Origin of the sequence: Pseudomonas sp. AB6 (genome assembly GCF_034314105.1) — a bacterium.
Taxonomy (GTDB): domain Bacteria; phylum Pseudomonadota; class Gammaproteobacteria; order Pseudomonadales; family Pseudomonadaceae; genus Aquipseudomonas.
On sequence record NZ_JAVIWJ010000001.1, the window covers coordinates 888,865 to 1,000,033 of the forward strand.

General features: G+C 53.9%; 115 protein-coding genes, 1 tRNA gene and 10 pseudogenes (2 of these 126 running past the window's edge). 62 read left to right on the forward strand and 64 right to left on the reverse strand.

The features are described 5' to 3' along the window. The 8 genes and pseudogenes from RGW60_RS04130 to RGW60_RS04160 all read right to left on the reverse strand — a co-directional run. On the reverse strand, positions 1-220 hold the 5' portion of the coding sequence (locus RGW60_RS04130) for a type II toxin-antitoxin system RelE/ParE family toxin (RefSeq protein ID WP_322202406.1). The gene continues 71 nt to the left of window position 1, outside the view; only the first 220 of its 291 coding nucleotides appear in the window; the start codon lies at positions 218-220; its stop codon lies beyond the left edge, outside the window. After that, positions 198-446: a CopG family ribbon-helix-helix protein gene (locus RGW60_RS04135; RefSeq protein ID WP_322202408.1), complete on the reverse strand. Its 249-nt coding sequence runs from the start codon at positions 444-446 to the stop codon at positions 198-200. The genes RGW60_RS04130 and RGW60_RS04135 overlap by 23 nt, the downstream gene beginning before the upstream one ends. A gap of 270 nt (positions 447-716) precedes the next feature. After that, complete coding sequence (locus tag RGW60_RS04140; protein ID WP_322202410.1) at positions 717-1,172, reverse strand: phage virion morphogenesis protein; 456 nt, start codon at positions 1,170-1,172, stop codon at positions 717-719. A 145-nt stretch (positions 1,173-1,317) separates the two neighbouring features. Beyond that, positions 1,318-1,470 (reverse strand): annotated as a pseudogene (locus tag RGW60_RS23655) (phage tail protein); the annotation flags it as partial. After that, positions 1,467-1,604, reverse strand: a complete 138-nt coding sequence (gene lysC / locus RGW60_RS23660) for an Rz1-like lysis system protein LysC (RefSeq protein ID WP_369124705.1) — start codon at positions 1,602-1,604, stop codon at positions 1,467-1,469. The pseudogene RGW60_RS23655 and the gene lysC, both read right to left, overlap by 4 nt. A gap of 660 nt (positions 1,605-2,264) precedes the next feature. Continuing rightward, on the reverse strand, positions 2,265-2,666 hold the full coding sequence (locus RGW60_RS04150; RefSeq protein ID WP_322202414.1) for a type II toxin-antitoxin system MqsA family antitoxin: 402 nt from the start codon (positions 2,664-2,666) through the stop codon (positions 2,265-2,267). Then, positions 2,593-2,841 carry a type II toxin-antitoxin system MqsR family toxin gene (locus tag RGW60_RS23665; RefSeq protein ID WP_407074033.1) on the reverse strand — a complete coding sequence of 83 codons (249 nt, stop codon included), beginning with the start codon at positions 2,839-2,841 and terminating at the stop codon, positions 2,593-2,595. The genes RGW60_RS04150 and RGW60_RS23665 overlap by 74 nt, the downstream gene beginning before the upstream one ends. Positions 2,842-3,138: 297 nt before the next feature. Beyond that, positions 3,139-3,306, reverse strand: a pseudogene (locus tag RGW60_RS04160) (hypothetical protein); the annotation flags it as partial. 690 nt (positions 3,307-3,996) lie between these two features. Here RGW60_RS04160 and RGW60_RS04165 point away from each other — a divergent pair. Then, positions 3,997-4,323, forward strand: coding sequence for a hypothetical protein (locus RGW60_RS04165; protein WP_322202416.1), 327 nt, complete (start codon positions 3,997-3,999; stop codon positions 4,321-4,323). Positions 4,324-4,380: 57 nt separating this feature from the next. On the opposite strand, the gene RGW60_RS04170 is transcribed toward RGW60_RS04165, so the two are convergent. From RGW60_RS04170 to RGW60_RS04190, 5 genes are all read right to left on the reverse strand, one after another. Then, positions 4,381-5,169: an SDR family oxidoreductase gene (locus RGW60_RS04170; RefSeq protein WP_322202418.1), complete on the reverse strand. Its 789-nt coding sequence runs from the start codon at positions 5,167-5,169 to the stop codon at positions 4,381-4,383. Between the two features lie 45 nt (positions 5,170-5,214). Further along, a complete protein-coding gene (locus tag RGW60_RS04175) occupies positions 5,215-5,565 on the reverse strand; it encodes a hypothetical protein (protein WP_322202420.1) in 351 nt (116 codons plus the stop codon). Between the two features lie 76 nt (positions 5,566-5,641). After that, positions 5,642-5,986 carry a DUF6388 family protein gene (locus tag RGW60_RS04180; protein WP_322202422.1) on the reverse strand — a complete coding sequence of 115 codons (345 nt, stop codon included), beginning with the start codon at positions 5,984-5,986 and terminating at the stop codon, positions 5,642-5,644. 57 nt (positions 5,987-6,043) lie between these two features. Continuing rightward, positions 6,044-6,748 (reverse strand): YoaK family protein, encoded by a 705-nt coding sequence (locus RGW60_RS04185; RefSeq protein WP_322202424.1) that lies wholly within the window; start codon positions 6,746-6,748, stop codon positions 6,044-6,046. Between the two features lie 211 nt (positions 6,749-6,959). Then, positions 6,960-8,312, reverse strand: a complete 1,353-nt coding sequence (locus RGW60_RS04190) for an OprD family outer membrane porin (RefSeq protein WP_322202426.1) — start codon at positions 8,310-8,312, stop codon at positions 6,960-6,962. Between the two features lie 424 nt (positions 8,313-8,736). Between RGW60_RS04190 and RGW60_RS23670 the strand changes: the two are divergent. The 3 genes and pseudogenes from RGW60_RS23670 to RGW60_RS04200 form a co-directional block, all read left to right on the forward strand. Next, a pseudogene (locus RGW60_RS23670) lies at positions 8,737-9,552 on the forward strand (MCP four helix bundle domain-containing protein); the annotation flags it as partial. A 69-nt stretch (positions 9,553-9,621) separates the two neighbouring features. After that, positions 9,622-10,410 (forward strand): methyl-accepting chemotaxis protein, encoded by a 789-nt coding sequence (locus RGW60_RS23675; RefSeq protein WP_416194840.1) that lies wholly within the window; start codon positions 9,622-9,624, stop codon positions 10,408-10,410. A 399-nt stretch (positions 10,411-10,809) separates the two neighbouring features. Beyond that, on the forward strand, positions 10,810-11,601 hold the full coding sequence (locus RGW60_RS04200; RefSeq protein WP_322202430.1) for a hypothetical protein: 792 nt from the start codon (positions 10,810-10,812) through the stop codon (positions 11,599-11,601). Positions 11,602-11,744: 143 nt separating this feature from the next. On the opposite strand, the gene RGW60_RS04205 is transcribed toward RGW60_RS04200, so the two are convergent. From RGW60_RS04205 to RGW60_RS04220, 5 genes and pseudogenes are all read right to left on the reverse strand, one after another. Then, positions 11,745-13,076 carry an MFS transporter gene (locus RGW60_RS04205; protein WP_322206838.1) on the reverse strand — a complete coding sequence of 444 codons (1,332 nt, stop codon included), beginning with the start codon at positions 13,074-13,076 and terminating at the stop codon, positions 11,745-11,747. Between the two features lie 257 nt (positions 13,077-13,333). Then, a complete protein-coding gene (locus RGW60_RS23680; protein WP_416194841.1) occupies positions 13,334-14,221 on the reverse strand; it encodes a methyl-accepting chemotaxis protein in 888 nt (295 codons plus the stop codon). Next, a pseudogene (locus tag RGW60_RS23685) lies at positions 14,219-15,256 on the reverse strand (methyl-accepting chemotaxis protein); the annotation flags it as partial. The pseudogene RGW60_RS23685 and the gene RGW60_RS23680, both read right to left, overlap by 3 nt. A gap of 190 nt (positions 15,257-15,446) precedes the next feature. Beyond that, a complete protein-coding gene (locus RGW60_RS04215; protein ID WP_322202434.1) occupies positions 15,447-16,487 on the reverse strand; it encodes a DMT family transporter in 1,041 nt (346 codons plus the stop codon). A gap of 59 nt (positions 16,488-16,546) precedes the next feature. Next, positions 16,547-16,861, reverse strand: a complete 315-nt coding sequence (locus RGW60_RS04220) for a cation transporter (RefSeq protein WP_322202436.1) — start codon at positions 16,859-16,861, stop codon at positions 16,547-16,549. An 800-nt stretch (positions 16,862-17,661) separates the two neighbouring features. On the opposite strand from RGW60_RS04220, the pseudogene RGW60_RS23690 reads away from it, so the two are divergent. The 4 genes and pseudogenes from RGW60_RS23690 to RGW60_RS04235 form a co-directional block, all read left to right on the forward strand. Then, positions 17,662-18,837, forward strand: a pseudogene (locus RGW60_RS23690) (PAS domain-containing protein); the annotation flags it as partial. 138 nt (positions 18,838-18,975) lie between these two features. Beyond that, positions 18,976-20,118, forward strand: a pseudogene (locus tag RGW60_RS23695) (ATP-binding protein); the annotation flags it as partial. 71 nt (positions 20,119-20,189) lie between these two features. Further along, the gene (locus RGW60_RS04230) at positions 20,190-20,414 is read left to right on the forward strand and encodes a DUF2188 domain-containing protein (RefSeq protein WP_322202440.1); all 225 of its coding nucleotides are present in this window, start codon (positions 20,190-20,192) and stop codon (positions 20,412-20,414) included. A gap of 271 nt (positions 20,415-20,685) precedes the next feature. Continuing rightward, the gene (locus tag RGW60_RS04235; RefSeq protein WP_322202442.1) at positions 20,686-22,095 is read left to right on the forward strand and encodes an MFS transporter; all 1,410 of its coding nucleotides are present in this window, start codon (positions 20,686-20,688) and stop codon (positions 22,093-22,095) included. On the opposite strand, the gene RGW60_RS04240 is transcribed toward RGW60_RS04235, so the two are convergent. The 3 genes from RGW60_RS04240 to RGW60_RS04250 all read right to left on the reverse strand — a co-directional run bounded on the left by RGW60_RS04240 (position 22,083) and on the right by RGW60_RS04250 (position 25,749). Then, positions 22,083-23,492 carry a DUF2252 domain-containing protein gene (locus tag RGW60_RS04240; protein ID WP_322202444.1) on the reverse strand — a complete coding sequence of 470 codons (1,410 nt, stop codon included), beginning with the start codon at positions 23,490-23,492 and terminating at the stop codon, positions 22,083-22,085. The genes RGW60_RS04235 and RGW60_RS04240 overlap by 13 nt on opposite strands. Before the next feature lie 70 nt (positions 23,493-23,562). Then, a complete protein-coding gene (locus tag RGW60_RS04245) occupies positions 23,563-24,882 on the reverse strand; it encodes an Nramp family divalent metal transporter (protein WP_322202446.1) in 1,320 nt (439 codons plus the stop codon). 174 nt (positions 24,883-25,056) lie between these two features. Then, complete coding sequence (locus RGW60_RS04250) at positions 25,057-25,749, reverse strand: hypothetical protein (RefSeq protein ID WP_322202448.1); 693 nt, start codon at positions 25,747-25,749, stop codon at positions 25,057-25,059. Positions 25,750-26,147: 398 nt separating this feature from the next. Between RGW60_RS04250 and treS the strand changes: the two genes are divergently transcribed. Together treS and RGW60_RS04260 are read left to right on the forward strand one after the other, a co-directional pair. Beyond that, positions 26,148-28,217 carry a maltose alpha-D-glucosyltransferase gene (gene treS / locus RGW60_RS04255; protein ID WP_322202450.1) on the forward strand — a complete coding sequence of 690 codons (2,070 nt, stop codon included), beginning with the start codon at positions 26,148-26,150 and terminating at the stop codon, positions 28,215-28,217. 153 nt (positions 28,218-28,370) lie between these two features. After that, positions 28,371-29,156, forward strand: coding sequence for a sulfite exporter TauE/SafE family protein (locus RGW60_RS04260; protein ID WP_322202451.1), 786 nt, complete (start codon positions 28,371-28,373; stop codon positions 29,154-29,156). Between the two features lie 75 nt (positions 29,157-29,231). Here RGW60_RS04260 and RGW60_RS04265 read toward each other — a convergent pair. Next, positions 29,232-29,392 (reverse strand): annotated as a pseudogene (locus RGW60_RS04265) (aldehyde dehydrogenase); the annotation flags it as partial. Positions 29,393-29,627: 235 nt separating this feature from the next. On the opposite strand from RGW60_RS04265, the gene RGW60_RS04270 reads away from it, so the two are divergent. Next, on the forward strand, positions 29,628-30,317 hold the full coding sequence (locus RGW60_RS04270; protein ID WP_322202453.1) for a dihydrofolate reductase family protein: 690 nt from the start codon (positions 29,628-29,630) through the stop codon (positions 30,315-30,317). 112 nt (positions 30,318-30,429) lie between these two features. On the opposite strand, the gene RGW60_RS04275 is transcribed toward RGW60_RS04270, so the two are convergent. Then, positions 30,430-31,128, reverse strand: coding sequence for a hypothetical protein (locus RGW60_RS04275; RefSeq protein ID WP_322202455.1), 699 nt, complete (start codon positions 31,126-31,128; stop codon positions 30,430-30,432). A 240-nt stretch (positions 31,129-31,368) separates the two neighbouring features. Continuing rightward, positions 31,369-31,713, reverse strand: coding sequence for a helix-turn-helix transcriptional regulator (locus RGW60_RS04280; protein ID WP_322206839.1), 345 nt, complete (start codon positions 31,711-31,713; stop codon positions 31,369-31,371). Positions 31,714-31,802: 89 nt separating this feature from the next. On the opposite strand from RGW60_RS04280, the gene RGW60_RS04285 reads away from it, so the two are divergent. Beyond that, positions 31,803-32,042 carry a DNA-binding protein gene (locus RGW60_RS04285; RefSeq protein WP_322202458.1) on the forward strand — a complete coding sequence of 80 codons (240 nt, stop codon included), beginning with the start codon at positions 31,803-31,805 and terminating at the stop codon, positions 32,040-32,042. Between the two features lie 168 nt (positions 32,043-32,210). Here the strand turns inward: RGW60_RS04285 and RGW60_RS04290 are convergent, their stop codons facing one another. From RGW60_RS04290 to RGW60_RS04300, 3 genes are all read right to left on the reverse strand, one after another. Further along, positions 32,211-32,534, reverse strand: a complete 324-nt coding sequence (locus RGW60_RS04290; RefSeq protein ID WP_322202460.1) for a hypothetical protein — start codon at positions 32,532-32,534, stop codon at positions 32,211-32,213. A 133-nt stretch (positions 32,535-32,667) separates the two neighbouring features. After that, positions 32,668-32,757: transfer RNA gene (locus RGW60_RS04295), tRNA-Ser, on the reverse strand. A gap of 175 nt (positions 32,758-32,932) precedes the next feature. Further along, on the reverse strand, positions 32,933-33,679 hold the full coding sequence (locus RGW60_RS04300; protein ID WP_322202462.1) for a 3-oxoacyl-ACP reductase family protein: 747 nt from the start codon (positions 33,677-33,679) through the stop codon (positions 32,933-32,935). A gap of 270 nt (positions 33,680-33,949) precedes the next feature. Here RGW60_RS04300 and RGW60_RS04305 point away from each other — a divergent pair, with 270 nt between their 5' ends. After that, positions 33,950-34,513: a cysteine hydrolase family protein gene (locus RGW60_RS04305; protein ID WP_322206840.1), complete on the forward strand. Its 564-nt coding sequence runs from the start codon at positions 33,950-33,952 to the stop codon at positions 34,511-34,513. A gap of 95 nt (positions 34,514-34,608) precedes the next feature. Here the strand turns inward: RGW60_RS04305 and RGW60_RS04310 are convergent, their stop codons facing one another. Both RGW60_RS04310 and RGW60_RS04315 read right to left on the reverse strand, forming a co-directional pair. Further along, positions 34,609-34,893, reverse strand: coding sequence for a pyrimidine/purine nucleoside phosphorylase (locus tag RGW60_RS04310; RefSeq protein ID WP_322202464.1), 285 nt, complete (start codon positions 34,891-34,893; stop codon positions 34,609-34,611). A gap of 98 nt (positions 34,894-34,991) precedes the next feature. Further along, the gene (locus tag RGW60_RS04315; protein ID WP_322202467.1) at positions 34,992-35,537 is read right to left on the reverse strand and encodes an exonuclease domain-containing protein; all 546 of its coding nucleotides are present in this window, start codon (positions 35,535-35,537) and stop codon (positions 34,992-34,994) included. A 526-nt stretch (positions 35,538-36,063) separates the two neighbouring features. Here RGW60_RS04315 and RGW60_RS04320 point away from each other — a divergent pair. After that, positions 36,064-36,846, forward strand: a complete 783-nt coding sequence (locus tag RGW60_RS04320; protein WP_322202469.1) for a transporter substrate-binding domain-containing protein — start codon at positions 36,064-36,066, stop codon at positions 36,844-36,846. 77 nt (positions 36,847-36,923) lie between these two features. Here the strand turns inward: RGW60_RS04320 and RGW60_RS04325 are convergent, their stop codons facing one another. After that, a complete protein-coding gene (locus tag RGW60_RS04325; protein WP_322202471.1) occupies positions 36,924-37,091 on the reverse strand; it encodes a DUF2897 family protein in 168 nt (55 codons plus the stop codon). A 178-nt stretch (positions 37,092-37,269) separates the two neighbouring features. On the opposite strand from RGW60_RS04325, the gene pyrF reads away from it, so the two are divergent. Then, positions 37,270-37,968 (forward strand): orotidine-5'-phosphate decarboxylase, encoded by a 699-nt coding sequence (pyrF, locus tag RGW60_RS04330; protein WP_322202472.1) that lies wholly within the window; start codon positions 37,270-37,272, stop codon positions 37,966-37,968. Between the two features lie 129 nt (positions 37,969-38,097). On the opposite strand, the gene RGW60_RS04335 is transcribed toward pyrF, so the two are convergent. Continuing rightward, positions 38,098-39,102, reverse strand: a complete 1,005-nt coding sequence (locus RGW60_RS04335; RefSeq protein WP_322202474.1) for an NADP-dependent oxidoreductase — start codon at positions 39,100-39,102, stop codon at positions 38,098-38,100. A 237-nt stretch (positions 39,103-39,339) separates the two neighbouring features. Between RGW60_RS04335 and RGW60_RS04340 the strand changes: the two genes are divergently transcribed. Further along, entirely contained in the window at positions 39,340-40,101 is a 762-nt protein-coding gene (locus RGW60_RS04340) for an SDR family oxidoreductase (RefSeq protein ID WP_322202476.1), read from the forward strand. Positions 40,102-40,297: 196 nt separating this feature from the next. Beyond that, on the forward strand, positions 40,298-41,755 hold the full coding sequence (locus tag RGW60_RS04345; protein ID WP_322202478.1) for a mechanosensitive ion channel family protein: 1,458 nt from the start codon (positions 40,298-40,300) through the stop codon (positions 41,753-41,755). Positions 41,756-41,796: 41 nt separating this feature from the next. On the opposite strand, the gene RGW60_RS04350 is transcribed toward RGW60_RS04345, so the two are convergent. Then, a complete protein-coding gene (locus tag RGW60_RS04350) occupies positions 41,797-43,014 on the reverse strand; it encodes an alanine--glyoxylate aminotransferase family protein (protein WP_322202480.1) in 1,218 nt (405 codons plus the stop codon). 179 nt (positions 43,015-43,193) lie between these two features. Here RGW60_RS04350 and RGW60_RS04355 point away from each other — a divergent pair, with 179 nt between their 5' ends. The 3 genes and pseudogenes from RGW60_RS04355 to RGW60_RS23705 all read left to right on the forward strand — a co-directional run bounded on the left by RGW60_RS04355 (position 43,194) and on the right by RGW60_RS23705 (position 46,305). Then, positions 43,194-44,144, forward strand: a complete 951-nt coding sequence (locus RGW60_RS04355; protein WP_322202482.1) for an LD-carboxypeptidase — start codon at positions 43,194-43,196, stop codon at positions 44,142-44,144. Positions 44,145-45,219: 1,075 nt separating this feature from the next. Further along, positions 45,220-45,447: pseudogene (locus RGW60_RS23700) on the forward strand (HAMP domain-containing protein); the annotation flags it as partial. Further along, positions 45,442-46,305: a methyl-accepting chemotaxis protein gene (locus tag RGW60_RS23705; RefSeq protein WP_416194842.1), complete on the forward strand. Its 864-nt coding sequence runs from the start codon at positions 45,442-45,444 to the stop codon at positions 46,303-46,305. The pseudogene RGW60_RS23700 and the gene RGW60_RS23705, both read left to right, overlap by 6 nt. Positions 46,306-46,471: 166 nt before the next feature. Here the strand turns inward: RGW60_RS23705 and RGW60_RS04365 are convergent, their stop codons facing one another. After that, positions 46,472-47,665, reverse strand: a complete 1,194-nt coding sequence (locus RGW60_RS04365) for a benzoate/H(+) symporter BenE family transporter (protein WP_322202486.1) — start codon at positions 47,663-47,665, stop codon at positions 46,472-46,474. Positions 47,666-47,911: 246 nt separating this feature from the next. Between RGW60_RS04365 and RGW60_RS04370 the strand changes: the two genes are divergently transcribed. Together RGW60_RS04370 and RGW60_RS04375 are read left to right on the forward strand one after the other, a co-directional pair. Next, entirely contained in the window at positions 47,912-48,514 is a 603-nt protein-coding gene (locus RGW60_RS04370) for a glutathione S-transferase family protein (RefSeq protein WP_322202488.1), read from the forward strand. 25 nt (positions 48,515-48,539) lie between these two features. Next, a complete protein-coding gene (locus RGW60_RS04375) occupies positions 48,540-48,929 on the forward strand; it encodes a lysozyme inhibitor LprI family protein (protein WP_322202490.1) in 390 nt (129 codons plus the stop codon). Positions 48,930-49,084: 155 nt separating this feature from the next. On the opposite strand, the gene RGW60_RS04380 is transcribed toward RGW60_RS04375, so the two are convergent. After that, entirely contained in the window at positions 49,085-49,450 is a 366-nt protein-coding gene (locus RGW60_RS04380) for a glutathione S-transferase N-terminal domain-containing protein (RefSeq protein WP_322202492.1), read from the reverse strand. A gap of 88 nt (positions 49,451-49,538) precedes the next feature. After that, on the reverse strand, positions 49,539-50,084 hold the full coding sequence (gene folE / locus RGW60_RS04385; RefSeq protein ID WP_322202494.1) for a GTP cyclohydrolase I FolE: 546 nt from the start codon (positions 50,082-50,084) through the stop codon (positions 49,539-49,541). A 228-nt stretch (positions 50,085-50,312) separates the two neighbouring features. On the opposite strand from folE, the gene RGW60_RS04390 reads away from it, so the two are divergent. Then, on the forward strand, positions 50,313-50,438 hold the full coding sequence (locus RGW60_RS04390) for a hypothetical protein (protein ID WP_322202496.1): 126 nt from the start codon (positions 50,313-50,315) through the stop codon (positions 50,436-50,438). A gap of 76 nt (positions 50,439-50,514) precedes the next feature. Here RGW60_RS04390 and RGW60_RS04395 read toward each other — a convergent pair whose 3' ends face one another. The 3 genes from RGW60_RS04395 to RGW60_RS04405 all read right to left on the reverse strand — a co-directional run bounded on the left by RGW60_RS04395 (position 50,515) and on the right by RGW60_RS04405 (position 52,260). Continuing rightward, the gene (locus RGW60_RS04395; RefSeq protein WP_322202498.1) at positions 50,515-51,072 is read right to left on the reverse strand and encodes a Smr/MutS family protein; all 558 of its coding nucleotides are present in this window, start codon (positions 51,070-51,072) and stop codon (positions 50,515-50,517) included. 107 nt (positions 51,073-51,179) lie between these two features. Further along, the gene (locus RGW60_RS04400; protein ID WP_322202500.1) at positions 51,180-51,500 is read right to left on the reverse strand and encodes a hypothetical protein; all 321 of its coding nucleotides are present in this window, start codon (positions 51,498-51,500) and stop codon (positions 51,180-51,182) included. 169 nt (positions 51,501-51,669) lie between these two features. Then, positions 51,670-52,260, reverse strand: coding sequence for a cysteine hydrolase family protein (locus RGW60_RS04405; RefSeq protein WP_322202502.1), 591 nt, complete (start codon positions 52,258-52,260; stop codon positions 51,670-51,672). A 268-nt stretch (positions 52,261-52,528) separates the two neighbouring features. Between RGW60_RS04405 and prmB the strand changes: the two genes are divergently transcribed. Next, entirely contained in the window at positions 52,529-53,437 is a 909-nt protein-coding gene (prmB, locus tag RGW60_RS04410; RefSeq protein ID WP_322202504.1) for a 50S ribosomal protein L3 N(5)-glutamine methyltransferase, read from the forward strand. 136 nt (positions 53,438-53,573) lie between these two features. Here prmB and RGW60_RS04415 read toward each other — a convergent pair whose 3' ends face one another. Together RGW60_RS04415 and RGW60_RS04420 are read right to left on the reverse strand one after the other, a co-directional pair. After that, complete coding sequence (locus RGW60_RS04415) at positions 53,574-54,371, reverse strand: hypothetical protein (protein WP_322202505.1); 798 nt, start codon at positions 54,369-54,371, stop codon at positions 53,574-53,576. 129 nt (positions 54,372-54,500) lie between these two features. Next, positions 54,501-55,496 carry an alpha/beta hydrolase gene (locus tag RGW60_RS04420; RefSeq protein WP_322202507.1) on the reverse strand — a complete coding sequence of 332 codons (996 nt, stop codon included), beginning with the start codon at positions 55,494-55,496 and terminating at the stop codon, positions 54,501-54,503. A gap of 140 nt (positions 55,497-55,636) precedes the next feature. On the opposite strand from RGW60_RS04420, the gene aroC reads away from it, so the two are divergent. The 6 genes from aroC (at position 55,637) to RGW60_RS04450 (ending at position 60,746) form a co-directional block, all read left to right on the forward strand. Then, positions 55,637-56,728, forward strand: coding sequence for a chorismate synthase (gene aroC / locus RGW60_RS04425; protein WP_322202509.1), 1,092 nt, complete (start codon positions 55,637-55,639; stop codon positions 56,726-56,728). Positions 56,729-56,810: 82 nt separating this feature from the next. Then, the gene (locus tag RGW60_RS04430; protein WP_407074035.1) at positions 56,811-57,950 is read left to right on the forward strand and encodes an MFS transporter; all 1,140 of its coding nucleotides are present in this window, start codon (positions 56,811-56,813) and stop codon (positions 57,948-57,950) included. Further along, entirely contained in the window at positions 57,947-58,576 is a 630-nt protein-coding gene (locus RGW60_RS04435) for a methylthioribulose 1-phosphate dehydratase (RefSeq protein WP_322202511.1), read from the forward strand. The genes RGW60_RS04430 and RGW60_RS04435 overlap by 4 nt, the downstream gene beginning before the upstream one ends. Beyond that, positions 58,573-59,118, forward strand: a complete 546-nt coding sequence (locus RGW60_RS04440) for an acireductone dioxygenase (RefSeq protein ID WP_322202512.1) — start codon at positions 58,573-58,575, stop codon at positions 59,116-59,118. Before RGW60_RS04435 ends, RGW60_RS04440 begins: the two co-directional genes overlap by 4 nt. A 16-nt stretch (positions 59,119-59,134) precedes the next feature. Then, the gene (mtnC, locus tag RGW60_RS04445) at positions 59,135-59,818 is read left to right on the forward strand and encodes an acireductone synthase (protein ID WP_322202515.1); all 684 of its coding nucleotides are present in this window, start codon (positions 59,135-59,137) and stop codon (positions 59,816-59,818) included. 205 nt (positions 59,819-60,023) lie between these two features. Continuing rightward, complete coding sequence (locus RGW60_RS04450; protein ID WP_322202517.1) at positions 60,024-60,746, forward strand: helix-turn-helix transcriptional regulator; 723 nt, start codon at positions 60,024-60,026, stop codon at positions 60,744-60,746. Here RGW60_RS04450 and RGW60_RS04455 read toward each other — a convergent pair. Both RGW60_RS04455 and RGW60_RS04460 read right to left on the reverse strand, forming a co-directional pair. After that, a complete protein-coding gene (locus RGW60_RS04455) occupies positions 60,728-61,735 on the reverse strand; it encodes a hypothetical protein (protein WP_322202519.1) in 1,008 nt (335 codons plus the stop codon). The two genes, RGW60_RS04450 and RGW60_RS04455, sit on opposite strands and share 19 nt — an antisense overlap. A 339-nt stretch (positions 61,736-62,074) precedes the next feature. After that, positions 62,075-62,353 carry a DUF3509 domain-containing protein gene (locus tag RGW60_RS04460; protein ID WP_322202521.1) on the reverse strand — a complete coding sequence of 93 codons (279 nt, stop codon included), beginning with the start codon at positions 62,351-62,353 and terminating at the stop codon, positions 62,075-62,077. 440 nt (positions 62,354-62,793) lie between these two features. On the opposite strand from RGW60_RS04460, the gene RGW60_RS04465 reads away from it, so the two are divergent. The 11 genes from RGW60_RS04465 to RGW60_RS04515 all read left to right on the forward strand — a co-directional run bounded on the left by RGW60_RS04465 (position 62,794) and on the right by RGW60_RS04515 (position 73,553). Then, a complete protein-coding gene (locus tag RGW60_RS04465) occupies positions 62,794-63,291 on the forward strand; it encodes an ankyrin repeat domain-containing protein (protein ID WP_322206842.1) in 498 nt (165 codons plus the stop codon). 111 nt (positions 63,292-63,402) lie between these two features. Beyond that, complete coding sequence (locus RGW60_RS04470; RefSeq protein ID WP_322202523.1) at positions 63,403-63,933, forward strand: hypothetical protein; 531 nt, start codon at positions 63,403-63,405, stop codon at positions 63,931-63,933. Positions 63,934-64,039: 106 nt separating this feature from the next. After that, positions 64,040-64,231, forward strand: a complete 192-nt coding sequence (locus tag RGW60_RS04475) for a PLDc N-terminal domain-containing protein (RefSeq protein ID WP_322202525.1) — start codon at positions 64,040-64,042, stop codon at positions 64,229-64,231. A gap of 216 nt (positions 64,232-64,447) precedes the next feature. After that, a complete protein-coding gene (gene speE / locus RGW60_RS04480; protein ID WP_322202527.1) occupies positions 64,448-65,308 on the forward strand; it encodes a polyamine aminopropyltransferase in 861 nt (286 codons plus the stop codon). 161 nt (positions 65,309-65,469) lie between these two features. Continuing rightward, on the forward strand, positions 65,470-67,557 hold the full coding sequence (locus RGW60_RS04485) for an LTA synthase family protein (RefSeq protein ID WP_322202529.1): 2,088 nt from the start codon (positions 65,470-65,472) through the stop codon (positions 67,555-67,557). A 124-nt stretch (positions 67,558-67,681) separates the two neighbouring features. Next, positions 67,682-67,918: a hypothetical protein gene (locus RGW60_RS04490; protein WP_322202531.1), complete on the forward strand. Its 237-nt coding sequence runs from the start codon at positions 67,682-67,684 to the stop codon at positions 67,916-67,918. A 243-nt stretch (positions 67,919-68,161) separates the two neighbouring features. Next, positions 68,162-68,500: a ribonuclease E inhibitor RraB gene (locus tag RGW60_RS04495; RefSeq protein WP_322202533.1), complete on the forward strand. Its 339-nt coding sequence runs from the start codon at positions 68,162-68,164 to the stop codon at positions 68,498-68,500. A gap of 446 nt (positions 68,501-68,946) precedes the next feature. Then, complete coding sequence (locus RGW60_RS04500) at positions 68,947-70,356, forward strand: circularly permuted type 2 ATP-grasp protein (RefSeq protein WP_322202535.1); 1,410 nt, start codon at positions 68,947-68,949, stop codon at positions 70,354-70,356. 12 nt (positions 70,357-70,368) lie between these two features. Further along, positions 70,369-71,328 (forward strand): alpha-E domain-containing protein, encoded by a 960-nt coding sequence (locus RGW60_RS04505; RefSeq protein WP_322202537.1) that lies wholly within the window; start codon positions 70,369-70,371, stop codon positions 71,326-71,328. After that, positions 71,325-72,131: a transglutaminase family protein gene (locus tag RGW60_RS04510; protein WP_322202539.1), complete on the forward strand. Its 807-nt coding sequence runs from the start codon at positions 71,325-71,327 to the stop codon at positions 72,129-72,131. Before RGW60_RS04505 ends, RGW60_RS04510 begins: the two co-directional genes overlap by 4 nt. Before the next feature lie 693 nt (positions 72,132-72,824). Continuing rightward, positions 72,825-73,553 (forward strand): amidotransferase, encoded by a 729-nt coding sequence (locus RGW60_RS04515; protein ID WP_322202541.1) that lies wholly within the window; start codon positions 72,825-72,827, stop codon positions 73,551-73,553. Between the two features lie 216 nt (positions 73,554-73,769). On the opposite strand, the gene RGW60_RS04520 is transcribed toward RGW60_RS04515, so the two are convergent. The 4 genes from RGW60_RS04520 to RGW60_RS04535 all read right to left on the reverse strand — a co-directional run bounded on the left by RGW60_RS04520 (position 73,770) and on the right by RGW60_RS04535 (position 77,366). Continuing rightward, a complete protein-coding gene (locus RGW60_RS04520; RefSeq protein WP_322202543.1) occupies positions 73,770-74,741 on the reverse strand; it encodes a magnesium and cobalt transport protein CorA in 972 nt (323 codons plus the stop codon). Positions 74,742-74,880: 139 nt separating this feature from the next. Then, positions 74,881-75,576 (reverse strand): crotonase/enoyl-CoA hydratase family protein, encoded by a 696-nt coding sequence (locus RGW60_RS04525; RefSeq protein WP_322202544.1) that lies wholly within the window; start codon positions 75,574-75,576, stop codon positions 74,881-74,883. Between the two features lie 127 nt (positions 75,577-75,703). After that, positions 75,704-75,997: a DUF6388 family protein gene (locus tag RGW60_RS04530; protein WP_322202546.1), complete on the reverse strand. Its 294-nt coding sequence runs from the start codon at positions 75,995-75,997 to the stop codon at positions 75,704-75,706. Positions 75,998-76,439: 442 nt separating this feature from the next. After that, positions 76,440-77,366, reverse strand: coding sequence for a LysR family transcriptional regulator (locus RGW60_RS04535; protein ID WP_322202548.1), 927 nt, complete (start codon positions 77,364-77,366; stop codon positions 76,440-76,442). A 72-nt stretch (positions 77,367-77,438) separates the two neighbouring features. Here RGW60_RS04535 and RGW60_RS04540 point away from each other — a divergent pair, with 72 nt between their 5' ends. Continuing rightward, the gene (locus RGW60_RS04540) at positions 77,439-78,179 is read left to right on the forward strand and encodes a glucose 1-dehydrogenase (RefSeq protein WP_322202550.1); all 741 of its coding nucleotides are present in this window, start codon (positions 77,439-77,441) and stop codon (positions 78,177-78,179) included. 96 nt (positions 78,180-78,275) lie between these two features. On the opposite strand, the gene RGW60_RS04545 is transcribed toward RGW60_RS04540, so the two are convergent. Then, entirely contained in the window at positions 78,276-79,172 is an 897-nt protein-coding gene (locus RGW60_RS04545; protein ID WP_322202552.1) for a LysR family transcriptional regulator, read from the reverse strand. Between the two features lie 99 nt (positions 79,173-79,271). On the opposite strand from RGW60_RS04545, the gene RGW60_RS04550 reads away from it, so the two are divergent. Continuing rightward, positions 79,272-80,135, forward strand: coding sequence for an aldo/keto reductase family oxidoreductase (locus RGW60_RS04550; RefSeq protein ID WP_322202554.1), 864 nt, complete (start codon positions 79,272-79,274; stop codon positions 80,133-80,135). A 288-nt stretch (positions 80,136-80,423) separates the two neighbouring features. On the opposite strand, the gene RGW60_RS04555 is transcribed toward RGW60_RS04550, so the two are convergent. Then, positions 80,424-81,014 (reverse strand): NAD(P)H-dependent oxidoreductase, encoded by a 591-nt coding sequence (locus RGW60_RS04555; protein WP_322202557.1) that lies wholly within the window; start codon positions 81,012-81,014, stop codon positions 80,424-80,426. A gap of 273 nt (positions 81,015-81,287) precedes the next feature. Here RGW60_RS04555 and RGW60_RS04560 point away from each other — a divergent pair, with 273 nt between their 5' ends. Both RGW60_RS04560 and RGW60_RS04565 read left to right on the forward strand, forming a co-directional pair. Then, positions 81,288-81,977, forward strand: coding sequence for a GNAT family N-acetyltransferase (locus tag RGW60_RS04560; protein ID WP_322202558.1), 690 nt, complete (start codon positions 81,288-81,290; stop codon positions 81,975-81,977). 101 nt (positions 81,978-82,078) lie between these two features. Then, the gene (locus RGW60_RS04565; protein ID WP_322202559.1) at positions 82,079-82,501 is read left to right on the forward strand and encodes a M15 family metallopeptidase; all 423 of its coding nucleotides are present in this window, start codon (positions 82,079-82,081) and stop codon (positions 82,499-82,501) included. 126 nt (positions 82,502-82,627) lie between these two features. Here the strand turns inward: RGW60_RS04565 and RGW60_RS04570 are convergent, their stop codons facing one another. The 6 genes from RGW60_RS04570 to RGW60_RS04595 form a co-directional block, all read right to left on the reverse strand. Further along, on the reverse strand, positions 82,628-83,356 hold the full coding sequence (locus tag RGW60_RS04570; RefSeq protein WP_322202560.1) for a TorF family putative porin: 729 nt from the start codon (positions 83,354-83,356) through the stop codon (positions 82,628-82,630). A gap of 203 nt (positions 83,357-83,559) precedes the next feature. Beyond that, positions 83,560-84,906 (reverse strand): chloride channel protein, encoded by a 1,347-nt coding sequence (locus tag RGW60_RS04575; protein WP_322202561.1) that lies wholly within the window; start codon positions 84,904-84,906, stop codon positions 83,560-83,562. Positions 84,907-85,079: 173 nt separating this feature from the next. Next, complete coding sequence (gene yghU, locus RGW60_RS04580) at positions 85,080-85,919, reverse strand: glutathione-dependent disulfide-bond oxidoreductase (RefSeq protein WP_322202562.1); 840 nt, start codon at positions 85,917-85,919, stop codon at positions 85,080-85,082. 441 nt (positions 85,920-86,360) lie between these two features. Then, positions 86,361-86,606 carry a LysR substrate-binding domain-containing protein gene (locus RGW60_RS04585; protein WP_322202563.1) on the reverse strand — a complete coding sequence of 82 codons (246 nt, stop codon included), beginning with the start codon at positions 86,604-86,606 and terminating at the stop codon, positions 86,361-86,363. Next, positions 86,594-86,878, reverse strand: coding sequence for a LysR substrate-binding domain-containing protein (locus RGW60_RS04590; RefSeq protein WP_322206843.1), 285 nt, complete (start codon positions 86,876-86,878; stop codon positions 86,594-86,596). Before RGW60_RS04590 ends, RGW60_RS04585 begins: the two co-directional genes overlap by 13 nt. Before the next feature lie 5 nt (positions 86,879-86,883). After that, positions 86,884-87,153, reverse strand: coding sequence for a LysR family transcriptional regulator (locus tag RGW60_RS04595; RefSeq protein ID WP_322202565.1), 270 nt, complete (start codon positions 87,151-87,153; stop codon positions 86,884-86,886). 198 nt (positions 87,154-87,351) lie between these two features. Between RGW60_RS04595 and RGW60_RS04600 the strand changes: the two genes are divergently transcribed. Continuing rightward, positions 87,352-87,951 carry a carbonic anhydrase gene (locus RGW60_RS04600; RefSeq protein WP_322202567.1) on the forward strand — a complete coding sequence of 200 codons (600 nt, stop codon included), beginning with the start codon at positions 87,352-87,354 and terminating at the stop codon, positions 87,949-87,951. Between the two features lie 114 nt (positions 87,952-88,065). Here the strand turns inward: RGW60_RS04600 and RGW60_RS04605 are convergent, their stop codons facing one another. From RGW60_RS04605 to RGW60_RS04615, 3 genes are all read right to left on the reverse strand, one after another. Then, entirely contained in the window at positions 88,066-88,227 is a 162-nt protein-coding gene (locus RGW60_RS04605; protein ID WP_322164895.1) for a DUF2986 domain-containing protein, read from the reverse strand. Positions 88,228-88,336: 109 nt separating this feature from the next. Beyond that, positions 88,337-89,035, reverse strand: coding sequence for a tRNA (adenine(22)-N(1))-methyltransferase (locus RGW60_RS04610; protein WP_322202569.1), 699 nt, complete (start codon positions 89,033-89,035; stop codon positions 88,337-88,339). Then, positions 89,032-89,691, reverse strand: a complete 660-nt coding sequence (locus RGW60_RS04615) for an aspartate/glutamate racemase family protein (RefSeq protein ID WP_322202571.1) — start codon at positions 89,689-89,691, stop codon at positions 89,032-89,034. Before RGW60_RS04615 ends, RGW60_RS04610 begins: the two co-directional genes overlap by 4 nt. 209 nt (positions 89,692-89,900) lie before the next feature. On the opposite strand from RGW60_RS04615, the gene RGW60_RS23710 reads away from it, so the two are divergent. The 4 genes from RGW60_RS23710 to RGW60_RS04630 all read left to right on the forward strand — a co-directional run bounded on the left by RGW60_RS23710 (position 89,901) and on the right by RGW60_RS04630 (position 95,752). Further along, on the forward strand, positions 89,901-90,161 hold the full coding sequence (locus RGW60_RS23710; protein WP_416194843.1) for a DUF4124 domain-containing protein: 261 nt from the start codon (positions 89,901-89,903) through the stop codon (positions 90,159-90,161). 409 nt (positions 90,162-90,570) lie between these two features. Beyond that, positions 90,571-93,009, forward strand: coding sequence for an AAA family ATPase (locus RGW60_RS04620; protein ID WP_322202573.1), 2,439 nt, complete (start codon positions 90,571-90,573; stop codon positions 93,007-93,009). A gap of 220 nt (positions 93,010-93,229) precedes the next feature. Beyond that, positions 93,230-94,603 carry an IS1182 family transposase gene (locus RGW60_RS04625; RefSeq protein ID WP_322202575.1) on the forward strand — a complete coding sequence of 458 codons (1,374 nt, stop codon included), beginning with the start codon at positions 93,230-93,232 and terminating at the stop codon, positions 94,601-94,603. Positions 94,604-94,864: 261 nt separating this feature from the next. Beyond that, a complete protein-coding gene (locus RGW60_RS04630) occupies positions 94,865-95,752 on the forward strand; it encodes a serine hydrolase domain-containing protein (protein WP_322202577.1) in 888 nt (295 codons plus the stop codon). A gap of 81 nt (positions 95,753-95,833) precedes the next feature. Here RGW60_RS04630 and RGW60_RS04635 read toward each other — a convergent pair whose 3' ends face one another. Further along, complete coding sequence (locus RGW60_RS04635; RefSeq protein ID WP_322202579.1) at positions 95,834-96,268, reverse strand: GNAT family N-acetyltransferase; 435 nt, start codon at positions 96,266-96,268, stop codon at positions 95,834-95,836. Positions 96,269-96,335: 67 nt separating this feature from the next. Further along, complete coding sequence (locus RGW60_RS04640) at positions 96,336-96,746, reverse strand: ester cyclase (protein WP_322202581.1); 411 nt, start codon at positions 96,744-96,746, stop codon at positions 96,336-96,338. Positions 96,747-97,026: 280 nt separating this feature from the next. Between RGW60_RS04640 and katG the strand changes: the two genes are divergently transcribed. Further along, positions 97,027-99,297 carry a catalase/peroxidase HPI gene (katG, locus tag RGW60_RS04645; RefSeq protein WP_322202583.1) on the forward strand — a complete coding sequence of 757 codons (2,271 nt, stop codon included), beginning with the start codon at positions 97,027-97,029 and terminating at the stop codon, positions 99,295-99,297. 74 nt (positions 99,298-99,371) lie between these two features. Here katG and RGW60_RS04650 read toward each other — a convergent pair whose 3' ends face one another. Beyond that, the gene (locus RGW60_RS04650) at positions 99,372-99,494 is read right to left on the reverse strand and encodes a hypothetical protein (protein WP_322202585.1); all 123 of its coding nucleotides are present in this window, start codon (positions 99,492-99,494) and stop codon (positions 99,372-99,374) included. A 143-nt stretch (positions 99,495-99,637) separates the two neighbouring features. After that, a complete protein-coding gene (locus RGW60_RS04655; protein WP_322202587.1) occupies positions 99,638-100,489 on the reverse strand; it encodes a CAP domain-containing protein in 852 nt (283 codons plus the stop codon). On the opposite strand from RGW60_RS04655, the gene RGW60_RS04660 reads away from it, so the two are divergent. After that, on the forward strand, positions 100,488-100,622 hold the full coding sequence (locus RGW60_RS04660) for a hypothetical protein (protein ID WP_322202589.1): 135 nt from the start codon (positions 100,488-100,490) through the stop codon (positions 100,620-100,622). The genes RGW60_RS04655 and RGW60_RS04660 overlap by 2 nt on opposite strands. A 37-nt stretch (positions 100,623-100,659) precedes the next feature. Here the strand turns inward: RGW60_RS04660 and pcsA are convergent, their stop codons facing one another. Beyond that, positions 100,660-101,379: a phosphatidylcholine synthase gene (gene pcsA / locus RGW60_RS04665; protein ID WP_322206844.1), complete on the reverse strand. Its 720-nt coding sequence runs from the start codon at positions 101,377-101,379 to the stop codon at positions 100,660-100,662. 264 nt (positions 101,380-101,643) lie between these two features. Here pcsA and RGW60_RS04670 point away from each other — a divergent pair, with 264 nt between their 5' ends. Together RGW60_RS04670 and RGW60_RS04675 are read left to right on the forward strand one after the other, a co-directional pair. Next, entirely contained in the window at positions 101,644-101,982 is a 339-nt protein-coding gene (locus tag RGW60_RS04670; protein ID WP_322202591.1) for a hypothetical protein, read from the forward strand. Between the two features lie 65 nt (positions 101,983-102,047). After that, a pseudogene (locus RGW60_RS04675) lies at positions 102,048-102,164 on the forward strand (cell wall hydrolase); the annotation flags it as partial. A gap of 50 nt (positions 102,165-102,214) precedes the next feature. Here the strand turns inward: RGW60_RS04675 and RGW60_RS04680 are convergent. Beyond that, positions 102,215-102,835 (reverse strand): TetR/AcrR family transcriptional regulator, encoded by a 621-nt coding sequence (locus tag RGW60_RS04680; protein WP_322202592.1) that lies wholly within the window; start codon positions 102,833-102,835, stop codon positions 102,215-102,217. A gap of 146 nt (positions 102,836-102,981) precedes the next feature. On the opposite strand from RGW60_RS04680, the gene RGW60_RS04685 reads away from it, so the two are divergent. From RGW60_RS04685 to RGW60_RS04695, 3 genes are all read left to right on the forward strand, one after another. Next, positions 102,982-103,422 carry a hotdog fold domain-containing protein gene (locus RGW60_RS04685; protein WP_322202594.1) on the forward strand — a complete coding sequence of 147 codons (441 nt, stop codon included), beginning with the start codon at positions 102,982-102,984 and terminating at the stop codon, positions 103,420-103,422. A gap of 157 nt (positions 103,423-103,579) precedes the next feature. Beyond that, a complete protein-coding gene (locus RGW60_RS04690; RefSeq protein WP_322202596.1) occupies positions 103,580-104,173 on the forward strand; it encodes a TetR/AcrR family transcriptional regulator in 594 nt (197 codons plus the stop codon). 47 nt (positions 104,174-104,220) lie between these two features. Next, on the forward strand, positions 104,221-105,456 hold the full coding sequence (locus tag RGW60_RS04695) for an MFS transporter (protein ID WP_322202598.1): 1,236 nt from the start codon (positions 104,221-104,223) through the stop codon (positions 105,454-105,456). 94 nt (positions 105,457-105,550) lie between these two features. Here RGW60_RS04695 and RGW60_RS04700 read toward each other — a convergent pair whose 3' ends face one another. Then, complete coding sequence (locus tag RGW60_RS04700) at positions 105,551-106,444, reverse strand: LysR family transcriptional regulator (RefSeq protein ID WP_322202601.1); 894 nt, start codon at positions 106,442-106,444, stop codon at positions 105,551-105,553. 166 nt (positions 106,445-106,610) lie between these two features. On the opposite strand from RGW60_RS04700, the gene RGW60_RS04705 reads away from it, so the two are divergent. The 5 genes and pseudogenes from RGW60_RS04705 to RGW60_RS04725 form a co-directional block, all read left to right on the forward strand. Further along, positions 106,611-107,651, forward strand: coding sequence for an NAD(P)-dependent alcohol dehydrogenase (locus RGW60_RS04705; protein WP_322202602.1), 1,041 nt, complete (start codon positions 106,611-106,613; stop codon positions 107,649-107,651). A gap of 266 nt (positions 107,652-107,917) precedes the next feature. Continuing rightward, a complete protein-coding gene (locus tag RGW60_RS04710; RefSeq protein ID WP_322202604.1) occupies positions 107,918-108,763 on the forward strand; it encodes an isocitrate lyase/phosphoenolpyruvate mutase family protein in 846 nt (281 codons plus the stop codon). A gap of 193 nt (positions 108,764-108,956) precedes the next feature. Then, complete coding sequence (locus RGW60_RS04715; protein WP_322202606.1) at positions 108,957-109,814, forward strand: SDR family oxidoreductase; 858 nt, start codon at positions 108,957-108,959, stop codon at positions 109,812-109,814. Between the two features lie 183 nt (positions 109,815-109,997). Further along, positions 109,998-110,849, forward strand: a complete 852-nt coding sequence (locus tag RGW60_RS04720; RefSeq protein WP_322202608.1) for an STAS domain-containing protein — start codon at positions 109,998-110,000, stop codon at positions 110,847-110,849. 2 nt (positions 110,850-110,851) lie between these two features. Next, positions 110,852-111,169, forward strand: a pseudogene (locus tag RGW60_RS04725) (STAS domain-containing protein); it runs 32 nt beyond the window's last position.

The window sequence follows — 111,169 nt, forward strand, 5'->3', positions numbered from 1 at the left end:
GATAAGCAACGATAAAGGGGTAGCGGGTTAAAACTAACTCACGAACATCGGGCGCTTGGGAGGGACGGCCCATGCCTCTAAAGGTTTTCAACTGCTCGATGGAGTCAAAAATGTCCGCGATAACAGCGTCAGCTCTTCCGTTGCCTAGGTGCGATACATAGTGTTCATGGATCGCATCCAGGTCGCTTTGCGCTTTTTCAGTCAGTTCGATTAGCAGCACGCTTTACCCACTTGGCTTTAACGGTTTCTAGATCAGTTACCCTGCCAGCCTCGACATCCGCCATACCTTCGGCGATGGCTTTGACGTGCCAGGATTCAGATTCAACATAACGAGCCAACGCGCGTTTGAGATGATATTGACGATCACGATCAGTAGCCTGGGCCAGTTGATCAAGCTTTTCTACCAACACATCTTCCACGCGAAATGACAAAACAGGCGAAGCCATCATTTCTTCCTCATGAAGTTCTGTATACGTCGTATACAATATTGATTAATGTAATCAACTGCTAAACATAATGCAACTAGGCGCTAATGTTTGCACAAGGAAGAAGGGCGCATTTGTCTTGATAGCTCGGGACATTCAACCCTGTTTCGCGCCTGAAACTGGGACACCAATTATTTTTGCGGTGTTGCTATGAAACAAAAAAATTTGCTTGCCGTTTGTCGGTTTATTCCTGAAGTACATTCTGAGAAGTAGCTTGCTAGCTTGTATCGGTCAGTCGGCGAGGTGCCTCAGCAAACTGTCGCGGACCATCTCCAGATCCGCAGCAGTAAACCCCAACTGCTCCCGTTTCGCATAACGAACATCCGCCGCTCCTTTTCCGGGACGGTTTTTCAATCCGTACTGGTGAACCCTGGCAATACGGGCGATACGCCCGGTAAAGCCCACCGTAATCGCGTTCGCATCGCCCTTTGCCTTCAGGTAACGGGCGGTGCGCAGCTTTTTGAACATCTTGGCTTTGAGCTGAATACGGCCTTGTTTACTCCGCAAATTGCGTTGCTTTCGCGGCGTGAACGCGCTGCCTGAGGGCGTGCGCTGGGAGGTGATGCGTTGCTGTTGGCTTCGGCGTAGCTGCTTTGCAATGCCTTGTGCCAGGCTGATGCAGGCGGCGGGTTCAAGCTTGTTGAGCAGGACGCCGACCCAGTCTTCCAAGCCATCGAGATCACTCATGGCGATCCGGCCGTGGGTGCGGGGTGGTTAATGCCATGGCATCGCCCGCTTGCGGGGGTTGCCACTCGGCGAGGAGTTCGCCGTTGGCGTAGACCTGAACTGGCTCGGCGTCTTGATAGGCGGTGTATTGCGGTTCTGAAGCGTGGCGCAGGTCGTAGCTGTATTCGAATGACAGGCTAGTGGCTGCCGTGCAGCGGACGCTGCCGTTGTCGATGAATATCAGCAGGCGATCAGGGTCGTGTTTGAGTTCTGAGATGGATGTCAGCAGGTGGGCGCGAAGGTTGTCGGACTTGTTCATGGGGCGACCTGCTGTTGCTGATAGAGCATCTCGACTTGGGCTGCGCATTCGGCCCAAGCGGACTCGACCCGCTCTTGATCGGTCAGTAACTCGCCGTTATGGGTTGGCTGTGTCGCCGGTAGGCTGCAGGGCACTACGGCCGGACAACCAGTGACGGTAACCCTGCAGCACGGAGCTAAATTTGGACGCAAACCTCCTACAGACGCATCACAGCAACCCGTGCGATTTAAGGATCGCCATCGGAAAAAGGTAATTTAGGTGAAACGAGGGTGCAATCGGGCTAGAGGCCACGTTTTTTCTGCCTCAAGGACATTACTTAGAAAGGTAATTTGAAAAAGGAAATGTGATCGTAAGCTATTGATTTTAAAGGGCGGTGCATAAAGCTCAGATTACAACCGACCAATATTACCTTTTCTATATTAGTAAAACCTAAATTAAATCAATAGCTTGAGGCGTTAATCGAGACCAAATTACTTTTATTACCTTTTTCCGGTGGCTCTCCCCAAAAACGCCGACTAGCACACACGTAGACGTCGATGCACATGCTCGCGAAACCTAGCGCTAGCGCTGTCGCGGACTCATTGAACTAGGAGGTTGAAAGCTTAAATGCTAAAAAATTGCTACACGACGAGCTGGTACCCGCCGCAACACGAACATAGCTGAACCGGGTGCCATTTTGGCGGGAGAGCCTCCCAGGGCAGTCCGCGAGGCCGCAAACCGCTGACTAGGGAGTGGACTTCCTGTTTGAGAACCATGGGCGAATGAGCCAGGAAGCTTGCCACGCAGCTATGATGTTACGCGGCCCTGACCTCACTTAATAACTCGGGGTGATGGTCTAGCAGCCTCAACAACAAGACAAGAGACAGCGGTGGCTTGGTCTTGCCAGTTTCGTATCGGGAAAAAGCATTAGCACCGCCCCCGAAAATTTCAGCCGCTTGGCGCTGATCGAGCGATAATTTCTTGCGCACAGTACTGATAAAAGCGGGGTCAACAATGGCTGCGTTTACTTGTTTCGAAAACTGGCGCATTTCACGCATTACCCGATCCGATTCAGTCGCGTCCAGTATGGATTCCGCACAGGCCGGGCAGAAGTCCCCAGTCACCGCAGTAATAACGGTGCTTTCACCCTTGTAGGTATAGGGCAGGTCGCGGGTGTCGTGGATCAGTTCCGCCGCACCACAAACAGGGCATTTCATATTCATAACTCCTTGAAGGAACGATCAGCACGTCAGCAATGACTGTCAGCTTTAAATACACGTCGCCAACGGTTGTGCTGGGGCGGTATACGTCTTGCCAGACGGCGTGATCGGCGTGGGTGGTCATGCTTTTGTAGAAATCTGGTGGCGTGAGAGCCGCCACGATGGCCAGCATATCCGTAAGCCCAGATCCAAGTCCGTTGCGCCGACTCGCGCAGCATTTGTGGTACGTACCTTGCCCGCTTCGATCAGGGCTTTGACGGTGGTCAGTTTGCTGTGGGGGGTTCGTTTTTCCATGAAAAAGATATTAACCTAATAGGTTTAAATTTGGCAAATAGGTTATTTTTGTCAGAAGCTGCTTCAGATGAGCGAGAGTAAATCTCCGGCGACCGTTTGGGTGGGGAGTGGTACGAAACTGGTACGAAGGGAGATTGAAACGCTCACAGGCCTTTGTTCCCGGAGTGCGCATTCTTAGCGGGTCCAATCCTTCAGCGCGCTTGGCCTCATAGAACTTTTCCAGTCCCTCGTATTGAGGCATGAGGCCACATTTCGATGCGACGTTGACCACAAGCAGCACTTTGCCCTCAAGCGGCGCCAACGTAGTTGAATCCCCCGTAATGGAAAGTGAAGCCCAAGCCAAGCAAAATTTCCATACTGCCACCTGCCATCAAACTGACCGTTTTTTTCTGTCCTCGCTCGCAACATTTTCATCGGTTGCTCATCGTGGCTATCAACTCCTTTGCTGATAACGCTTTGCGCCGAATCTGAATGGATTGAAACGGACCAGTGCGCAGCTTGGCTGCGGTCTTATCGGAAATTGGGACAACGCGTTTAGGGTCGGACACCGTCAATATCTAACGAACTGAACGAAACTGAACTAAGTTGTACTTAATTTATTGTTGCTCGCAGTCAGAGCTCCAGCCGAGTGAGGCTCATGAACGCAAAACGACTGCTCGCTCTTTTTCTGGTTATTGGTGTTTTATGGCTTACCGCCATGTGGTGGGCTACCGGTTTTATTGTTTCCATCGAACCCGCGCTGACTCCTGCCTCCATCAAAGCCGATAGCAATTTGGCGCTTAACAGTCTCCTGAAAACGGAACGTCCTGAATTACCCCTTTGCATATAGGGAGCATAAGGACGCATCTGGTTGTTATCTGACGTTTTTTTTGGGAGGGGACTTACCACTCATCGGGAGATTCTGAACCGTCATGCTTTTTGGCTCGTCATTTTCTCTGAGTTGTGGGGTGGCGGTTAATACGTTAGGTCGCGGTGGCTTGCTGCTACTTCTTGCAAGAGGTGATTAGGCGATGGGGTTCGAAAGGAGTTGTCAATGGGCATCGAATTAAACGACGTTGCGAAACTTCACTATAAGCCAGTGCAGGTTGAGCCGACCTTATGGGTAGAAACACACTTGAGCCAGGGCCTAAAGCTAAGCCGCGACATGATGATCTGGCGTCAAAGATGGACTGTGCTTTTCGATCATTTGCAATGCACCGATTGTCAGCGAATGCAAAATATCTGGCTGGCAGATGAGGCTTTTAAGCACGACTTTAGCTGCAGTTTTCGCTACGAAACGTGCCAGCATCCTTGGCACGATCTCGCAGACATACTCAGCGAACTCCCTTCACCCAAACCGCCTGTTGAAGACGAGTTGTAAAAGGAAGCCTTTATCACGCTCTTTTTACTGTGATACCCCAAAGGGTGCTGACCGTGCTTAAAAAGCCGATTTGACCACGCCGCCGTCTACTCGCAATGCAGCTCCATTGGTAGCTGAAGACGCTTGGGAGCACACGTAAATCACCATGTTGGCGACTTCTTCGGGAGTGGTAAAACGCTTCAGAAGCGAGGTAGGGCGAGCTTTTTCGAAAAATTCTTTTTCAAACGCTGCGAACGGTTGTCCACCCGACAATTTGTTCACAAATTCACTTACGCCTTCTGAACTGGTAGGGCCTGGTAGCACGGCATTAACAGTGACACCGGTGCCTGCGCAACTTTCGGCCAAGCCGCGAGATAAGCCCAATTGTGCGGTTTTAGTGACGCCGTAATGAATCATCTCAACCGGAATTTGCACGCCGCTTTCGCTGCTGATAAAGACCACGCGACCCCAGTTTTTGGCTTTCATCGTCGGTAGATAGGCTCGTGACAGGCGTACGCCGGACATTACATTGGTGTTAAAGAACCGATCCCATTCTTCGTCGGAAATATCTTCGAATGGCTTGGGATCGAAAATTCCGAGGTTGTTTACCAAAATGTCGACTTCCGGGAACTGCGCGAGCAATCGCTTGATCTGTTCTGGGTCAGACAAGTCGCCCGCAAACCCTTGGGCGTCCGTTTTGGGGTATAGCCCAGAAAGTTTGCTTAGCGCCTCGTCCACCGATGCCTGGGAACGACCGTTAAGAATCACACGGGCGCCTTCACGAGCCAGCCCGGAGACGATGGCGAAGCCAATGCCTTTGGTTGAACCGGACACCAGTGCAAGTTTATTTCTTAAATGTAAATCCATGAAATTAAACCTCGTTCAGATGGGCGGCGAAGCCGACAGAAAATATTACAGACAGGTCGCCAATGAGGCCAATCGCCGCTCGGCCAGAGCATCATCTTTGGCGACATAATAGTTGATCGTCGTCCCAGTGGCTGCGCTCTGGACGTCGGCGAAATACTCAGCGCTACGGGTATAAACCGTGAAACCGCCTTTAGTGCCCGGCTTCAGGTACGCATCGGCTTCGACGCCGAACATCACGTCGTCCTGCCAGGCAAATTGAATGCATTGAGCAACCAGTTCGTCTTTTTTCTCGGAGGTAAAGATTTTGCGCGGCGCTGCGGTGCGGGCCATATCCATGCTCGGCGATGCGCAGCCTGCCAGGAATCCAAGGGTAAGGGCGCCTATAAATATCCGCATGGTGTGTCCTTGGTTTGGAAAACACTGACTGTAACACTTGCCGGTGAGGGGCGGGTTTGCGCAGGCAATTTGGTCATCAGTAAGGCAATACACCGTCGTCAATCCCGTGTTCCGCGCAGTAGTCCCCCCAGGTCATGCCAGCCATTTCAGCAACTTCCTTGTGCACTTCGAGGCGTTGTGCCTGGAATTCCTCGTCGGATGTGGCGGTTAACTTCAACGTCAGCTCCCAAGCAAAGAAGCCTAACTGTTCGGCCTCCGCTTCGAAGGCTTCATGGAGCCGCTCGTCGCGGTAATGTGCCATGGTTTCGCCTTTGGCCTGCGCGGCTAAAGGGTTAAGGTGGTCGAGTTCCTCGCAAAGGGCAGGGTGTTGGTTGAGGAAAGTCTCTAGCGCGGTTTGGTGACGCTGTTCGGCTGGGATCATGGGGTCTGCTTTTTAATAGCGTTTTTCGAGCACGTGCAGCTTGCTTTGCCAATGCTGTTATTTAGGCATATACGCCAGCTGCCAGCGACGGGGAATCTTTAACGACGCAACTGCAAGAATGGCAGAAAGCGCGCCGCTGGCAAACAAAGCCTTAAGACCCAGATGTTGTTCAAGCAGAGCGCCAACTACTGCGCCGACGAACATACCTGTCCAAGGAATCAACTGAACCCTCCAGCCATTTCTCTGTTCGCCCAGCATCCACCGTCCCAAGCCGCGACCAAAACGGGAGAGGGCGCCGGTCACATAAGTCAGTCCGACCGGGAATCCGTTCACCTCTTCGACGGCAGCGTTGAGCATGCCCATGGCGGTAATGGCGCCCAGTAATGCCGGAAGTTGATTATCAAATGGCCATGTCGCTGATGCACATAGCAGGGCGGCAATGCATAACAGCAGCGGCAGCGTGCGCCGACTGGTCATTCGGCTGACGACGATGCCCAGTGCGTTACTGATGATAAAGGTCGCGACTAGCAACGCAAGGCGCAGCACTAGGTTTAAATCGCCATTGCTGATGGCGACTGCTAGACGGGTGGTGTTACCGCTCATAAACGATACAAAGTCTCCCGAGGCCATGAAACCGATGGCGTCGGTCATGCCCGCTAAGACAGAGAGACAGGCAACGAGCGTAAGACCAACGCGTCCGCGCCATTTTTGCGCGTGAAGGAGTGCAGGATGGACGTGAGATTTGACTGGGGAGGGCAACATCAGCAGATTTTCATGTGGGCGGGGTCCGTGGTTTTCCTTACGGCGAACAATCGAGTCTTTTCGCGCCCCTGAGTATGGGGCAATCACCACCGGATTTGAATTCGACGAATTTCTACAGAGGCATTTATTGCATTCCAAAAAAAACCAGACCCACGTCATGTGTGGGTCCGGCTTTGAATGTTGCGGTGCTTCGCTTATGCCAGGCTATTGCCTACCACAAAGGTACGACGTAGCTGACGTAGAAGCGGTTTTCGTCCTGATGGGTCTGGCCGATCATGCTCGGGTTAGCCATCGCATTTTTCCAGGTTACGCCAAAACCTTTCAGCTTCCCTTCTGGCACCAAGTAACTGAACGCAAAGTCGCGTTCCCACTCGCTGTTGCCGCCCTTGGCAACCTTTATATGATCGCCATACCCGTAAGTTGCAGCGAAGCCCAAGCCGTTGATTCCTAGCTGACTGAAATCATACTTGTACTGCGCAAGCCAAGTTTGCTCCCCCGCGTGCTGGAATTTATTGAGTTGGAGGTTGGTTAGTGCTGGTGTGTCCGCGCCGGCTCCAGGCCCTTGGCGTGCATCGCCGCTGTTCAAGCCAGAGTCCAGAAACGGAAAGTCGCTATCGCCGGTGTTCTTCTGCGCACCAAGACCAATGGTATGACCCATCAGGCTGTAGCTTTCCATCAAACTAAAGGTCGATTGGTTGATCCGACCTTTGTTCAAGCCGCCGCTGTAGGAACCTGCGGTGGCGTAGTCGGTATTGCCATCTGCGTTGCCGCCGACGCCCAAGCTGCGGTAGGCCCGAAAATCGCTGAGCAGGCTGCCAACCGGCAGTCGATCAGTGTGTTTGGCACCGATGAATGCCTGTTGGTAGTAATCCTGCAAGTTGGAATACCACAGGCTGACTGTCGTATTAGCCAAGCCCGCATAATCCGCACCGCCGTAAAGGAAGCGGTTGCTGAGCTTTGCACCCCCGCCGGTGGTCATGTCGCTGTCGTTAGTTTCGTTACGGATCTTCGTTAGGATGATGTCGCCGCCGGTGAAGGTGAAGTCCGACAGGTCCTTGGAAACCAGTTGCGTACCGGTATTGGTCTGGTGATACAACCGGCCATCGGTGTTGGCCAACATCGGGTTGTTTTGATTGAGCATGCCGACGCGCAATTCATCTTTAAGGAAGCGCATTTTAAAGGTCGGGCTCAAGACACTGAAATCATTAGCCGACTTACCGTCGTGTAACGGAAACATGCTGCCCGGGTAATTACTTTGATGATCTTTGTTATTCAAGTCTCCGCCCGAGTCGAGCTTAACGCCGTAAAACGCTTCGACATCGAGGCCAACACCCACCGCGCCTTCGGTATAGCCAGATTTGAAGTTGAGCTGGAAACCTTGCCCCCAATCCCGATAACTCTTGGCTTTGGCCGTGCTTCCCACTACATCGCGGCCCTGTTGGTTCAGGTAACGGTTGAGCAGGGTCAAGTCGGCGTGGCTGTCATCGATGAAATCCGCATGTGCAGATAGCATTACGCCGCCCAGTAGAACGCCAACTACTGGCCTGGTTAGTTTCTTGATCATCATGAGTCTCGTTTACAGGGATATTCAATCGGTCGCAGAGCGTAATAGTCGGGTATTCAGACTCGCACTGCATTAGCCGAACTACAGCGAACCTACGCTGTCAGTAATTAGGCTCAGTAAAAGTTATCCGTATGACAGTTGAATGACGTAAGGCCATGGCGAGTATGAAACTTTAGTTAGGCTTTATTCATTTGACTTGTGTGAATTGGAAGTGTAACTACGCGCACTCTTAGCGGTGAGCGACGACGGAGTCTACTAGACTTTAGTTAAAGTGCTGCCTACACGAGCCTGGTGCGGTCTAACCTTAATTGCAGTTTTCATTGCATACAGTGCAGAACAAATATTTTCCTAATGTCACAAAGACATCACACAATAGCCTTATACATGCCTCTCCGAAGTACTCGTTGAAGAGGCGTAATCAGCAGTGAATAGATTTTGGCCTCGGGTTTTAAGCTCATTTTCCGAAACGACCGTACTGCGACGTTTTAAGATCACCCAGCGCCTGGTCGGTTGTTTTGGCATTACTGCCGCACTGCTAGTGGCCGTTGGGGCATTTTGTCTGTGGCAAATGCAGGACATCCGCAAGCAGGGCGAAGCCGTTGAAAGCGGGGCGATGCCCAGTATCGCCATGGCCGACCTTCTGGCCATCGACTTAGTCAAAATGCGCGCAGAGACCTCTAATCTGGTAGCAAACGCGGATGATCCGAGTGCGGTTATTACCAGCAAAATCAACGTCGAGCAGTTGAAAAACGAGGTCGAGAAAGGTTTCCACGACTACCTTGCCCGCGTTACCGACAGCACCGAACGCGATTCGATCCTGGCGTTGCAAGAAGCTTATAAAACTTTTATTCCCAGCTTGCATGATGAAATGTCTCTTATTGAGCAACGAAAAATCAACGACGCACGAATGCTGGTCAACACCACATTGTCCATGCAGGGCGACTTGATGGACATGCAGGTGCAACTGCTGCGAGAGCTCAATAAGCAGAGCGCTGCGACGACGGTCGAGGCAGCGGGAAAAAGCTACCGCCAAGCTCGGTCAATCGCGTTAAGCGCAATTATTCTTGCGTTGGTGCTGACGTTGCTGCTGGCATGGCGCTTGAGCGTCAGCATCATCCGCCCAGTGCGTCACGCACTGCACATCGCTAGCACCATTGCTGAGGGCGACCTTAGTCCGCAAGCTATTCCTGTGGGGAAAGACGAAACCGCTCAACTGCTTAGTATGTTGGGACGTATGCGTGGCAACCTTCACGGCACTATCGCGCAGATTGGCTCAGCCGCGACGCAGCTGGCGCAATCGGTTCAGGAAATGAGCTCTATCGCTCAATCCAGCGCACACAATTTGCAATTGCAAAACGACGAAATTGAGCAGGCTGCGGTCGCGGTTAATCAAATGAGCCAAGCAGCCGTAGAGGTAGCGGGCAATGCCAGCAGCACATCCGGGGAATCTCAGGCCTCCAGCAATGCAGCAGTTCAGGGGCAACAGCGGCTACACGATACCATTGCGTCCATTAAGCAACTGACTGGCAATGTGCTCGACTCCTCGCACCAGGCTGAAAGCCTCGCTGAGCGTACCCTGAGCATTGGAAAAATTCTTGATGTGATCCGTGCCGTTGCCAATCAGACTAACTTGCTCGCGCTTAACGCGGCCATCGAGGCCGCTAGGGCGGGGGACGCTGGTCGAGGTTTCGCGGTGGTTGCTGACGAAGTGCGCTCTCTGGCAAAACGCACCAGCGCCTCCACCACGGAGATTGAAAGCTTGATCAACGACGTACAGAAAAGCACCCAAGCCACCGCAGAAGCGCTGCGGCTTACCGCCACTCAAGCCAACGTTACCTTGGATCAGGCTGCGGCGGCGGGTAACGCATTGGCGGTGATCATTACGGCAACCTCTACCATTAGCGACCGAAATTTACTCATCGCCCATGCTGCCGACCAGCAAGCTAGCGTTGCCAGTGAAGTTGATCGAAACCTCAGCAGCATTCGCGACTTGTCCGCACAAACTGCCTCGGGCGCACAGCAAACCACCGTTGCCAGTGACGCGTTGTCGAGGCTGGCGACGGATTTGAATGCGATGGTGCAGCGGTTTGTATTGTAAGGGCTAGCGGGCTGGCCCGAATTATAGGCGACTGCTGTGCGCTAGCAGCCAGCTTCCTTGGGTGTGTACCCGTCGCCAGCCAACTCGCCGATGATCTGTTCAGCGAATACCCCAAAGTGTCCGTCTGCAAGACATGTGCTGTTAACTCAAAGTAACAGTGTATAAAAGAGACTATTTTTAGCGTTTATAGAAAAGTATCGCTATTTGATAGCGAAGATACCTGGGTCGTATAAAAATGTACAACAGCGTACAAGATAAATTTAAATAAATTATGGTCCTTTGGAATTGCGCCTTTTATAAGTACTGCTACTCTCTTTTTGCCTTCGTAGTTGATTCGTATAGCTATGCATTGTTGGCCAACCTCAAAAAAACGGACGATACACAAAGAGGTGCAGGCGTATGCAATACACGTCGTTTTCGGAAGTTGGAATTAAAACCCTTGTGGAATCCATCAACAAGGATGGTTATGCGGTGCTACCCGGATGGGCTACAGACCATGAGTTAACGGAGTTAAGGAACCTTGTGATGGCCGCCGTCGATGCTGCGGGCAACGGCTATGTTGCATTGACTGGGCAAGAGGCCGTTTCCGGTTCTCTGCTTCACGAATGGGGTAGTTCAGCCGTATTCATTGATTTGTGCCAGCGGATTGTAGAGATTGCCACGGGACGACAGCCAGTCGAGCGGCAGCTGCATCAAGTGTTGCGCTGTTTGATAGGCGATGGTGGCCAGCGGGAGTCAATGATCTTTCATTACGACTCTTTTGTGCTAACTACAATTATGCCCGTCTGCATGCCAGAGGAAACCGATCCAGGCGATCTGTTGATGTTACGTAATCATCGTCCGTTACGGCGCAATTACTTTTTCAACCTGATCGATAAAATGCTCGTTGATAATCGCTGGGCTCAACGCTGGTTGAAGAAACGTTACGCCAACGGTGACGAGAAGTTCACTCGAATTCACATGTTGCCAGGCGATATGTATTTGTTCTGGGGTTACCGTTCGCTGCACACTAATTTACCCGCAGACCCCGACGTCGTGCGAGCAACTGCGGTATTTCACTATGACAATTTGCACGCGAACAGCACCTTGGCGAGCCGTATACGCCGGTCGCGAGACTTTTTAAAGCCACGTCGCCCAACGCCCGTTGTTTCACCACTTTCTAAATCAAATTCATCGCCGCCAAGTCTGTGATCAAGCCCCTAAAAACGGCTGTAGAAAATGCCGCATTTTCTACGCCGCCTTGTCGTGCTGCGTTCAGGGTAAGGGGGTGCCTGTAATCCTGGGAGGGGCGAGTCACAAAATAGCCCTGGATTATTAACCTGTTAACTCTTTCGTCACTTCCCAATTCGCTTACTAACTGTGTTTGGCGTCATCAAGCGCAAACCGCTAGCAACGCTGCCGACTGCGGCGAAGCAGGCACCGATGGTCAGGGCCAGCACCGGGCCCTTGTCACCGGAAATCCCGTAACTCAGGGCCACTAATGCCGCGCCGGTGGCTTGGCCGATCAGGCGTGCGGTGGCGATGGTGCCACTGGCGCCGCTGCTGCGTTCAGGTGGGGCGCTGGTGAGCAGGGCCTTTTGGTTGGGTGCCTGGAAGAAGCCAAAGCCCAGACCACAGATCACCATGCGAATACCGATGTCCCATGCGTCTGGATTACTCGGCAACTGGGTCAGCGAAATCATTCCGCCACATAACACGGCTAATCCAATTCCGCCCAGGAGTCCCGGTGGATAGCGATCTGACAGACGCCCGGCGAAGGGCGCAATTACTGCCACCACCACCGACCACGGCGTCATTAAAAAGCCAGTCTGCACCGGGTCGCGCCCTAAGACGTTTTCGAAAAAGAACGGTAGTGACACAAACGCCAAGCCTTGGGTTGCGAACGAGCAGACTGCTGTGAGGGCAGAAAGGGCAAACAGCGGGCGCTTTAGCAAGTCCAATGGAAACATTGGTGCCGGATGCGCAGCCTCCCGGCGCAGCATCAATGCGCCGCCCACTATAAAGATGCCCAGGGCAATCATCACGCTGGTCATAGAGCCCAGTTGTGCGGCCTGACTCAAGGCGAAGATCAGTGCGCCAAAGGCAATCACGTTCAACGTCGCCGTGATGCGATCAAACGGCAGACCGCTGAGTTTTGTTACGGGCAAAGTGGACCAGGCAAAATACAAAGCGAACAGGCCAATTGGCAGGTTGATGGCAAACAACCACGGCCAATGTGCAACCGATAACACTAGAGACGCCACGGTGGGTCCGGCAGCAAATGATGAGCCCACCACCAGTGCGTTCATACCCAGCCCTCGACCCAAACGTTGAGGGGAGAAAATAGAACTGATCAGGGCTGCATTGACGCTCATGATAGCGGCGGCGCCTAGTCCCTGAAACACCCGGGCAATGGTCAAAGTCGGCAATGACCACGACAAAGTACACAGTCCGGACGCCACGATGAATAGCACCAGACCACCGAGGAACACCCGGCGATGGCCGATTATTCCACCCAGCGCAGCCAGCGGCAGCAACGTGGCGACAGCAGCAAGTTGATACGCATTGATCACCCATACCGAGGCAGCAGGCGACGCGTTCAGGTCGGCGGCGATGGCTGGTAACGCGGTATTAGCAATAGCGGTGTCGAGGGTCGCCAAGGCAATCGATAGCAGAATCGCGACCATTCCACGGAATTCAAGGGACGACAGTTTGGTGCTGACAGCGCGGGTTTCCAGCGGGCTGGGTTGGGTCATTACCGACGAGGCTCCGAAGACATCTGATTGAATCAGGCAGTCAGGTTGCCAGGCAGGCAAACAGCTGGAAAGTGAGCATGCCGGTTTAAGGTTCGTCTGTGCAATGGTAGGTCGCTAATGTTTACTGGGGCCTGACCGATGCTTCAGTGCTGCGCGCAAATCTGCGCAGCACTGCTCTGGTCCGTCTCTCACATGCGAAAACGGCTGACCAACGTTTGCAGCTGTGTGCCCAGGCGCGCCAACTCAACGCTTGACGCTGCGGTTTCACCACTGGCCGCGGCGGTCTGTTCTGAAGCATCGCGCACATTGATGATGCTGCGGCTAATTTCATCGGCCACTGCGCTTTGTTGCTCTGCGGCGGCGGCGATTTGCTGGTTCATCGCCTGAATGCTCGACACCGTTTGGGTAATACTCTCCAGCGAGGCGCCGGCTTGTCGGGTCAGGGCTACGCTGCTGTCAGTCAGGTTACGGCTGCTGAGCATGATGCTCGAAACCTGTTGCGTACCGTGTTGCAGGCCGGCGACCAAGGCTTCGATTTCCTCGGTGGACTTTTGCGTTCGTTGCGCCAAGCCCCGTACTTCGTCCGCGACCACCGCAAACCCACGACCGGCCTCACCGGCCCGTGCAGCTTCAATCGCGGCGTTGAGTGCCAGTAAATTGGTTTGCTCAGCCACAGCCTTAATGACGTCCATGACTTTGCCGATCTTGTTGCTTTCCAATTGCAGGCCATTCATCGCCTCGCTGGAGCGAACCACCTCAGCCGCCAGGCGCTCAATCTGCACAATCGCCTCGCCCACCACCTTGTCGCCTTCGCGGGCTTGCTTGTCAGCGGCAGAAGCAGCGTTTGAAGCTTGTTCGGCGCTGCGTGCCACTTCCTGAACCGTGGCCGACATTTCATGCATGGCCGTTGCGACCTGATCGGTTTCGATTTTTTGGCTGTTGACGCCAGCGCTGGTTTGTTGGGTCGCCGCGGACAATGCGTCAGCGGCACTGGCAATTTGTGTCACGCCTTCATGAATCCCACGAATCAACGCGCGCAAGGTACTGCCCATGCGCTGGGTGCCTTGTTGCAACATGCCGAGCTCATCACGGCGGGTGACGGCCGGGCTGTGAGACAGATCGCCTGAAGCGATGCGTTCGATCACCGTCAACGTCTGTTGCAATGGCAGTGTGATCTGACGCGTGATGATCACCGCCGCCAAGGTCCCGATGATCAAAGCCAACAGCGTGGCGCCGATTTGCAGGGTGCGTGACCGAGCACTGTCCTGATCACGCAAGCGGGTCTGAAGTTTATACAATTCGTCGTTTAGGCTGAGGATGGCAGCACCCAGCTCACCCAGTGATTTACGCGAGGAAACGATATCACCGTTGGCGACCTTGAACGCTTGGACCGAGGTCCGGTAATTAAGCAGCGCAGTTTCCAGTTGTTTGAGTTTTTCCGGTTGTGAGCTGCCGAATACCTCACCGAGTGGTTTAAGGCCGCCAATGGTGGATTGCAGTTGATTCATGGCTTTTTGTTCGGTATTGGCCGTGACGTTAGCTGTGTATCCGCGTACTTCGTATCGCACCAGTGCCAAGTCTTCCTTGGCTTTCATGATCGCTTGGTACTGTACGAATCGGCCTTCATCAGTGGGTGCCATCTGCAGCACGGCGGTGATGATCGCGCCGATGATGTCAGCGCCCTTCACCGCGTCGATACCCATCTGCGCCCGGACGTGGCTGCTGACGGTGTAGGCATTGCGCATTTTTACCAAGGCGCTTTCGTAGTTGTTGCTGACATCGCTCAACTGGGTAAGCAACTTTGCGTCCTCGGCGCTGCTTAGCATTGTTCGCAGTTTCTGCTGCTGACTTTTGTAGCCATCAATGGCCACTTGTACGGTTTGTCCAACGGTCTCGTCACCATTGGCAATCATGTACTGCAAACGTGATACCCGCAGGTTAGCCAGTTGGTTACTCAGCGCCGAAATACTGCTCATCCGGTCGCTGCGATCTATGAGGCCATCAAGGCTGGTCCAACTGATCAGCGCCAAAATGGCGGTCAGTACCAGCACCAGGCCGAAGCCCAAAGCCAGCTTGATATTGACGCTGATATTGGCAAGCCAGCTATTCATCGAGTTACTCCGCAATGGGGTCTATTCTTTCATCTTCGCGCGGCGGGGAATCCTTCCGATCAGGCCAATAAACCCATGCGCAAAGACGCTATCGGCCAAAAAACCGATAGCTGTATGTCAATGTTCAGGGAATCGATCAAGAGACTGAAACTAACGGATTTGTTGGCCGTAATCGCCGGTGGCTGAAGCTTCAATGCCGGTGGCGGTGATGAATGTCCGGGAAGTGAAAATGGCTGTGTTGCAATGGCGCATGCGCATGCTCATGGCTGTGGGGCTCAGCGCTTTCCCACTTAAATGCGTGCTTATGTTGATGGTGCTCGTCGTGAACGTGGCGATGGTTATGTTTGAGAGGGGCGTGCTCATGAGCATGTGCATGATTCTCGGTGAGATGAAGCCAGACCCCAATCCCCATTAATGTCGATGCGACCCAGAACAGTGGGGGGGCGGGTTCATTCAGCAACAAAAGCGAGATCGCTGCACCGAGAAAAGGTGCGGTCGAAAAATAGGCGCCGGTACGTGCGCTGCCGAGGCCCCGCAGGGCGAGCACAAACAGCACCAAGCTGACGCCGTAGCCGAGAAAACCCAGCAGAAGTGTCGGGGCCAGAACAGAAATGCCCGGCAACCGAGAACCCATGAACAACGCCAGTGAGCAGTTGACCGTTGCGGCGACCAAGCCTTTGCTACCTGCCACGAATAGCGCATCGGACCCCGATACTTTGCGGGTCAGATTGTTATCAATTGCCCAGCATAGGCAGGCTAGCGTGATTGCCATTGGCCCGAGCCAGTCAAAAGCCAGCTGACGTTGCTGTGACCACGACAGCACCAGACCGCCAAGAACAATAGCGATCATTCCGGCAACGATGCGTCGGTCAGCGTTCTCTTTGAAGACTATCCAGGCCACTAGTGCGGTCAGGACAGCCTCTAGATTCAGCATCAACGAAGCGGCGGCGCCAGAAGTTCGCATTAATCCAAACATCAGCAATGCTGGCCCAAGCACGCCGCCGAAGGCGATTGCTCCGATTAACCATGGCCATTCCAGTGGGGTAAGGCCGCTGGCGCGCCAGCCTCGATCCCGGATCACTCGGGTCACGGCCAGCCCCAGGCCACTACCAAGGTACAAAAGACCGGCCAGCAATAGTGGGTTGATTCCAATGCCGAATAATTTAGCCAGTGGCGTACTTACACCGAATAACGCCGCTGCGGCGAGCGCATATAAAACACTTACGTTCATCGGGGGGCTCCCAGATTTTAATAATGTGTGCCGGTGCCAACTGGCAAGGACATGCTACGTCACCCGTCTCGATTTGAACTGCGGCCCAAACCATAGGTACGGCTGGGTGTGACCTCGGCGTCCGAGCCAGAGCGCCACCCCGACAGCAGCAGACCCAAAACATCGCCCGGATTGTGTGCCGCATCGGCCAATAACGCGACCGAATGGGCGGTCAAACCAAAAGCCACTTCGGCGGCGACAAAAGCTGCATTTATTGCAGAACCTATGGCAAAAGCGCTGTCAAAGCCAGCAGCAGGGGCAGAGTGATGGTGATGGCCGGTAGAGCCATGATCATGGCCAGATGTATCGGGGTGGTGAAGGTGATGTTCGGTCATGACTTCCAGGTCGTCATCCAGCTCTATCCGGCATTTATACGGATGAAATGAACGTATTTGAACTATGTTCTATAAACATGAGCACATTTGTCCATGAATTGAGTTTTCAATAGATCTTTGACTAGCCCTTTGCACAGCCATCAGAAACAAACTGATCAATAAATGAACCGACGCTGTGGTCTTGCTCCGACGCGAAGTAATGGACATGAGTGAGCAGAAAATGATTCCAAGACCTTTAAGACTTTCGATGTTCATATCTTTAGGCCCACGCCGTGTCGATTGAGAAGGTGCGGGATGTCGCCAGCTTTTTAAAGGGCGGCGGCGAAATGGGACGCTTGATTCGCGGCCATCACTGGGACGCCACGGCGCTTGGCGTCCCGGACAGTTGGTCACAAAGCCTGCGCACGGTTGTGCGTTTGATGCTCAACACCCATCACCCTATGTATATTTTCTGGGGGCAGGACAGCCTTTGCATCTACAACGATGCTTACCGGCAATCATTAGGCCCGGAGTTGCACCCTGGCTCACTGGGGCAGCCCGCGCGTCAGGTATGGGATGAAATCTGGGACGTGATTGGTCCGCAGATTGTCCAGGTGATGAGCGGTGGCGGAGCTACCTGGCATGTAAATCAATTAGTCCCCATCACCCGCAATGGTCGCCAGGATGACGTCTATTGGACCTACGGTTTCAGCCCGGTTGACGACGAAGACAGCCAGAGCGGCATTGGCGGCGTTCTGGTGTTGTGCACTGAAACTACTGGGCAAATCTTGGCCAAGCGACGGGCTGCCCTTGAAGGCGTCATGCTTTCGAGACTGTTCGAGCAGGCGCCGACATTCATGGCCATGTTGCGTGGTCGGGAACACCGTTTCGAACTGGCCAATCCTGGTTATCTACAATTGATCGGCCATCGGCCAGTAATCGGCCGAACGGTAGCCGAGGCGTTGCCGGACGCCGTTGAACAGGGTTATTTACAGTTGCTCAATAACGTTTTCGACACCGGAGTGGCGTTTTCTGCTATTGGCGCTTCGTTTGCCGTTCAGCCTGTCTCTGGCGGTCCCATTGATGAGCGGTTCGTCGATTTTGTCTATCAACCCATCAAGGATGATCACGGCAATGTGACGGCGATTTTTGTCGAAGGCGCCGACGTCACAGTGCGGGTCAAAGCCGATGTGGCATTGCGCGAAAGTGAGGCGCGGCTGCGACTTGTCGTCGAAGGTGCAAAGGATTACGCCATTCTCACCACTGATCTAGACGGCCGCATCAGCACGTGGTCCAAAGGAGCAGAAAGTATTTTCGGCTGGACCGCCAACGAAATTACCGGTTTGAAGAGTGAGCTACTGTTTACGGCTGGCGATCGTGCCTGCGGCACTGACGCTCAGGAACGAGCCACCGCCTTACGCCAAGGCAGCGCAGCCGACGAGCGCTGGCATGTGCGCAAAGACGGCGAATACGTTTACTTGAACGGTTCGGTCCATCCCTTACCGTTGGACGCTACCGGCCAGCCTCAAGGCTTCTTAAAAATCGCGCGCAACGAAACCAGCCGGCGAAGAGCCGAAACCTTGCGAGAATCATTGGGTAGATTGGCCGACAGATTTCGCGGCCTTAGCGATGCGACTGACATCACCGTTGCTGCCACTGAAGTAGTCGGCGAAACACTCCAGGTCAGTCGTGTGGGCTATGGGGCTTTCAGCGGGGAGGCCCAAGTGTTAAGTATCGAGCAGTTTTGGAGCGCGCCGGGATTCGAGTCACCGGTGCAATGGTCACCGCTTCAGCACCAAGCTGCCCATGTTGCGCGTCTTCAGCGCGGCGAGATGGTGCAAGTCCATGGCCGGATGCCGATGAAGGCTAGCGCAGCGCAGATCCCGACGCTGGTTTATGCTCCGGTCATCGAGCGTGATGCGTTGGTTGCTGTGCTGTGTGTCGCCCAAAGGGCACCGAGAAGTTGGTCGGCCGAGGAATTGCAGTTCATTCAGGAAGTCGCGGAAAGAACCCGTTCAGCCGCCGAGCGCAGTTCTGGCGAAGCGGCCTTGCGCAGCAGTGAGGTTCGCTTGCGGGAGGCCAACGAATCGCTGGAAGCCAAGGTGGAGGCGCGCACGGGTGAGCTGATGAAGGTCGAGGAAGCCTTGCGTCAGGCGCAAAAAATGGAGGCGGTCGGCCAGTTGACGGGCGGCGTGGCCCACGACTTCAACAACTTGCTCACAGTCATCAAGTCCTCGACCGATCTGCTCAAACGTCCCAATCTTACCCAAGAGAAGCGAGAGCGGTTCATCAACGCTATCTCCGATACCGTAGACCGGGCAGCCAAGCTGACTGGCCAGTTATTGGCTTTCGCCCGGCGCCAGGCATTGATGCCGGAGGTATTCGACGTCAATCTGGGAGTTAAGGCCATTGTCGATATGGTCCGTGCGTTGACCGGCTCACGGATTGAGATCATCACGCACTTTCCCTCACAAGCCTGCTTTGTTAACGCGGATCGCAGCCAGTTCGATACCACGTTGGTAAACATGGCGGTTAATGCTCGCGACGCTATGGACGGAGAGGGGCGGCTGATCATTAGCGTCAGCTGTGTCCCTTACATTCCGGGCATGCAGACGCCGAACGAAGGTGATTTCATCGCCGTGTCGCTTGAGGATACCGGCACCGGCATTTCCACTGAACATATCGAGCAGATCTTCGAGCCGTTTTTCACCACCAAGGATGTGGGGCAAGGCACCGGCCTGGGGTTGTCCCAAGTGTTTGGATTTGCCAAACAGTCGGGCGGCGAAATTCATGTCAGCAGCGCCCTCGGCAAAGGGTCCTTGTTCACCCTCTATCTGCCCCACGTTGCTTGCCCGTTGCCCTTGGCGGCCGTTGCAGAGCCCGATGTCCTGGTAAATGGTCATGGCACCGGTGTGTTGGTGGTGGAGGACAACAAAGAAGTGGGCAGCTTCGCCATGCAAACGTTAGGTGAGCTGGGTTATGTCGCCGTGTGGGTGGCGAATGCCAAGGATGCACTGACCGAGTTGGCTTTAAACGGCATGCAGTTTGATGTGGTTTTTTCCGACGTGATCATGCCGGGAATGAACGGCATTGACCTTGCTCAGGAGATTCGCCGACGGTACCCCGATTTGCCGGTGGTACTGACCAGTGGCTATAGCCATGTGTTGGCGCAGAAAGGGTCGTACGGGTTTGAGTTGTTGCACAAGCCTTACTCAGTGGAGCAGTTGTCGCGGGTTCTGCGCAAGGCGGTGGTGACTCAGCATCGTCCGGCGGGTTGATGGAATTTTAATACACCTCTGGAATCCATCGGTGGCGCATTAACAACGTTTATTTTGTTGACGGAGCCATTATGGATAACTACCACATCGAAAAAACCGGAACTTTCTGGTCATTGAAAAAGCGGGGTGCGGTTCATGCTTCAAAAACAGTAGGCACCAAAGAAGAATTGATCAAACTGGCCAGCGAGTTCCTCAGTGCGCGAACAGCATCGCTAAGGATTCATAAGGAGGACGGTACGATACAGGAGGAGCGTACGTATCCACATAGCGCCGACCCGTCGCAACCGCCGGGTTGAGAGTGCACACGTGCAGCATTCCAAGTGAACGATTGTCCTCATTTGCGAATAAATTCTCGGCTCTTGGATTTGGATTTTCACACGATTCGTTGGCACCAAATTTATTCGGGACACGTGCGATGTGGATTTCCTGATGGACCACGCTTTCAACTTCCCCGATACCTCATTTACGCAATAAACCACCGAGGAACAAACCGCTTGCTAGACGTGTGTTCTGCACAGTAATTGTTTATTTCTACCGGTTGCGCATCGTTTAAAAGAAGGCCGACAAATGACCCCGACTCCACCGGGCGGAATCCAAGACACTTTTCTCACGGACGGGCTGGGTATTCTTACCTTGGTCACCTGTGTGCTGGCGTCAAGCCTGGCGTTTATCGACAGCTCGGTGGTTAACGTCGGCCTTCCTGCCATTGACCTTGACTTTGCTGCAGGCCATCGCGGGTTGCAGTGGCTGATTGACGGCTACCTGCTGCCGTTGAGCGCGCTCTTGTTGCTCGGCGGCTCCATGGGAGACCGCTTCGGGCGACGTCGAGTGCTCATCTTGGGCATCCTTATTTTTGGCGTCGCGTCCGTGGTGTGTGGGCTGGCCCCTGATTTGGCGACACTCATCGCGGCGCGTTTGGCCCAAGGAGTGGGGGCGGCGTTTCTGATGCCCAACAGCCTGGCAATCCTCGGTGCCACCTTTGAAGGTGAGAAACAGGGGCGCGCCATTGGCATATGGGCCGCAGCCGCAGCGGCCACTGGCGCGGGGGGGCCTATTCTGGGGGGCTGGCTGATCGATACCGTCAGTTGGCGAATGATCTTCTTCATCAACATACCGCTGGCCAGCGCGGCAATTTACCTGGCATGGCGCTACGTCGAGAAAGATCACCTCAGCGGCGACACAACCCCGTTGGACTGGGTGGGTGCGTTATTGGCAACCCTCGGCCTTGGTGCGGTTACCTGGGCGCTGATTGGGGTCACCGGTCCTGAAGGTGGTTCTTCCAATGGAGTCATCAGTTTGCTGGCCGGATCAGCATTGCTGGCCGGGTTTCTAGTGTGGGAACACAAAAAAGGCCTAACGGCGATGATGCCGTTGGCGCTGTTCGGCTCACCGGGGTTTACCGGATTGACGCTGCTAACTTTTTTGCTCTACGGAGCGTTGGGCTGCCTGACCGTTCTTTTGCCGTATGTGTTAATTGTCGCCAGCGGTTATTCCAGCACTCAAGCGGGTGCGGCATTGTTGCCAATTCCTTTGGTCTTGGCCGTCGCATCCCCTTGGTTAGGCGGGTTGGCGGGCCGGTTTGGCGCACGGCCGTTTTTAATAGTTGGGCCTTGCATCGTTGGCGCCGGTTTTCTGTTGTTTTTACGAATGAGCATTCACGTCAGTTACTGGGCCGATGTATTGCCCGCTCTGGCGGTTATCGCGGTAGGCCTGAGCTGCGCCGTTGCGCCATTAACGACAGCGATCTTTGCCTCGGTAGATAAACAGCACACCGGTTCGGCGTCGGGACTAAACAACGCCATCGCCCGAACCGGCGGCCTAATGGCCACAGCATTGCTGGGCAAGGTATTGGTCTACCAAGGCGAGTCGCTAACCGGTGCGTTTCATGGGGCCGTGATTTTGTCGGCCGCTGTGTGCGTCACCGCAGGAGCGTGTGCATTGGTCATCCAACGCGCACCGACGGCTCAGGGCAAATGATCAGCGGCCAGGTCTGCCTCCGAACGCGCCTGCAAACGCCCTTTACGACAGGCTTTCTGAAAACGCTCGAAGTCGCGCTCGTTTTGCTCGGTATACGTTTGTGCGTATTTAAGTAGGGCATCCGCCAGGCTCGCGCCTTTGCCGATGTAGCCGCTGATCTCTGCCGCGCAGCCCGAGGCTTTGGCTTGGGCGTGGGCCAGTGCCTGGCCACAGATGCGTCCGTAAGCGGCGAAGGCTTCACTGTCAAAGGTCTCTAATTCTGCTGAAATTTTCTTATCCCGCAGCTGCCGTACATAGAAATGGCGGCCACCCGGGCCCGTAGTCCAGCCAAGAAAAAGGTCGCTGGCGGACTGCATCAGGCGTTGTCCCTCCACCACCCGTTGCCCATTGTGGCGAATGCGAGACTTGGCTTTAACGTAACCCGACAGTACGGAGGCCCGCGCTTCTTTGATCTGGAGAAACAGTGGGCGCTGCTGATCGTCGGTCAGCAACGCGACCAGGCAACGGGTACCGACGCTGCCGACACCGACCACCTTAAAAGCCATGTCCTGCACTTCGAAGCGTGCCAGCAAAGCACGACGGTCTGCTTGCAATGTAAGCCGGTAATCGCGCATGAACGTTTCATGAAGCGCGTGTCCACTCTTCAGGCGCATCCAGTCATCTTCAGCCTCCAGCAGGGTACCGGCACTATTCAAGTGGAAGATTTCCGGTAAGTCGTCTCGAATCGATAAGTGTCCGTGTTCGTCATGTTCGCTTATTTTGGGTAGCAGGTCGGCGTGGGTACGGCGTTCGGCTTTCTGAATCGCGCGTTCGAGTCGAGCGAGGGCGCTGTTGGACTGTGCTTGTTCCAACAAATGTTCATAACTAATGGCGTCGTACCATAGGTCCAAAGCGCCTTGGTGGGCGCAATCGGCCATGGTGTTTTGATAGGTGGTAACGACTTCGCGGCACACGCTTTCTTCCACGCTTTTGCCGTGGCGTAAGTCGCGGGCCGCGATCATGAAACTCGCCACCAAGCGTTTCAAGTCCCATTCCCAAGGGCCAGGGTGGGCTTCGTCGAAGTCATTGACGCTGAACAGCAGGTTACGTTCGGGGGTGGCGAAGCCGCCGAAGTTCATCAAGTGACAATCGCCACACGCGGGAATTGTCAGGCTCATGTTCGGTGTACCGCCTAAGTCATGGGCGTGCAACAAGGCGTTGCCTCGATAAAACGTGAAGGGCGACACCAACATCCGCCCGTAACGCAGTTCGACCAAAGGTTTTATACGACCCTCACTAGAGGTTTCGATCAGCGGGATTGGATCGCGGTCGATGTCTCCGGGATCGGACTGCGAACTGCGTGAGCAGTGTTTGCGGGCGTCCTTGCCAAACGTCAGACGGTCTTTGAGGGTGGTCATGGAAGCCCTTCGTTCAGTGATTGTTCACAGAGCGTAGAGGGCGGCGAAAGACTCGCAAGGCTACCAGCGATTAATTCAACAACTGCGCGATGAGCCAAATGTTGGCCACGCTGATCCCCGCAAACAAACTCCAAGCCAGTAGACGTGTGGGCAGGTTGTTGACGAAGTTGCCCATCAAGCGCTTGTCGTTGGTCATGCGGATCAAAGGGTACAGGGCAAATGGCAGTTGCAGGCTCAACACCACTTGGCTAAGGATTAGCAGCTTTCCCACTGCGTCATCACCCATCAACCAGACGCCGGTGAACGCCGGAATTAACGCCAGGCCGCGGGTGATCAAGCGCCGCTGCCAGCACGGGATGCGCAGGTTTAAAAAGCCTTCCATGATCACTTGGCCGGCGATGGTGCCGGTAAACGTTGAGCTCTGTCCCGAAGCCAACAACGCAATGCCGAATAGCAGGCTGGCAAAGGTACCCCCCACTAAGGGATCGAGCAGGTGATAAGCATCTTGAATATCCACCACTCCGGTGTGGCCAGTTTGATGAAATGCGGCAGCGGCGAGGATAAGGATTGCGGCATTGACTAAAAAAGCCAAGGCTAACGAGCCCATGGTATCGATGCGCGACAGCCGTACCGCGTCTTGACGACTTGCCAAATCCTGGCCGATCAGCCGGGTTTGAACCACTGACGTGTGCAAGTAGAGGTTATGGGGCATCACGGTGGCCCCCAGAATCCCGATTGCCAAGTACAGCGGTGCAGCCCCGTTGATGGCAGAAAGAGAGGGTTTGAAGCCATGGAATACATCTGGCCAATAGGGTTTGATCAGCATCAATTCGATGAAGAAGCACACGCCAATGGTCAGTACTAACATCAGCATGATCGCCTCCAAACGGCGGAAACCCCGATTTTGCAGGGCTAGCACCAGCAGGGTATCGAAGGCCGTCAAGGCAATACCGAACGTCAGGGAAACGCCCAATAGCAGGTGAAACGCCAAGGCGCAGCCCAACACCTCAGCCAAGTCAGTGGCGACGATCGATATTTCCGCGAGCACCCACTGAGTGCGCGCCGACCGGGTGCTATAGCGTTCACGACACAATTGCGCCAAGTCGCGACCGGTGGCAATGCCGAGTCGCGAGCACAGACATTGCAAGGCGATTCCGGCCAGACTTGCCAACAGAACCACGAATAATAAATCGTAGCCGTAGCGCGAACCGGCCTCGATGGCGGTGGCCCAATTACCCGGGTCCATGTAGCCGATTGAAATCAGCAACCCAGGTCCGGCGAACTTAACAACGCGCTTCCAGAGTGGGGCGCCGGAATCGACAACCACCGAGCCGGCTACTTCGGGCGGGCAGAACGGTGCAGTGGCTATTTTTGGCAGACTAAATTTCACACGGCATCTCGTTCAAAAAAAACAAAGACGCAGCTTAGTCGCAATCCGTAACACCCCCAAGCACCTGTTTGATATCAGCGATCAGCAACACAGGTGCTCTACTGTTTGCAGCCAATGACGGTGTTGTGGAAATTGGGGCGAGGGCGTTAGTCCTGACGCCCTACGCCTCAAGAACTAGCGACGATCTTTTAGCGGGTTTGGTTCATCATCAACCTCGCCGCCCAATCCATCAACCGTGTGGCGTTGGCCGATGACGTCGTCTCCGCGCAACGTACTGGGCTCACTCACACCACTTGAGCGCGCCGTTTCACTGAACAGACCCTCGCTGACGCGGGATACGCGCACCGAGTCAGTGGGGATGTTGTCACGAGCATTGAGCCCTGGAGGAGAGGTCAAGCCGGAGTCCGGGGAAATGTAGCTGCCGGGTTCGCCTGTTAAATCCTTACTCACCCAGCTTGCGCTGCGCTCGTTAATGTCAATGGCGCCATTGCGCTCCATCACATGTTCAGCCTCGTCGGCCATTTCATCGGTGTCCACTGTAACTGTCACCAGCGTCGAGCCTCGACGGTAGGCTTCGGGGTAGGCGACAGCGTGGTGATGCAGATTGTCATCATCATCGTTGCCAAACAGCGAACTGAAGAAACGGCTAATTTTATCGCCCATGGATTCGTTATGGCTGCCCGTCCGGGAGTTAGAAGACTCATCGACCAATCCTGAAGAAGATTCAGCGGCTAAACCTGATGTGGAATCGCTCTCGGCCGCCGCGACGGTGATATCGGTATGAGCGATGCCTTGATCGACTAATTCCGTTCTAACTTTGTCGGCGTCGCTGAAGTTATCAAAAGCTGCAACAAGTGTATGTTTCATGTCCGTCTCTCTTGTTTGTGAATAAAACCAACCTTCATAGTTCTGGAGTGAACATAGGTAAAAGAGTTGCGAGTGGCAGACGGGCGGCATTAAGTCACGGCTGTAATAAGCAAAGCAGAGCGGTAAAGTTTTTGTTATGCAGCAAACGTTTACTTTATGAAAATTACGACGGGTGTGGCGTTGGAACTAGTGTCCTGAATATTAATTTTTATTAGAAATTTTCCCGCGCGCGCAAGACCGTTTGTACGTTCAATCGATAGCTATTTTGGGCAAAAAGCGACCCATGCCCTTGCTCGCGCGGTCCAACAGCCCATTACAAAACTCGTGGTTATGCAACGTTTGCGGTCACCTGGGTTCTTACATTGTGCAAATAACGTGACAACGGAGTAACTGGCGGTATGACGACCCCGGATAAGCAATACGTGGATTGGTTGGTTGAGCAATCGATGCTCAACGCAGCAAAACAGAGGGCGAAACTTTATTCAGGCCAAGGCCGCCTCTGGCAAAGACCCTATGCTCAAGCCCGGCCTCGGGATGCTTCGGCCATTGCCTCAGTGTGGTTTACCGCGTACCCAGCGTCGATAATCACCCGCAAAGGTGGTTCGGTGTTGGAAGCGCTGGGCGATGAAGCCCTGTGGCGCGCCTTATCCGAAATTGGCGTGCAAGGCATTCACAATGGCCCGCTAAAAGCGTCGGGCGGTTTGCGGGGGCGGGAGCGCACCCCGAGTATTGACGGCAACTTTGATCGGATCAGTTTTGAAATTGACCCTGAACTGGGCACTGAGGCGCAATTGCTAGGCTTGAGCCGGACGGCTGCCGCGCACAACGCGGTCATGATTGACGATGTGATACCGTCTCACACCGGCAAAGGCGCGGATTTTCGCTTGGCCGAAATGGCTTACGAGGACTATCCCGGCCTGTATCACATGGTGGAAATCAGAGAAGAAGATTGGCACCTGTTGCCCGAACTTGCGCCTACTCGCGATGCCGTGAACTTGTTGCCCGATGTGGTGGACGTCCTTCGGGACAAGCACTACATCGTCGGCCAATTGCAGCGGGTGATCTTTTTCGAACCGGGAGTCAAAGAGACTGATTGGAGCGCCACGGGGGTGGTGACCGGGGTTGATGGCAAAGACCGACGCTGGGTGTATTTGCACTACTTCAAGGAAGGCCAGCCGTCGCTTAACTGGTTGGACCCAAGCTTTGCCGCGCAGCAAATGATCATTGGCGACGCGTTGCACGCCATCGACGTTATGGGCGCGCGGGTGTTGCGTCTCGACGCAAATGGCTTTCTTGGGGTTGAGCGCAAGGCTGAGGGCAGCGCCTGGTCCGAGAGCCATCCACTGTCGATCACCGGCAACCAATTACTCGGTGGCGCGATTCGTAAAGCCGGTGCTTTCAGCTTTCAGGAACTTAACCTGACGTTGGATGATATCGCCGCCATGTCTCACGGCGGGGCCGACTTGTCCTACGATTTCATTACGCGGCCTGCTTATCAGCACGCGCTGCTCACCGGCACCACCGAGTTTTTGCGACTGATGTTGCGCCAAGTGCATGTATTCGGTATCGACCCCGCGTCGCTGATCCACGCACTGCAAAATCACGATGAACTAACGTTGGAGTTAGTGCATTTCTGGACACTGCATGCTCACGACACTTATCACTATCAGGGTCAGACATTTCCCGGAAACATTCTCCGCGAACACATCCGCGAAGAAATGTACGAGCGCTTGGCCGGCGAACATGCGCCTTATAACCTCAAGTTCGTCACTAACGGCGTGTCTTGTACTACCGCCAGCATTATTACTGCTGCCTTGGGCATTCGTGACCTCGACGCCATCACCGACGCCGACATTAAGCAGATTCAACACATTCACCTGCTGCTAGTGATGTACAACGCCATGCAACCTGGGGTCTTCGCGTTATCTGGCTGGGACCTGGTTGGCGCCCTTACGCTGCCGGCCGAACAGGTCCAACATCTTATGCAAGACGGTGACACCCGTTGGATACACCGGGGCGCCTACGATTTGGTGGATATGGACCCCGACGCCGGGTTTTCCGCTGGCAATATGCCGCGCCCGAAAACCCTCTATGGCAGCATCACCAACCAGCTGCAACGTAGCGATTCTTTCGCCACACAGTTGAAAAAAATTCTTGCAGTGCGCCGAGCCTACGATATTGCGGCCAGTCGCCAAATCCTGATCCCCGACGTGCAGAATCCGGGGCTGTTGATCATGGTTCACGAGCTACCAGCGGGGAAGGGTACCCAAATTACTGCGCTTAACTTCAGCAATGAGCAAATCGTCGAAACCCTGCACTTGCCCGATATCGCACCGGGGCCAGTGGTAGACATAATAAATGAGCGGGTTGAAGGCGACTTGACCGAGAACGGCGAGTTCACCATTACGCTGGATGCGTATGAAGGGTTGGCGTTACGTGTAGTGAGTATTACGTTGCCAATGGTTTGATGATTCAAACGCTGTCGGAAATTCGGCGACAGCGTCCTTCCACTTGAAACAACGAGGGTCTAAAGATAGATCGTTTTAATATAAACAAAGAATGGAAAGATCGTTATGCTGCTGTCCAGATTTTTCATGCGCTTGCGCTGATTGGAACATGTAATGGATCTTGGAAATTTTGGATTAGTAATTGCTGGCTTGACGGTCGGGTTTATTGTCGGGATGACGGGCGTTGGCGGCGGCTCATTAATGACGCCCATTCTTCTTTGGTTCGGGATCAACCCCGCCACTGCAGTAGGGACAGATTTGCTGTACGCAGCCATCACCAAGTCCGGTGGTGTTTTGGTGCATCGAAAGAATAAGAATATAGATTGGTCCGTCACGGGTTGGCTAACCCTTGGCAGCGTCCCAGCCGTTGCGCTGACGCTGTGGTATCTGAGCAGCCTCCATACCGCTCCTCAGACCATGAACGCGATAATCAAACAAGCGTTGGGAGTCGTCTTGCTGGTGACAGCACTGGCAATCTTCTTCAGAAAGCAGCTCCTTGAGTTTTCACATAAACGCGCGGGCGGAAAGTACAACCTTAGTGGCACGCGCCTCAATATTTTGACGGTTATCACCGGCCTGATACTTGGCACCATGGTGGCATTGACGTCTATCGGTGCAGGTGCCTTGGGTACCGTGGCACTGTTCATCCTGTACCCATTTTTGCCGACAAGGCGATTGGTAGGTACCGAAATCGCTCACGCGGTTCCCCTGACTCTTGTCGCGGGTCTAGGTCACGCGAGTATGGGAAATATGGACTGGCATGTGCTGGGTTTCTTGTTGATGGGTTCACTGCCCGGGATCTATATCGGAAGTCAGCTAACTGGCAAAATCTCCGACAACATATTACGTCCTTGCTTGGCCGTCATGCTCGCTTGCATTGGATATAGCTTGGCTTTTTGATGGTTGAAGTGACGCTCAGATCTGAACCCGAGCGGCACTCTTCAAGTTCAAGCTGCAGGCTTTCATACCACGTAGTCAACTCTTATCTCGCGCGTCAAAGTGCACGTAGGCGCTGGGCTTTCCAGATAGTTTTAGCGTGTGAGAAATAATCTGCGACGGCTTGCATGATCGTGGTCAGTCAACTCGGCGAGTTGCTTGTTATAGGCTTTGACATTGGCTTGCCCGGTACGAAGCCGGTCGGTAGCCGACGAACACGTGTGAGGCGCCTTTGATCATCGCCGAGTGCGCGGCCATCAAACCAACCGGGCCAGCGCCATAAAAGCTGCATAACACGAAAGTGGGACAGCAATTTCTTCAACAAGAGCGTGTCGAAGACAAGACCGTACTTGAATCCAGGGACGTTAATCAGCCGGCAGCCGCAAGGCCGTAGCCTGACCACAAACTCGTCACCCGAATTATTTGGAGTTGTCCATGAAGCCTTATGTTATTTGCCACATGATGTCGTCCTTGGACGGCCACGCCCTGACGGACGGCTGGGATCGCCCATTCAAAAAAAACGCCGGCGATCTTTATGAAAAGCTTGCCCAACAGTTCGAGTTCGATGCGTGGGTATGCGGGCGGGTTACTATGCAGGAAATCGCCCACGGTGACGACTATCCCAAGGGGCTGGCTCAGGCGCCTATTCCTCGCACGCACTACTTTGCTCAGCGTGACGCTGCAACCTACGCAATCTCCATTGATCCCCAAGGCAAGGTAGCGTGGAAGAGTAATCAAGCCTTAGGTTCGCACGTGGTCGAAGTGGTCGCTGAGAGTGTGGCCGATGATTATCTGGCTTACCTGCAGTCAATCAATGTTTCCTACCTGTTTGGTGGCAAGGCCGAGATTGATTTGCGGCAGACTGTCGACATCCTGTCGGATGAATTGGGTATCAAACACCTGGTCGTCGAGGGTGGTCCTCACGTCAGTGGCTCGTTCATAAATGCTGGATTGGTGGATGAAGTCAGTGTGCTGATCCTGCCGCTGATTGATGGCCGAGGCGAACATCCTGCTTCATTTGAAGTGGCCAGCGAGGCCTGGAAGCAACCGACCTATTTGACGTTGGTGTCGGCAGAGGTTCAGGAGGGTGGCGGGGTGTGGTTGCGCTATAAAAAAACCGCCTGAACCGGGGATAGGAACTGACGAGTGTGTTGGCGAAGGATCATGCGGTGTACTAATGCGCCGCCTTGCCAACACTGTCGCTCTCACCTCGCGGATTGTTTGCGCAGATGGATAATTAGCCTATCTGATACCCGCTGAACGCTTTTTGTTGTTGAAGCGCAGTAATGATGTTTTTTCGAGTGGCCGATTGTGCGTTGCCGTCGCTGTCCACAAAGGTCTGAACTTGAAGTTCAGCCGAATCACCTTCACCGATGAAGGCGAATCCGAGAAACTCGAAGGCTTCACGGTCGACATTCGGCTTTGCCCGTGGCGTGCGGAGTGGCAAGTTGACGCTAACGCCGTCTTTGCTGATGGTGAAGGTTTCTATTTCTTTTTTGATGCGCGCGCTTTTGCTTTTGCCAACAAGAGGATTGCTAACGCTCTGATGCGTGTGATTCAGCACTTTAAGCGCTAAGCCGTACACTAACTCCTGAAACGCCGGATCATCTTTGTAACTGAACAGAATTCGGCTAATCGAGAATTGTGTGCTCAGTTCAGCCAAAGCTTCCGTGCCGGCGGCTTCTGCGTCTTTGAGATGTTTAAGTTCACCCATTAACTCGTAGGCTTTATCGTCATCAACGGCCTCTTGGGCTTGGCGAATCGCTGTCCGCAGTTGGCGGATGTGGTCGCTTTCTTTAGCCGTGTGAAACGCATCAAGAACCATCTCACTGATGGTTTTAGCTTGCGAAACGTGCTGTGAAAGGCTGATGGCGTTTTCGTATTCCTGTTTAGAGGACAAGGGGATCACAGCTTCTTCGGTAAGGGAGTCAGGCATTAATTTCACTATTTCATTGACTTGATTTGAGGCGCGAAAAGCATCGGGCGTTTCGGGCACCTAATCTAGTGGACCTGCGCGCTGTTGTCACGAGGGATCAACCTATCGTTTGGTAACTTCGAATACGCGTACCAAAAACGTCTTAGATGCACAGCGCCAATTTTTGCGGCCCACCCAATCTGTTGGGTGATCTGTAGCTAAATGTTAATACCGTCAATCAATGGCTCTTAATCCGGATTATTAGCCGACTGTCGGATACAGCGCCGATAAATCAGCAATGGTGGTTGTTAGACGCTTGACCGCATCTTGGTCCTCTGGCTGCAGAGACCTGAAGTTAGCCAGCACGCTTTGCTCTAATTGACTCAGATTGTCAAAGCGGATAGGCGCCCTGGCGCCAGTCAAGACAAAGAGCACATCTACACCAATGGCTGTCAGCGCGGCAAAGTAGCCCGCTTTCGGCACACGATCGCCGCCTTCGTATTTTCCTTGTGCGTTAGTCGCTACGCCTCCGCTTTTGCCAAAGGCGCGCTGAGAAAGCCCGAGGCGCTCCCTTTCTTTCCTTAGTCGGAAACCAATTCCATTCACTTGAATGTTCAATGCAGATCGCTCTATTCTTTCGGGTGGCCGATAGATTATTTATAAACCATTTTGAACGAATTTGGATGGATTTGCCTATGTCTGGCATTCGAACGGCGGCACAAGCCAAGGCTTGGCTGGAGCAACAAGGGAAGACGGTACAGGATTTTGCACGGGATCATGGCGTTGACCCGTCTACGACCTATCAAATTCTTTCCGGCCACAAGAAAGGTCGACGGGGAGAATCGCACAAGGTAGCGGTGTTGTTGGGGATGAAGATCGGCGTGATTTCCCCCGACCCAGTTATCGCAAAAATGGCGCTCGGGCCTACTGAATAATTTGCTTGCTCGTCCGCGTGCCGCTGACGGGTCAAGTACGTTAATTGATGGTCAGGCGCCACCTTCCAAACTTCAGCCGAATACGGGTGAAGTGGGCCGTTTGCGGGCAATAAATAAAGTGGACTTTGTTGAATAGGAGGTCCAGTTCTGCTGTCTTCCTCTGATGCTTTACGGTTCGCCGGTAGACAGCCTGTCACTTGTTCGGCGTCCACCCGCTACCGATTTCAAGTTCGCTGCGTGCTCACGAAGTATTACTTCATCGTCTTGCAGGGCCACGATCACGCCGGCAATCGATTTGAGGGCGCCGCCATTGCCGCCTTGTATCAGCTCAACTGAAATGTCTAAAAGCACATTAACTGCATCTCGAAGATTATCAGCAGCATCCGAGAGATCATGTTCGACACGTCTTGGTCTGCGTCGTTTCCACATAAAGCCACCGGAAAAGTGAATAGGTGAGTGCTGTGAGACTGCTTGCGTTTTGCCAAATTCCATATTTCTTGGCTGTTTTTTTAGGCTATAAAGCACAGACAGCCTGCATTGAATCCCAACGCCCTTTTTAAACCTCAGAAACCACGAAACCCCTGCAATTCATCAATGAATTCAGGGGCTTCGTGTTGTTTCAATGTGGCGGTGAGGGAGGGATTCGAACCCTCGATAAAATTTCTTCTATACACACTTTCCAGGCGTGCTCCTTAAGCCTCTCGGACACCTCACCGTATCTCGCCAACCATTCGGTCTGTCGAGGCGCGCTAATGTAGTCGAAACCTTTGGCGAAGGCAAAAGTTTTTTTCAGAATTTTCATGTGCTTAAGAGGATAACGCTTGAATGCATCACGGCTTAGGCTTCGGTGGAAGCCTTGGGCCGTTTCATTGGCTGACGTTTGGCGGCGATCAGGCGCCGAAGCCGCCGTCGATGGTAAGACTTGCGCCGGTAATGTAACCAGCTTCCGGGCCAGCCAAGTAGGCGACAAAGCTGGCGATTTCGTCAGCGGTACCGTAGCGACCCACTGCAAGCAGCGGGATCAAGGAGTCGGCAAAGTCACCGCTGGCCGGATTCATGTCGGTGTCGACGGGGCCTGGTTGAACGTTGTTGATGGTTATGCCGCGTGGGCCGAGGTCGCGCGCCAAGCCTTTGGTCAGGCCGACCAATGCCGCCTTACTCATTGCATAAGGACCGCCACCGCCAAAGGGCATGCGATCGGCGTTGGTGCTGCCGATGTTGATGATGCGTCCGCCTTTTTTCATGTGCCGCGAGGCGGCCTGTGAGGCAATAAAAACGCTACGAACATTGATCGCCAGCGTTTTGTCGAAGTCTTCCAGGCTGAAGTCTTCCAGTGGGGCGATGGCCAGGACTCCTGCGTTGTTGACCAAAATGTCTAATTGGCCGAACGTTTTGACGGTGGTGTCCACTGCCTGGCGGATTGCCTCGGCATCCGCGCTATCGGCTTTGATGGCCAGGGCCTTGCCGCCTTTGGCCGTGATGCTGTCTTGCAGTTCCTGAGCTTTTGCTTGAGAACTGACGTAGGTAAAGGCGACGGCTGCGCCGTGTTCGGCTAGGCGTTTGACGATGGCTGCGCCGATACCTCGGGAGCCGCCTTGAATGAGCGCCACTTTGTTGGTGAAAATCTGATTGGGCATGCGATTCTCCGAGAGTGAGCGTTTTAATGGTGCCAGGGGAGTTGCGTGGAAGCCAGTATATCTGGGGAGTTGTTCGCCGCTCCGAATTTACGTGATGGGCTGCTGCTAAGCGTCTTGCCCGACGGGTGCGTCGACGACGGCAATATCCCGCTGTACCGCGAACATAAACTGTTGCCCGGCAGGACCCGTGTGTTTTTAGACTTTGTAATCGAACAGTTTGCCAATCAAACTGGCGCAGGCACTCAGCGCTCTCAAGAGGACCAGGATCATATGGATATTCAATTCAATGCAGCTTTAGTGCTGATTGATATGCAGAACGGCATCAATCACCCGAAGCTGGGACGGCGCAACAATCGTTATGCCGAGCTGCAGATGCTTCGGCTGCTGTTGGTCTGGCGGGCGACTGACCGTCCAGTGATTCATGTTCGACATTTTTCGCGGTCACCGAGTTCGGTGTTCTGGCCGGAGCAATCGGGTGTCGACTATCAACCTGAGTTTCTGCCCGTGGTAGGTGAGAGCGAGTTACAAAAACAAACGCCCGATGCGTTTTGTGGGACGTCATTGGAACGTTATTTGCGCACCCATTCCATTACTCAGGTAATTATCGTCGGCGTCGTGACGAATAACTCAGTGGAGTCGACGGCGCGCAGTGGAGGCAATCTTGGGTTTGAAGTAGTGGTCGCGCATGACGCTTGTTTCACCTTCGATCAAGCTGACTTCTTCGGCAATCTACATACCGCCGAAGAGGTGCACGCCATGTCGCTGGGCAACTTGCACGGAGAGTATGCAACAGTGATCTCGACGGGTGAGGTATTGGATGCGCTTGAGAGGTGATCCACGTTGTGCCGCGTCGCCTCTCTCGCGAAACGCTAATGACGACCCTCTATATAAGGGATGTCAGCTCGCGATGGACGTCCCGCGCTCCTGCATCAGTCGCGGTATTCGCACAAGTACGCGGTATCTACATCCACTTCCAGTTTGAATTTGCAATTGGCTGGCAGGTTGAACTGAGTGCCCGATACAAATTCTTCAAATTCATCGCTACCGGGCAGTTTGACTTTCAATGCGCCGGAGATCACGTGCATGATTTCACGCTGGCTGGTGCCGAAATCGTACTTGCCTGCGGCCATTACGCCAATAGTGGCTTGGCCCTCTGCTTGGCTGAAAGCAATCGATTTTACGGTGCCGTCGAAGTACTCGTTGACTTTGAACATGGTCGATTCCTTACAAAAAGGGCTGAAAAAGGTCGTCCAGTATGCCGAACGTATAAAAGGCCGTCATCTGCTTTAGGACGGGTGCCAACGGGAATGAATTATCTGCCTGGAAGAATCAACGGTAGGAGCCGTGCGGTATTGCGCGCATCAACCAGAGCCCGGTGTTGTTGCCCCTGAAATTGCATCCCGGCCAGTTGCAACGCGCCGTTCAGGCCTAAGGGGCGCTGAAGTTGTCGGGTTTCGATAAACCGCTGCTTGAGGTTTACATGGGGCAACGTACTGAGCGCGCTGACCATATTATGGTGCTGCCACTCCTGCTCCAGTTGCCGACGATCATATTCACCCCAGCTGGCCCAGCTGACTACACGCGCAAGATGGTTACTGAGCCAGCGCTCGAATTGTGGCCAAACAATGGACAACGGTTGGGCGTTATCAATATTGCTTTGGCTGATGTGCGTAAGCTCTCGGCAAAAATGCGTCAGTAAAGGACGACGCTGCGGACGCACAAATCGCTCGAAATGATCGAGTTCACGGCCGTTCTGGTTCACTAGGGTCACGCCGATTTCAATAATTTCCATTTCGGCCATCGGCCAGCCGCCGTCTTCCGTCGTGGCCTCCAGATCAATCACCAGCCAATGTGGCATATCGAACTCCGGTCAAGCAGCGGTAGGGTAGGTTGAGCGTAGACACAATTCAGGCCCTGTATGTTCAATGGTGAGCGGCCATTGAAGTTTTTATCCATAGGCGCCTTTCCGACAAGTGCGGATTTTAAATCTGTGTAAATTTTATATCGTAGCTCTCATCCAAGCATTCGCCGGGGATTGAGCCGTCATATCGAAGCGCGCCGGTGGGCTATTTCCGAGGAGAGTCTCGCCGGGAATGAGTAAAAAGTTTAGAAGCAGTGGTCATCACATGGCGTTTTCCTACAGTCGCATCGCTATTAACCTCGGCCTGATTCAGCGATACGCAGTATGACGCTGAATCAGTGGGCAGCAGGGGCATTGATGATGGTGTTAAATAAGACTTAAAACCGGTCTAATGGGCGTATTGATATCATTTTTTTGAAAATGATTAACCAGTAGGAAATAGATAATTCACGTGGGTCCAACTACTTGGAGGGGTGCCGTCTTGATATCCTCTTTTGTCCGGAAAATTTTCCGAATATCGATAATGGGTTTCTGCACGCTATTGACGTTGCAGGCCAATGCGGAACAATTGGTTCGGATTGGCGCTGCCCATTTCCCGCCTTACACCATCCGCCCGGAGAAAGGCGAGGACACTGGCTTGCTACCTCAGTTAGCCGAGTCGTTGAATACGGTGCAAACTACCTTTCGGTTTGTATTGGTGCCGACCTCTATCCCCCGTCGGTTTCGGGATTTTGAGCAGGGTCGGATCGACGTAGCCATTTTCGAAAACCCGGATTGGGGATGGAAAGACATCCCCCATGTCAATGTAGATATGGGCCTCGAAGACGCCGAAATTTTTGTCGCCAAGCGCATGGATGGCCGAACCCAGTCGTATTTCGATCACTTGCAGGGCAAACGCCTGGCGCTGTTTAGCGGTTATCACTACGAATTTTCGGGGTTTAACGCCGATCCTAAATATCTGGCTGAGCATTTCAACGCGACGTTGACGTATTCCCATGATGCGAATTTGCTAATGGTGTTGCGCGACCGTGCCGACATCGCTTTAGTCACACGCTCTTACCTCAGCGATTACATGGCACGAAACAGCGAGGAGGCCAAGCAATTGTTGGTATCTGATCGAATTGATCAAGTGTATCGTCACTTTGCGCTATTAAGCCCAAAGGCAAGGATAACGGGAGAGCAATTCGCTGCCCTCTTACAGAAGCTTCGCGAAAACGGGCAGATGTTCAAGATATTCCAGCCGTTTCGTATTGCGGTGTCGCCAATACCGACACATCGTGCCGTGGCGGTTGATGGAGCGGATTAGTCACGTCGTAGCTTCAGGATCTATCCAGCCACAGCGTTGAGCATCTTCTCTTCTAGAGCTGACCAATAGAGGCTTGGTCAACGATCCTTGGCTTCTTTAGCGTCCATTTCCGCGTTGCGTTGCTGGACGCGTTTGCGCTGTTCTTCAGACAGATCGACCTTTGTCGCAGTGTCGCGCAACATCAACAAACCGCCGACGACCGAGCCAATTGCGATGACTAAAATTAACCACGCATACCACGGCATAAGAACTCTCCTTGTGTTGTTGTGCTTATAGAACACTCTGCACTGCTAGTGGTTCAATTCTAGGCGTTCCTCGGCCAACATGTTAATGAGTTGTCGATTAGGCAGATTGCAGCGTGCCTCTGTCCAGCCAGTTCAGCTACAATGCCGCGCCCATTTCGACTTGCCTGAGAGCCTACTCATGTCCGCCTGCCAGACTCCTATCATTGTCGCCCTGGATTTTCCAACCCGCGACGCCGCGTTGAGACTGGCGGACCAACTGGACCCAAAGCTCTGCCGAGTCAAAGTGGGTAAAGAGCTGTTCACCAGCTGCGCGTCAGACATAGTAGAGACCTTGCGCAACAAGGGGTTTGAGGTGTTTTTGGACTTGAAATTCCACGACATTCCTAACACCACGGCCATGGCGGTCAAGGCCGCTGCGGAGATGGGAGTGTGGATGGTCAATGTTCATTGTTCAGGCGGTTTACGCATGATGGAGGCGTGCCGTGAAGTGTTGGATCAGCGTAGCGGTCCGAAACCTTTACTGATTGGCGTTACCGTTCTGACCAGCATGACCCGTGCCGATTTGGCTGATATCGGCTTGGACGTTGAGCCGCAGGTTCAAGTGTTGCGTCTGGCCGCCCTGGCGCAAAAGGCCGGGCTGGATGGTCTAGTGTGTTCCGCATTGGAAGCCCAGGCATTGAAGGCCGCCTACCCGTCGCTGCAACTGGTGACCCCTGGTATTCGTCCGGCGGGCAGCGCGTTGGATGATCAACGCCGAATACTCACACCGCGCCAGGCACTCGACGCGGGCTCGGACTACCTCGTCATCGGTCGCCCGATCAGCTTGGCTGCCGATCCGGCCAAAACGCTGGCTGAAATAGTCGTGAGTTTGGTGTGAGTATTCTCGAGAATAGGTTCACGGCTCTTGCGGCAGCCAAGCGTGTCTGCGAAGCGATTTATCTAACGGATCTGGTTTAAATCTCGCCAAAACGTCGGCTCTTGAAAAACAAGCGCCGACGCCTATCCATCAAACCTTTAACACTAATTTGCCGAAATTTTCCCCATTGAAAAGCTTCAGTAAGGTTTCGGGAAAGGTTTCCAGGCCCTCAACAATGTGTTCTTTGCTTTTCAATTGGCCCGATGCCAACCAACCCGCCATCTCTTGTCCGGCAGCGGCAAATTGGGTCGCGTAATCCATGACTACAAAACCTTCCATGCGCGCTCGGTTGACCAACAACGACAGATAGTTCGTCGGGCCTTTGATCGCTTCCTTGTTGTTGTACTGGCTGATAGCGCCGCAAATAATCACGCGGGCCTTGGGCGCCAGACGGGATAGCACGTCATCAAGGATGTCACCGCCAACATTATCGAAATAGACGTCAACGCCTTTAGGGCACTCGCGTTTCAAGCCCGCGATAACGTCTTCACTTTTGTAGTCGATAACTCCGTCGAATCCTAATTCATCAATCAAGGACTGACATTTTTCTTTGCCGCCCGCGATGCCGATTACCCTGCACCCCTTGATTTTGGCGATTTGTCCAGCAACGCTCCCTACCGCTCCTGCGGCGCCGGAGATCACCACGGTTTCGCCGCTTTTAGGCGCGCCGACGTCGAGCAGGGCAAAGTAAGCAGTCATGCCGGTCATGCCCAGTGCTGATAGATAGCGTGGCAGCGGCGCTAGTTTTGGGTCGATCTTGTAGAAACCTTTAGGCTCTCCAAGAAAGTAATCCTGCACACCCAACGCGCCTTGGACGTAATCACCGACGGCAAATCCCGGGTTCTGCGAGGCGAGAACTTTACCCACTCCCAGCGCGCGCATCACGTCGCCCAGGTTGACCGGTGCGATGTAGGACTTACCTTCGTTCATCCAGCCACGCATAGCGGGGTCCAACGACAAATATTCATTTTTTACCAAAACTTGACCGGCAGCGATGTCGCCCACAGGCACTTGTTGATAAATGAAATCCTCCCGCGTTACAGCACCGCTTGGGCGTTTAGCTAGCAAAAATTGACGATTAATCTGATCAGTCATGGCACGCGCTCTTGTGTAATGGGAGGTAGGTCAAGCAGCGTACGTGATAGTCGTTGGCCGGGATTCCGGCAAGGTTTGTGAGTCTGGCGAATGCGCTTCAATCTACCTCGGTGATGAAGTCACCACGGGCTTAATCACTTGGATGCATAAGTCTCTAACCGGGGCGGTAATAGTGCTGACATAGGTCATTCGGCGCTGGCTAGACTGATCCATCGAAATGAATCGAAGGAGACAGACATGACGATGAATTTTTCCGGTCAAGTGGCTTTGGTCACTGGGGCTGCCGCTGGCATCGGTCGCGCTACTGCGCTGGCGTTTGCTGCCGAGGGCTTAAAGGTAGTAGTGGCGGATCTGGACAGCGAGGGCGCGCTAGGCACCGTCGAGTTGATCCACGCAGCACATGGCGAGGCGCTATTTGTCCGTTGTAACGTGACTCAAGAAGCCGATGTAAAAAATATGATGGAGCAGGCTGTCAGTGCTTACGGTCGTGTGGATTATGCGTTCAATAACGCTGGTATCGAGATAGAAAAAGGTCGTTTGCCAGAGGGCAGCGAAGCTGAATTCGACGCGATCATGGGCGTTAACGTAAAAGGCGTATGGCTGTGCATGAAATATCAATTACCGCTGATGATGGCTCAAGGCGGTGGGTCGATTGTTAATACGGCTTCAGTAGCTGGCTTGGGAGCCGCGCCGAAAATGAGTATTTACAGCGCCTCCAAGCACGCTGTAATTGGCCTGACAAAGTCTGCCGCGATCGAATTCGCGAAAAAGAAAATCCGCGTCAATGCAGTCTGTCCGGCAGTGATCGATACCGACATGTATCGCCGTGCTCATGAGGCTGATCCGAAAAAAGCCGAGTTTGTTGCCGTTATGCATCCTGTTGGGCGCATTGGTACGGTCGATGAAATCGCAAGCGCGGTGCTTTACCTCTGCAGCGACGGTGCCAGTTTCATTACTGGGCACGCATTGGCCGTCGACGGTGGTGTGACGGCGATTTGATCTTCTACGCAAGGAGATTTTTTGCGGGCAAGTGTGCTCCACAGTATCTGTGTCCATCCGATATTTAATGTCGGATCGAGATGCTACCGGAGTCGGCTTGCCGACGATGGCAATGGCCCTACCGTACTGGGTGCCGCTCTGGACTGTGATCGGCTAAGCTCGCTGCTTAGGGCTGCCGATGTGTCTGGGGGTGTAGATGGATTCCTTGTGGTTCGCTTATCCGTTGGCGAGCGCTTCGCTGTTTTTAGTGATCGACTTAATCGTATGGCAATGGGTTGCGCCTCGTTTTATGCGCCGCAAAATGGTGGTGCGGCTGGCGCTTTTTCTCTTGTTCAGTGTGGCCTTGCTTAACGGCGGTTTGAGCCCGTTATTTCCAGTCCCCGATGGATTTACCCCGGCGCGAAACACGTTGGCGACCTTGCTGGCCATCACTTGGTGGTTGTTTGGCGCGCGGGCTCTGACCGCTTTGGCGGTGGTCATATTAGAGCCACGCATCGGGGGCAAGGGGCATCTACTTCAGGATCTGATGGGTGCCATCATTTTTTTGGTCGCGATCGTTGCCGCAGCGGCTTACGTCCTTGATCTACCGGTCAGGGGCTTGCTCGCCACGTCGGGGGCGGTGGCAATTATCTTAGGTCTGGCTGTGCAGAGTACGCTGGGTGATGTGTTCTCTGGCATTGTGCTCAACGCCACCAAACCGTTTCGCGTTGACGATGTGATCAGTGTCGACGGCGTCGAAGGTAAGGTCATCGAAATTGACTGGCGCTCGACCTACCTGCTGACCTCTGAAGGCAGCACGGTGGTTATTCCCAATGCCATGGCGGCCAAGATGCGCATCGCAAACCTCAGCCGCCCGGATCATTTTCATTCGGTAGTGCTGACCATCGAATTGCCGGTGCGCTTGCGCCCGAGTTTGGTGCTGGATTCTCTGGATAAAGCTATCCAGGGTTGCCGGGAGTTGCTGGTCAAGCCCAAAGGCAGTGCTGTGGTTAAAACGTCTGGTTTGCGTAGCGTTGAATATGAGGTAACGGGCTACGTTAAATCCAGGGATCGCCGTGGTGCGGTGCGTAATCAGCTGTATGACTTGATATACCGTCAACTGAACGCATCTGAAACCATCCGTCAAAATAGAACACAGCTGCAGGCAGCAACTCGTCAATTGGCGGCACTCAACAGCGTCAGCGCACTGAGAGGACTCAGCGAAGAAGATCGTGCTGAGCTTGAACGACACATGCGTATAAGTTCGTTTCCAGCGGGGGCGATCATTCTCCCTCAAGGTGCGGTGCCCGAGTCGCTTTTGATCATCGAGTCAGGGGTGGTATCGGTGGACATCGAACGCACGGAAGGCTGGTGCGAGTTAGGCCGAATGGGACCGGGGGAGTTAATAGGCGAGAGCGGAATTATCGACCAATCTGCGTCGGTGGTGCGTTTCACTGCCCGTACCGATTGCTTGGTTTATCACCTTGACGCTAAAGACCTTGAACCCTGGTTAGATGAACATCCTGAGCTGCGAGGCGCGTTGGTTGGTCTGGCGCGTTTTCGCGCCCAGGCCAGGGCTGCGATGTTGCAGCAATACAAGCCCGTTGAAATGGCGCCAGGCGGTTTCTTGCATTGGTTGCGTAAAAGCGTGAACCGGACGCAGCCACCCCCTTAACAGACGGTCGGTTTGACGCGCCGATTAGGGGGGCAGAGGTTTCAGTTGGCCGCTGCTGCCGTCACGCTGTCGCGTGACAAGTAGCGTTCCAGTTCAGAAATACCGGTTGGCAGATCCAGTGATGCACCGGCATGGCGCATGCTTGAGCCCAAGGCGTGCAGCGTTCGAAACAAGTTATGCACCCGGCTTTGCTCTCCCATCTGGCCGATACGCACGATGTTTAAGCCAAACGATCCAGAAATTTCGACTCGGTGAACCGCAGTCATATGGTCTCTGACGACGTCCGCAGAAACCCCGTCCGGTACTTTGATTCCGATCACTGAATTAAGACGTACTTCTTCGGGCACCAAGAGTTCGAGTCCCATAGCTTGCATGCCCGCTTGCAGCGCTTTCGAACACAGCTCATGGCGACGGAACCGGCGCGGCAGGGTTTCTTCACAGACCAGGTGCAGTGCTTCGTGCAGCGCCAGAATCCCGGAAACCGGGGCGGTGTAGTGGTACGAACGCTTGTTCCAGAACTTATCAGCCAAGATCGCGTCCAGGCACCAATGAGCGATAGGTTGCTTGCGCGCTTCGATGCGTTCCCATGCGAAGTCGGAAAACGCCAGCAGCGAGACGCCGGGAATTGACGACAAGCCCTTTTGACCACCGGTGATCACTGCATCGACTTGCCATTCGTCCATGTCGAACGGCATCGTGCTCAGCGTACAGACCGCATCGACAATCACTGCGCAATCGTAGGAATGCGCCAGCCGGGAGATGGTTTCCAACTCGCGGTTATAAACCGTGTTTGAGGTTTCGCCCTGAACGATGGTCAGCGTGCGGAAATCGCCCTGTTTCAGATACTGCTCAACGATTTCAGGATTGGCCGCCTGGTTGTCCGGTACTTCCAGCACGGTCACAATTCCCCCGACGCGGGAGGACATCTCGGCCATGCGTCGGCTGAAGTAGCCATTGGTGATCGACAGCACCTTGCTGCCCGGCGTCACCAAATTACATATCGCCATCTCCATCGCTGCCGAGCCCGGTCCGGCTACGCCCAATACATGCTTGGACGCCGTTTGGAACACGTAGGCGCCCATGTCCTTGACCTGATCTACGACCCGGTTCATGACGTCGCCCAGGTGATTGATGACGATTGAGTTGGCGTACGCGACTTTGTGCGGCAGCGGCACAGGTCCGGCACCCATCATCAATAGGGGTTCCTGAGGCAGAATTTGGTCGAGCGCAATGATAGAAGACGGAATTTTAATGTTCATGACGTTCTTTATTGAGCGAAAAAATAGGGGCGCTACTCAGTCAGCGGAGCGCTGTTTCAGACGTGGCTGAGCATACTCCAACTGAGCCTTCCGTTCATGCCGCGCATGGCTTTGGAGGGGAACAGCCGGGCAGTTTTGTGGTTAACTGCCTCATCGAAATCTGGGGGCAGTGAGAAATCATGGATTTTCATCACACTCGACTACGCACTGATCAACCGACACTTCACCCACAGCGGCTGCAGGTCGGCGACGCCGTTGCGCTGGTTTCGCCCGCAGGGCCTGTGGCCCAAGCCCGAGTGGAAGCGGCAGTCAACGTGTTGATGAGTTGGGGCCTGCAGCCCCGCGTTTACCCTCATGCGCTGGATAAGTATTCGTTTTACGCGGGCAGCGATGAGCAGCGTGCGGCAGACCTAAACGACGCGTTAGCCGATCCTGAGATTCGCGCGGTGATCTGTAACCGTGGTGGTTATGGCGTACAGCGCATTATCGAACACCTCGATTTTGACGCGGTTCGGCGTGACCCGAAACTGGTGCTGGGTTTTTCTGACATCACCGCGCTGCATGCAGCCCTTTGGTGTAACGCACGCTTGGCGACGATTCATGGTCCGGTAGGGGTTCAGCTTGAGCGGGGAGGTCTGACCAACAGCAGCGTCAAGCACACACTGATGACCACCGAACCGACGCTGATCCAGACCGACCCGAAGGAGTCCACGGCAGGGGTTCGCAGAGAAGGTAGCGTTAATGGACTATTGCTCGGTGGCAATTTGAGCTTGCTGAGCACGTCGGTGGGTACGCCGTTCATGCCTGATTTGAATGGCGCGATCCTGCTACTTGAGGACGTGGGTGAATCGGCCTACCGGGTTGATCGATTGCTCACCCATTTGCGCAATTGCGGCATCCTGCAACGGGTGGCGGGTATCGCGGTGGGACAGTTCAGTGAACCGCTGGGAATATCTGGCCAAGTCACCCTGGCGGATGTGCTGCGCGAGCGATTGTGTGACCTTGGAATTCCAGTACTGGGCGGGCTGTCCATCGGTCATGGTGATCCGAACATCGCGGTGCCGCTAGGTACTTACGCTACGCTGGATGCCGATGCAGGCACCCTGTGGGTTTCGCCTGCGTGCTACTGAGCACCATCACGCAATACTTCAATGCATGGCCGACACACAGCATTCTAAAAACGACGGACGGCTAGCTTTTTGCCATTATTCCGGCGCCAGAGGCTTGTGCTAGGACGATCCCATTGAGAATCTGCACATGCATAGAATGGCTTGATTCATAGCCTGAGCACCTTTGACATTCAAATGGGAATTGAGCGCTATGATTTCGGCCGTGCAAGCACGATTTGCTAATCTCGGAATGGCGAAGAAGCTGGGGATTGGTTTTACGCTAGTTCTGTTGTTGACCGCCTTGGTTGCTGCCATTGGTGTTTGGTCGCTGCAGACCATCAGCGTGCGTTTCGATGGCCTCAAGCAGATGTCCACCCTAAACAGCGGGCTGCTAAAAGTACGTTTGCAGGAACAGGATTATGCGCTGCACGGCGACCCAAAATTGGTCGAAAGCCTTCACGCAGGCATCGACGCTCTGAACGCATTGGCTGAGCAACTTAAAGCTCAGTCGGATGACAACAAAACCGTGATGGGCCAAGTACAGACCGCGCTTACGGCTTACCGTAAATCCTTTGATCAATTCGTCAGCATCAGCCAAAGCAAAGACTTGGCACTTGAAATGGCCAGCTGGTCGGTTTCCAGCGTGGCTAATAACCTCGATGTTCTGCAAAGTGGTTTGGCCGATGACGGCGCCTACGCGTTGAAACAGTCGCAAGGCAAGGATGGATCTGAATTCATTGAACAAGCCAATCAGGTCAGCCAGGTTTCGCGGCTAATGCTCCAAGCTATGGATGAGGCCCGAGTGCGCCTCAATCAAAGCCGCAAACAGGGCTCTGGCGAACCGCCTAAAGAAGGCAAGATCGAACAGGCAGACCAGGCATTGGTCTTGGCCGAGCAGTTAAAAGGCGTGGTCAAGGATTCGGGCTATTTGACCGTCCTCACTGAGTGCGCCACGCATATTGCGAACTTCACTGACAAATTAAACGAATACACTGGTTTGCTTGCCAATGAAGCACAAGTAAATGCGCAGTTGGCCGACAACGCCAAGCAGGTTGTACAGCGGGTGAACGAGGCTTATGCGGCCCAAGATCTGGCGATGCAAACCCAACTTAAAACCAACTCCATTCAGATCATTGGCTCGTCGGTACTGGCGTTATTGGTGGGATTCATTGCTGCGTGGATCATCACGCGGTTGATCGTGGCGCCGTTACGCAGCGTGATTCGTGCCGCTCAGCAGATTGCTTCGGGCGATCTGAGCGCGACAGTCGCGGTGAGTCGTCGTGATGAGATTGGCCAACTGATGCTAGCCATGCAGCAAATGGGCGCGAGTCTGAGCGGTATCGTCAGTGGCTTGCAGGCTGGGATCGAGCAACTGGCAACGTCCGCCCATTCGCTGTCTGCGGTGACCGAGCAAACCAACCTGGAGGTCAATAGCCAGCGCGAAGAGACCGAGCAAGTCGCCACCGCCATGAACCAAATGACCGCCACCGTTCACGATGTGGCGCGCAACGCCGAAGAAGCCGCGCTAGCCGCGCAAACCGCTGACGACAAGGTCGAAAGTGGTCAGAAAGTGGTTCGTCAAAGCATGCAGCGGATCGAGGCGCTTGCTGTTTCTTCTACCTCTGCCAGCCAAAGCATCGAGAACCTCAGTGCCGAGATTCATAACATTGGCAAAGTGCTTGGGGTGATCAAAAGTGTGGCCGAGCAAACCAATTTGCTGGCGCTTAACGCGGCCATCGAAGCTGCTCGCGCCGGAGAGCAGGGACGTGGTTTTGCCGTAGTCGCTGACGAGGTCCGAGCGCTGGCCAAGCGCACGCAGCAATCTACCGAAGAAATCGAACGCTTGGTCGTCAGTCTCCAGAGTGGAGCGCAGTCTTCTGTTGCACAGATTCAGAGCAGCGGTGAATTGGTGAAAATGGCGGTCAGCGACGCTCTAGAAACCGAGAGTGCTTTGGGCAGCATCGCCGCAGCGGTGTCATTGATACAGCAAATGAACCAGCAAATCGCCGCAGCGGCCGAGCAGCAAAGTTCAGTTGCCGAAGAGATCAATCGCAGCGTTACCAGTATCCGCGCCAGTGCTGATCAATCGGCTATGGCCATGCAGGGCAACGCAGCATCTAGCATTGAGCTGGCGCAGTTAGGTACCGAGCTTAAAGGAATGGTGGGTCACTTCCGGCTTTGAGGATCTGTCGGGATATGCCGCCCGGTTTCCAGCGCAGTCATTTTGCATTGGCGGCGCAAGATGTTTAGGCGCTGCCGAAGGCTAAATTTGGTCACCAAATCCTGAGCGGTATTGCGGCAGTGGCCGGCCTTAATTGAATCGCAGCTTTGGGCAGCCTCTACAGATTTCAGCCTTTACGGCTATTCAAAATCATCAAGGTCAGCACCCCAGCCACAATTCCCCAAAATGCCGAGCCAATGGAAAATAACGTCAAGCCTGACGCAGTGACCATAAAAGTGACCAGCGCGGCTTCACGTTCTTTAGGTTCGTTCATGGCGATGGTCAGGCCGTTGATGATTGAGCCAAACAACGCCAGCGCAGCAATCGACAGCACTAACTCTTTGGGCAGTGCAGCAAATAACGCGGCCAGTGTTGCGCCAAACACCCCAGCAATCCCGTAAAAAATTCCACACCAGACCGCAGCGGTGTATCGCTTGTCGCGGTCTTCGTGGGCGTGCGGACCGGTGCAGATCGCTGCGCTGATGGCCGCCAGGTTTATGCCATGAGAGCCAAATGGCGCCAACAACAACGAAGCCAGACCGGTCGCTGAAATTAGCGGTGAAGCCGGAACCATATAACCGTCGGCCCGCAATACCGCTATTCCCGGCATGTTTTGCGACGTCATTGCCACTACAAACAACGGGATGCCAATGCTAATAGTCGCCGCTAGCGAGAACGATGGCGTAGTCCAAATCGGCGTTGCCACTTCCAGTGAAAACCCGCTGAAATCCAGTAACCCGAGCACGCCAGACACGGCCGTGCCCACGACTAACGCGGCGAGTACCGCATAGCGCGGCGACCCACGCTTTATCAGTAAATAGCAGAAGAACATGCTCAGCACCAAGCCGGTTCGGTGTTGCGCCGCGATAAATATTTCACTGCCGATCTTAAACAGAATCCCTGCCAGCAACGCTGCTGCCAGCGAGGCAGGTATACGCTTTACCATGCGCTCGAAACTGCCGGTAATGCCGCACAATGTCACCAGCACGGCACAGGTGATGAACGCCCCGATCGCCTCGCCGTAGGACACTCCTCCAAGGCTGGTGATCAACAGCGCTGCACCCGGTGTCGACCATGCCACCGTGATCGGCGTGCGGTAACGCAACGACAGGCCGATGCTGCAAAGCGCCATACCAATGAACAATGCCCAGATCCAGGATGAAATTTGCGCACTGGTTAAACCGGCTGCTTGACCCGCTTGAAACATCAGCACCAATGAACTGGTGCAGCCGGTCATCATGGCGATGAACCCGGCGACTACCGCAGAGGGTGAGCTGTCGGCAAACGGCCGCAGGCGAACGGGGCTAGTGACATCGGTCATACGGGTATTCCTTAACATTGTTCGGCGTAGCGCAAGCCTAAACCTGGTCAGCAACGGATGCTGCGATACAGCGAGGCTCACAATGAGCCGTACAGTCAAAAAAAACCGACGATAACGACGTAGTTACAGCCATCTGCTTGAAAGCGAACCTGGCGCGATATACTCGCACCCTGTTTGAATCATGCAGCACGTTTTGGTTAAAGCGTGCGGTAGGGGTTATTAAAGGCGCATTGCGGGGAGTGGTGTATGTATACGGTTTATGGCGATTACAACTCAGGCAATTGCTACAAGATCAAATTAATGCTCAACCTTTTGCGGATCGAATACCGATGGGTGGCGGTGGATATCCTTGGCGGTGAAACCGAGACGCCGGCGTTTCTGGCGATGAACCCTAATGGCAAGATTCCAGTGCTGGAATTGGGAGACGGCACGTATTTGTGGGAATCCAACGCGATCCTGAATTTTCTTGCCGATGGCAGCCGCTACTTGCCCAGCGAGCCACGCTTGCGCACTCAGGTTTTGCAATGGCAGTTTTTTGAACAGTACAGCCATGAACCGTACATCGCGGTCGCCCGGTTTATTCAGTTCTACTTAGGGCTGCCGCAAGAGCGCATGGAGGAATACCGCACCCTGCAGAAAGCTGGCTATCGCGCCCTGGCGGTCATGGAGCAGCAACTTGCCCGTACGCTATTTTTAGTAGGCGATTCGTTCTCCATCGCTGACGTTGCACTTTATGCGTATACCCACGTTGCCAATCAAGGTGGCTTTGACCTTGAAGTGTATCCGGCAGTCCGGCACTGGCTCGCACGGGTAGCGCAGCAGCCGGGCTATGTTGGAATGTTGGACTGATGTTGATGCTGAAGGAGTAATTACCATGCGTTATCTGATGACGATTGTTATGACGTTGGGCATCGGCTTGGCGAACGTGCCAACCGCGCTGGCCGACGACTGTGAGGCCAATCAGACGGCCATGAATGCCTGTGCTGGCCGAGACTTGGCCAATGCTGATGCAGATTTGAATCGGCAGTACCAGGCGCAGATGGCTTATCTGAAAACCCCGGCACGCAAACTGGCGCTGAAAAACGCTCAGATAAAGTGGATTGCTTTTCGTGAGGCCGATTGTTTATACCAAGTCGGCAAGCCCGAGGACTCGGGCTCGATCTGGCCACTGCTGCATGCGCAGTGCATGGCTGCTCTGACCCTGCAGCGGGTGGAACAGTTGAAAGCGTATGGAGCCTGTCGACAGGCTGGATGCCCTGACTAACCGTCGGTGCCGCGTTGTCTGCACACGTAAGACCTGTAGTAGGGGCAGAAGGCTGCGGTAAGGGCGACACTGCTTAGCTTTCAGCGTTGTTCGAAGGCGACTGTCCTCTGTTGAACAGCAGCCTTCGGCTCCTGCGACGTTATTGCGCTGCTCAGTTAGACAGCCGCAAAGCGCTGTTGCAGGTAGTTGATGATCACTTTGGATTCGTACATCCAAACAATCTGACCGTTTTCTTCGATTCGCAGGCACGGCACTTTGATCTTGCCGCCTTCGGCGAGAAGCGTTTGACGGTCCATTTCGTTGTTCTTCGCATCACGCAATGCCACGGGCACATTCAGACTGCGCAGTGCGCGGCGTGTTTTTACACAGAAGGGGCAGGCGTGGAACTGATACAAGATCAGGTGTTGCGCGGATTGGTCGACAGAAGCTTGAGCAGCCGGAGTACGCTGTTTTTTGCTCGGACGAGTGACAAAATCGATTAACAGGACGAGCTGGCCCAAGCCAACCCTCAAAGCCTTCATGAACACGGTGAAGCCTCATATAGGGATAAAAACGGAAAGCAAGTCGTTCAGGTATGCAGGATTGTAGTCTTGCTATGTTTGAAGACAGTCATTTGATAAGACTAAGAAATTCGCTGCGAGTGGCCGCATTTTCACGAAACTCGCCCAGCATCACGGACGTTATCATTGATGAGTTTTGCTTTTCGACGCCGCGCATCATCATGCACATGTGCTTTGCTTCAATCACTACGGCTACACCCAATGCCCCCGTGACCTGATAGATCGCTTCGGCCACCTGGCGGCTTAGATTCTCTTGGATTTGTAATCGGCGCGCATACATGTCAACGATACGGGCGACTTTAGACAAGCCGAGCACTTTGCCGTTGGGGATGTAGGCGACGTGAGCTTTGCCGATAAAAGGCAGCAAATGGTGTTCACACAATGAATACAACTCAATGTCTTTGACCAGGACCATTTCACTGGCGTCAGAGCTAAAAAGAGCACCATTGGTGACTTCTTCAAGGGTTTGTTCATATCCGCGGCACAGGTACTTCATGGCCTTGGCTGCACGCTTGGGTGTATCGATCAATCCTTCGCGAGAGACGTCCTCACCCAATTGACCCAAAATCGCGGTGTAATTCTGTTCCAATGTCACAGGGCGGTGTTTCCGTGTGGATTCAATGATGGCCGACATAGTAGCGTACGCAAGCGGGCAGGTGTATCGCTGCGGCTTGGAAGCCAAGCTTCGGCTCCACTGAAGTGGCATTAATCGCAGTTAATTCATAACTTTACCCAACCTTTACAGTCGTCGCCTCATCATATTCTCGAATACGCTGTCTGAATTATCAGGTAACAAAAACCTGCCGTTAAGAGAGTGAATGAAATGAGTCGACTCGTAAAAGTTGCGATTTTGGTAGCCGTATTTTCATCGATGTCCGGCTGTTTCTTCGGGCCTTGGCATGATGGTCACTGGCATGATCACCGGTACGCCGACGGTCGCCGTTACTGATCTCCGGCCGGGCCAGAATGTTGAAGGTCAGATAGATACGATCCAGCCAGCACTTGGAAGGCCGTGACCAGAGGAGCTACTCGTCACGGCCTTCCATCATGGTGCGCTTGAGAACGACATAAACCGCCCCCGCGCCCCCATGCTTCGCCAAGCAAGAGCAGAAACCGAGCACCTGGGCGTGTTGACGTAACCACGTATTGACGTGGCTTTTGATCAGCGGCCTTTTACCATCGAGTCGAACCGATTTGCCGTGGGTTACCCGCACACAGCGGATTTCCAGTTTGGTGGCCTCTGCCAAGAATTCCCACAAGGTTTCGCGTGCGACCTCCACTGTCATGCCGTGCAAGTCCAAGCTGCCCTCGAAACTGATTTGGCCAAGCTTGAGCTTTCGCATTTGGCCTTCTTGGACCCCGTCTCGCGACCAGTTGAGTTCATCTTCGGGGCCTACATCGATCACAAACTGGTCTGACAAACCGTCAACTGTTACCGAGTCGGTACGAACGGTTGCAGCTTGGCGCAATTTGGCGAGGTGTTTGCGGTCCGCCTTGGGTTTGCCAATATCTGCATGGACTTGCTTTATCGGCTTTACGCCACGGATCTCATTCTTAAACAGGGAAAAGTCGTCGTCTTGCATGTGAGCCTCCGCGCGGGAGGACTAGTTTACCCAAGTCACGGCGCACCCTGCGTGACAAAAAAATTTTTACCGAGCCTCGCTTGTGCTGCAGGCTAAACGCTATGGGTTTAATCGTGCTTCTTCATCAAGTGCGGGGACATGTTCAGTGAACCGGTCCGGCGCAGACGGCGGCGGCAGCGGCGCCACAACCAAACAGCCACATACAACACAAATACGCCGGCGACAACGACCAATAAGGCGCCAAGCGGGCTGGCGTTAAGGTCTCCCAATGCGGGCGGGTGACCAATTAAACTCGCGATACCCGCCAAAATCAGCAATACCCCGCATGTTGCCAGCAGCGCAGCAAATACAGCGCCCAAGCGCATCAGCCAATTACCTGAACCTTTGGGGCGAAGGCGACGAGCATCGAAACCATCGGATATTTTCATTCCGACTTTTCCTCTCAGAGTATCGGCGCTCTGACCATTTTATGATCGCATGGTTCCCGATTAGGGGCGTTCAACGGCAAATGCAATTGATCAATGGATGAGCGGTTTATGGCGCGGCGGTGTTCGAGCTGGTGCTGGCCACGCCCATGCTGACGAATTAAGTTACGGCTTAGATCAACTCTGCGGTCAAAGCAAGCGTGGCAAAGTTATCGGCCATGATCGCCATTTCGGTTTGGTGGACGACCTCAGCGCTGATGACCCCCTGTTTGCTTGGCAGGTTGCGGGTAGCGCAGGCATCTTCAACCAGCGTGCAACGATAGCCGTAGTCTTTGGCGGCGCGCACCGTGGTGCTGATGCTTGAATGACTCATGAAGCCGCACACGATCAGGTCGAGGTGCCCAAGGCTTTGCAGCAAATCATCCAACCCTGTGCCATTGAAGGCATTAGGCAGGCGCTTTTCAACAAGATGTTCTTCACCTTGAGGCAAGAGTTGCGGGAGCATTTCGCCGCGTTCACCCTGCGGATCGAACAAGCCGCCTACCGTACCCAAATGGCGGATATGCACGATAGGCCGATTAGCGGCACGGGCAGCAACGACCAATTTACAGATATTGGCGACCGCTTCGTTCACGCCGGTCAGGGCCAGAGGGCCACTCATGTACTCTTTCTGTGCATCAATAATAATCAGCGTGGCATGACTCAGATTCGCCGGTGCATATCCACGGCCACTGAGTTGAAACATCGTTTTTGGATCGGACATCTGGGGCTCCTTCAGGTGGGGCTTTTGCGACATTCTCCTCTGGCTGAGCGGTTCTGTGAATGGCAATACTCACAAGTACCGTGGTTATTGGCCTGCGAGGCATTTTATGGTTGATGGAAGATGGCAAATTGCCAAGAAAATTAAGATGAATCGTAAAAGACCTACGCCAAACGAACGCGTGTTTTCGCTTGCCAACGCCGGTTGCAGGCATCGTTTGTTGTGCTCATGGCTGTTAGAATCCCCCGTCGTTTTTTAAGGAGTCTTGTCTGTGATTACGTCCCGCCTGCGCACCCTGCGCGACCACATCCGTTGGGCTGTCAGCCGTTTTCATGGAGAAAATCTATTTTTCGGTCATGGCACCGATAATGCCTGGGACGAAGCCCGTCAATTGGTATTGGGTGCGTTGCATCTGCCGTGGGAAATTGCGGACAGCTACCTGGATTGTCGGCTTGAAGACGATGAACTGGTCAATTTGCAACGCTTGCTCAAGCGCCGCATTACAGACCGAATTCCGACCGCCTATCTGTTGGGCGAAGCACTTTTTTGCGGGTTATCGTTCATTGTCGACGATCGGGTGCTGATTCCGCGTTCGCCGATTGGCGAGCAAATTGAAAAACGTTTCGAACCGTGGTTGGCAAATGCGCCGACGAGAATTCTCGACTTGTGTACGGGCTCGGGGTGTATCGGTATTGCCTGTGCGTTCGAGTTTCCTGACGCAGAGGTGGTGCTGGCTGACTTGTCCTACGAAGCATTGGAAGTGGCCAACCAGAATATTGAGCGTCATGGCGTCGATGATCGTGTCTACACCGTGCAGGGCGACGGGTTCGATGGCCTGCCGGGGCAGCGCTTTGATCTCATTGTTTCCAACCCACCCTATGTCGACGCTGAAGACTTCGCTGACATGCCTGACGAGTATCAACATGAGCCGGAGTTGGCACTGGCGTGTGGCGATGACGGTCTGAATCTGGTGCGACGCGTGCTGAGCCAGGCGGCAGAACACTTGACCGAAAAAGGCTTGTTAATCATTGAAGTGGGCAATAGCCAGATTCACGTCGAGTCGCTGTACCCGGAAGTTGATTTTGCGTGGCTGGATTTCGAGCGAGGTGGACATGGGGTATTCATGCTCACGGCCGAGCAATGCCGTGAGCACCAAGCGTTGTTCGCTTCTCGAGTGTGATGACGCAGCGTTGATACCACAGTGGAAAACTCTACCTGTAATTGGGTAGAGATCCTCGCTGTCGTTGGTTTCTGAACAGGCCACCTTGGCGCAGGGTCGCCTGGGCTTGGGCGAGTCCGTACAATTACATCCCGGGTCAGCGGTGTGTTGCAATCCAGATCAGCAACGCCGCCTGGAACACTGCAAAGGTTACCAGGCAGGCAATCGTGAACCGCAAACCGGTGTCTTCACGTTTGAACCGGGTCAAAGTCGCTTCCTGCTGACGCATTTTCAGGTCTTGCTCTTGCAGATTTATTTCTGCCTGTTCGAGCATGTTGGCGGCATCGATAATCTCTAATATCTGGAGTTTGTCGTTGTTCCAGGTGCTGTGCAATTGCCCCATCAGCACCTCTTTAATGGTGCCTTTCAGGTGCTGAGCATCAGCGTATGCGACTTCAAAGCCTAACGCTTTAAGAAAGCTGTCTCGGCGCAGGCGTGTATCGTCGTTAAGGGCATCTTTGCTGGCAAGCGCAATGCCATTGACGGTGTAGTGCGACCATCTTTTTCGAGCCCAAGACGTGGCGTATGCCGCCATGTATCGACCGATTCCGCGGTTCCAGGGTTCGATCTGCAATCCTGACTCGGGGACGTACCGGATGCGGTGAGTGAGGTGATCGACCCACACGTCCAAGTGATTTTGTTCTTTGCGTACCCGTTGCCCGGGCAATTGAATATTCAGGCGAAGTAAGCTGATTTCCTTGCTGTGGCGTTCCACCCGTCCAAACTGCACAAAGCGCAGAGGACGTATGCCAGTAATGCGGTGAGTAGGGAGGGGCGCCAGACGCAGCATTTGAAACAGGTCTGGCTGGACCTCCGCCCAGGGTAAAAGGGCCGGTTCGGGCTCAGTGGCTGGCGTGTCGGTGTCGGTGTCGGTTGAGTCTTGAGTATCGGTCATATCAGCAATCCTGCGTTTCAGGCACCAGGCAGCAATCTCCGTGTCAGCCACCTGCTATCGGCTGCTTGGTCCAAGACTGTAGGGTGCTACCCATTTGATGGTTGGGCTGATGCAGACACTATCAAGTCGTTAGCCGGCGGGGAGCGAGCCAATAAAATGCAGAATACGCGCTGAAAGCTCGCTGGCGAGAGGTAGCTGTGGGTCTTTGTAGGAGGCCAGTTGTTGCTTAAGGTCATTGGGCACAATACGCATCACGTGATTCATGCCGTCAATAACTGCCAACTCGGCATCTGGTTTAGCTGTATGCAGCCGTTCAGCATCACCCACACCGACTTGAATGTCATGGCTACCTTGAATGATCAGCGCTGGCACTTGCAGCTTGCCGAACGCTTTGGCCGGGTCCTGATGAAACAATGAAATCAAATACGGCTGCACGCTGGGGCGGAACACCACCTCCAATGCTGGCGGCACGTTATCGTCGGTGCGCCCTGCTTTTAACGATTCAATGAGTTGGTTGCTGCGTAGCAGTAATGCGGGTGGCAACCGGTAATGCAACTGTTCTCGCACCACCTCATCCACCGGGCGTCCGGTACCGGCGATAGAAATCACGGCGGCGGCGCCAGCTTTTTGCGCGGCAAGGGAAGCGACCAGTGCCCCTTCGCTGTGCCCCATCAAGATCAACGGCCCCAGGCGCGAGTCAGCTTTGAGTTTTTGGCTCCAGGCTACGGCGTCGGCCACATAGGCTTCGATACTTAAATTACGCTCATCGGGCGTTGCTGCCTTGCTCGCCGCTACACCTCGTTTGTCGTAGCGCACGCTGGCAATGTTGTGCCTGGCGAGAATCTTTGCCAGCCGCTCCATGCTGTCGTTGCGCCCGCCATCGGTATTATTGCCGTCGCGATCAGTGGGTCCGGAGCCGGAAATCATCAACACTACCGGTACCGGCGCGTCCGACTTGGGCAGTACCAAGGTGCCAAACAGTTCGCCGGTCCCGGTATCGAGACTGATGGGGCGTTGCAATATAACGGTCGGTGCAACGGTCGGAGCGGGAGCGGCCTGAACAAATCCACTGAGCAATGGAATAATCAAGGTGATAAGACGGGTAACAGCGATGACTCGTAACATCTAGAGGGCCACGTTCAGTAAGAGTGCCGATTGGACGCGTCCTTATGTATAAGGTTCGGTGCCAGAAGGATGAACTACGCAGGCAGCCTGCGTATACTGGCGCACTTGTTATTTTGATGTTTTTCTGCGGAGCGTCCTGCATGTCCGGCAACACCTACGGCAAGCTGTTCACTGTCACCACTGCCGGCGAAAGCCATGGTCCAGCATTGGTTGCAATTGTTGACGGCTGCCCGCCGGGGCTAGAACTGTCGTCGCACGACCTTCAACGTGACCTTGACCGCCGCAAGCCTGGCACCAGTCGCCACACCACCCAGCGCCAGGAAGCCGATGAGGTCGAGATTCTGTCGGGGGTGTTCGAAGGCAAGACCACGGGCACCCCAATTGGCCTGTTGATTCGCAACACCGATCAGAAGTCCAAAGACTATTCGGCGATTCAGGACGTGTTCCGCCCCGCCCACGCCGACTACACCTACCACCACAAATATGGGGTACGTGATTATCGTGGAGGCGGACGTAGTTCTGCCCGCGAAACCGCCATGCGTGTGGCTGCCGGCGCCATTGCCAAGAAGTATCTGGCCACCCAAGGTATTCAAATTCGCGGTTACATGAGCCAGTTGGGGCCAATCGAAATCCCTTTCAAAACCTGGGAATCGGTGGAGCAAAACGCATTTTTCTGTCCTGACCCGGAGAAAGTGCGAGAACTTGAGGCTTACATGGATCAATTGCGCCGAGATCAGGATTCAGTCGGAGCGAAAATCACTGTCGTGGCCGAGGGCGTCAAGCCGGGCCTCGGCGAGCCGATTTTTGACCGTCTGGATGCTGAACTGGCTCATGCGCTAATGAGCATAAATGCGGTCAAGGGCGTTGAAATTGGCGCCGGTTTCGCCAGCGTTGCCCAGCGCGGCACCGAACACCGTGATGAACTGACACCCGATGGTTTCCTGTCGAACAATTCCGGCGGTATTTTAGGCGGTATTTCGTCTGGGCAGCCTATCGTTGCTCATCTTGCACTCAAGCCGACGTCCAGTATCACCACGCCAGGGCACTCCATCGACGTGAATGGCAATGCGGCGGACGTCATTACCAAAGGTCGCCATGATCCGTGCGTTGGCATTCGTGCCACGCCCATTGCCGAAGCAATGATGGCCCTCGTTTTGATGGATCACCTGTTGCGTAATCGAGGTCAGAACGCTGATGTGCGGGTCTCGACGCCCATTTTGGGTCAACTGTAATGCCTGATGACGGCGCAGGTGCCACGGCGCTTTAGTTGTGGTAGCGCTTCTAAAGGGCTCGGCAGCGCTGACTCCCGGTCCGATCCCTTATTGGCGGTTGTCCAGTTTCTATCTGTTCTACTTTGCGCTGCTTGGATCGACCGCCCCTTTTCTGGCGTTGTACTTCGACCATCTTGGTTTTTCCAGCGCGCGCATCGGTGAACTGGTGGCAATCCCCATGCTGATGCGCTGCATCGCCCCCAATATTTGGGGTTGGCTGGGGGATTACACCGGACGCCGTCTGGCCATCGTGCGGCTTGGGGCAATCTGCACTTTGCTGTCCTTTTCCTTGATTCTGTTCGACAAAAGTTATGCTTGGCTGGCGATGGTCATGGCGCTGCAAGCTTTCTTCTGGCACGCCGTGTTACCGCAGTTCGAAGTCATTACATTGGCGCATCTGCATGGGCAAACGTCGCGCTACAGCCAGGTTCGATTGTGGGGTTCTATAGGGTTCATTCTCACCGTCGTCGCTTTAGGCCGCTTGTTTGAGTGGTCGAGTCTGGATGCCTACCCGCAAGCACTGCTGTTAATCATGGCTGGAATTGTCGTTAGCAGCGCGTGGGTACCAAATGCGCAACCGCTGTTCTCGGCGCAGCGGCCAGAAGCTGGAGGGTTTTTGAAGCAGCTCGGTCGGCCCGGCGTGCTGGCTTTTTTTGGCTGCGTAGCGCTGATGCAGCTAAGCCATGGCCCTTACTACACTTTTTTGACGCTGCACCTCGAACACTTGGGCTACAGTCGCGGCGTCATTGGGTTGCTATGGGCCTTGGGTGTAGTCGCTGAGGTTTTGATGTTTTTGTCGATGAGCCGAATTTTGCGGCGGTTTTCGGTCCGGCAGGTGTTGCTTGCCAGTTTTCTCCTGGCTGCGTTGCGCTGGATATTGTTGGGCAGTTTCGCCGAATACTTGCCAATATTGATTGTTGCCCAGGCGCTTCACGCTGCGACCTTCGGCAGCTTTCACGCGGCGGCTATCCATTTTGTGCAGCGCAGTTTTGGCCCTCAACAACAAGGGCAAGGTCAGGCCCTGTATGCCGCGTTGTCTGGGACAGGCGGTGCATTGGGGGCTTTGTATTCCGGTTATAGCTGGACCGTGTTGGGGCCAAACTGGACCTTCAGTATTGCCAGCCTTGCAGCGTTGGCCGCTGCCGTCATGATTGCGACACGAATGAAAGAGGACAGGGCATGACTCGCGAACAACTCGCCCAACAGATTATCGAAGCCGGGCGCTTCCTATACAGCCGTGGTTGGTCTCCGGCCACCAGCAGTAATTACTCGACGCGCTTATCGGCGACCACCGCATTGTTGACGGCATCGGGAAAGCATAAAGGGCAGCTAATGCCTGACGACATATTGGTCACTGACTTGTCCGGCAACAGTCTTGAACCGGGGAAAAAACCTTCGGCCGAGACACTGCTTCACACCCAGCTCTACCGCTGTCGCCCACAGATAGGCGCGGTGTTGCACACCCATTCGGTCAATGCGACCGTGCTGTCGCGCCTGACGCCGGGTGATCATTTGATGTTTGAAAACTACGAACTGCAAAAAGCGTTTGCCGGAGTGGCGAGCCATGAATCCCAGGTTGTCGTGCCTATTTTCGACAATGATCAAGACATTGCCCGGCTAGCGGAGAAGGTGCAGCCTTGGCTGGACGCTCACATCAATTGTCCAGGCTATCTGATTCGCGGCCATGGCCTTTACACCTGGGGGGCGCAGATGAGTGATGCGTTGCGCCAGATCGAAGCGTTTGAATTTTTGTTCGAGTGCGAGCTAAAAATCCGCTCAGTACTCAATGTCAAGGAGTTGCCGCTGTGAGCAGCCTGTCCGTTTATCACGTTTCTAGTCCTTGTTTTCCGAACAAGGTGTTGACCCATGTAGAAGATATTGCCTCAACCTTGGCCGAGCACGGGGTCGGTTTTGATCGCTGGCAAGCGTCGGCTCCTATTACCCCAGGTGCCTCTCAGGAAGAGGTGATAGCGGCCTATCAAGTGCAAATCGATAGGCTCATGACTGAGCGCGGTTACGTCACCGTGGATGTAATCAGTCTTGATCGCGACCATCCACAAAAAGTTGAATTGCGTGCCAAATTTCTCGATGAACATCAGCACGGCGAAGACGAAGTGCGTTTCTTCGTTGCCGGTCGCGGATTATTCACACTGCACATAGAGGATTATGTGTACGCAGTGCTGTGCGAAAAAAATGACCTGATCACGGTGCCCGCGGGCACGCGGCATTGGTTCGACATGGGCGAACACCCGCATTTTGTTGCGATTCGCTTATTTAATAACCCAGAAGGTTGGGTCGCGAAGTTCACGGGCGATCAGATTGCCAGCCAATTTCCTCGTCTTGAAGATTGATAGAGCCGGAGTTCGAATGCCGATTAAAGTTGTCCTGACGGACATTGAGGGCACCACCAGCGCGGTCAGTTTCGTGTTTGATGTGTTGTTTCCTTATGCCGCCAAGCACCTTCCTGAATTTGTCCGTCAAGAAGCTACTCAGCCGGCCGTGGCGTTGCAATTGCAGGCGGTGCGTGATCAAAGCGCCAAGCCCGGCGCAGACGTTGAACAGGTGATCGAAATCCTCCTGGAGTGGATCGCTGACGACCGCAAAGCAACACCGCTCAAAGCTCTGCAAGGTATGGTTTGGGAGCGGGGCTATCGGGCGGGACAACTTAAGGGCCATGTTTATCCAGATGCTGTTGAAGCATTAAAGCGCTGGCATCAGGAAGGTTATGCGTTGTATGTCTATTCTTCAGGCTCAATTCAGGCTCAGCAGCTAATTTTTGGGTGTTCAGAGGCGGGTGACTTATCTCGATTGTTCAGTGGCTACTTCGATACGACATCAGGCCCCAAGCGCGAGCCTGAATCGTACCGAAACATCACCGCAGCGATTGGCAACCCAGCCGAGGAGATTCTGTTTCTTTCCGATATCGTCGAAGAGCTGGACGCTGCGCAGCAGGCGGGCATGGCCACCTGTGGCCTTGTGCGTGGCAGTGGTGAGTTGATCGGGCATGCAAATGTTGGCAGCTTTGCTGTGATTGATCTAAGCGGATTCTGAAGCCTATCGCCCTCCCTCCGGGTGGGCGGTAATTGTAGGTTGTGCGTTTTTATCTCGTAGGAAGTTTCTCTTTGTCAGGTAAGTAACACCTGTTTGTTATTTCGTGGATTTTTTAAAGTCTTTTACTGTGCAACTCTTGGTCAGCCGCTAAGTTAGGTCTTGGAGGGCACTAGAGCGACAAATGTCGGGGTAAGGGAGAATAAGAATGGAAAGTCTTGATTCATTGAATAACGATTTAAATCAGCTCATTCAACAGATGATTATCAGCATCACAGAGCTTAACGGTGACAAGGCAATCGAAAATGCCCTTGAATGGTTGCGGTGCCAATGTTGCTGTGAGCGCGCCCTGTTTTATCAATTCAAGGGGCCGGTATTGCTAACGTGTATCACGTCGAACGTAGACAGTATCTGGCGCGACCTCTACCGTCATGCACGATTGTCAGTTGATGATCCGGTTGTTCGCGGTTTGCGAGAGTCACCAGGGTTTTTAGAGTGGGACTTGGCCTTTGGCATGCACCCTCCGACGCATGCATTCAAAGAACTAATTGAAGACTATATGCTGATGCCAGGCGCTTCATATGCCTATTCCAATGAAGCTCATGCCAGTCAGGGCGTCATTACAGTTTGTTCACTCAATGCCATGAGCCGTCCCCTCACCGACAACGACCGGTATTTACTAAGCAGTCTCGTGCCTATTCTGCACATGGCCGGAAGAGGCCGGAAATTTCATACCAAAGCGCTAACCGAAAAAGAGCTTGAAGTGCTCAAGTGGGCGCGGGCAGGCAAAACAGCGTGGGAAATCGGGGTCATCCGAGAGATTTCCGAAGCTACAGTGAAGTACCACTTCAAAAGTATTTATTCCAAATTGGGCGTTTCAAATCGGGCGCAAGCGGTGGGGGAGGCGCTGTATCAAGGCATTCTCAAATGATTGGTTTCGGGGGCTGGCGCAGCAGCAACCCCTGGCATCAACAGGTCGATGTGGTAACCACGACGCCCATCACCCACAGCAACATGCATTCCCTCTATGCCTTCATTGAGTTGCGAGTTAATCCGGTAGTCGATGGTAGCAGCAATACTGGCGTTGACCCCGAACGCACATTCAGTCAGATGCAGGCCGCGTGGACCCGTGGCCTCGTTTAATAGCGTGCAGTAATCGCGACCAGCTACTGTGAATGATTGAACTAAATTGTCCTCTATGATTGCAGTGGCGTGGTGAAGTGCAACAAGATTTGAAAGTGCAGTCAGGGAGGTAATCAGCTGGGCTGGAATCGATGAGTCGTGGTAACCCCGCGCCAACAAAATACCGGCGACTCGGAACGTACCGTTCAGGTTAAAAGGTCGGGGCGCGTCAGGGTCCATATGGGTGTAATGAACTTCGAGGAGTTCCGCCAGCGGGAAGATGAAGCTGTCGTGTGCGGCCTGAACATCCTCTTCAATCATCGCGTAAGGTGCGACGTCTTTGGCAATGACTAGATAGCCGAGCGTGTTCGGCCCGGTAAGGATCAGCGGTTCGTTTTTATCGAGTAACAATAGCAGTTGTTCTTGCTGACGCATGGCCAGCTGGTAATCGGTGACGCACATTTGTTCGAGGGTATAAATCACGCTTTTAAGCGTGGGATCGAAAGCGTGAGCTTGAGTGTAAATGGCCCGTCCTGAATTCCCGGCCGCCGCGCATTTTAACAATGATTCGGTGCCTGCTCTGCTAAGCGTAATACACACACTGTTTATGGGCATTTTCTCCAATTCGCTTATCAATCGGGCATTAATACGATGTCGTTGTGCATGGGTAATCAATTCAATGGAATCGGTGAGCAACGTGATGTCGGTAGAATTAAAGAATTGTTCAAACTGTTCGGTTAGCTTCATGGTTAACTCCATCGCATTAAGAAAACTTGCCGCAGCAACAAGCTCCGGCAAGTTCTAACTTACTTTCGGTTGTTACCACTTGGTCAGTGGGTAGAAACCGAACGAATTTTGCTGCGATGGTTTAAACCGATTGAGGGTGGAATTATTCATGATGTCGTTCTCCATAATGATCAGGCGATAGGCCTGACGAGAGAAACGGTATGACGAATTTCTGTGGAATAAAACTACCCTGACAGGTAGGTGATAACCGCGGCAGGAAGGTATTAACTATTGCCTGAGGCCGTTCAATGCGATGGTCTGTGCGCCCGAGTGGGAAGTAGATGTCCAAAGCCCTAAGAGCTGGGTCTTAGGGCCTTTTATAATCAGTTCGCGGGTACCAAACTATTTGACTTAACGGGTGTGGTAAGTCGGCAGATCGAAACGGTGTTGGCTTTGCAGCATCGAAATCGCGGGAAGTTCGCTGGCTTGCGCGGCCAAGTCACGACGAATCGCACTGATCACCCAATCCAATTGAACGGGGGTGTGCAGTTGGGCATAGGTCACCGAGCGGCGAATTTGTTTACCTTCAGTGTTGCGTAGGGTGAGTAAGACGCCCCCGTCAGGGCGTAATTGAGTAGTCACCTCGAATTCAGAAAATACGGATGCAAATTTTTCTTGGATAAAAGTCATGTCTTGGCTCCGTTGCTCAATGGGTAACAAGCTTGGGAGAGCCGTTGCAGTGTCTGTGCCAGCATTCTGATATCTAACATAGCTATATAAATCAAACACTTAAAAAAATCTATGATTGTGAGTTTCGTGCAAATTGCATGAGTGGCCATCGGGCATCCTGCATTTTGCGGATAATACGCCGGGTTTTATCGTGTTGCTGAAGCCTGCTGGGCAAAATCAAATTGAGGCGATGCAACATTCAGAGAAAGGATGACTCAACATTATGTGACGTTTATTAAGTAGAGCGTTGATCCTATTGAGACTCTCTATCGCCTGTATACGTTGACCCTTAGCCAGCAGCTCAGGAGACTGCAGGTATCCGATCTCTACCACAGGCTTTTTATAGCGTGTATTCAAGGAGTAGCACCGTGACTGACGATTTCAAACCTACTGCTCAGCAAATGACCGATGATGAAGCCTTAGAATTTGCCGAGCAGGTTTTCGACCTGGCTCGAAAGGGCGATGCGAGGATGTTGGGCTTGTTATTGGAGAAGGATCTGACACCTAATTTGCGCAACCATAAAGGTGACACCTTGTTGATGCTTGCCAGTTATCACGGACATCTAGAGGCTGTCCAGGTGTTATTGGCCTTTAAGGCTGACCCGGAAATTCGAAACGACAACGGGCAAAGTCCTATTGCTGGTGCGGCCTTCAAGGGTGACTTGCCGGTAGTTAAAGTGCTGGTTGAAAGCGGTGCGAATGTCGAAGGCGCGTCTGCAGATGGGCGCACCGCCTTGATGATGGCTGCCATGTTCAACCGCACCGAAATCGTCGATTACCTGTTGTCTCAAGGCGCCAATCCCCACGCTCAGGATGCCAAGGGCGTCACACCGCTGGCAGCCGCACAAACCATGGGCGCGGTGGACACGGCTGAATTACTGAGCGGGCTTAGTCGCTAGCAGTTGAGTAAATGCATGGCCATTAGTCGCTATCCATAGAGCCGTGCGCCATTTCCGGCTATCCTGCGCGCCTAATTTTTTGGCTACTGTTGGCCACCTGTCAGGACTTCCATGAAAAACCAACTCATAGAATTAATCAGCAAAGTCAGTTCGGGTTGCATGGAAGCTAATGAAATCGCCCAAGTGGCTGACGAGTCCGAAAGAGCCTACGCGGATCCGCAAGCGTTTCTAGCTGCCAATCCTGACGTCAACTATGACGACAGCTTCCCGTTCCCGCTGGGTGAGTGGATGGTGATAGGAAGTCTGCCGGACACTGTACTGTTCCAGGCTGACAGTTACATGGACCTTTTTGCGCAGATAGTCGCTTCGTTTGGCGACGAGGTAACGTTTAACATCAAACCCAAGCAACTCGCCAAGGTCGAGCCCTTGATCGCGCTAAACCGAATTCAGATTCAGTTAAGCAGCATGAATAAAGATAAGGGTGGTTACGTACTGATGAACCTGAGCCAACCGTTGGACGATGAGCTGCAGGCAGTGCTGGTTTACGGCAACGATCTGGATCGCGTGTTGGAATTGTGCGCAGCGGTCGGGATCGCCGCGGCGCCGTCGTTGGAAGCGCTACGGATTGAGCTCTACGTTTGATAGGTCGGCACACAAGGGTTGTGCCCAAAATAAGAGCTTAGCGAACGGAACCCTCTGACCGCTCAAACATCCTAAGCAGGTAAGCACTTACTTAGGAGCAATAACCATGGGTTCCACTTTTAATGGTCTGATTGGGTTGATCATCCTGGTTCTGGATATCTGGGCGGTCATCAATGTATTGAAGAGTGGCGCCGAAGTCGGGATGAAAATCCTATGGGTGTTGCTGATTTTGTTGCTGCCGGTATTGGGCCTGATTATATGGGCGATTGCCGGACCCAGGGGCAACGTAAGAATCTGATCTGCCCTCGTCCGGTTCGATGCGGGACCTCAGGCGCCTAATGGCTGATGCTGTAAGGCGCATTTTTTTTGTCTGCGATCAGTATCGCCCGCAGACCAAAGGAGGTTCGACCTAACATCGTCCGCAACGTAGAATGCTCGCCTCCTTTCTTAGGGGCGGTGCTTCTTATGAAGCCGCCGCTGTCCGTTGCCACCAGCATTTACCGGGGACTTACCCATGAGCGATTACCAAGAAACATTGTACGAAGGCTATGGCCAGCGCTTTCGTATTGAAAAACTACTGCACGAAGTTCGCACTGAGCATCAACACCTGGTTATTTTCGAAAACCCGCGCATGGGCCGGGTTATGGCGCTCGACGGTGTGATTCAGACCACCGAAGCCGATGAGTTTATCTATCACGAGATGCTCACCCATGTCCCGATCCTGGCCCACGGCTCGGCCAAGCGCGTGCTGATCATCGGCGGCGGCGACGGCGGAATGCTGCGTGAAGTGGCCAAGCATCGCAGCGTCGAACACATCACCATGGTCGAAATCGATGGTACCGTGGTCGAGATGTGCAAAGAGTTTTTGCCCAATCACTCCAAGGGTTCTTTCGAAGATCCGCGATTGAATCTAATCATCGACGACGGTATGCATTTCGTCTCAACCACCCAGGATAAGTTCGACATCATCATCTCCGACTCCACTGACCCGGTCGGTCCGGGGGAAGTGTTGTTCTCTGAAAATTTTTATCAAGCTTGCCGCCGCTGTCTGGAAGAAGGCGGCATTTTGGTCACCCAAAACGGCACGCCTTTTATGCAGTTGACTGAAGTGCAGACCACTGCGGGTCGCTTGCGTAGCCTGTTTCCGGACTGGCATTTCTACCAAGCAGCCATTCCGACCTATATCGGCGGCGCCATGACCTTTGCTTGGGGCGCGACTAATACCGCCTACCGTAAGCTAACGCTGGAGACCCTGCGTCAACGGTTTGCTGGCAGCGGTATTGTTACGCGTTATTACAATCCCGAGATTCATATTGGTGCATTTGCCTTGCCGCAATATGTTCTGCAGGCTGTAAATAAGCCAAGTAACGACTAAACGGGCTAGAACGTCAGGCTGAAAGGATTGCTTACATTTCAGCCATGGCGCTCTGTAGAAATTTCACAATATTTCGAAGAGTATCGTGCCGCCTATTCGCCCAAAAGGCTCGGGCGCACGCTTTCAATTTACTCCTCGAATCCAACGGATCTAAGAACACCATGGCCAAAACGGACTCCCAGAGTCATCAGCCCACCTCATCACGCCCGCTACAACCTACTGTCAAATCTCACTTGGCTTATACCCTGCTGAGCGGGATCGTGTTGATGGTGATGTACAGTCTGCTGCGCATTGCGCTGCTGGTCTATAACCGTCAAATGATAGGCACGACGCCGGCTTCGACGTTCATGGAGGCCATGGGCAATGGCCTGCGTTTCGATTTGCGCTTGACGGTTTATTTGTTGATCCCGTTACTGTTGGCATTGCTCAGCGCCAGGGTGATGAAATGGCGTGGACTGTTCCGTTTTTGGTTGACCTTGGGCGCCAGTATCACGCTGTTCCTGGGCTTGATGGAACTGGACTTCTACCGTGAGTTTCACCAGCGCCTCAATGGTTTGGTGTTCCAGTACGTCAAGGAAGACCCCAAAACCGTGCTGAGCATGCTGTGGTACGGTTTCCCGGTAGCACGGTATCTGCTGGTCTGGGCTGCCGTGACCTGGCTGCTGAGCCTTGTATTCAAAGGTATCGACCGTCTGACGCGACCGCAACGCACGATGAGCGTCAGCTCCGGCAACAACCGTTCGGTAGCTCCCTGGTATACGCGCATCGGCGTGTTTGTATTGTGCCTAGCGGTCGCGGTAATTGCTTCCCGTGGCACCTTGCGCCAAGGCCCGCCGCTGCGATGGGGTGATGCCTACACCACAAATTCGAACTTCGCCAACCAGTTGGGCCTCAATGGCACCTTGTCGCTGATTGAAGCCGCTAAAGCCTTGAGTTCGGACCAGCACGCCAACATCTGGAAGTCGACGATGCCTGATGCCCAAGCGCAGAAGGTCACCCGCGACATGTTGCTGACTGCCCATGACACGTTGGTCGACGCAGATCAGGCCGCTGTGCGCAGAGACACGGTTCCGCCCATTGAAAACACGCTGCCGATTCGCAACGTGGTGGTGATCCTGATGGAAAGCTTCGCCGGTCACTCGGTGGGCGCTTTGGGCAGCGATGCCAATATCACGCCAAACTTCGACAAGTTGTCGCAAGAAGGATTGTTGTTCGATCGCTTCTTCTCCAACGGCACTCATACCCACCAGGGTATGTTCGCGACCATGGCCTGCTTTCCTAACTTGCCAGGTTTTGAATACCTGATGCAGACCCCGGAAGGCAGTAACAAACTGTCCGGCTTGCCGCAGTTGCTCAGTGCCCGTGGTTACGACGACGTTTATGTCTACAACGGCGACTTTGCTTGGGATAACCAGTCGGGCTTCTTCAGTAATCAGGGAATGACCACGTTTATTGGTCGTAATGATTTTGTTAATCCAGTGTTCTCCGACCCAACATGGGGCGTGTCGGACCAGGACATGTTCGACCGTGGCGCCCAAGAGCTAAAGGCCCGAGAAGGCAAAAAGCCGTTTTATGCGCTGTTGCAAACCTTGTCGAACCACACGCCTTATGCGCTACCTGCAAACTTGCCTGTCGAGCGCGTGACCGGCCACGGTACGCTGGACGAACACCTGACTGCCATGCGTTATGCCGACTGGGCACTGGGGCAGTTTTTTGAGAAAGCCAAGAAAGAGCCCTACTTCAAGGACACCTTGTTCGTAATCGTGGGCGACCACGGCTTCGGCAACGACAAACAGATCACTGAGTTGGATCTGGGTCGTTTCAACGTGCCGCTGTTGCTGATCGGCCCGGGTATACAGGAGAAGTTCGGCAAGCGCAGCAGTACGGTGGGCACTCAGATCGACATCGTGCCAACCATCATGGGCCGGTTGGGCGGGGAATCGCGTAACCAGTGCTGGGGGCGCGACCTGTTGAACCTTCCGGAAGGCGACAAGGGTTTCGGTGTGATCAAGCCTTCTGGCGGCGAATTAACCGTGGGCTATGTCACTGGTGATCGCATTCTGGTCGAGCCCAAAGGCATGCCACCGCTGCTATATCAGTACCAGTTGGGCGCCAAACCCCACGCTGAAGTGATGACTGCTCAACCTGATCAGGCGCAGCTCAAGGAAAAGCTGGAAGCGTTCATACAAACGGCGACGAAAAGTTTGATGGACAACACGGCAGGTGTGAGCGCGGGAAAAATGCGCTGACAGGTCAATAATGAGAAGAGGCCTTGATTGGCCTCTTTTTTTGCCTGCGTCACGGTGGAACGAATGGAGAATCCTCAAGGTCCAGATTGAGTGAGCCGCTTTCGGCTTGGCCAAGGAGACATTGATGAAACAGTGGACCATTACGTATGTCGATAAGGACGGTGTACAGCAGAGCCTTGAGCTTGAGCGCGAGCAACGCCCGAGTAATGAAGACGCAGCTGATTACCTGCGTGAGGTTTTGTTTCCTGTTGCCGATAAGCTTGACTTGAATGACCTTGACGGTCGAGCGCCGGAGCCTACTGTAAAGTCTTTAAAAGCCATGCACAGTGTGCAGATACTCACTGTTACTGAGGCTTACTGAGCGCTCATTCGCTAACGCCTGTTTTGCCATTGGCACAGGCCGTCGATAGGATTACTCTGCAAATGAGGCCGGTGCAGCGTTGCTCCGGCCTCTAAATGTCGACGCCAGGTTTTTCGCTACTTGGCCTTGTCAGCTACATGCTTGATCCCCCGGTGGCAGAGTACCTGTCGCTGAGCGGCCACTGATCAGCGGTCGTGCCGGGAAAGTTGAAACTCTATCTATCGTTGCATAGGAGGACGTTTCATGAGCACAGCCTATCAAGAGGACATCAGCAGTAATGTACTGCGCCGCATGAAAGAGGGCGGTTTCGATTTCGCCAGTATCCATCCCATCGAGTTTTACGCCGTCTTTCCGGATGAGGAACGGGCACGGCAGGCTGCAGGGCAGTTTCGCGGAGAATCGCTCAACGCGCAGGTCAGCGCGCGTGATGACGGGGTTTGGCATCTTCAGTTGAGTAAATTGATGTACGCCACCTATGGCGGCATCGGTGATTTTGAACAGGACTTTCAGACGATGATCACGCCTCTGGATGGTGAGGTCGAGGGCTGGGGAGTCACTCAAGTGATTAAAGGTCTCCACTAACTACGTGTTTAGTATCCCCCTCTTCCGACTGACGCCTCGTCAGTCGGTTTTTTCAATCCAAGCCGCTCATCCGACGCCGTTTTCTGCAACGGAATTAAAAGTTGTGGAAAAAAAAGCCACTCATTGAGTGGCCCAAAGGGAAGTTCGGTTAATAGCTAGTAAAAAATCAAGCCTGGGCGGACACACCACACCTGATGTTCGCTTGAATGCGGGCGATTATCTGCAAACAGACCCTTACTGTGAAATCAACTCTGACTATGCGGGTGATAGCCATTGGCGATGAGACGCGTCCGAATGAAGCGTACTAGTTTTTTTGGGGCGGTTAGTGCGCTGGAATGGTGCGGACTGCATGAAGGGTTTAACCAACTGCTTGATAAGTCAGCGTTTATGTCGATGGCACGGGCTTTGCGAAGACCTTTGGTGTCCGTGGTGACAAGGAGTACGGCATGACTCGCACTTTTTATGATGAAATGTATGACGCTGGCGGCCTAGTGCGCCCGCATTATCGGGAGTTCGCCCGCTGGTTAGGTGAAACCCCGCCCGAGTTATTAGCGCAGCGCAGGCGTGAGGCCGATCTTCTGTTTCATCGTGCGGGTATCACATTCACTCTGTATGGCGATGATCAAGGCACTGAGCGGCTGATTCCTTTCGATACCATTCCACGCAGCATCCCAGCCAGCGAATGGCGCTTCGTCGAGCGCGGCTGTATTCAGCGGGTCAAGGCGTTGAATATGTTTCTCGCCGATCTCTACCACGATCAGCGAATTATCAAGGCCGGGATTATTCCCGCAGAACAGGTGCTGGCCAACGAGCAATACCAATTAGCGATGCAAGGCCTGAATCTGCACCGTGATATTTACTCGCACGTGTCAGGCGTCGATCTGGTGCGTGATGGCGATGGCACCTATTACGTGCTCGAAGACAATTTGCGTACGCCAAGCGGTGTGAGCTACATGCTCGAAGATCGCAAGATGATGATGCGCCTGTTTCCAGAGTTGTTTGCAGCGCAACGTATCGCGCCCATCGATCACTACCCGAACATGCTGCTCGACACCCTGAAAAGCTCCAGCCCTATTGATAATCCGAGCGTGGTGGTTTTGACGCCTGGCCGCTTTAACAGCGCCTTTTTCGAACACGCCTTTTTGGCGCGGGAGATGGGGGTTGAGTTGGTGGAGGGTGCTGACCTGTTCGTGCGCGATGATCGCGTGTTCATGCGCACCACCGATGGCCCTAAAGCGGTCGATGTAATTTACCGTCGCCTGGACGATGCCTTTCTCGACCCGTTGGCGTTTAACCCAGATTCGATGCTTGGCGTGCCAGGCCTTTTGTCGGCCTATCGCTCGGGTAACGTGGTGCTAGCTAACGCTATCGGCACAGGGGTTGCGGACGATAAGTCAATTTACCCCTATGTCACGGACATGATTCGTTTCTACTTAGACGAAGAACCTCTCCTGCAAAACGTTCCCACTTGGCAATGCCGCAAACCCGAAGAGTTGTCTCACGTTCTGGCTCATCTGCCAGAACTTGTGGTCAAGGAAACCCAGGGGTCAGGCGGTTACGGGATGTTGGTTGGTCCGGCGGCTACGGCGGCAGAGATCGAGTCGTTTCGGGCGCGGCTCAAGGCCAAGCCGCACGCATATATCGCACAGCCCACTTTATGCTTGTCGACTTGCCCGACATTTGTCGAAAACGGCATCGCCCCGCGCCACATCGACTTACGCCCGTTTGTTCTTTCCGGCCGTGAAACCCGGGTCGTTCCTGGTGGCCTTACTCGAGTGGCGCTGCGTGAAGGCTCACTCGTCGTAAACTCGTCTCAGGGCGGTGGAACCAAGGACACTTGGGTGGTTGAGGATTAAGGAAGCCTGCCAATGCTAAGTAGAACTGCCTCGGATTTATATTGGATGTCGCGATACCTGGAGCGAGCGGAAAATCTTGCCCGGATGCTCGACGTCAGTTATTCGCTGTCGCTAATGCCGCAGGACGGGCAAGACGATGGTTTGCATGAAATTGCCATGCCGCTGCTAATTACCGGAACGCTTGACGATTACGTGGAGCGCCGCGGTGAGTTGCACGCTGAACGTTTGTTGCACTTCTTTGCCCTTGATGCAACCAACCCGGCCAGCATCTATAGCTGCTTGGGCGCGGCGCGGGCCAGTGCCCATGCGGTACGTGGCCGAATCACGGCGGACATGTGGGAAAACATTAATGCTACTTGGCTGGAGATTCGCGGTATCGCTGATCAGGGCTTGAGCCGTTACGGCATTAGCCGGTTTTGCGAATGGGTCAAGGAGCGCTCCCATCTGTTTCGGGGTGCGACGTATGGCACCATCATGCGCCATGACGCATTCCGCTTTATTCGGCTAGGGACGTTCATCGAGCGCGCCGACAATACCTTGCGCCTGTTGGACGCCCGCTACGAGATGCTTGAATTACGCGGGCACGATACTGAAGAAGTGGCAGACACCACGGCCCATGGTTACTACCAATGGAGCGCGTTGTTGCGGGCGCTGTCGTCGTTTGAAGCCTATACCGAACTGTATCGGGATGCGCCGGGTGCGCGCCAAGTGGCCGAACTATTGCTGTTGCGTGCGGATATCCCTCGTTCGCTACGCGCTTGCATGGAGGAGATTGACGAGACGCTGGCCAGCTTGTCTGGGACCAACGGTCGTCCGGCCCAACGCTTGGCAGCTCAGTTGGAGGCGCGTCTGCGTTACACCGGCATTGATGAGATTCTCGGTGAGGGTTTGCATAAATGGTTGAACGAATTTATTCCGCTGGTAGCCCAATTGGGTAACGCTATCCACACTTCGTACCTGGAGGCTGCATGAGGCTCTCAATTAGCCACGAAACTACGTATCACTATGAAGACCAGGTCCGTGCCAGTATCCAATACCTGCGGCTAACGCCACACGACAGCGAACGCCAGCATGTACTCAGCTGGCAACTGACACTGCCACGCCCGGTGCGCGCGCAGGTAGATCCTTTCGGCAACATCCTCCATGTGCTGACGCTTGATGAGCCACACGAGGCAATTATTATCGGCGCCCGTGGTCAGGTTGAAATCGACGAGAAAACTGAATCCGAACACGAAAGTCAATCGGCGCTGCCGTTCTTGCGTTTTACCCGCCTGACCGAACCCGATGAAGCCATACGTGTCTTTGCCGCCATGCAATGCCAACAGCGTAAAGACCGCACAGCGCTGATCGATTTGATGCATGGCTTGAACCACTACATGACATACACGCCCGGTTCGACTGAAGTCGATACCAGTGCCGCGGAGGCATTCGCCGGCAAAGCAGGTGTGTGTCAGGACCATACCCATGCATTTCTCGCCGGTGTTCGCAGCCTGGGCATCCCAGCGCGGTATGTGTCGGGCTACTTGTATAGCGAAGACAGCGAACACCTCGCCAGTCATGCCTGGGCAGAAGCCTGGATTGATGACGCCTGGTACAGTTTTGACGTTACCAATCAGCTGTCGCGACCTGAGCGTCACTTGAAGTTGGCTGTGGGTTTGGACTATCTGGATGCCTGCCCGGTACGGGGCATGCGCCGCGGCGGGGGTTGCGAGCAAATGCACGCCAAAGTATCAGTTTCGCCGATCCGCGCTACCCAGACGCAACAGCAAAGTTGACGAAGCGGGGCGCCGTAGCGGCGCTCCTGTAGTCAATTGGCTTTACAATGAATAACCCAAAAAAGATATGAAGACCTCTGAGCCGGACTAAAGCATCGTCTTGGCACAGCGGCGCATTAGCCGAACAGACGGGTCATGTTCGGCAAGATCAAAACTAAGGTAGTGACGACGACGATAATCCCTGCTTGACGAATTTTTGAATACTTAAACATAGCTGATGCCTTTTGTTGTTATTCCTGAGCGACAAAAGCTCACCGATTATTGAGCACTTTATTAATCGGATAGCTGGCAGAGGGGGTGCAGAACAGGTGTCCCGGAAAGTCCGGCCACTCAAACGCGTGTTATCTTTTTTTTGCGTTCACCTGTTATAAAGGTAACCTTAGAGCCCACGGTCCACTTGACTTAGATTCATTTGGTTTGAATTAGTTTAGTTTTATCCAAAAAAGTAATGAGGCGGATTGCCATCTTTCTTTTCGGCCCTTGCTAGACACGTTTATCATTTTTTCAGCCTACTAGATAGTTGACTACCGTTCGTCCGGGTAAACAATTAATGATTTTAAGCGCGCTTAGGTCGTCGACTCACTGAACACCCTTTTTAGGGGCCATTACACAAATAGCATCGGGGCTTGCCTTGAAGTGGTTATCCGAGGCAGGCTCTACGGCGCGCTATTGCCTTAATCGTTTGGGTATTTTATGTCGTTACGCATCTGCATTTTGGAAACTGATGTCCTGCGGCCGGAGCTGGTCGATCAATTTCAGGGTTATGGGCAAATGTTCGAACGGTTGTTTTCACAGCAGCCAGTTCCTGCAGCGTTCAGCACCTACAACGTCATGCAGGGTGTTTATCCTGCCGATGACGAACAGTTCGATGCGTACCTGGTGACGGGTAGCAAGGCTGATTCATTTGGCAGTGAGCCCTGGATTCAGACGCTGAAAATCTATCTGAGGCGGCGCTTCGAGCGCGGTGATAAGTTACTGGGTATCTGTTTTGGCCATCAATTATTAGCGTTGCTGCTGGGCGGTAAAAGTGAACGCGCAATCCAGGGCTGGGGCGTTGGCACTCATCGCTACGCGCTGGCTCCTGCCACACCGTGGATGACCCCTATTATTGATGACCTGACATTGTTGATCAGTCATCAGGATCAGGTAACTGCACTCCCGGACAATGCTACGGTGATAGCCTCAAGTGAGTTTTGCCCGTTTGCCGCCTACCACATCAATCATCAGGTGCTGTGTTTTCAAGGCCACCCTGAATTTATCCATGATTATTCCCGTGCCTTACTGGACATCCGCCAGCAAGCGCTTGGCGAAGTTCTTTACAGCGACGCAATTGCCAGCTTGGAATTTGAGCATCAGGGCACAACAGTGGCTGAATGGATGATGCGCTTTGTGGCGCATAAAGTTGAGGTCGAAGACGTCTGAAGCGTTTTAGTCATAATGGAAGGTGCGCCGGCGTAAAAATAACGTTGCAGGGATCGTCGAAGGCTGCGACGAATGCCTGGCACCCGGCAGACCAATGCAAGTGTTAATGCAGGCGATCCAGGTATTTCTGTCTGAATCAGTTGGGGGATTATAAGACACTGCACAGGCGGAACTGCTCCACAGGAGTTGCGGCTGTTTAGGTCCTACTGCGCTGAGTTATAACCACCCCGACCGTTTGAAGCTGGCGTATAACCCGACGCACCCTGCCACGATGAACCCGAGCACCGCGAAGTAGCCGTAGTGCCAGCTCAACTCGGGCATGTTCTGAAAATTCATTCCGTAGATCCCGGCAATTGCCGTCGGGAATGCCAAAATGGCTGCCCATGCTGCAAACTTGCGTTGCACGATGCTTTGTCGGGAGGATTCCAGCAAAAGACCAATTTCAATGGTTTGGCTAGCGATGTCTCGCAGGTTGGCCAGATCTTCCATCTGGCGCGTGACATGAATTTCAACATCGCGAAAGTACGGGCGCATATTTTTGTCGATAAACGGAAAGGCCAGTTTCTGAAGTTCTTCACCGATCTCCACCATTGGCGCTACGTAGCGCCTTAATCGCAAGACATCACGCCGCAGGCTATGAATGCTGAGAATATCGGCTTCGTTAAGCACACCACCCACTACGCCATTTTCAAGTACGTCCAGTTCAGCATGGATCGCCTCGGTCACTGGCTGATAGCACTCAGTGACAAAATCCAGCAGCGCATATAACACGAAGTCCTCGCCGTGCTCCAAAAGCAATGGCCTTGCTTCACAGCGCTGACGAACCAGTCCATAGGATTTGGAGTGACCGTTGCGCGACGTGATGACATAACCTTTACCGGCAAAGATATGAGTTTCGATAAATTCAAGTTTGCCGTTCTCGCGGATCGGCGAGTAGGTCACGATAAAGAGCGCGTCACCAAAAGTTTCCAACTTGGGGCGGCTATGTTTTTCGAGGGCGTCTTCGATTGCCAGTTCGTGTAAATGAAACTGACGTTGCAACTTACTCAGTTCCTCAACGTTAGGTTGTTCCAGGCCAATCCAAACAAAATGCCCCGGCTTTGCGGCCCATTCGGCGCCCTCGTCAAGGGAGATATTGGCAACCTTTTTTCCGGCGCTGTAAACCGCAGCAGCAACGACTCGGCCCATGGTGGTATCACTTCTTATTTATAAGTGGCGGTGTATGGACCCTTAGCTTCAGGTGGCCCTCCTGATCAGAGTCAGTAAAGGTTTGCGAGTTCAAGTGCGTTGAAAGCCTGGCGCACGCCAGGCTTTTTCAATCAGGGAGCTATCCGACCACTGAGTGTTGCTGGTCCAGCTTGATGGACTCGTCCAGAGCGTCCAGCAAGGCTTTGCGCACTTTTAATTTGGTTTGCTTGTGAGCGATCATGTTGATCTTCTTTAACTGCGATGCAGCGGCTCGTGCGGTACGTTGCAGATCTTCGGCGCTGACCACTTTATCGAGGAAGCCCGCATCCACTGCACTTTTCGGGTCGAACATTTCGCCATTGATTACTGAGCGATGAAGCGCGGATTTACTCAGACGGTCCCGCGCCAATTCAATGCCGGCATGGTGCATGGTCATGCCAATTTGTACTTCATTCAAACCAATGTTAAAGGGGCCGTCGACCCCGATGCGGTAGTCCACCGACAACAGCAGAAACGCGCCTTTGGCTATAGCGTGGCCGGGACAAGCAATGATCACCGGGAACGGGTGCGCCAGCAGTCGTCGTGCCAAACTCGAACCAGCCGTGACCAAATTGATTGCGTTTACCGGGCCGGTCATCATGATCTTTAGGTCATACCCCCCCGAGAGAATGCCAGGTTGGCCGGTAATGATGACCACGGCGCGGTCTTGCTCGGCTTGATCCAGTGCCGCGTTAAAGGCGGTGATCACCTCCGGGGATATTGCATTGACCTTGCCGTTACTCAGGGTCAGGGTGGCGATGCCGTCTTCCAGGCTGTACGAAATCAACTCACTCATGATGCCAATCCTTGTGTTGAAGACGGCTGACGTTACCCACCCGCAGCGCCCAGGTAAAGCGCTATGACTGACTGGTGAGTCAGGGTTGAAGTCGATGTCGTTAAATGCAGACGACAGCCCTGATGACTCATTCCTGAATATCGTTCAACTCACAATATTCCGCCCAGTCCATTCCCAGCGTTTGGGCGACTTGGGTATGCGCTTCAAGACGCATGGCTTTCAACTGCTCAGGGTTTTCTGCGACCAACTGCAATGCCAGCTCCCAAGGTTCGATGCCTTGATCTTCGGCTTCGTCTTCGAACGCCCATTGAGTTTGCTGCTTTTGTTCCTCAGGGCTGAGGTCTTTTATCTCTTCCTGCAGGCCTGGGTTGGTGGTGATGTATTTCGCCAGTGCGGCTTCATTGAAGTCTAATGCGTCCATTTGTTTATCCCTTATGCACATTAACGTCGAGCCAAACGGCAACCGGGCGTAGATTACACCTCAAAGGGCACGGCCGAAATGCGAATGAAGGAAAGGGTGCGCGCATTTTTTGCTATCGAAAGTATTAATCCTATTTGGATATTTAAGCGGGATTCACGTCCCCATAAACTGGAAGCCAGAGTGGAAGACATGTGATGACAAATGAAAAATATGTCGCACTGTTTTCAGGCTTGGCAGTCATTTGGCTTACAACGGCGTGGGTAGTAACTGATATGGCTCGCGCCGTTTGAACCAGTGCAGGAGTTTACCCTGGAAGGTTGAAAACCCTGGTGCCTTCTTCGAAGCCCCAGGGTTTTTGCTATGGAGTTACGAAATATTTTAGCGATGAAGAGTGTGCGCCGTGCGGTTTGATCTGCGGGTTCTTGAGGCCCTTTGTTGTCGCTCATCGGTTCCAACAATTCTGCATAAATTCAATGAAAACTCGCAGTTTGCGCGGTACGTGAATTCGGCTGGGGTAGTAGAGATAAAAGGCAGAGACGCTGGGCCACCAAGGTCCGAGCAAGGGCACTAGCTTGCCGCTGTCGATGTCCGGTTGAACCTGCGCTTCGAATGCGCAGCCAATTCCTGCACCGGCGCGTATGGCTTGCATCAGTGTGTCAACGTCATTGGTAATTAGGGGCCCACGGGGTTGGAATGCTACGGCCTGACCTTTGTGATTGTAGTCCCAGCGGTATATTGCGCCGGTTAAACGGATGTTGAGGCAGCGGTGCTGGTCAAGGTCTTCAGGTTTGCGTGGATGTTCACGGCCAAGTAAGTAGCTGGGGGCTGCGACAGTGGCAATGCGATGAGGGCCGCCTAGGGGGACAGCGACAACATCCTGGGCAAGGTTCTCGCCCACGCGTATACCCGCATCGAAGCCGCCTGCGACGACGTCCAATAGGGCGTTATCGCAATGGATCTCCACGGTGATGTCCGGGTAGGTATCGATAAACGCCAGCAAATGAGGCATTAGCAAAATGTCGGCAGCGGTGCGCGAGAGATTGAGGCGCAGCAGCCCAGTGGGTTTGTCCCGCAACTCGTTGACATCTTCTATGGCTGAGGCCAATGCAGCTAGACCCGGTTGTGCTTGGTGAAGAAATCGCTGACCTATTTCGGTAACTCCGACCCGCCGCGTCGAGCGTTCCAACAGCCGAACGCCAAGGCGCGCTTCAAAGTTACGTAAGGTTTGAGAAAGGGCAGATGGTGATACCCCCATCTGCGCGGCCGCCTTAGTAAAACTCCCGTGTCTTGCTACTTGGGCAAATGCGGCGATACCCGGCAATAGCTCCGCAGGCAGGACGCCATTGTGAAGCAGTGCTTCATACTGCATGCCGTTGGCTCCGCTTATTCAATGATATGACCCAGCCTAACATGGCTGTTCAATTTCACAGGAGCAGTCCTTATGAGTCATTTATCTGGAAAAGTCGCTATTGTCACAGGCTCCTCGAAGGGTATAGGTGCGGCTATCGCTGAGCGCTTGGCCGCTGATGGCGCCAAAGTTGTCGTCAATTACTCACGCAGCGCCGAAGACGCGGATAAAGTTGTGCAACGCATCGTCTCGACAGGTGGCGAAGCCTTTGCGTGCAGGGCTGACATTTCCAATCCGTCGGATATTGCGCCGTTGATTGAGGCCGCAGTCGGGGCGTTCGGGCGCCTGGATATTCTGATCAATAATGCGGGTGTGTATAAGCAGGACTCGCTTGAGGCGTTGAGTGCCGAAAGTTTCGATGAGCACTTCAACCTGAACGTACGCGGATTGCTGCTTACAACCCAAGCAGCCGCACGGGTAATGAAGGCCGGTTCGGTTATCGTCAATATCAGCTCGGGTCTGGCTCATAGCCCGTACCCAAGCGTACATGTGTATTGCGCCACCAAAGGCGCGGTAAACACATTGACCCGCTCTCTCGCTATGGAGTTGGGCCCCCGAGGCATACGCGTGGTTGGCATCGCGCCGGGGTTTGTGCACACGGAGGGTAATGCGGAATCGGCCAAAGGCATGGATGAATTCTTTACCGCCAAGACCCCCATGGGGCGTGTGGGTAAACCCAAGGATATTGCGGCATCGGTGGCTTATGTGGTGTCTGAGGATGCCGCCTGGGTGACGGGCAATACCATCGATGTAGCGGGAGGGATGATTTTCTAGCATCAAGCAGCCTTCGGCCTATTAACGGCGTCATCGACTCTAGCTAAGGTCGATTAGGTAATGTCTCTAGTGTGCGGTTTTCAAAATAGCCCGCGCTCAATTGGCCTTAATAAAGTCCACAAATGCTCTAAGGGGAGAGGGCACGTAGCGGCGCCCTGGGTAATACAAAAATGGTCCGGTAAAGTTCTGCCACCAGGGCTCAAGTACTGGTTCCAGTACCCCAACGTCCAAGTAAGGCCGCAGCCAGTCCTCGAATAAGTAAACGATGCCCAAGCCGTCAATCGCAGCCTGTACCGCCAAGTCCACGGCACCTCCCACCCTGACAATCAACGGACCCGTGGGGTCGACGCGGAGAGTTTCGCCGTCACGTTCGTATTCCCAGGGTGGCATCGAGCCGCTGGGAAACTTGCCTCGCAGGCAGGCGTGATCGAGCAGGTCGCGAGGATGTTGGGGCCGACCTCTGGCATTCAGATAGGCCGGCGATGCGGCAGTTGCGAAACGTTGAAAGCGTGGGCCGATAGGAACGGCGATCATGTCCTGTTCAAGTCGCTCATCGTAGCGAATGCCCGCGTCACAACCCGCCGCGAGCATGTCAACGAAGCTCTCTTCGACGATCACCTCCAAGCGGATATCGGGGTAGGCGTGCAGGAACGGCGTGATAATTCCTGGAAGTACCAGTCGTGCGGCGCTGACGGGGACGTTCAGCTTCAGGGTGCCCGACGGCCGTTCGCGAAACTCGTTGACCACATCAAGCGCCGATTCGACCTCGCCCAGTGCGGGGACGATGCGTTCCATCAATCGTGCGCCAGCCTCCGTTGGTGCCACGCTGCGGGTGGTGCGATTGAGCAAGCGCACGCCGAGCCGAGCTTCCATGCGTCGGACCCCGTCGCTGAGACTTGAGGCCGATTTCCCACTCGCACGGGCGCCCTCGCGAAATCCGCCGGCGTTCACCACGGCCACAAACGCCAGCAAGTCTTGAATATCTGTCGCCATTGTTCGCTACTCCGTACAGCCCGTGCCGATTGCACCTGATTATCAGTAGAGTGGTCAATGACTATAGTGGATCTACATACATTGGATGGGGCACACAAAATGAGCGACATCAGCACAGCAGGCACCTATTTACTCGGCGACCGGACAGTTAATCGGATGGGCTACGGTGCAATGCAGTTGGCGGGTCCGCAAGTATTCGGTCCGCCTAAAGACCCGAAAGCGGCAGTCGCCGTACTACGCGAAGCCTTGGCAGCCGGGGTAAACCACTTTGATACGGCCGACTTCTACGGACCGCATGTCACCAACCAGATCATCCGCGAAGCCTTGCACCCCTACGCTCAGGACTTGGTGATCGTGACCAAGGTCGGCGCCCAGCGTGGAGCTGACGCCTCATGGAACCCGGCACAAACCCCAGCCGAATTGACCCGCGCCGTGCATGACAACCTGAGCAACTTGGGTCTAGACGTACTGGAAGTGGTGAACTTTCGGGCGTGGGGCGATATTCACTCGCCCTCCGAAGAGTCCATCGAAGAACAGTTCACCGCCCTGGCCGAATTGCAACGCCAAGGCCTCATTCGCCATCTGGGACTGAGCAACGTCACGGCAACGCAGGTCAAGCAAGCGCAGGGCATTGCCGACATCGTTTGCGTCCAGAACCACTACAACCTGTCCCACCGGCATGACGAACAACTCATCGCCGAGTTGGGCGCGCAGGGCATCGCCTATGTGCCGTTCTTCCCCATGGGTGGGTTTACACCGCTGCAATCGGACGTTCTTTCGAGCGTTGCTGTGAAGTTGGGTGCTTCACCGCTGTGTGTGGCGCTGGCCTGGTTGCTGCAGCGAGCGCCAAATATTTTGCTGATTCCGGGGACGTCGTCCGTGGCGCATTTGCGGGAGAATTTGTCTGCGAGTGAGTTGATGATTGGGGCGCAATTGTTGGGTGAGCTGGAGGGGGTGGTTTAGGGGTTGATACATCGTGGCCAGCGTTGCGGCTCGGCGGCAAAGGTCGCGTTTAACTTGGCTCGCTATCGCAGTCCTTGAAGCCTTTGCGGGCAAGCCTTGCTCCTGCCATCCTGAGTCGTAATAGTTTGCTTTCAACCCAAGCAGGCGGCTATCTCTTTGGGATTCCATGCGCTGCGGTTTTTGGGTCAGATGCTTCACTGCAGGCGTAGCCAGTCCTCATACGCAAACGCGTTGAGCAATTGCTGCCTCTCACACGGGAGCTTGGATTCAGCTATCAGGCATCACATTTCAATAAGGCATCCCATTCGCTCGTTGACGTCTCAAAGCCTGCGCATACCATTCAAACTCATCCAGAAATCTGTTCATTTGTTTAGTTGTGCGTTTTTCCTTGGGCTGTCCGTCATCAGCCAAGGCATCGCCGATGTTAGGTATGGAAAACAGGCTGGGTATGCTCGGCATGCCCAATTCTCCCAAGATCATGCGCAGTTGCATGGCGGCTCGCACGCCGCCAAACCTTCCTGCGGAATAACAAGTGATTGCGGAAGGGCGCCACATGTACTCTTCGAGAAAGTGGTCAAGCAGATTTTTCAGCGCTGGCGGGACGCCGTGATTGTATTCCGCGCTCACCAACAGAAAACCATCGGCACGGCGGTAAAGAGTGGCAAGTTGCTCCAGCTCGGCCGGTGCCGAGCCTTTGGGGTATTCCTTATACATGCGGTCCAGCAGAGGCAGGCGAGTCACCATAGGGTCTACGAGAACCGCCTCGTGCCCACGCTTTTCAAGCGCTGCCAAGAGCAAGCGAGCGGCTTTGATGCCTTGACGATCGGAACGCACGGAGCCCAGTAATACAGCGATGGTCAGGGGCGAGGTGTCGGTCATTGTATGGGTTCCTGGATGAGTGAATCGTTCTACGCAATAGATCCAATATAGGCCCAATGGTGCGGCGCGGTAGCGAGCTCCGGCGGCGCCGTTTGATGGCGAGCCGGTAGAGGTGCGCCGTGTTGAGGCGATGCACGGCGGGCCATCCGGCTTTGCCGGGCTTTATTCAGGCGCGGTCAACCGTTGTTAGCGCTAAGAAGCGTTATGATAGACGCCGCCCGACGCTGGCATGATGAGGCCAGGGGCGCCTTGACCTTCGGAGCCCGATACTCGATGTCCATGATCACCCTTTTTCAAATGCCGCCGCCTGAACCCATTAAAGACCAGATATTGAAGATGGTTGTGGACTACCTAACTGACATCAGCATGGTGGCCATCGCGCCGAGTAATCCGCTTTACAGCCTTTATCAATACGGCATCGGCTTCGAGGTCCATCTTTACCTGAATGCAATGGACGGATCAAAAGGCATTCCCGTCGAATTAATCGTGGCGCTGGATGTTGAGGATACTTCTAAGGTCTTAGGTTTCTTGCTGTATTTACCGGTGACAGATGATCCCGATGCCTGCGCCGTGCCATACATGGCCGTGTGTGCGACTCATAGACGTCAAGGCATTGCCCGCTCGATGCTCCAGGAATTGCTCGGTCGGTACCCACACGCTGAACTGGCCTGCACCGCTGCCAAAGTGCCGTATTTCGAGTCTATGGGCTTTCAGGTATTGACCGCCCGCGGCCCACAGATTGTCATGAACACCCGTGATCACGGTACGAGCGGGTTGCTGGCGGTGCTGGACGTCGCACCGATTTATAGCTCGCTGGAAGTTCGGCAGATTCATTTGTATTTGCTGAAACAACACGGAAAAAAAGCGATGGAAGAGGCTGAAAAAAAACGCGACCGACACCTTGATCAGATGACGCGCCAAGCGACGGCGCTTGTGATTGAACGGCGCGCTGCCGTCTTATGATGTGCTACACGCCCGCTGCGCTGCGGATGCTTGATTGCCTAGGTATATCGCTACACTTCGTTATTGATCGCAATCTGCAAGAGTTCATTGAGGTGAAGGCCTTGGAGCTTGCCGAAGTTGATGCTAACGCAAGAAAGCACCTGTTACTGCCCATCGCTGCAGAGGCGTGGCGACAGTTGAAGTTTTCCGCCGGTAGTTGTGGTGTGGATATTCACATTATTTCGGCGTTCAGAAGCGTTGAGCGGCAGGCGGAAATAATAAAAAGGAAACTAGACTCGGGTTTGAGTATTGAAACCATTCTTGCGGTTTCGGCTCCTCCCTTCTTCAGCGAGCACCACACGGGTTGCGCTGTTGATATAGGAACTTGCGGAAGCGTTGCACTAGAGCGTGAATTCGAAGAGACGTTGGCTTTTAAATGGTTAGAAAAAAACGCGGGATCATTCGGCTTTCAGATGTCTTACCCGATCAACAATGCTGCCGGCTATGGGTACGAGCCTTGGCATTGGAGATTTAGACAAGGTTGACGTCATTTTAGTGTAGGTGGATGCCCAACAAGCTTGCGCGGTTAAGTCCTAAAAAGCGTCAGAAGTGCGCGAACATGCTCATACCGCAGGACGCGAGTTTGACCACGCGATGTCCAGTCCAGTTGATCAAAAAAACGAGCGTACTACTTTGAGCGTAACCGTGGTTTCGCACTCGGAGTTATGACCGCTGTACGCACTGCAATTGGCGCCAGTGAGGCTTGAGCCGCTATACACCAGGTTCATGTTCATGCCCATCAACGGGCGCGAAACGTTGAACGACCAGTCTTTGTATGTGCTCACCATGCCTCCGTCTTCAATCAAGGTTGGCGTGTCGAGTTGGTGATTGCCGTATTGCATGCGCAAATCGACTCCCAGAGGTGCAATGCCACCCAGGTCGAGAAACAGCGTACTGTCTTGGCGTCCGGCGTCGTTACTGAACGCGGTACCTATGCGGGAATCGAAAACCTGGAAGCCAGCATAAAGCTCATGGCTATCAATCTGGTCGGTGTTGGGATAGCTGTACCGAATGACCCCCAATTCATAGCCCAATGTTTTGTCGAACGGCTTTTTAAAGCCCATGTAGGAATCTACTTCGAGTGAACTTTGCGGGGCGATGCCTGCGTGGGGTGACCACTGACCAACGTAAAAGCCACTGTCATGCGTCAGGTCTAGACCGCCGTGGAATGTTGAGCCACCACTCGTAGGCGTGACGAGACCTTGAGCCATACTACGGCTGGGCGTGGTTCCGAGTTTAAGGCTAAAGTCGCCGAGGTCTCGGACAATGACCTGCGCCGCGACCGTCTGGCAAACGAGCAAAGTGCTGACAATCAGCGCGTAACAGCGAGCATGAGGCATACCTCACTCCTTGGATGGTGAGGAGTGGAGTCGATGGTGTCTAATCGATGTAGCCTAAGCCTGATGAGAACCGCGAGCTAGAGCTCCCAAGGATACCGGGGAATAAGCGGATGACTCGACCACTGGTCGAATCAGTACAAAAAATGTTACATCGAGAATGACCACTCTTGATAACCAATGGAAGGGTTTTCCCAATCTAGCGTTTACTTAAAGTGAGCGTCGAGTACGGCGGCAGTGACCTTGGGTGCCGTTTGTTCACGTTGAGAGGATTGCAGAAAGCCAAGTGCCAGTTGCTGATATAACTCAGGTCCGAATCGCGAGCTGACGGCTCTCGAGATAAGCGCGATGCCCATCAGGCTGATAACCATGCCGTGACTGTCGATCATTTCCATCACAATGATCGCCGAGGTGATGGGCGATTGAGTGACGGCGGCAAGGAATCCAGCCATGCACAACGCAATGATGGGTTGCGGGGCCAAATTGAAAAGCTCGGCGACGTTTGCTCCTAACGAAGCCCCTACTGCGAGAGACGGTGCAAAGATGCCGCCAGGAATACCGGAAAAATAGGTCGCCAGGGTGGCCAAAAACCGAGTAGCGGCGGCGTACCAAGGAATGCTTTGTCCATGGTTAATGATCTGAGTAGCGACGCCGTAACCGCTGCCGAAAGAAATACCTCCACTGACCCATCCCAATGACGCAACCACTAGGCCGCAGATGCCTGCGAACCAGACGGGGTGCATGTCTCTCCATTTCCAAACCACGTTTTTCCGATATCGCTGGGGCAGCAGCAATAAGCGACTGAAGAGTCCTCCCAATAAACCGCAGAACACGCCCAAGGCAAGCACTGGCACAATGATCTGTCGCGTTACGGCGTCGACATCCAATCGGCCGAAGTAGTTGTAGTTCCCCTGCAAGCCAATGGCAATCATCCCGGACAGGATAATCGTGCTTAAAAGCACCCCACTGGTACGTGTTTCTAGTTTGCGACCCAGCTCTTCCACCGCAAAAGCGATGCCTGCCAAAGGAGTGTTGAATGCCGCAGCAATGCCTGCTGCACCTCCGGCAAGAATCAAGTCTTGAACCCTGACAACCCGAGTGTGAGGTAAAAAGCGGTGCGCCGCGTGCATGATGGACGCGGCCACCTGCACCGAGGGGCCTTCTCGGCCGGCTGAAAATCCGCCCGTCAGCGCCAACGTACCAAGACCAATCTTGCCTAGAGCGATACGCAACGAAATCAGTTTGGTTATCGGTTTTCCGTTGGCTACCAACCGCGTTGCCGCGATCACCTGAGGAATACCGCTGCCTTGGCTGCCCGGGAAAAAGCGTTGAGTGAGAAATACCACCAACATGCCGAGCAGAGGTGTAAGCAGAAAGGGAAGCCAGCTGCGACCGGTTGTAACGGTGGCAAAGAGAGCCAACGCCTGATCAGCAAGCTTGGCGAAGAGAACCACCGATAAACCGGCTATCGTGGCTGCGGTCCAAAGCGTCAAGCGAGTTCGCCAACGGGCAGACGTAAAACGTCCGCGCAACGGTGCAAATATGTATCTCATTGATGCACCTACTGGCTTAATTGCGGTCAGGCTAACACACCGCTTGAATCAAATCGGCGATAGGGTACTAAAGAGGGGGACACCACCGTTAGATGGCATAAATTGTCCCCACGCTCAAGCTAACGCGACCCTGTTTCCCCCAAGCCATGTTCCTGCCTGGAAGAATGGCGGCATCAGCCTAAATCTTCAGCCTGATGCCGCTCCGGCACTTGGCTTGCTTCATCGCCCCATGGCCGGTTGACTCGACAGCCACGGATGACCGCAGGCCGGTTGGCGATTTCTTCTGCCCAGCGTTGCAGATGGGTGTACTCCTGCACAGACAGAAACTCGGCAGCCGAATACAGGTTGCCCCGCACCAATTGGCCGTACCAGGCCCAGACTGCGATGTCAGCGATGGTATAGCCATTCCCCGCCAAATAGGCACTTTCACCAAGGCGGCGGTCAAGGACATCCAATTGACGCTTAGTCTCCATGCTGAAGCGATTGATTGGGTATTCAAGCTTTTCCGGTGCATAAGCGTAGAAATGCCCAAAGCCCCCACCCAGGTACGGCGCTGCACCCATCTGCCAGAAAAGCCAATTCAGAGTTTCCGTGCGCCCGGCCACATCGGTGGGCAGGAAGGCACCGAATTTTTCCGCCAGGTAAAGCAAAATCGACCCAGACTCAAAGACTCGAATCGCCGGCTCCACGCTGTGATCCAGCAAGGCCGGGATTTTTGAGTTGGGGTTGATGGCGACAAAACCGCTGGAGAACTGGTCGCCGTCGTTAATACGGATCAGCCACGCATCGTACTCGGCGTCGGTATGCCCAAGCGCCAGTAGCTCTTCGAGCAGGATAGTTACCTTCACGCCATTGGGCGTGGCCAATGAGTAGAGCTGCAGCGGGTGTTTTCCAATGGGCAACACCTTATCGTGGGTTGGTCCCGCAACCGGGCGGTTGATGCTGGCGAACTGGCCGCCAGATGGCGCGTTGTTTTTCCAGACCTTCGGTGGAACATAGGACGCTTTGCTCATGAGACGAACCTCGTGGTTTCTTTTGGCGATTAGAGAGCCTACCCGGTTTGATCGTCAACTATGGCTCTGAAATCCATTCCCGAATAAATTCGGTCCCACTGGACTCCCAACTCCCTACAAAAATCTGTGCAGCGCCAAAAACGGTGGGACCGAATTTATTCGCGAAGGCTTGCGTCCTCACGCTGCAAATCTTAAATAGCACAATGTGCCACCCAGTTTGCTGCGCGACAGCGCGGCGTCGAAGCCGTGGCGGCCCCTTCTACAGATTTACAAAATGCCGGGTATCGCTGGCGAGGGTGGCGGCCAGAAAGTCAGCAAACGCGCGCGCTGCCAGGCGCGTGGTCGACCCATCTGAAAGTACGCGTGGACGGGCAGTTCGGCCATTTTCCATTCTGGAAATAGGTGCACCAAGGCTCCGCTTTCTAACTCCAATGCGCAGGCTCACGACGTGGTGGATGTAATCCCCAAGCCTCCTGTTGCTGCCGCTAGCGCCCCTGCGGTGTCATTGATCGAGACCTGGGGGTTAAGCGTGATAGATGAAACCTTGCCGTCGCGCTCAAATTGCCACGAAGAGATTTGTGCACCGGCCGAGCCGCCGATGATTCGATGGTGCTCGATGTCGGCTGGGGTGTCCGGTGTGCCGTGGCGCGCGAGGTAGCCGGGAGAGGCCACGATCACACGGCGCATCGTTCCAATCTGCCGGGCGGTACCGGCAAGTCCGGCAAGTTGCCCACGCGGATGCCGACGTCGACAGCTTCTTTGACCATGTCCTGCCACTGATCTTCATGCAGCAGCTCGATGTGCAGCAGCGGATGACGTTCAGTAAACGCAGACAACTTGGGCAGCACGACGCGGATACCCATCGTTGACGGCATCCCGATGCGGAGCAGGCCACGTAGCTCTCCGGTTTCCCGCACGCTGTTCTGCGCGTCATCGACGGCCGCGAGAATCGGTTCCATGCGCGTCAGAAATTCGATGCCCGCTTCGGTCGGAACCACGGTTCGGGTGGTGCGTGAAAGCAGCCGCGCACCAGCTCCGCAATCATCCGGGAGACCTGAGGCTGCGCAAGCCCGCTCTCGCGAGCGGCTGCCGAGAAACTCCCAAGGCGGGCACGCGGGTGTAAAGCCGCAACGTGAGGATATCTCAGCCCAGTTGAAGTGGTCACTGACGCGCTGGACGCCCTTGAAGCGGGCACCAACGATGAAGTTATCGCCGGCGCCCAGTCGCGTGGCATTCACGATGCATTCACTGCCGACCCGAAAAAGGTGCAGGCAATGATGTCGACCAAACTTCCCCAGCGCGTTTGATTCCCTAACTGACTTAACGACAAGGCCATCATGGACTTTCTTCAGACTTTGACCCAACGCAATACTGAATTCGCAGAGACCGGTTTCTCTGCTGCCCTCAAGATTATTCCTTCACGCAAAAAACCATGATCATCGGCTGCGTCGACCCTCGGGTCGACCCCATGGACGTGCTCAAACTCGCGCCCGGCGAGGCCGCCGTTATCCGCAACGTGGGCGGCCGCGGGAACCCGGCGCTGTTCGGAATGATGGCCATTCTTGGCACCGTCTCGCGGGTTGCTGGCGCGCAGGTGGGTCATGGCTGGAACCTGATCGTCTTGCACCACACCGACTGCGGCATATCCGGTTGCTATCACCACGCCCCTGAGTTGTTGGCGAAATACATGGGCGTCGAAGAACACCAGCTTGAGGCGCTGCAGATCGACGATCCGTATAAAGCGGTCGAGATAGACGTCGCCGCACTGAAAGCCAACCCGAATTTGCCGGGTGGAATTACCGTGACAGGGCTTGTTTACGACGTGGCTATCGGGCGAATTGATACGGTAGTACCGGCAGGGTTGCTTCGGGGGAGTAGGGTTGTTGTCTCGATGTGGAACTGCGCTCGATGTTTAGGGCGGAGTCACGACCGAGCCCGCGCTCAATCAGGTTTCACGTACAAGGGAGCCATCAATGCAAAACCCAACCATGCCCAAATCCATCCTCCTCATCGGCGCATCCCGTGGCCTTGAAATCCCCATATCCTCGAGAGTTTGAACACCCTGTTGAAACAACAGGTGCTCCAACTGTTGGCGACGATAAAACAATGAGCCCACGATAAATGCCGTTAGTGCTAGAGAGACAGATCAGCTCTCAGCGGCAATGATTGGCTCAAGACTGGATTCAGCCGCCAATTTCAATCGGTCGGCTTTACTGACGTAGGTAGACCGATTTGACGGTGCCAATTTGGAACTGGCCTTTTTAGCTTTGGCCTTGAATAACTGCTGTAGTTTTTTTTGACGATTCATAGTTCTGCTCAGCATGTAATTGCTTGAAGGGTATCAGCTTAACTATTGCCCCGATGCTTGTCAGGCTGCGACGCGGTTAGTGCCTGGTCTGATCACCGCTCGGCACCGTTCAACACGCCAGCAGTTCGGTTATCCACCGGGCCTGTTGGGCGACGTCCTGCACCTTGTCCTCGGACAAGGCCTGCCGCGCCTTGGCGAAATGAGTCAAGGTCTTCTGCTTCTGACGCAGTATGCGCTGCCACTTGAGCAAAAACGCCGGGCTACGCGCCTGCATCTGCAGCGGGCCGAAGTACAACTCCTCGGCGGTGTACATCACCGGGCAGGCGCGCTCAGCCACGATGATTTCATAGTCGAAGCGGTTTTCTCGCAGCACCTCCTCGCAGAGAATTCGGTAGCCATTGTCCATCAGCCATTGGCGCAAAGGCTGCTCGCCGCCGTTGGGCTGCAGAATCAGCCGCTCCTGGCCGCTCAAGCGCGCCTTACCGCTGTCAAGAATGTCGCGAATCGTCTCGCCGCCCATGCCGCAAATGCTGATTGCCGTGATCCCGTCTCTGGCATCAATCGCTGCCAGGCCGTTGGCCAGACGCAAAGTGATTCGCTGGTCCAGGCCATTCTCGCGTACCGTGCGTTGGGCCGAGCGGAACGGCGTCAAGGCCACTTCACCGAGCACCGCTGTCGCGATGAGACCCCGGTGCATCAACGCTACCGGCAGGTAGCCGTGATCCGAGCCAATATCGGCCAGTCTTGCACCTGCTGGCACATTTGCCGCCACGCGCTCCAAACGCATGGACAAAGTGTGTTCGTTCAACTGCGGTCCTTTTTTTCGACTTCCAGTGCGGCCCTCAAACCTGCCGTTGCGCTGGTGAGTGGGGGTGGGCCAGCGGTCACAAGCGAAGCGGCGCCACTCATGGATGCTTGTGCCAGTGCAACTACTGACGCGCCGTCGATATAGGCAGCGTCTACCGCTTTCGCAATGGCCGCTAAGTATCCCTCAAGGTCGCCAGACTTGAACAATGCCCAAGCGCCGGAAACAAGCTGCACCTCGACCAATGCGTTTGATCCCTGCGCAGCATGAAGGAACAGACGAGAGGTGGGGTCGATTGTGGTTTCGACCGCGCACAACACTACGACTTTGCCCCCCGCAGAACCTGCATGAACGGCAGCCGAGGCCAGTGCTTCATCGACTCTCAAAATCGGCGACTGAGCATTTGCAATGCCCTCGATAGCGGGGCCCAAGGTCGAACAGGTAAGCGCAACGGCGTCAGCGTGCTGAGCGAGTGAAAACAGCGCTAGTTGCGTTGCATTCAATAGGTCAGCCGTCAGTCCACCGGCACGCTCGGCCGCAGCCAAGAGGTCCGCTCGAACTTCATGCCGCAAAATTTCGGGCCCAATACCCAGCTCCTTTGCGGCCAAGTCAAAGACCGCTATGTTGCTCTCAGCCGTGTGTAGGCAGGTGATACGCATCACTCAATCTCTTTCTCTCAGGTTTATGAATGCTGTTGTCAGGTCGCACTTCACCCTAACAGCTTCCTGGACTCCACAGGGTATGGGAGACCATTCAACCCGCCGGCTTGGATTACACTGCGGATGGAATTAACGGCGATATTTTTGAAACGCCCTAGGCCACCGACAGGTACAGCGTGAGTAAAACTAACCTCCTTTCCCCAATCATCGTGTGTGCAACGCTCTTGGCAGGTGCAAGCGCTGCGAGCGCCGGAGCCGTTTATAAATGCACCAATCCAGACGGCAAAAGCATCTTTCAGCAGACACCGTGTAGCGTTGACTCGCTTAATGCATCAACGTCATATACGTCTCAACGGCAAGAAGCCGTCCTCAAAGCCGCAGCGGCTGACTACGCCGAGCGGATTAAAGAGGTGGAAGTGTTGATGGAGAATGACGAGAAATTAAATGAGGTGTTGGAGCGGAAACGGTAGAGAGGTTTGTTGGGATCTGGTCTCAGAGCGGTGCATTGTGGTCGCTGGTGACGGGCTAATTCGACCCCCAGGAGCCGGTTAGCAATGGCAGGATTCGGCCAAAAGCGGACTGTTATAGAAAAATAAATCTGTCCCCTTTTCGATGATGCGCAACTTGAAGATGCAGAGTGGCTAGCTGTAGTCGAGGTGCGTAGGACGCGCGACCACTCCCCCAGAGCGACCAAAAAACAGAAGTGCATCTAAAACCGGGTTCGCGGTGGTAGTTTTCGATTGCTACCCCTTAAAAAGCTGGTGTATTGGTCTACGCTGAGGGGGCAAAAGGCCACCTCTTGCTCTGGATTCGAGGATGACGTGCGCCTAAGGCCGCCTTGGCTTGTTCCCGAACTTCCCCTCTCCACGGATGCGAGACATGATTGAATCGATCACCCTTTCCAACATAGCAACCTACAGCCCCGTAACCCCCGAAACGATTCAAAACCTTAAGGCTGTGAACTACTTCTACGGTGCAAACGGAGCAGGCAAGACAACGATCAGCAGGCTGATAAACAACCCCGCACTTTCAACGACCTCCAGGGTCACGTGGGCGAAGGGCAATCCGATTCCGGCAATGGTCTACAACAACGATTTCATCGCTGCGAATTTCACTGATTCGAAGCAGTTCAAAGGTGTGTTCACGCTGGGGCAGGCCGAGCAGGCGCAACTTGATCACCTGGAAGAGCTCAATAAGGAAAGAAACCGCCACGCGCTGTTCAAAACCAAAGCGCAAGAAAACCTACACGGCCTAGACGGTAAGAGCGGGAAGGTCGCCGAAAACAATACCCTGGAAGAAAAACTAGTAGGACGGTGTTGGGAACAAAAGCAGAAGCACGACGATGAGTTTCAGGGGGCTTTTAAAGGCCTAAGAAATAACCGGGAGGCCTTCAAGAATAGGGTCTTACAGGAGAGCAAAAATAATACTTCCCAGTTGGTTGATATCGAAGACCTGCGCAAACGCGCAGACGTACTTTATGGTGACGTACCATTACCCATGAATGCCATCTCCATTCTTGACCTGTCTCGCTTGGTCGCGCTTGAGCAAAACCTTGTCATGAGCAAGAAAGTGGTCGGCAAAGAGGACGTCAATGTATCTGCGATGATCCAGCACTTGGGGAACAGTGACTGGATTAGGCAAGGTATGAAGTACTTGGGCCATACCGACGACGACTGTCCTTTCTGTCAACAGAAATTGCCGCATGAATTCCAAGAAAGCCTTGAGGATTACTTCGACGAAACGTTCGAAGCTGGTACTAGAGCTCTTTCGCAGTTTCGGGATACTTATAACGCAGTAGCAGATGGACTGTTAGCCCAGGCTCAAATAGTCCTAGCCACGGATTGTTCGCATCTAGATAAAGAGAAACTTGATCTTCAATTGCAGGCCCTGAATGCAATCCTGTTGGTGAACAGGCAACGCATTGACCACAAGGTGGCTAGCCCCAGCATTGACGTGGCGTTGGAAAGTCTTGCAGATATTCCGCTTAGAATTTCTGAGCTGATAAATTTAGCCAACCTCAAGGTTTCTGAACATAATCGTCTTGTTTCGGGATTCTCCGTTGAGCAGAAGAAGTTAACAGATGCGGTGTGGCGGTATCTTCTTGATGTTGAGCTTAAAGACACTCTTGCTGATTACACCAAAGATGTTGATCGTATCGGCAAAGCAATTGATGGCATCACTGTAAGCCTAGATAGGGCAACGTTAGATATATCCACAGCTGACGCAGAAATTGCGAAGATTGAAACTTCGCTGACAAGCGTGAAACCTACTGTCATTGCGATCAATAAAATCCTGAAAAACTTTGGATTCCGAAGTTTCTCCCTAGATCCTGCGTGTGCCGATAATTCATATCGCCTCATCAGAAGCGATGGAACTGATGCTAAAGCTACGCTCAGTGAAGGCGAAAAGACCTTCGTTACCTTCCTTTACTTCTATCATTTGCTTAGGGGAAGTATCTCGAACTCAGGTATCAGCACTGATCGAATAGTCGTCATTGATGACCCGGTTTCAAGCTTGGATAGCGATGTGCTGTTCATCGTAAGTAGTTTGATCAAAAAGCTCTTTCACGAGGTTCGCCAGAAGGGGAATAACCTAAAACAGGCCTTTATCCTGACCCATAACGTGCACTTTCATAAAGAAATCACCTTTAATCCCCAGAGGACTGGAGATGTTTCAGTTAAGGATGAGACGTTTTGGGTAATACGCAAGCCCGATCATTTCTCGAAGATCGAAGGCTTTGAGAGCAATCCTATTAAAACATCCTATCAGCTGCTGTGGGCAGAGTTGACAAAAAAACCACTGCCGGTGCTTACAATCCAAAACACCATGCGTAGGATCTTGGAGAACTACTTCAAAATCCTAGGGAATATAGATACGCATGTTATCATTGACAAGTTTGAAGGGCAGGAAAAGGTTCAATGTCAGTCATTAATCAGTTGGGTTAACGACGGATCGCACTATTCGCCAGATGAGCTGTACGTGGCAATAAGCGATGGTATGGCACAAAGCTATATAAAAATCTTCTTCAAGGTCTTTAAGACTATGGAACATATGCCTCATTATAAAATGATGATGGGGCGAGACTTTGTCGATTTAGATCCTGTTGAGGAAAAGCCAGAAGATGAGGATCTGTTCGGAGATGCTGGCGGCACTGAAGCTGGGGCAGATGAAATTATCGTTTTTTCAGGAGCGCTTGGTGATGTAGTTGCTGTCGAGCCATTGCGCACTGCTGCGTCCTTGGTAATCCCCATTTTAGCGCAGTCTCCTAAGCCATTCTCAGCCGGCGCGGATGGTTCGGACCCTGATATCCCATTCTGAGTCGCTTGAGCCGGCGTGCTTGGTGGTGCGCCGTTTCAAAAGCTTCTCCCTCTCTGATACTCGCCATATCTATATGAATTATCCCGGCTCTGTAGGCGCCTCCAAATCTCAAAATAGAGCCTTGTTGAACGTCCGCTTCTGGCCGATTCTGTTGAAAAAGTAGACCTTCAACTCGGCCTGCGGCAAAATATGGACATCGGCCGGCGGGAGGATTCGCAGCATGATGGGACAATTATCGAGTGGACAGGAACGGCTGTTTTACTCGTTCAACATTGAAGATCACATCCCACCAAATCACCTCCTGCGCAACATTGATCGGTGTCTCGATCTTAGCGACCTGCGCCATTACCTCGCCGATTTCTACAGCCCAATCGGGCGTCCTTCGATTGATCCTGAACTGATGATTCGTATGCTGGTTGTGGGCTATTGCTACGGCATTCGCTCGGAGCGGCGCTTGTGCGAAGAGACCCATTTGAACTTGGCGTATCGCTGGTTTTGTCGGTTGAGCCTTGAAGATGAGGTCCCCAATCACTCTACCTTTTCGAAGAATCGGCACGGCCGTTTTCGCGACAGCTCGCTTTTCCGATGGCTGTTCAACGAGGTGCTACGTCGCTGCATGGACGCGGGTCTGGTCAAGGGAGAAGGTTTTGCTGTGGACGCCAGCGTCATCAAGGCGGATGCCAGTCGGCAAAGAGGCGTACCCGGCAACGAAGAGGTCAACTGGAGCGATCCGTCACTCAGTACCCGCGCCGTCCGTGAGTACCTGGAAGCGCTGGATGAAGAAGCTTTGGCTGAAGCACTGCCCAAGCGCCTGTCGCTGACCGATCCACTTGCACGTTGGACCGCAGCGCCAGGAGGTCCGGCGTTCTTTGCTTATTCGACGAACTACCTGATTGATGTAGAGCATGGCGTGATCATGGATGTGGAGCCGACACCAGCTCATCGCACCGCCGAGGTCGAGAGCACCAAGACCATGATTGAGCGGGTCGAAGAACAGTTCGATATCAAGCCGAATCGGCTCATCGGCGACACCGCTTATGGAACCGCACCGATGCTGGCCTGGATGGTCGACGAAAAAGATATCGAGCCACATGTGCCGGTTTGGGACAAAACCGAGCGCAAGAACGACAGCCTCTCGATCAGCGACTTTCAATGGAATGAAGAGGCGCAGGAATATCATTGCCCCACCGGACACGCGTTGCGTAGCGAGTGGCGAGCCTTCAAGAACCAGCGCTCGCATGTCACGAAAGCCGACACCATCATCTTTCGATCCCGGCAAACCGACTGTGCTAAATGCTCAATGAAAGAGCGCTGCTGCCCGAGCACTTCGTTTAGAAAAATCGCACGCAGCGTCCATGAAGCGGCGCGCGATGTGGCGCGGCGCATCGCAAAGACACCTCAATACGTCTGCTCTCGCCACGAACGCAAGAAGGTCGAGATGTTGTTCGCTCACCTCAAACGAATCCTGAAACTGGATCGATTGCGACTACGCGGCATGACCGGTGCGAACGATGAATTCACGATGGCGGCAGCAGTACAGAATCTCCGGAAACTGGCCAAACTTACCTCTCAAGGGCCGCCAACGACGGGATAGGTGCGCCCGAAGTAAGCAAAAAACCTCAAATCAACCCACTAACCAAGCTGCAACGGCCAACGCAGAACCGAAAAGCCATTCAACGTGGCGAATAGGTTCTGAAGAGACAGCCAACCTCAACGTGTTCCAGTCTGAAATTTCGACTTTTTCAACAGAATCGGCCGAAAACTGCCCTATCCCGAAAGGCAACCCTTGCCCGCCGTTCCATCATCCGGCCTACTTCATCGCTGATACTTCAGCCCCATACAGAGCATCCCAACAGTGCTTTCCTCCACACTATTAAACGGTAAGCCGCTGGAGTCTGATCAATCCGAGGTCATCGTCCCTTGGTGGAGCTTTACCAAAACAGTGCTTGCCGTAGCGGCGCTTTCATTGGTTCGAGACGGTTTGATTGAGCTGGATGCGTCTTTGCCGGAGGGTCAATTTGCTCTGCGGCAACTGCTCAAGCACCAAGCGGGGCTGGCTGACTATGGAGAGCTGAAGGAATACCACGCGGCGGTTGCCGACGGCGACGTCCCATGGTCAGCGAAAGATATGATGCAGCGTCTCGACGCCTCCAAGTTGCGCTACGCGCCAGGCGCTGGCTGGCGGTATTCCAACGTGGGTTATATGTTCGTGGGAAGACTCATTGAGCGAGTGACGGGGCTTAGCCTTGGCGATGCCTTAGTTGAACGCGTGTTTTCGCCCTTCGGTTTGTCCAACGTACGACTGGCAAAAACGCCAGAGGATTTGCTGGGTGCCTATCTCGGCTCTGCGTCGACTTATCACCCCGGTTGGGTCTATCACGGTCTGTTGGTCGGCCCACTTAATCAAACGACTGTTCTGCTGGACCAACTGCTGAATGGGTCATTCCTCTCATCTTTTTTGCAGAACGAGATGCTAGATGCAATCGTGCTCGGCGGACCGATGCCAGGACGGCCCTGGATTACTCCAGGCTATGGTCTCGGTCTTATGATTGGCGGCGTGAATACTGGCCAGACTCTTATCGGGCATACCGGCGCGGGGCCGGGCGGGGTTATTGCGGTATATCACTGTTCAAATGGAACAAGCACAGCCACCTGTTCAGTGTTCAGTGAAGGCAATGACGAAGGGAGAGTCGAAGCTGAGGCATCGAGGCGGCTTTTGGCTGCTGTCCGGACAATGTGCTAGCGGCGATGCAGATCACTTCAAGTGAAAGCTAGGTTCGTCGATAACAATGCGCATTTATAACGCGAAACAACAACAGCCCACTCAAACATTCCCACCCCCCAAGCGCGAAAACGAATACCGATCAATATCAGTCCTTAACTGCCAACCCTGACTGTTCCAATAATCCGCCGCTGTCGTATTGGTCTTGATCACGTCGAGATGGCATTTAAGTATTCCGTGTTCCTCAAGCGTGGAAAGGCAGCGGTCCACCAATGCATTGGCGATTCCTTGTCGCCGATATTCGGGCGAGACGACCAAGTGCTGTAAGTACCCTCGGCGGCCATCGTGGCCGGACATGATGCAGCCGCAGAGGACCGTCCCGTCTTCGGCGATGAAGCTCATTCCGGGGTTTCGTTCTAGATAGCGTGAGGTCGATTCATGGGAGTCGGCATCGCGGAAGGTGACGCCCGGAGTGGCGCGCATGAGGTCAATGACCGAGTCGTAATCGTCTAGGGTCATGACGCGCAACGTGAACATGGTTTGAGCCTGGCTTTGTCGGCGGTCGGGCTCGGCAGCCTAGCAGATCCATTGAGTGCGCCGCAGGTCAGCGGGAATAATCGTTGTTACCCACTAGCTGCGCTTCGATAGCCGCTTTGTCGATGACCGACCAGACCTGTTCGATCTTTTCGCCGTTGAATCGGTAGAAGACGTTTTCGGTGAAGAACACTTTCTTTCCGTTCACCGGCAGGCCGAGAAATAGAGCTTTTGGGGTACACACGAAGTTTAGGCGAGCGGCTATGTAGTCCGATTCGGCAATCAGCAGCTGGATGTTGAAATGCAGGTCCGGGATTTGATCGAAGTCTCTTTCCAGCATTTCGCGGTAGCCGGTGAGTTCGATACGGCGATCGTTGTAGTACACGTCCTCATGCACAAAGGTTTCCAGCGCTGACCAGTTTTGCTCGTTCAGGCAGGCGATATAGCCTCGGTACACGTTGGGGAGGTCGATTTTAGTCATGGTCGTCACTTTTTGTTTTACAGGGCATGTCTGAAAAATAGTTGGTCCAATGGTTGGAGGGAGCAAATTTATTCGCAAAGGCGCTGATTCAGTCAGTATCGGTGGCGCATGGCAGTCCGTAACAGAGAATCCCTATCGAGAGACTTTGTTTTTTCTATTAGAACTATCCCAGAAGGCGACTAGTCTAGGCCTAGCGTCGGCGTAAGCTAGACCGCTGAAACCTCATAGGAAGATGCTCAACGCTTCGTAAGCCTATGAAAACGACAAAGGTAAATCAGACATGTCCACTGAATCGAAATGCCCATTTAATCAAGCCGCCGGTGGTGGCACCACGAACAGGGACTGGTGGCCTAATCAACTCAATTTAAAGATCCTGCACCAACACTCGCCCTTGTCTGACCCCATGGGAGAGGGCTTCAACTACGCCGAAGAATTCAAGAGCCTCGACCTAGCGGCCGTGAAGAATGACTTGAGAGTCTTGATGACTGACTCTCAAGACTGGTGGCCTGCTGACTTTGGTCACTACGGACCTTTATTTATTCGTATGGCTTGGCACAGCGCCGGTACTTACCGCACCGCTGACGGCCGCGGCGGCGCCGGTGCCGGCCAGCAGCGCTTCGCTCCACTCAACAGCTGGCCAGATAACGTCAGTCTCGACAAAGCGCGTCGGCTGATTTGGCCGATCAAACAGAAATATGGCCGCAAAATTTCCTGGGCTGACCTGATCATCCTTACGGGGAACGTGGCATTGGAGTCGATGGACTTCAAAACCTTTGGTTATTCCGGTGGCCGTGATGACGTCTGGGAGCCAGAGGAAGATGTCTACTGGGGCTCGGAAACCACATGGTTGGGCGGCGACAGTCGTTATGGCAATACCACGCAGATGCAAGAGCCAGGTGAAGGGGTACTGGTTGCCGAACCGGAGAAGCATGGCATTGAGGAGAGCCGTACCGACAGCCAAGGACGTAACCTTGAAAATCCGCTCGCAGCGGTGCAGATGGGGTTGATTTACGTGAACCCGGAAGGTCCGGAAGGTAACCCTGACCCGGTCGCTTCAGCGAAGGATATCCGCGAGACCTTCGGTCGCATGGCAATGAATGACGAAGAGACGGTGGCGCTAATCGCAGGCGGCCACGCCTTTGGCAAAACCCACGGTGCAGGGCCTGCAACCAACGTCGGCGCCGAGCCTGAAGCTGCTGACATTGAAGCGCAGGGCTTTGGCTGGAAGAACAGCTTCGGCACCGGCAAAGGCGTTGACACGATTACCAGTGGCCTGGAAGTGACTTGGACGTCAACGCCCACCAAGTGGAGCAATCAGTACCTTGAGAACCTGTTCGGCTTTGAATGGGAATTGACCAAGAGCCCTGCTGGTGCGCATCAATGGACGCCGAAAAACGGCGGGGGCGCCGGTACCGTTCCAGATGCCCACGATCCATCCAAGCGTCATGCTCCATCCATGCTGACCTCTGATTTGGCCCTGCGATTCGACCCGGTCTACGAGAAAATTTCACGGCGCTTCCTTGAGAATCCAGAGCAGTTGACTGATGCCTTTGCCCGCGCGTGGTTCAAGCTGACACACCGCGACATGGGTCCGCTCGCACGATACCTTGGCCCGGAAATGCCGGCTGAAGCGTTGCTTTGGCAAGACCCTATCCCGGCAGTTGATCATGCGTTGGTGGCTGAAGCCGAGATCGCATCGCTCAAAGGCAAGATTCTGGCTTCAGGCCTTTCTGTCTCGCAACTGGTGTCGACTGCATGGGCAGCTGCGTCGACCTTTCGCGGTTCTGACAAGCGTGGTGGTGCCAATGGGGGGCGTTTGCGTCTCGTCCCGCAGAAGTATTGGCAGGCCAACCAACCGGAGCAATTAAGCAGCGTGCTGAACACCCTTGAAAGTATCCAGGGCGAGTTCAACAGCGCGCAGTCTGGGGGTAAGAAGATCTCGCTGGCTGACCTGATTGTGTTGGCCGGTGGTGTTGGGGTCGAACAAGCCGCGAAGAATGCCGGTCACACGCTGACAGTGCCTTTTGCGCCAGGTCGCATGGACGCCTCGCAGGAGCAGACGGACGTGGAGTCTTGCGCTTATCTTGAGCCTATCGCTGATGGTTTCCGTAACTATACCAAGGGTAAATACAGCGTCTCGGCTGAAGCATTGTTGGTTGATAAGGCACAACTGCTGACCCTGACCGCACCCGAAATGACGGTGCTCGTTGGCGGCATGCGTGTCTTGAACACCAACGTCGGACAGACTCGGCACGGTGTCTTCACTCAGCGGCCGGAAGCATTGACCAACGACTTCTTCGTCAACTTGCTCGACATGGGCGTTGCGTGGAACGCTGTCTCGGATGCCAAGGATACGTTCGAAGGACGTGACCGCAAAACCGGCGCAGTCAGGTGGACCGGCACCCGTGTCGATCTGGTTTTCGGTTCACATGCCCAACTGCGGGCCTTGGCTGAGGTCTATGCCAGCGCGGACGCACAAGAGAAGTTTGTTAAGGACTTCGTAGCCGCTTGGACCAAAGTGATGAACCTGGACCGCTTCGATTTAGCGTGAAACCTGCGTTGAACTGTTGTCTCTGAAAACCTGCAACGCCTCCCGTGTGGAGGCGTTGTAGTTTTAGAGGTAATTCACACTCCGAAATCAGTATCAACCGTCGCCGCGCGAACCAGGTCAATCATCGAGTAGACGGAGTTAACGACGTAAAGCGTCATGGCGCTGAGAAGCACGACATTGATGGCGTGGAAGATCATGATCATAGCCCCAGTCAGGTTTGAATGGCGCCATTGTTACTGGCGAGGCGTCAAACCAGAAAGTGTCTGTGTCCATGGTGTTCATCAATGGGAATGATGATGGCGTACGGCAGAAAAGGAAGGACGCGGCATGGTCCCGGTATTTACTGCACCCCAAGCATCGCCGTCCAGTAAATCCCCGCATCGCTCTTCGGATCAACCGCATACGCTGCGCCCAACTCGCGAAACTGTGGGTTCATCACGTTAGCGCAGTGGCCCGGACTGGAAAGCCAGCCATCCACCACTTTGCGTCCGGTGTCTTGCCCAGCTGCGATGTTTTCTCCGATTTCACTGCCCATGTAACCCGCCAGCTCGGCTCGGTCACCCGGCGTGTGGTCATCGCGGTCTTTGTGATCGAAATAATTGCCGTTTGCCATGTCTCGGGAATGGGTATCTGACGCTGTCGCCAGCACTGCGTTCCAGGTCAACGGCGCCGTGGCGGCAAATGATTGGGCACCGCAATGACGCGGCTGGGCGCGGGCAGCATTGAGCAGGATGAGTAATTTCCGGCCTTCCGCTTGCGATGTGCCAAGGCGGGCAGTCAGCAGTGGACGTGCCAGCACAATGCGCCAATCACGTCCTTCTCGACTGACACCGATATCAACGTATTGTGGGTCCAACACCACTTTGCAGAAACTCTCTTGCACCATCTGCAGAGCAGCCTGTGCGTCGCGCGGCCCGGACAACGTGATGGCCTGTACGTGGACCATGGGGTACGCCGCACTTGCCATCGCTTGTTTGAGGTCCGCCGTTCCAGCGGCCGGAAGGATCAACCGCGGATCAGCCGTCAGCGCTGGCAGTTCGTGGGAAACGCCATCAGCGCAGCGCTGTAATTGACTGCGGTAGGCGTTGATGGAATCGACCAACTGGGATTCTTCGGTCGCCATCGCTGTGGCAGCGAACAACATGCCTAGCGACAACACAACAAGATGCATAACGGACGGTACAGCGCGCATGAAACTCTCCCTTGGACTGACTGCGGCCATCATGCGCGATATCACCCAAGCGCTGCCAGAGCCAAGGCAGTATAAGCAGTGGGATAGCTGTTTTGTTCGATCAGCCAAGGCCGTTCCGGGCGCCTGCGTCTGAATGATCCGCTGATTTCAGCGAGAGAAAAACCCCGTTTTCAAGCCCGCGATCGATCCAGCCGTTCCGCCAGTGTGCGCCACGCGCAGATGCCCAGGAAATAGGCCGACATTAACAGCCAGAGGCCCATCACCATTGGGCTAATGGCGGGATGGTTTACCACCAGCGACAGGCTGCACAGTAGCCAGACGGCCGTGACGGCAATGTTGATCGGCATGAACTGGCGGACGCGGAACGGGTGCAGAAATTTAATCCGGGTCACAGTCAACAGTGAAAGTCCGATAACCGTGATCAGGGTTAACCAAGGCGGTGGGGAGATGATGTAAATACATAGAGCAACGACATTCCATGCGGCGGGGAAGCCTTGGAAATAATTGTCCTTACTCTTCATGTTTACGTTGCAGAAGCAGAACAGTGACGAGATCAGGATCATCGACACAGCAAGCAGCAGGGTGTAGGCAGGCAGCGGAATGTAGCGATAGATGAACAATGCCGGGATGAAGACATAGGTCAGGTAGTCGATAACCAGATCTAGAATAGATCCATCGAAATTCGGCAAGACCGATTGAACATTGACCTTTCGCGCGAGCGCACCGTCCAGGCCATCCACTATCAGCGCGACCCCCAACCACAGCAGGCAAGCTTTCGGTTGGCTGTCAAATAATGCGATCGTCGCTAAAAAGGCAGTGACCACGCCGGTTGCGGTAAAACCGTGGGCGCCCCACGCCTTGAGCCTAGCAATGCTTAAAGTAGATATCACCGCGATGTTCTCCAGAAATCGAAGCATGCAAGTTACCACCGTAGCGTCTACGGAGTTACCGGCAAAACCAGCAAGTTGCAACTATCGACTGGGTATCCAGCAATAAGGTTCATCCATTGCGCGCTACGGGGGACACCTGACAGTAAACGTGGTTCGGTAAGATGCCCGATCCACGTAGCTCCTTACATTTTCAGGCCATCAGGGCTTGTAAAATCTCTTCGACGTGTTGAAGATCCCGGCTCTTATCTGAGTAACGAGAAGTCCATGAGTACAGAACTGAGTGAGGAAGAGATGCGCGAAGCGCTATTCGGCCCTTCGAGCCCTGCCGAACCCGAGCCGGTGATGGTGCCCGAGCCGGAGGTTGTCGTAAAGCCAACGCCCAGACCAAAACCGCTTCCTAAGTCCCGTGCGGTTTCTAAACCACTCTCGCCAAAGCTTAGGGTCACGCTACACGTCACCAGCGAATTCGAAGGGGAGGAAGAGGTCTTTATTTATGACGCGAACACATTGAGTACTTTCGTCGCGGAGCAAGAGGCGAAGAATGAAGCTAAAAAGAAGAAGTTCAAATATTTTGAAGTGATATCGGTCACACCTATTTCATAGCCGTACAGAACTTCCCGCGCTCAGTATGCGCAACCTCAAAGACAGTGGAATGATTTGAGTAGTTTACGTGTCTGTCTCGGACCCTCTACTGGGAATCCAAAGGCGGGACGTCGTCGGACATGGAAGACGTCGCCAATGTGATCCTGAACCGAATAGGCCACGAGGGCTTTGCGGGCCGGGTGTAGGCAAAAACTTGAGCCAGGCGTGTAACTATCCGCGGGTGAGTGGTCGATTAAACATTTAACCCGACCGAACTCCATGCCGCTTCGGCAAGCTGTTCCCGGTAGGCCACGGGACCATGTTTTACGCGCCCGGACAGCCATGCCCGGCAATAATTTTCTGCCTGACCAATAATTAACGACGGCACCAATTCCATGGGTAGTACTTTAAGTTCACGGCTGTGAAGTGGATCTTTTAACCAATCGGACAGTTTTGAGTTGCGCGATTTGTTGGCCAGCATAAGTTGCTCATTGAACGGACCCTTGGTCACCGCATGACGCGCGTGATATTGAAATCTTGCCCAGTCTGGTTGGCGTTCAACCCAGTCGACGTAGCTGTAGACCAGCGCGTATACCCACTCTCTGGAGGTTTTTGCTTCGGCCAGAAAGCTGTCACGCAGGCGGGTCTGGTCCTCTATAGCGGTCAGAAACAGCGCGGCGATCACCCCTTCTTTGTTGCCAAAGTGATGATAGATCGCACCGACGCTCGTCTCGCACGCGGCCCGAAGGTTGTCGATGGTCGTGGCTTCTATCCCGTGTTCATTGAAGAGCGACAGGGCTGTTTTGAGAATCGAGCGTTTTAGCTCAGCTCTTCTACCGGGATAACAGCGGTCGAGCAGTTCAACGGTTTCCATTTTGTTTGCCAATTTAAAGGTTGCGATAGTAAGGCAGATCAACGCCGTGGGGGAATGCAGCCGATTGACAGGCAGCGACTTTGGAGAATATTGTTCTTTTACAGAATAATATTCTGTTTTTTTTCAATCCCACCTCGAGGTGCGATATGAGTCAAACCCTTAGTCTTTACAACAGCGTTGGCCCTGCTGCATTTAGCAACATGGCTTGCACAATGGCCCCTTATTTCAGCTCTATTACGCCTGAGATCATCGAGCTTCGGCCTGGTCATTCGGTAATAACGGCACCCTTTCGAAAGGAGATCACCAACCATTTGGGCACGGTGCATGCTATTGCGCTGTGCAACGCAGCTGAACTCGCTGGCGGGACGATGACTGACGTATCAATTCCGGACGGAGCCCGTTGGATACCCAAGGGCATGACCGTCGAATACCTGGCGAAAGCGAAGACCGATATTCGCGCGGTGGCGGACGGCAGCGCTATCGATTGGTCGACGGCAGGGGACAAGGTTGTACCGGTGGACATATTCGATGAAGGCGGCATCAAGGTGTTTACGGCGAAGATAACCATGAACGTGAAAATCGGGTAAGCAGCGTTTGGTGGCCTCGCGCAATGTTCAGAACGGCGAGTGCTACCAACTACCCCTATCAAAGCTGACACTTGTGCGTCGCAAACAGATAAGCGGAATGCGGTTTTGCTCTCACTGAATACTTACCGGTCGGTATAGTTTCGGCGGAGGTGAATTTATGCAAGCTAAGTCCGGGTCAAGCGCTACTCGTCAACGGTTATTAACGACAGCGTCTGAGCTCTTTTTAAGAGACGGCATCAATGCGACGGGTATAGCAGCCATCGCAGCGCATGCGGGTGTGACCAAAATGACCCTTTATGCATATTTCTCTTCCAAGGATGAATTGATTGTCGCGTTCCTTGAGCAGCGCAATGAGCGTTGGAACACGGCTGTAGGTAGCACTTTAGCGGGCATTGCACACCCTGCTGAAAAATTGCTTAGTCTGTTTGACCTTTATCGCGACTGGCTGGTAAAGGGCGGCTTACGCGGCTGCGCATACGTCAATTGCTCAGCCGAGTTTCCTGACCGAAGTCATCCCGTGCGACTTGCAGTCGCCAGGCACAAGCAAAGTGTGAGGAGCCACTTGAAGATGCTCGCTGAAAGCGCCGGGCTCATTAATGCCGAAGTGATTGCGCAGCGGCTGTTTCTTCTACTTGAAGGGGCATTTTTAACAGGTGCCCTGGAAAATGATGACCGCGTGTTTTTCATAGCCCGGGAGTTGGCGGATGAGTTGATTAACGCCGCGCTCGTCGGTCGCCTTTCGCTTAACTAAACGAAGCTGCCTACACAAAAAATCTATCTCCCATACGGATGGCCGCCATGCGCTCCAACGCTGTAATCGTGGTGTTGCTTACAAGTCTCGTAGCGGCCAGCTATGGATTCGGAATTTACCTGTTTGCTCAGCTTGTACCTGATATGCAGGCGACGCTCGGGTTCGATTTTTCATACGTGGGGGCGATTACTGCATCAGGGCAGTTCGGGTTTTTAATCAGCGCAGTTTTGGCTGCCTGGCTGACACCTAAAGTGGGTGGTGGCTTGATGATATTGGGCTCCGGCATTATTTGCGCAATAGCCCTTTTGCTGGTTCCGCTCTCAAGCAATATTTTGGTTATTGGCGCCTTGTTGACGGTACTTGCGGGCACAGCCGCCACTGTCTTTGTGCCGATGGTCGATGTCATATCGAGGGTGGTCGACTATCGCTTCCGTGGGATGGCAATGGGGCTTGTATCGAGTGGCACCAGTTATGGCGTTTTCGTCAATAGTTTGCTTGTGCCTATCTACTCCCCTCGAGGGGAATGGCGGACTGTATGGTTATTGGTCGGTATTATCAGTTTGTTTATTGCGCTAGTGGTGTATCGAAAATTTAGGGACGCAGGCTTGTTCAGGAGAGAACAATTATCGACCGATAGTCTAAAGGCGGACTCTGTAGCGCTTTCCTCTGTCCAGCTATTCAGCCGAGGAAGTGAGTTGATGCAGCCATGGGTTCTGACTATTTGGTCAATGAACTTCTTGATCGGCTTTTCCACTTTTCCCTTTCAAAATTACCTCTCGTCTTACCTGCGTACCGAGTTGGGCTTTGGGGTGGAATACACGGCGCAAATTTGGGCAACCATTGGGTTGGTCGGCATGTTCGCTGGCTTGGCTGTTGGCTGGCTCTCGGACAAGGCGGGACTTCGAACCGCGATGTTGCTGGTGTATGTTTGCGTCGTGCTAGCGGCGCTGATCTTTGTCGTCTATCCGCATGGACACTGGCCTCTCGTTGCGGGTGTGCTATTTGCTACCGCTTTCTACCCAATTTTTGGGCTGATTCCTGCGTATGTTTCGAAGCTGGCAACTTCTACCGCTACTGCCGTCGCTATTTTTGGCATCGCAAACGTTATGCAAGGCACAGGCGGCATGCTCGGAAACTACGGCGCAGGGCTGTTGGCGAGCCACAGCGGGACGTTTTCTGAGGTTTACGCCCTTATCGGGGTGGTCGGCGTGATCTTAATGGTATTGACGGCGAGATTGCCGTCGGTCTCGAACAGCCGCGTCAGCGCCTTGCCTATTGCCTGAGAGCGTTGACTGACGCGGTAGGCTCCAAATAAACGATCGTAAATGAAACTCCTGGGACTTTCCTGTTGGGTTCACAACGAGTCGCCATTCTTGATTATCGAGATTCTTCAGGAAAAAGATGCGTCTTCACGAAGTCTATGAATACGCGCAGCTTGAGTGCAGGGTGCTTGCCCGAGGGCCACATGATCTTGAATGTGCCTGAGTCAGAACAGCCGTGAAGTATTCGGACTAACTTGCCGCAATCCAACCATTTACGAATGGCAAAGTCAGGCAAACAGGCGATGCCGATGCCTTGGACCGCAAAGCTAAGTCGGGCTTCGAGGTTATTGCAGACCATTGAGATTGGCAGCTGTAGGTCAATCTCCTGTTGATCTATACGCAAAGGCCAGACCTGTAGCTTCCCTGTGTTTGGGAAGCGAAATTGGATGCAGGCATGCTGCAGCAAATCGTTGACGTGCTGCGGGGCACCGTGTTGCAGAAAATAGTCGGGCGAGCCGACCAGGATCATTTTGTACTCCCCCAGATGACGTGAGGTCAGGCCTGAATCGGGAACCTCACCACTGCGCAGCACTGCGTCGTAACCCTCCTCGATTATGTCGACTCGCCGATCATCGAATGTCAGATCCAGATCTACAGCAGGATAGGTTTTTTTGAAATTGGCCAGCACTTGCAAAAAGGGTTCGCCGATGAGAGGCAGGCTTATTTTCAAACGCCCGCTGGGGGCAGTATTAGCGTTTAAAAACTCGGCTTCGGCAGCGGCTATTTCGGCCAAAATGCGCCGGCTACGTTCCAGGAAACGTCTGCCGTCTTCGGTTAACGTGACGCTTCTGGTGCTGCGGTTAAACAGCCGCACTCCAAAGCGCTCTTCCAGGCGCACGATGCTTTTGCCGACAGCGGATGCTGATACACCCAGCACGCGTCCGGTCGCGACGAAACTGCGTGTTTCAGCAACACAAACGAAAACGTTGAGAGTACTGAGGTTATCCATTTTCACTCGATTGCGGACACGGCGTTCAAGAGGAAGCTAGCCGACGGGAACAGAGGCAATGTATTACGGAACACAATCTCCGTATAGCGCGGAGGTGGCACCCACTTAATTTACACGTTCACGACTCTTATCATCGGTGCTACTGAACCTAACCGAGGTAATCGTCATGATTGATTCAATGAAACGCTGGGAAATTTCCTCATTTGGTCTCGATAATCTGGCCCAGGTTTCGGTACCACAACCGGAGCCTAAAGCCGGGGAAATAGTGGTAAAAATCGAAGCTGTTTCCCTTAACTATCGCGATACTGAAGTGATCGAAAACGGCATGACCGCGGAGCTGGTGTTCCCGTTTACCCCCGCGTCGGACATGTCAGGGACCGTCGTTGCGGTGGGTGACGGGGTGACTCGCTTTCGTGTCGGCGAGCGGGTCATATCCACTTATATTACCCAGTGGATCGATGGTCCACCCCAGACGTGGGACAAGATGCCAACCCAGGGCGGCCCGATCCAAGGCATGCTCGCGCACTACGTCGCCACTCCAGCCGAGTGGTGCGTTCGGGCGCCAAATAGCCTTACCTCAACCGAGGCCAGTACAATGCCCATCGCCGCCCTGACCGCCTGGATGGCGCTCATCGAGTTAGGCCATTTGCGCGCTGGGCAGACGGTGTTAGTCCAAGGCACCGGTGGTGTTTCGTTATTCGCTATACAGCTGGCAGCGGCCAGTGGCGCAACAGTGATTGTCACCAGTAGCAGCGACGAAAAGATCTCTCGGGCAATCAAACTCGGAGCCAGCCACGGTATTAATCGCATGGCTAGGCCTGATTGGCAGAACGCTGTACTTGAATTGACTGCTGGCCGAGGCGCTGATCACATTCTGGAAATGGCCGGGGGCGACAACCTTGGCCGATCGTTGCAAGCGGTAGTTCCCGGGGGTCGGGTTTCAATTATTGGTCTGCTCGAATCCGCAGAGTTGCGCACCTCGGTCATGGCTTTTCTGAGCCGTAGGGCTTGCATCGTCGCTGTTGCAGTGGGACCACGCCGTGCGTTGGAAGACTTGGTGCGAATGGTCGACAGTCACGGCCTCAAGCCGGTAATTGATGGGACTTATTCCTTCGACCAACTGCCGCAAGCGTTAGCTCACTTAAAACGGGGCGCGTTCGGCAAAGTCGTGATTGATTTCTCAATTGACGCTCAGATAGCCAAGTAAATGCATAACTTATTATTCTTAAATTATATTTTGTTGCTTGAAACACTGCGGTGGGAGTCAATTTGTTCGCGAATACAGGTGTTCATGCGCACAGGAGGCTGAATACACCGACGCTTTCACGAATAAGTTCGCTCTCAAGGGGGTTGGTGGCAGACCCTACACCTAAAAGCGCGATGCCGCAGATACTAGGAAATTGCCTACATTAGTAGGGTGTTTGCTATGCGGTCAGCCGACCGTGGTACAGCTTGCAGAAGAGGAGACCGCCCGTGTCTATTATTGAAAAAGCATTGACGTTTCAACGTTGTCATCGCCGAGGGCAGCCGTTGATTGTTCCCAATCCTTGGGATGCCGGTAGCGCTAAGGTATTGGCAGCGCTTGGATTCGAGGCGTTGGCCACAACAAGCGCTGGCTTAGCCTTTAGCTTGGGAAAAAGAGATGCTGAAGGGGCTCTGTCGCGTGACGAGGTGCTTGAGAATGCCCGGCGTATAGTCGAAGCAACGAGCCTGCCGGTAACTGCAGATCTGGAAAATGGGTTTGGAGACTCCCCCGAAGAGGTGGCATACACCATTCATGCCGCTGCGAAAGTAGGGCTTGTTGGGGGTTCAATCGAAGATGCAACCGGCAACTTGAAGCATCGTATCTATGATTTCAATCATGCCGTAGAGCGCGTGGCTGCTGGTGTTGAGGCCGCACGAAGTCTGCCGTTCCCTTTTGTATTTGTGGCGCGTGCTGAAAATTTCATCTGTGGTCGGCCTGACCTGGACGATACGCTTCGCCGATTAATTGCGTTTCAAGAAGCTGGCGCCGATGTTTTGTTCGCTCCCGGCTTACCTGATCTGGAAACGATTCGGCTCGTGTGCGCTGCATTGGAGAAACCAGTAAACGTGCTGATGAGTTTGGGCGGTAGTGCATTAACTGTCGATGAACTCGCTCAAGCGGGCGTTCAGAGAATAAGCCTTGGTAGCTCCCTTGCACGGGCCGCCATGGGGGCGTTTATTCGCGCCGCCGAAGAGGTGAAAAACAGCGGTACCTTTAGTTTTTCAGGTAGCGCTACAAGCTTTGCTGACGCCAACCGGTTCATGACGTCCACGGGTGATGAATCAGTGGTTTAGGTAACCCCCGAAGTTCAACACGCCTGTGTGTTCAAGAGCTGTGTGTGTTGGCGAACATCACCAATAAGCACTTGCTGTGAACCTGCAAGCACTCACCGGGTCGGAAAAATAAGCACGCCTCGCGCAATCGTCTTAGCGGTAAATCGACGTTTTGGTGGGCGCCATTTTCGCTTATTGAATCGGAGAGTTATTCATGAAATCTTACCCACGCCCACCTTTTGCCGATCAACATCAAAATGTCCCAGGTGATCAACATCGCATGAATCCAGTGCCTGATTGTGGTGAAGAGAGCTACATAGGTGCAGGACGACTGACCAACAAAGTTGCGTTAATTACCGGTGCCGACAGTGGCATTGGCCGAGCGGTGGCGATTGCGTTTGCCCGCGAAGGCGCTGACGTTGCCCTTTCTTATCTGGATGAACATGAAGACGCCAAGGCGACTGCGCAGCTGATTGAACAGGCGGGTCGGCAGTGCTTACTAATGCCCGGAGACCTCGCTCAACGCTCGCATTGCCTGAGCATCGTGGATCAGACGGTGGAGCGCTTCGGACGCATCGATATTTTGGTCAACAACGCGGCCTTTCAAATGACCCACCAAAGCCTGGAGGAAATTCCTGACGAGGAGTGGGTGCGTACGTTTGATGTGAATATCACCGCCATGTTTCGCATCACTCAGGCCGCGCTCAAACACATGGCCGAGGGCAGCTCGATCATAAATACCAGCTCGGTCAATTCCGACATGCCTAAGCCGACGTTACTGGCCTATGCTGCCACCAAAGGCGCCATCGCCAACTTTAGCGCTGGGCTTGCCGAGCTATTGGGCGAGAAAGGCATTCGAGTCAACAGTGTGGCCCCCGGCCCAATCTGGACCCCGCTGATTGTCTCGACCATGACCTCCGAGGACATTACCTCATTCGGATCGCAGACGCCGTTGGGCCGTCCTGGCCAACCGGCAGAGCTGGCGCCTCTGTATGTGTTGCTGGCCTCTAACGAGTCCAGTTACATTTCCGGGTCGAGAATTGGCGTCACTGGTGGCAAACCCATTCTTTGACAGGGGGCTGATCATGGGGCGCCATGGCCCCTTGATCGTCTGTCACAATGATGGGCATCATTGGCTGTAATTATGTTTCTGAATTGCCCGGCGCGTACGCGGTCCAAGAGGCTTGCAGGATTCCTGTTGGTTAATGGGAAGTCGTTGGAAGGGCCTATCGCTTTCTATCAGGAGTTAAAGCACATGGCGGCATTGCAACAGCGCACCACCGACGCGATGAAAAAGTCCCAATCGCAATTGTCTGCTACCTGGCTCGCCGGGCTTGAAGCGAGCGGCGCTACACGCAATTTGAAAGAGGACGATCTCAAGCAGCAGGTGGCGGAGTTTTTGCGTTTGATTGTCGCGGTATGGGAGAAAGGCAGCACGCAGAGTCTTGCTGGCGGCGACTGGGATGAAACCCGTCAGTTTCTCGAAAAGTTGTCTCATAGTCGGGCGCTGCTCGGACAGGACTCTCAACAAACAGCGAGTTTCATCTTTTCATTGAAAGGTGCGCTATTCGCTGTTCTGCAAAGTGAGTACAAAGACGATCCCGCCATGTTGGCTGATCAGCTCTGGCAGATATCTGAATTGCTGGACGCATTAGGCATGCACACTATTCGCACGTTTCAGAAGTCTCGCGAAGCGGTGATCAAGCGTCAGCAAGAAGAGCTGCTGGAGCTTTCTACGCCAGTGGTGAAATTGTGGGACGGCGTGCTCGCCCTTCCGATGATTGGCACACTGGATTCCCAGCGCACACAGGTAGTAATGGAGTCACTGCTACAACGCATCGTTGATACCGGTTCAGAAATCGCCATCATCGACATCACCGGTGTACCCACGGTTGATACCTTGGTTGCTCAGCATTTGCTGAAAACCGTGACCGCGATTCGATTGATGGGCGCCGATTGCATCATCAGCGGCGTACGTCCGCAAATTGCCCAAACCATCGTCCATTTGGGTCTGGACCTACAGGGCGTGGTTACTAAAGCTAACCTGGCTGATGCATTGGCACTGGCGCTGCGACGTCTGGGCGTGACTGTTACCAAGGCGGTATAACGATGGAGCGAATTCCGATCCTTCAAATGGGTGACTTCTTACTGGTCACCATCCAGGTCGACATGCATGACCAGCTCGCGCTGACCCTGCAAGATGACCTGTCCGAACGAATCAGCCGAACATCGGCGCGTGGCGTGCTGATCGATATTTCTGCGCTGGATATGGTGGACTCGTTCATCGGCCGAATGATCGGCACTATTTCCGGATTGTCTCGGATCATGGATGCAGAAACGGTTCTGGTTGGCATGCAGCCGGCAGTGGCTATTACGGCATGACGCTGCCGGGTGTCAGCACAGCGCTTAACGTTGAGCGTGGCATGA

Bases quoted from the DNA above. Each gene is read 5' to 3' on its own strand.
- RGW60_RS04515 (WP_322202541.1), top strand. From the start codon at position 72,825: ATGTCGTTACGCATCTGCATTTTGGAAACTGATGTCCTGCGGCCGGAG.
- RGW60_RS04500 (WP_322202535.1), top strand. From the start codon at position 68,947: ATGACTCGCACTTTTTATGATGAAATGTATGACGCTGGCGGCCTAGTG.
- pyrF (WP_322202472.1), top strand. From the start codon at position 37,270: ATGTCCGCCTGCCAGACTCCTATCATTGTCGCCCTGGATTTTCCAACC.
- RGW60_RS04505 (WP_322202537.1), top strand. From the start codon at position 70,369: ATGCTAAGTAGAACTGCCTCGGATTTATATTGGATGTCGCGATACCTG.
- RGW60_RS04205 (WP_322206838.1), bottom strand. From the start codon at position 13,076: ATGGTCGCGATTCTGCTATCGATTGCCTTGGCGACCCTCGACACCGCT.
- RGW60_RS04550 (WP_322202554.1), top strand. From the start codon at position 79,272: ATGAGCGACATCAGCACAGCAGGCACCTATTTACTCGGCGACCGGACA.
- RGW60_RS04570 (WP_322202560.1), bottom strand. From the start codon at position 83,356: ATGCCTCATGCTCGCTGTTACGCGCTGATTGTCAGCACTTTGCTCGTT.
- RGW60_RS04690 (WP_322202596.1), top strand. From the start codon at position 103,580: ATGCAAGCTAAGTCCGGGTCAAGCGCTACTCGTCAACGGTTATTAACG.
- RGW60_RS04175 (WP_322202420.1), bottom strand. From the start codon at position 5,565: ATGCGGATATTTATAGGCGCCCTTACCCTTGGATTCCTGGCAGGCTGC.
- RGW60_RS04250 (WP_322202448.1), bottom strand. From the start codon at position 25,749: ATGAAACATACACTTGTTGCAGCTTTTGATAACTTCAGCGACGCCGAC.
- RGW60_RS04615 (WP_322202571.1), bottom strand. From the start codon at position 89,691: ATGCGTATCACCTGCCTACACACGGCTGAGAGCAACATAGCGGTCTTT.
- RGW60_RS04140 (WP_322202410.1), bottom strand. From the start codon at position 1,172: ATGAGTGATCTCGATGGCTTGGAAGACTGGGTCGGCGTCCTGCTCAAC.
- RGW60_RS04305 (WP_322206840.1), top strand. From the start codon at position 33,950: ATGGATATTCAATTCAATGCAGCTTTAGTGCTGATTGATATGCAGAAC.
- RGW60_RS04370 (WP_322202488.1), top strand. From the start codon at position 47,912: ATGTATACGGTTTATGGCGATTACAACTCAGGCAATTGCTACAAGATC.
- RGW60_RS04325 (WP_322202471.1), bottom strand. From the start codon at position 37,091: ATGCCGTGGTATGCGTGGTTAATTTTAGTCATCGCAATTGGCTCGGTC.
- RGW60_RS04395 (WP_322202498.1), bottom strand. From the start codon at position 51,072: ATGCAAGACGACGACTTTTCCCTGTTTAAGAATGAGATCCGTGGCGTA.
- RGW60_RS04185 (WP_322202424.1), bottom strand. From the start codon at position 6,748: ATGTTGCCCTCCCCAGTCAAATCTCACGTCCATCCTGCACTCCTTCAC.
- RGW60_RS23705 (WP_416194842.1), top strand. From the start codon at position 45,442: ATGGGCGCGAGTCTGAGCGGTATCGTCAGTGGCTTGCAGGCTGGGATC.
- RGW60_RS04600 (WP_322202567.1), top strand. From the start codon at position 87,352: ATGATCATCGGCTGCGTCGACCCTCGGGTCGACCCCATGGACGTGCTC.
- RGW60_RS04200 (WP_322202430.1), top strand. From the start codon at position 10,810: ATGCAATACACGTCGTTTTCGGAAGTTGGAATTAAAACCCTTGTGGAA.
- RGW60_RS04435 (WP_322202511.1), top strand. From the start codon at position 57,947: ATGACTCGCGAACAACTCGCCCAACAGATTATCGAAGCCGGGCGCTTC.
- RGW60_RS04335 (WP_322202474.1), bottom strand. From the start codon at position 39,102: ATGACTGATCAGATTAATCGTCAATTTTTGCTAGCTAAACGCCCAAGC.
- RGW60_RS04545 (WP_322202552.1), bottom strand. From the start codon at position 79,172: ATGGCGACAGATATTCAAGACTTGCTGGCGTTTGTGGCCGTGGTGAAC.
- RGW60_RS04620 (WP_322202573.1), top strand. From the start codon at position 90,571: ATGATTGAATCGATCACCCTTTCCAACATAGCAACCTACAGCCCCGTA.
- RGW60_RS04465 (WP_322206842.1), top strand. From the start codon at position 62,794: ATGACCGATGATGAAGCCTTAGAATTTGCCGAGCAGGTTTTCGACCTG.
- RGW60_RS04495 (WP_322202533.1), top strand. From the start codon at position 68,162: ATGAGCACAGCCTATCAAGAGGACATCAGCAGTAATGTACTGCGCCGC.
- RGW60_RS04575 (WP_322202561.1), bottom strand. From the start codon at position 84,906: ATGAGATACATATTTGCACCGTTGCGCGGACGTTTTACGTCTGCCCGT.
- RGW60_RS04380 (WP_322202492.1), bottom strand. From the start codon at position 49,450: ATGAAGGCTTTGAGGGTTGGCTTGGGCCAGCTCGTCCTGTTAATCGAT.
- RGW60_RS04520 (WP_322202543.1), bottom strand. From the start codon at position 74,741: ATGGGCCGAGTCGTTGCTGCTGCGGTTTACAGCGCCGGAAAAAAGGTT.
- RGW60_RS04240 (WP_322202444.1), bottom strand. From the start codon at position 23,492: ATGACCACCCTCAAAGACCGTCTGACGTTTGGCAAGGACGCCCGCAAA.
- RGW60_RS04720 (WP_322202608.1), top strand. From the start codon at position 109,998: ATGGCGGCATTGCAACAGCGCACCACCGACGCGATGAAAAAGTCCCAA.
- RGW60_RS04345 (WP_322202478.1), top strand. From the start codon at position 40,298: ATGGATTCCTTGTGGTTCGCTTATCCGTTGGCGAGCGCTTCGCTGTTT.
- RGW60_RS04320 (WP_322202469.1), top strand. From the start codon at position 36,064: ATGGGTTTCTGCACGCTATTGACGTTGCAGGCCAATGCGGAACAATTG.
- RGW60_RS04340 (WP_322202476.1), top strand. From the start codon at position 39,340: ATGACGATGAATTTTTCCGGTCAAGTGGCTTTGGTCACTGGGGCTGCC.
- RGW60_RS04680 (WP_322202592.1), bottom strand. From the start codon at position 102,835: ATGGAAACCGTTGAACTGCTCGACCGCTGTTATCCCGGTAGAAGAGCT.
- RGW60_RS04190 (WP_322202426.1), bottom strand. From the start codon at position 8,312: ATGATCAAGAAACTAACCAGGCCAGTAGTTGGCGTTCTACTGGGCGGC.
- RGW60_RS04275 (WP_322202455.1), bottom strand. From the start codon at position 31,128: ATGCCTGACTCCCTTACCGAAGAAGCTGTGATCCCCTTGTCCTCTAAA.
- RGW60_RS04585 (WP_322202563.1), bottom strand. From the start codon at position 86,606: ATGCGCCGTGTGATCGTGGCCTCTCCCGGCTACCTCGCGCGCCACGGC.
- RGW60_RS04170 (WP_322202418.1), bottom strand. From the start codon at position 5,169: ATGGATTTACATTTAAGAAATAAACTTGCACTGGTGTCCGGTTCAACC.
- RGW60_RS04635 (WP_322202579.1), bottom strand. From the start codon at position 96,268: ATGTTCACGTTGCGCGTCATGACCCTAGACGATTACGACTCGGTCATT.
- RGW60_RS04535 (WP_322202548.1), bottom strand. From the start codon at position 77,366: ATGCAGTATGAAGCACTGCTTCACAATGGCGTCCTGCCTGCGGAGCTA.
- RGW60_RS04315 (WP_322202467.1), bottom strand. From the start codon at position 35,537: ATGCCACATTGGCTGGTGATTGATCTGGAGGCCACGACGGAAGACGGC.
- RGW60_RS04485 (WP_322202529.1), top strand. From the start codon at position 65,470: ATGGCCAAAACGGACTCCCAGAGTCATCAGCCCACCTCATCACGCCCG.
- RGW60_RS04475 (WP_322202525.1), top strand. From the start codon at position 64,040: ATGGGTTCCACTTTTAATGGTCTGATTGGGTTGATCATCCTGGTTCTG.
- RGW60_RS04365 (WP_322202486.1), bottom strand. From the start codon at position 47,665: ATGACCGATGTCACTAGCCCCGTTCGCCTGCGGCCGTTTGCCGACAGC.
- RGW60_RS04590 (WP_322206843.1), bottom strand. From the start codon at position 86,878: ATGGAACCGATTCTCGCGGCCGTCGATGACGCGCAGAACAGCGTGCGG.
- RGW60_RS04415 (WP_322202505.1), bottom strand. From the start codon at position 54,371: ATGACCGATACTCAAGACTCAACCGACACCGACACCGACACGCCAGCC.
- RGW60_RS04405 (WP_322202502.1), bottom strand. From the start codon at position 52,260: ATGTCCGATCCAAAAACGATGTTTCAACTCAGTGGCCGTGGATATGCA.
- RGW60_RS04460 (WP_322202521.1), bottom strand. From the start codon at position 62,353: ATGACTTTTATCCAAGAAAAATTTGCATCCGTATTTTCTGAATTCGAG.
- RGW60_RS04555 (WP_322202557.1), bottom strand. From the start codon at position 81,014: ATGACCGACACCTCGCCCCTGACCATCGCTGTATTACTGGGCTCCGTG.
- RGW60_RS04685 (WP_322202594.1), top strand. From the start codon at position 102,982: ATGAGTCAAACCCTTAGTCTTTACAACAGCGTTGGCCCTGCTGCATTT.
- RGW60_RS04605 (WP_322164895.1), bottom strand. From the start codon at position 88,227: ATGAATCGTCAAAAAAAACTACAGCAGTTATTCAAGGCCAAAGCTAAA.
- RGW60_RS04390 (WP_322202496.1), top strand. From the start codon at position 50,313: ATGAGTCGACTCGTAAAAGTTGCGATTTTGGTAGCCGTATTTTCATCG.
- RGW60_RS04650 (WP_322202585.1), bottom strand. From the start codon at position 99,494: ATGATCTTCCACGCCATCAATGTCGTGCTTCTCAGCGCCATGACGCTT.
- RGW60_RS04270 (WP_322202453.1), top strand. From the start codon at position 29,628: ATGAAGCCTTATGTTATTTGCCACATGATGTCGTCCTTGGACGGCCAC.
- speE (WP_322202527.1), top strand. From the start codon at position 64,448: ATGAGCGATTACCAAGAAACATTGTACGAAGGCTATGGCCAGCGCTTT.
- RGW60_RS04165 (WP_322202416.1), top strand. From the start codon at position 3,997: ATGGGCATCGAATTAAACGACGTTGCGAAACTTCACTATAAGCCAGTG.
- RGW60_RS04300 (WP_322202462.1), bottom strand. From the start codon at position 33,679: ATGCCCAATCAGATTTTCACCAACAAAGTGGCGCTCATTCAAGGCGGC.
- RGW60_RS04285 (WP_322202458.1), top strand. From the start codon at position 31,803: ATGTCTGGCATTCGAACGGCGGCACAAGCCAAGGCTTGGCTGGAGCAA.
- RGW60_RS23665 (WP_407074033.1), bottom strand. From the start codon at position 2,841: ATGCTGGCCATCGTGGCGGCTCTCACGCCACCAGATTTCTACAAAAGC.
- RGW60_RS04470 (WP_322202523.1), top strand. From the start codon at position 63,403: ATGAAAAACCAACTCATAGAATTAATCAGCAAAGTCAGTTCGGGTTGC.
- RGW60_RS04715 (WP_322202606.1), top strand. From the start codon at position 108,957: ATGAAATCTTACCCACGCCCACCTTTTGCCGATCAACATCAAAATGTC.
- RGW60_RS04180 (WP_322202422.1), bottom strand. From the start codon at position 5,986: ATGATCCCAGCCGAACAGCGTCACCAAACCGCGCTAGAGACTTTCCTC.
- RGW60_RS04660 (WP_322202589.1), top strand. From the start codon at position 100,488: ATGAAACTCTCCCTTGGACTGACTGCGGCCATCATGCGCGATATCACC.
- RGW60_RS04310 (WP_322202464.1), bottom strand. From the start codon at position 34,893: ATGTTCAAAGTCAACGAGTACTTCGACGGCACCGTAAAATCGATTGCT.
- RGW60_RS04420 (WP_322202507.1), bottom strand. From the start codon at position 55,496: ATGTTACGAGTCATCGCTGTTACCCGTCTTATCACCTTGATTATTCCA.
- RGW60_RS04235 (WP_322202442.1), top strand. From the start codon at position 20,686: ATGACCCCGACTCCACCGGGCGGAATCCAAGACACTTTTCTCACGGAC.
- RGW60_RS04510 (WP_322202539.1), top strand. From the start codon at position 71,325: ATGAGGCTCTCAATTAGCCACGAAACTACGTATCACTATGAAGACCAG.
- RGW60_RS04230 (WP_322202440.1), top strand. From the start codon at position 20,190: ATGGATAACTACCACATCGAAAAAACCGGAACTTTCTGGTCATTGAAA.
- RGW60_RS04150 (WP_322202414.1), bottom strand. From the start codon at position 2,666: ATGAAATGCCCTGTTTGTGGTGCGGCGGAACTGATCCACGACACCCGC.
- RGW60_RS04560 (WP_322202558.1), top strand. From the start codon at position 81,288: ATGTCCATGATCACCCTTTTTCAAATGCCGCCGCCTGAACCCATTAAA.
- RGW60_RS04220 (WP_322202436.1), bottom strand. From the start codon at position 16,861: ATGACCGAACATCACCTTCACCACCCCGATACATCTGGCCATGATCAT.
- mtnC (WP_322202515.1), top strand. From the start codon at position 59,135: ATGCCGATTAAAGTTGTCCTGACGGACATTGAGGGCACCACCAGCGCG.
- RGW60_RS04595 (WP_322202565.1), bottom strand. From the start codon at position 87,153: ATGCCACGCGACTGGGCGCCGGCGATAACTTCATCGTTGGTGCCCGCT.
- RGW60_RS23680 (WP_416194841.1), bottom strand. From the start codon at position 14,221: ATGTTGCAACAAGGCACCCAGCGCATGGGCAGTACCTTGCGCGCGTTG.
- RGW60_RS04525 (WP_322202544.1), bottom strand. From the start codon at position 75,576: ATGAGTGAGTTGATTTCGTACAGCCTGGAAGACGGCATCGCCACCCTG.
- RGW60_RS04290 (WP_322202460.1), bottom strand. From the start codon at position 32,534: ATGGAATTTGGCAAAACGCAAGCAGTCTCACAGCACTCACCTATTCAC.
- treS (WP_322202450.1), top strand. From the start codon at position 26,148: ATGACGACCCCGGATAAGCAATACGTGGATTGGTTGGTTGAGCAATCG.
- RGW60_RS04540 (WP_322202550.1), top strand. From the start codon at position 77,439: ATGAGTCATTTATCTGGAAAAGTCGCTATTGTCACAGGCTCCTCGAAG.
- RGW60_RS04350 (WP_322202480.1), bottom strand. From the start codon at position 43,014: ATGAACATTAAAATTCCGTCTTCTATCATTGCGCTCGACCAAATTCTG.
- RGW60_RS04670 (WP_322202591.1), top strand. From the start codon at position 101,644: ATGAGTACAGAACTGAGTGAGGAAGAGATGCGCGAAGCGCTATTCGGC.
- RGW60_RS04655 (WP_322202587.1), bottom strand. From the start codon at position 100,489: ATGCGCGCTGTACCGTCCGTTATGCATCTTGTTGTGTTGTCGCTAGGC.
- RGW60_RS04705 (WP_322202602.1), top strand. From the start codon at position 106,611: ATGATTGATTCAATGAAACGCTGGGAAATTTCCTCATTTGGTCTCGAT.
- RGW60_RS23675 (WP_416194840.1), top strand. From the start codon at position 9,622: ATGAGCTCTATCGCTCAATCCAGCGCACACAATTTGCAATTGCAAAAC.
- RGW60_RS04490 (WP_322202531.1), top strand. From the start codon at position 67,682: ATGAAACAGTGGACCATTACGTATGTCGATAAGGACGGTGTACAGCAG.
- yghU (WP_322202562.1), bottom strand. From the start codon at position 85,919: ATGAGCAAAGCGTCCTATGTTCCACCGAAGGTCTGGAAAAACAACGCG.
- RGW60_RS04400 (WP_322202500.1), bottom strand. From the start codon at position 51,500: ATGAAAATATCCGATGGTTTCGATGCTCGTCGCCTTCGCCCCAAAGGT.
- RGW60_RS04700 (WP_322202601.1), bottom strand. From the start codon at position 106,444: ATGGATAACCTCAGTACTCTCAACGTTTTCGTTTGTGTTGCTGAAACA.
- RGW60_RS04640 (WP_322202581.1), bottom strand. From the start codon at position 96,746: ATGACTAAAATCGACCTCCCCAACGTGTACCGAGGCTATATCGCCTGC.
- RGW60_RS04260 (WP_322202451.1), top strand. From the start codon at position 28,371: ATGGATCTTGGAAATTTTGGATTAGTAATTGCTGGCTTGACGGTCGGG.
- RGW60_RS04375 (WP_322202490.1), top strand. From the start codon at position 48,540: ATGCGTTATCTGATGACGATTGTTATGACGTTGGGCATCGGCTTGGCG.
- RGW60_RS04530 (WP_322202546.1), bottom strand. From the start codon at position 75,997: ATGGACGCATTAGACTTCAATGAAGCCGCACTGGCGAAATACATCACC.
- RGW60_RS04355 (WP_322202482.1), top strand. From the start codon at position 43,194: ATGGATTTTCATCACACTCGACTACGCACTGATCAACCGACACTTCAC.
- katG (WP_322202583.1), top strand. From the start codon at position 97,027: ATGTCCACTGAATCGAAATGCCCATTTAATCAAGCCGCCGGTGGTGGC.
- RGW60_RS04135 (WP_322202408.1), bottom strand. From the start codon at position 446: ATGGCTTCGCCTGTTTTGTCATTTCGCGTGGAAGATGTGTTGGTAGAA.
- aroC (WP_322202509.1), top strand. From the start codon at position 55,637: ATGTCCGGCAACACCTACGGCAAGCTGTTCACTGTCACCACTGCCGGC.
- RGW60_RS04695 (WP_322202598.1), top strand. From the start codon at position 104,221: ATGCGCTCCAACGCTGTAATCGTGGTGTTGCTTACAAGTCTCGTAGCG.
- RGW60_RS04450 (WP_322202517.1), top strand. From the start codon at position 60,024: ATGGAAAGTCTTGATTCATTGAATAACGATTTAAATCAGCTCATTCAA.
- RGW60_RS04625 (WP_322202575.1), top strand. From the start codon at position 93,230: ATGATGGGACAATTATCGAGTGGACAGGAACGGCTGTTTTACTCGTTC.
- RGW60_RS04215 (WP_322202434.1), bottom strand. From the start codon at position 16,487: ATGAACGTAAGTGTTTTATATGCGCTCGCCGCAGCGGCGTTATTCGGT.